95 protein-coding genes, 1 tRNA gene and 2 pseudogenes are annotated in these 91461 nt (G+C 42.5%); 13 read left to right on the top strand and 85 right to left on the bottom strand.

The window, feature by feature from the left end; translation table 11 throughout:
* Both ABEV15_RS07235 and ABEV15_RS07230 read right to left on the bottom strand, forming a co-directional pair.
* On the bottom strand, positions 1 to 137 hold a 137-nt coding region (locus tag ABEV15_RS07235; protein WP_498852809.1), incomplete at its 3' end, for a transposase.
* Between the two features lie 258 nt (positions 138 to 395).
* On the bottom strand, positions 396 to 728 hold the full coding sequence (locus ABEV15_RS07230; protein WP_498852804.1) for a helix-turn-helix domain-containing protein: 333 nt from the start codon (positions 726 to 728) through the stop codon (positions 396 to 398).
* A gap of 397 nt (positions 729 to 1125) precedes the next feature.
* On the opposite strand from ABEV15_RS07230, the gene ABEV15_RS07225 reads away from it, so the two are divergent.
* Positions 1126 to 1323, top strand: coding sequence for a hypothetical protein (locus ABEV15_RS07225; RefSeq protein ID WP_155732459.1), 198 nt, complete (start codon positions 1126 to 1128; stop codon positions 1321 to 1323).
* Between the two features lie 53 nt (positions 1324 to 1376).
* Here ABEV15_RS07225 and ABEV15_RS07220 read toward each other — a convergent pair whose 3' ends face one another.
* Positions 1377 to 1442, bottom strand: a complete 66-nt coding sequence (locus ABEV15_RS07220) for a KxYKxGKxW signal peptide domain-containing protein (RefSeq protein ID WP_128356962.1) — start codon at positions 1440 to 1442, stop codon at positions 1377 to 1379.
* Positions 1443 to 2029: 587 nt separating this feature from the next.
* Here ABEV15_RS07220 and ABEV15_RS07215 point away from each other — a divergent pair.
* The gene (locus ABEV15_RS07215) at positions 2030 to 2338 is read left to right on the top strand and encodes an AbrB/MazE/SpoVT family DNA-binding domain-containing protein (protein ID WP_004888884.1); all 309 of its coding nucleotides are present in this window, start codon (positions 2030 to 2032) and stop codon (positions 2336 to 2338) included.
* A complete protein-coding gene (locus ABEV15_RS07210; RefSeq protein WP_035018420.1) occupies positions 2338 to 2724 on the top strand; it encodes a type II toxin-antitoxin system PemK/MazF family toxin in 387 nt (128 codons plus the stop codon). Before ABEV15_RS07215 ends, ABEV15_RS07210 begins: the two co-directional genes overlap by 1 nt.
* A gap of 16 nt (positions 2725 to 2740) precedes the next feature.
* Here the strand turns inward: ABEV15_RS07210 and ABEV15_RS07205 are convergent, their stop codons facing one another.
* The 3 genes from ABEV15_RS07205 to ABEV15_RS07195 form a co-directional block, all read right to left on the bottom strand.
* Positions 2741 to 3199: a hypothetical protein gene (locus tag ABEV15_RS07205; RefSeq protein WP_498852803.1), complete on the bottom strand. Its 459-nt coding sequence runs from the start codon at positions 3197 to 3199 to the stop codon at positions 2741 to 2743.
* Entirely contained in the window at positions 3199 to 3939 is a 741-nt protein-coding gene (locus tag ABEV15_RS07200; protein WP_498852802.1) for an immunity 26/phosphotriesterase HocA family protein, read from the bottom strand. Before ABEV15_RS07200 ends, ABEV15_RS07205 begins: the two co-directional genes overlap by 1 nt.
* Before the next feature lie 98 nt (positions 3940 to 4037).
* Entirely contained in the window at positions 4038 to 4475 is a 438-nt protein-coding gene (locus ABEV15_RS07195) for a DUF4304 domain-containing protein (protein ID WP_498852801.1), read from the bottom strand.
* Positions 4476 to 4613: 138 nt separating this feature from the next.
* Here ABEV15_RS07195 and ABEV15_RS07190 point away from each other — a divergent pair, with 138 nt between their 5' ends.
* Positions 4614 to 4889 (top strand): helix-turn-helix domain-containing protein, encoded by a 276-nt coding sequence (locus ABEV15_RS07190; RefSeq protein WP_498852800.1) that lies wholly within the window; start codon positions 4614 to 4616, stop codon positions 4887 to 4889.
* 166 nt (positions 4890 to 5055) lie between these two features.
* On the opposite strand, the gene ABEV15_RS07185 is transcribed toward ABEV15_RS07190, so the two are convergent.
* From ABEV15_RS07185 to ABEV15_RS07125, 13 genes and pseudogenes are all read right to left on the bottom strand, one after another.
* Entirely contained in the window at positions 5056 to 5406 is a 351-nt protein-coding gene (locus ABEV15_RS07185) for a transposase (RefSeq protein WP_006324125.1), read from the bottom strand.
* 338 nt (positions 5407 to 5744) lie between these two features.
* Positions 5745 to 6047 (bottom strand): annotated as a pseudogene (locus ABEV15_RS07180) (RHS repeat-associated core domain-containing protein); the annotation flags it as partial.
* Between the two features lie 100 nt (positions 6048 to 6147).
* Positions 6148 to 6510, bottom strand: a complete 363-nt coding sequence (locus ABEV15_RS07175; RefSeq protein WP_498852799.1) for a YxiJ-like family protein — start codon at positions 6508 to 6510, stop codon at positions 6148 to 6150.
* A gap of 57 nt (positions 6511 to 6567) precedes the next feature.
* Positions 6568 to 9864, bottom strand: coding sequence for an RHS repeat domain-containing protein (locus ABEV15_RS07170; RefSeq protein ID WP_498852808.1), 3297 nt, complete (start codon positions 9862 to 9864; stop codon positions 6568 to 6570).
* A gap of 606 nt (positions 9865 to 10470) precedes the next feature.
* Positions 10471 to 11766: a phosphopyruvate hydratase gene (eno, locus tag ABEV15_RS07165; protein ID WP_004892483.1), complete on the bottom strand. Its 1296-nt coding sequence runs from the start codon at positions 11764 to 11766 to the stop codon at positions 10471 to 10473.
* A gap of 22 nt (positions 11767 to 11788) precedes the next feature.
* Positions 11789 to 13324 (bottom strand): 2,3-bisphosphoglycerate-independent phosphoglycerate mutase, encoded by a 1536-nt coding sequence (gene gpmI, locus ABEV15_RS07160; protein ID WP_429636448.1) that lies wholly within the window; start codon positions 13322 to 13324, stop codon positions 11789 to 11791.
* Positions 13321 to 14076, bottom strand: a complete 756-nt coding sequence (gene tpiA, locus ABEV15_RS07155; protein ID WP_498852798.1) for a triose-phosphate isomerase — start codon at positions 14074 to 14076, stop codon at positions 13321 to 13323. The genes gpmI and tpiA overlap by 4 nt, the downstream gene beginning before the upstream one ends.
* Positions 14077 to 14093: 17 nt before the next feature.
* Positions 14094 to 15278, bottom strand: a complete 1185-nt coding sequence (locus ABEV15_RS07150) for a phosphoglycerate kinase (RefSeq protein WP_498852797.1) — start codon at positions 15276 to 15278, stop codon at positions 14094 to 14096.
* Positions 15279 to 15394: 116 nt separating this feature from the next.
* Positions 15395 to 16402, bottom strand: a complete 1008-nt coding sequence (gene gap, locus ABEV15_RS07145) for a type I glyceraldehyde-3-phosphate dehydrogenase (RefSeq protein ID WP_498852796.1) — start codon at positions 16400 to 16402, stop codon at positions 15395 to 15397.
* Between the two features lie 36 nt (positions 16403 to 16438).
* A complete protein-coding gene (locus tag ABEV15_RS07140; protein ID WP_498852795.1) occupies positions 16439 to 17470 on the bottom strand; it encodes a sugar-binding transcriptional regulator in 1032 nt (343 codons plus the stop codon).
* Positions 17471 to 17606: 136 nt separating this feature from the next.
* The gene (locus tag ABEV15_RS07135) at positions 17607 to 17840 is read right to left on the bottom strand and encodes a glutaredoxin family protein (protein WP_498852794.1); all 234 of its coding nucleotides are present in this window, start codon (positions 17838 to 17840) and stop codon (positions 17607 to 17609) included.
* A gap of 12 nt (positions 17841 to 17852) precedes the next feature.
* Positions 17853 to 19133, bottom strand: a complete 1281-nt coding sequence (gene rpoN, locus ABEV15_RS07130; RefSeq protein ID WP_498852793.1) for an RNA polymerase factor sigma-54 — start codon at positions 19131 to 19133, stop codon at positions 17853 to 17855.
* 226 nt (positions 19134 to 19359) lie between these two features.
* Positions 19360 to 19431 (bottom strand) — tRNA-Arg (locus tag ABEV15_RS07125).
* Positions 19432 to 19649: 218 nt separating this feature from the next.
* Between ABEV15_RS07125 and clpP the strand changes: the two genes are divergently transcribed.
* Complete coding sequence (clpP, locus tag ABEV15_RS07120) at positions 19650 to 20240, top strand: ATP-dependent Clp endopeptidase proteolytic subunit ClpP (RefSeq protein ID WP_004892507.1); 591 nt, start codon at positions 19650 to 19652, stop codon at positions 20238 to 20240.
* 27 nt (positions 20241 to 20267) lie between these two features.
* Here clpP and ABEV15_RS07115 read toward each other — a convergent pair whose 3' ends face one another.
* From ABEV15_RS07115 to ABEV15_RS06985, 27 genes are all read right to left on the bottom strand, one after another.
* Positions 20268 to 20522, bottom strand: coding sequence for an HPr family phosphocarrier protein (locus ABEV15_RS07115; RefSeq protein WP_498852792.1), 255 nt, complete (start codon positions 20520 to 20522; stop codon positions 20268 to 20270).
* Between the two features lie 19 nt (positions 20523 to 20541).
* Entirely contained in the window at positions 20542 to 21504 is a 963-nt protein-coding gene (gene whiA / locus ABEV15_RS07110) for a DNA-binding protein WhiA (RefSeq protein ID WP_498852791.1), read from the bottom strand.
* A 12-nt stretch (positions 21505 to 21516) separates the two neighbouring features.
* Complete coding sequence (locus ABEV15_RS07105) at positions 21517 to 22482, bottom strand: gluconeogenesis factor YvcK family protein (protein ID WP_498852790.1); 966 nt, start codon at positions 22480 to 22482, stop codon at positions 21517 to 21519.
* A complete protein-coding gene (gene rapZ / locus ABEV15_RS07100; protein WP_429632810.1) occupies positions 22479 to 23372 on the bottom strand; it encodes an RNase adapter RapZ in 894 nt (297 codons plus the stop codon). Before rapZ ends, ABEV15_RS07105 begins: the two co-directional genes overlap by 4 nt.
* Positions 23373 to 23389: 17 nt before the next feature.
* On the bottom strand, positions 23390 to 23848 hold the full coding sequence (locus ABEV15_RS07095) for an NUDIX hydrolase (RefSeq protein WP_429632812.1): 459 nt from the start codon (positions 23846 to 23848) through the stop codon (positions 23390 to 23392).
* 325 nt (positions 23849 to 24173) lie between these two features.
* Positions 24174 to 25121, bottom strand: a complete 948-nt coding sequence (gene trxB / locus ABEV15_RS07090; RefSeq protein ID WP_429632814.1) for a thioredoxin-disulfide reductase — start codon at positions 25119 to 25121, stop codon at positions 24174 to 24176.
* 94 nt (positions 25122 to 25215) lie between these two features.
* Positions 25216 to 26661, bottom strand: a complete 1446-nt coding sequence (locus ABEV15_RS07085) for a tetratricopeptide repeat protein (protein WP_498852789.1) — start codon at positions 26659 to 26661, stop codon at positions 25216 to 25218.
* Positions 26662 to 26744: 83 nt separating this feature from the next.
* The gene (hisIE, locus tag ABEV15_RS07080; RefSeq protein ID WP_498852788.1) at positions 26745 to 27368 is read right to left on the bottom strand and encodes a bifunctional phosphoribosyl-AMP cyclohydrolase/phosphoribosyl-ATP diphosphatase HisIE; all 624 of its coding nucleotides are present in this window, start codon (positions 27366 to 27368) and stop codon (positions 26745 to 26747) included.
* The gene (gene hisF, locus ABEV15_RS07075) at positions 27365 to 28123 is read right to left on the bottom strand and encodes an imidazole glycerol phosphate synthase subunit HisF (protein WP_498852787.1); all 759 of its coding nucleotides are present in this window, start codon (positions 28121 to 28123) and stop codon (positions 27365 to 27367) included. Before hisF ends, hisIE begins: the two co-directional genes overlap by 4 nt.
* Entirely contained in the window at positions 28120 to 28848 is a 729-nt protein-coding gene (hisA, locus tag ABEV15_RS07070; protein ID WP_498852786.1) for a 1-(5-phosphoribosyl)-5-[(5-phosphoribosylamino)methylideneamino]imidazole-4-carboxamide isomerase, read from the bottom strand. The genes hisF and hisA overlap by 4 nt, the downstream gene beginning before the upstream one ends.
* Positions 28848 to 29480: an imidazole glycerol phosphate synthase subunit HisH gene (gene hisH / locus ABEV15_RS07065; protein WP_498852785.1), complete on the bottom strand. Its 633-nt coding sequence runs from the start codon at positions 29478 to 29480 to the stop codon at positions 28848 to 28850. Before hisH ends, hisA begins: the two co-directional genes overlap by 1 nt.
* On the bottom strand, positions 29481 to 30068 hold the full coding sequence (gene hisB, locus ABEV15_RS07060) for an imidazoleglycerol-phosphate dehydratase HisB (RefSeq protein ID WP_429632827.1): 588 nt from the start codon (positions 30066 to 30068) through the stop codon (positions 29481 to 29483).
* A complete protein-coding gene (gene hisD, locus ABEV15_RS07055) occupies positions 30065 to 31342 on the bottom strand; it encodes a histidinol dehydrogenase (protein WP_498852784.1) in 1278 nt (425 codons plus the stop codon). Before hisD ends, hisB begins: the two co-directional genes overlap by 4 nt.
* The gene (gene hisG / locus ABEV15_RS07050) at positions 31332 to 31973 is read right to left on the bottom strand and encodes an ATP phosphoribosyltransferase (RefSeq protein WP_498852783.1); all 642 of its coding nucleotides are present in this window, start codon (positions 31971 to 31973) and stop codon (positions 31332 to 31334) included. The genes hisD and hisG overlap by 11 nt, the downstream gene beginning before the upstream one ends.
* Complete coding sequence (locus ABEV15_RS07045; RefSeq protein WP_498852782.1) at positions 31973 to 33151, bottom strand: ATP phosphoribosyltransferase regulatory subunit; 1179 nt, start codon at positions 33149 to 33151, stop codon at positions 31973 to 31975. The genes hisG and ABEV15_RS07045 overlap by 1 nt, the downstream gene beginning before the upstream one ends.
* 154 nt (positions 33152 to 33305) lie before the next feature.
* Complete coding sequence (locus tag ABEV15_RS07040; RefSeq protein WP_498852781.1) at positions 33306 to 33794, bottom strand: acyltransferase; 489 nt, start codon at positions 33792 to 33794, stop codon at positions 33306 to 33308.
* Complete coding sequence (gene ppaX / locus ABEV15_RS07035) at positions 33791 to 34438, bottom strand: pyrophosphatase PpaX (protein WP_004892553.1); 648 nt, start codon at positions 34436 to 34438, stop codon at positions 33791 to 33793. The genes ABEV15_RS07040 and ppaX overlap by 4 nt, the downstream gene beginning before the upstream one ends.
* Positions 34428 to 35363: a nucleoside recognition domain-containing protein gene (locus tag ABEV15_RS07030; RefSeq protein ID WP_498852780.1), complete on the bottom strand. Its 936-nt coding sequence runs from the start codon at positions 35361 to 35363 to the stop codon at positions 34428 to 34430. Before ABEV15_RS07030 ends, ppaX begins: the two co-directional genes overlap by 11 nt.
* A 19-nt stretch (positions 35364 to 35382) precedes the next feature.
* Entirely contained in the window at positions 35383 to 36192 is an 810-nt protein-coding gene (lgt, locus tag ABEV15_RS07025; RefSeq protein WP_498852779.1) for a prolipoprotein diacylglyceryl transferase, read from the bottom strand.
* Between the two features lie 14 nt (positions 36193 to 36206).
* Positions 36207 to 37142: an HPr(Ser) kinase/phosphatase gene (gene hprK, locus ABEV15_RS07020; RefSeq protein ID WP_498852778.1), complete on the bottom strand. Its 936-nt coding sequence runs from the start codon at positions 37140 to 37142 to the stop codon at positions 36207 to 36209.
* Between the two features lie 74 nt (positions 37143 to 37216).
* Positions 37217 to 37561: a phage holin family protein gene (locus tag ABEV15_RS07015; RefSeq protein ID WP_429632843.1), complete on the bottom strand. Its 345-nt coding sequence runs from the start codon at positions 37559 to 37561 to the stop codon at positions 37217 to 37219.
* Positions 37558 to 37755, bottom strand: coding sequence for a PspC domain-containing protein (locus ABEV15_RS07010; RefSeq protein ID WP_498852777.1), 198 nt, complete (start codon positions 37753 to 37755; stop codon positions 37558 to 37560). The genes ABEV15_RS07015 and ABEV15_RS07010 overlap by 4 nt, the downstream gene beginning before the upstream one ends.
* Positions 37752 to 38081, bottom strand: a complete 330-nt coding sequence (locus ABEV15_RS07005) for a magnetosome magnetite crystal formation protein family (protein WP_006320154.1) — start codon at positions 38079 to 38081, stop codon at positions 37752 to 37754. Before ABEV15_RS07005 ends, ABEV15_RS07010 begins: the two co-directional genes overlap by 4 nt.
* A 78-nt stretch (positions 38082 to 38159) precedes the next feature.
* Positions 38160 to 41012: an excinuclease ABC subunit UvrA gene (gene uvrA / locus ABEV15_RS07000; protein ID WP_429632849.1), complete on the bottom strand. Its 2853-nt coding sequence runs from the start codon at positions 41010 to 41012 to the stop codon at positions 38160 to 38162.
* Between the two features lie 3 nt (positions 41013 to 41015).
* Entirely contained in the window at positions 41016 to 42989 is a 1974-nt protein-coding gene (gene uvrB / locus ABEV15_RS06995; protein WP_429632851.1) for an excinuclease ABC subunit UvrB, read from the bottom strand.
* A 107-nt stretch (positions 42990 to 43096) separates the two neighbouring features.
* A complete protein-coding gene (locus ABEV15_RS06990) occupies positions 43097 to 43321 on the bottom strand; it encodes a CsbA family protein (protein WP_339171614.1) in 225 nt (74 codons plus the stop codon).
* 1 nt (position 43322) lies between these two features.
* Positions 43323 to 44489 (bottom strand): PDZ domain-containing protein, encoded by a 1167-nt coding sequence (locus ABEV15_RS06985; RefSeq protein WP_498852776.1) that lies wholly within the window; start codon positions 44487 to 44489, stop codon positions 43323 to 43325.
* Positions 44490 to 44668: 179 nt separating this feature from the next.
* Here ABEV15_RS06985 and ABEV15_RS06980 point away from each other — a divergent pair, with 179 nt between their 5' ends.
* On the top strand, positions 44669 to 45094 hold the full coding sequence (locus ABEV15_RS06980) for a MerR family transcriptional regulator (protein ID WP_498852775.1): 426 nt from the start codon (positions 44669 to 44671) through the stop codon (positions 45092 to 45094).
* 39 nt (positions 45095 to 45133) lie between these two features.
* On the opposite strand, the gene ABEV15_RS06975 is transcribed toward ABEV15_RS06980, so the two are convergent.
* From ABEV15_RS06975 to hpf, 10 genes are all read right to left on the bottom strand, one after another.
* Positions 45134 to 46570, bottom strand: coding sequence for a S41 family peptidase (locus ABEV15_RS06975; RefSeq protein WP_498852774.1), 1437 nt, complete (start codon positions 46568 to 46570; stop codon positions 45134 to 45136).
* 174 nt (positions 46571 to 46744) lie between these two features.
* The gene (locus ABEV15_RS06970) at positions 46745 to 48010 is read right to left on the bottom strand and encodes a murein hydrolase activator EnvC family protein (RefSeq protein WP_498852773.1); all 1266 of its coding nucleotides are present in this window, start codon (positions 48008 to 48010) and stop codon (positions 46745 to 46747) included.
* A gap of 17 nt (positions 48011 to 48027) precedes the next feature.
* On the bottom strand, positions 48028 to 48921 hold the full coding sequence (gene ftsX / locus ABEV15_RS06965; RefSeq protein ID WP_498852772.1) for a permease-like cell division protein FtsX: 894 nt from the start codon (positions 48919 to 48921) through the stop codon (positions 48028 to 48030).
* Positions 48911 to 49597 (bottom strand): cell division ATP-binding protein FtsE, encoded by a 687-nt coding sequence (gene ftsE / locus ABEV15_RS06960; RefSeq protein WP_429632863.1) that lies wholly within the window; start codon positions 49595 to 49597, stop codon positions 48911 to 48913. The genes ftsX and ftsE overlap by 11 nt, the downstream gene beginning before the upstream one ends.
* Before the next feature lie 160 nt (positions 49598 to 49757).
* Positions 49758 to 50084, bottom strand: coding sequence for a cytochrome c551 (gene cccB / locus ABEV15_RS06955; RefSeq protein WP_429632865.1), 327 nt, complete (start codon positions 50082 to 50084; stop codon positions 49758 to 49760).
* Between the two features lie 59 nt (positions 50085 to 50143).
* Positions 50144 to 51004 carry a YitT family protein gene (locus ABEV15_RS06950; protein ID WP_498852771.1) on the bottom strand — a complete coding sequence of 287 codons (861 nt, stop codon included), beginning with the start codon at positions 51002 to 51004 and terminating at the stop codon, positions 50144 to 50146.
* A 130-nt stretch (positions 51005 to 51134) separates the two neighbouring features.
* Positions 51135 to 52242 (bottom strand): peptide chain release factor 2 gene (prfB, locus tag ABEV15_RS06945; RefSeq protein ID WP_498852807.1). Its coding sequence is split into 2 segments (ribosomal slippage): positions 51135 to 52169 and positions 52171 to 52242, totalling 1107 coding nucleotides; the frame shifts between segments, so codons are not numbered across the junction.
* Between the two features lie 80 nt (positions 52243 to 52322).
* Positions 52323 to 54827: a preprotein translocase subunit SecA gene (gene secA, locus ABEV15_RS06940; protein WP_498852770.1), complete on the bottom strand. Its 2505-nt coding sequence runs from the start codon at positions 54825 to 54827 to the stop codon at positions 52323 to 52325.
* Between the two features lie 120 nt (positions 54828 to 54947).
* The gene (locus ABEV15_RS06935; protein ID WP_498852769.1) at positions 54948 to 55463 is read right to left on the bottom strand and encodes a hypothetical protein; all 516 of its coding nucleotides are present in this window, start codon (positions 55461 to 55463) and stop codon (positions 54948 to 54950) included.
* A gap of 62 nt (positions 55464 to 55525) precedes the next feature.
* On the bottom strand, positions 55526 to 56074 hold the full coding sequence (hpf, locus tag ABEV15_RS06930; RefSeq protein WP_498852768.1) for a ribosome hibernation-promoting factor, HPF/YfiA family: 549 nt from the start codon (positions 56072 to 56074) through the stop codon (positions 55526 to 55528).
* A 171-nt stretch (positions 56075 to 56245) separates the two neighbouring features.
* Here hpf and ABEV15_RS06925 point away from each other — a divergent pair, with 171 nt between their 5' ends.
* Positions 56246 to 57328, top strand: a complete 1083-nt coding sequence (locus ABEV15_RS06925; protein WP_498852767.1) for an HD-GYP domain-containing protein — start codon at positions 56246 to 56248, stop codon at positions 57326 to 57328.
* Positions 57329 to 57362: 34 nt separating this feature from the next.
* On the opposite strand, the gene ABEV15_RS06920 is transcribed toward ABEV15_RS06925, so the two are convergent.
* From ABEV15_RS06920 to iscB, 25 genes are all read right to left on the bottom strand, one after another.
* Complete coding sequence (locus ABEV15_RS06920; RefSeq protein WP_498852766.1) at positions 57363 to 57752, bottom strand: DUF8042 domain-containing protein; 390 nt, start codon at positions 57750 to 57752, stop codon at positions 57363 to 57365.
* An 8-nt stretch (positions 57753 to 57760) separates the two neighbouring features.
* Positions 57761 to 58111 (bottom strand): flagellar protein FliT, encoded by a 351-nt coding sequence (fliT, locus tag ABEV15_RS06915; RefSeq protein ID WP_498852765.1) that lies wholly within the window; start codon positions 58109 to 58111, stop codon positions 57761 to 57763.
* Positions 58111 to 58512 (bottom strand): flagellar export chaperone FliS, encoded by a 402-nt coding sequence (gene fliS, locus ABEV15_RS06910; protein WP_498852764.1) that lies wholly within the window; start codon positions 58510 to 58512, stop codon positions 58111 to 58113. Before fliS ends, fliT begins: the two co-directional genes overlap by 1 nt.
* A gap of 23 nt (positions 58513 to 58535) precedes the next feature.
* Positions 58536 to 60029: a flagellar hook-associated protein 2 gene (locus ABEV15_RS06905; protein WP_498852763.1), complete on the bottom strand. Its 1494-nt coding sequence runs from the start codon at positions 60027 to 60029 to the stop codon at positions 58536 to 58538.
* Between the two features lie 13 nt (positions 60030 to 60042).
* Positions 60043 to 60405, bottom strand: a complete 363-nt coding sequence (gene flaG / locus ABEV15_RS06900; RefSeq protein WP_498852762.1) for a flagellar protein FlaG — start codon at positions 60403 to 60405, stop codon at positions 60043 to 60045.
* Between the two features lie 321 nt (positions 60406 to 60726).
* Entirely contained in the window at positions 60727 to 61761 is a 1035-nt protein-coding gene (darG, locus tag ABEV15_RS06895; RefSeq protein ID WP_498852761.1) for a type II toxin-antitoxin system antitoxin DNA ADP-ribosyl glycohydrolase DarG, read from the bottom strand.
* 127 nt (positions 61762 to 61888) lie between these two features.
* Positions 61889 to 63496, bottom strand: a complete 1608-nt coding sequence (locus ABEV15_RS06890; RefSeq protein WP_498852760.1) for a DUF4046 domain-containing protein — start codon at positions 63494 to 63496, stop codon at positions 61889 to 61891.
* Between the two features lie 514 nt (positions 63497 to 64010).
* Positions 64011 to 66044, bottom strand: a complete 2034-nt coding sequence (locus tag ABEV15_RS06885; protein ID WP_498852759.1) for a flagellin N-terminal helical domain-containing protein — start codon at positions 66042 to 66044, stop codon at positions 64011 to 64013.
* A gap of 315 nt (positions 66045 to 66359) precedes the next feature.
* Positions 66360 to 66602, bottom strand: a complete 243-nt coding sequence (gene csrA / locus ABEV15_RS06880; RefSeq protein WP_498852758.1) for a carbon storage regulator CsrA — start codon at positions 66600 to 66602, stop codon at positions 66360 to 66362.
* Positions 66603 to 66616: 14 nt separating this feature from the next.
* Complete coding sequence (gene fliW / locus ABEV15_RS06875; protein ID WP_498852757.1) at positions 66617 to 67051, bottom strand: flagellar assembly protein FliW; 435 nt, start codon at positions 67049 to 67051, stop codon at positions 66617 to 66619.
* A gap of 17 nt (positions 67052 to 67068) precedes the next feature.
* Complete coding sequence (locus ABEV15_RS06870) at positions 67069 to 67659, bottom strand: DUF6470 family protein (RefSeq protein WP_498852756.1); 591 nt, start codon at positions 67657 to 67659, stop codon at positions 67069 to 67071.
* Positions 67660 to 67707: 48 nt separating this feature from the next.
* Complete coding sequence (gene flgL, locus ABEV15_RS06865) at positions 67708 to 68613, bottom strand: flagellar hook-associated protein FlgL (RefSeq protein WP_498852755.1); 906 nt, start codon at positions 68611 to 68613, stop codon at positions 67708 to 67710.
* 10 nt (positions 68614 to 68623) lie between these two features.
* Entirely contained in the window at positions 68624 to 70225 is a 1602-nt protein-coding gene (flgK, locus tag ABEV15_RS06860) for a flagellar hook-associated protein FlgK (protein ID WP_498852754.1), read from the bottom strand.
* A 26-nt stretch (positions 70226 to 70251) separates the two neighbouring features.
* Positions 70252 to 70746: a flagellar protein FlgN gene (locus ABEV15_RS06855; protein ID WP_498852753.1), complete on the bottom strand. Its 495-nt coding sequence runs from the start codon at positions 70744 to 70746 to the stop codon at positions 70252 to 70254.
* Positions 70747 to 70802: 56 nt separating this feature from the next.
* A complete protein-coding gene (flgM, locus tag ABEV15_RS06850; RefSeq protein WP_498852752.1) occupies positions 70803 to 71066 on the bottom strand; it encodes a flagellar biosynthesis anti-sigma factor FlgM in 264 nt (87 codons plus the stop codon).
* 93 nt (positions 71067 to 71159) lie between these two features.
* Positions 71160 to 71570 (bottom strand): TIGR03826 family flagellar region protein, encoded by a 411-nt coding sequence (locus ABEV15_RS06845; protein WP_498852751.1) that lies wholly within the window; start codon positions 71568 to 71570, stop codon positions 71160 to 71162.
* A 57-nt stretch (positions 71571 to 71627) separates the two neighbouring features.
* Positions 71628 to 72065: a YaaR family protein gene (locus ABEV15_RS06840; protein ID WP_498852750.1), complete on the bottom strand. Its 438-nt coding sequence runs from the start codon at positions 72063 to 72065 to the stop codon at positions 71628 to 71630.
* Between the two features lie 12 nt (positions 72066 to 72077).
* Positions 72078 to 72326: a flagellar biosynthesis protein FlhB gene (locus ABEV15_RS06835; RefSeq protein ID WP_498852806.1), complete on the bottom strand. Its 249-nt coding sequence runs from the start codon at positions 72324 to 72326 to the stop codon at positions 72078 to 72080.
* A complete protein-coding gene (locus ABEV15_RS06830; RefSeq protein WP_498852749.1) occupies positions 72323 to 74224 on the bottom strand; it encodes a hypothetical protein in 1902 nt (633 codons plus the stop codon). Before ABEV15_RS06830 ends, ABEV15_RS06835 begins: the two co-directional genes overlap by 4 nt.
* Positions 74225 to 74284: 60 nt before the next feature.
* Positions 74285 to 74992 (bottom strand): ComFC family protein, encoded by a 708-nt coding sequence (locus tag ABEV15_RS06825; RefSeq protein WP_498852748.1) that lies wholly within the window; start codon positions 74990 to 74992, stop codon positions 74285 to 74287.
* Positions 74989 to 76329 carry an ATP-dependent helicase ComFA gene (locus ABEV15_RS06820; RefSeq protein WP_498852805.1) on the bottom strand — a complete coding sequence of 447 codons (1341 nt, stop codon included), beginning with the start codon at positions 76327 to 76329 and terminating at the stop codon, positions 74989 to 74991. Before ABEV15_RS06820 ends, ABEV15_RS06825 begins: the two co-directional genes overlap by 4 nt.
* Positions 76330 to 76395: 66 nt before the next feature.
* The gene (locus ABEV15_RS06815; protein ID WP_429636536.1) at positions 76396 to 77238 is read right to left on the bottom strand and encodes a DegV family protein; all 843 of its coding nucleotides are present in this window, start codon (positions 77236 to 77238) and stop codon (positions 76396 to 76398) included.
* 49 nt (positions 77239 to 77287) lie between these two features.
* The gene (locus tag ABEV15_RS06810; RefSeq protein ID WP_498852747.1) at positions 77288 to 78019 is read right to left on the bottom strand and encodes a response regulator; all 732 of its coding nucleotides are present in this window, start codon (positions 78017 to 78019) and stop codon (positions 77288 to 77290) included.
* Complete coding sequence (locus ABEV15_RS06805) at positions 78016 to 79185, bottom strand: sensor histidine kinase (RefSeq protein ID WP_498852746.1); 1170 nt, start codon at positions 79183 to 79185, stop codon at positions 78016 to 78018. Before ABEV15_RS06805 ends, ABEV15_RS06810 begins: the two co-directional genes overlap by 4 nt.
* Before the next feature lie 110 nt (positions 79186 to 79295).
* Entirely contained in the window at positions 79296 to 80549 is a 1254-nt protein-coding gene (gene iscB, locus ABEV15_RS06800; protein ID WP_318274976.1) for an RNA-guided endonuclease IscB, read from the bottom strand.
* Between the two features lie 366 nt (positions 80550 to 80915).
* Between iscB and ABEV15_RS06795 the strand changes: the two genes are divergently transcribed.
* Together ABEV15_RS06795 and ABEV15_RS06790 are read left to right on the top strand one after the other, a co-directional pair.
* Positions 80916 to 81554 carry a YigZ family protein gene (locus ABEV15_RS06795; protein ID WP_498852745.1) on the top strand — a complete coding sequence of 213 codons (639 nt, stop codon included), beginning with the start codon at positions 80916 to 80918 and terminating at the stop codon, positions 81552 to 81554.
* Positions 81555 to 81647: 93 nt separating this feature from the next.
* Positions 81648 to 82667: an LCP family protein gene (locus ABEV15_RS06790; protein ID WP_498852744.1), complete on the top strand. Its 1020-nt coding sequence runs from the start codon at positions 81648 to 81650 to the stop codon at positions 82665 to 82667.
* Positions 82668 to 82699: 32 nt separating this feature from the next.
* Here the strand turns inward: ABEV15_RS06790 and ABEV15_RS06785 are convergent, their stop codons facing one another.
* On the bottom strand, positions 82700 to 83752 hold the full coding sequence (locus tag ABEV15_RS06785) for a glycosyltransferase family 4 protein (protein ID WP_498852743.1): 1053 nt from the start codon (positions 83750 to 83752) through the stop codon (positions 82700 to 82702).
* Between the two features lie 225 nt (positions 83753 to 83977).
* On the opposite strand from ABEV15_RS06785, the gene ABEV15_RS06780 reads away from it, so the two are divergent.
* Positions 83978 to 84196 (top strand): hypothetical protein, encoded by a 219-nt coding sequence (locus ABEV15_RS06780; RefSeq protein WP_429632928.1) that lies wholly within the window; start codon positions 83978 to 83980, stop codon positions 84194 to 84196.
* 2 nt (positions 84197 to 84198) lie between these two features.
* The gene (locus ABEV15_RS06775; RefSeq protein WP_498852742.1) at positions 84199 to 85542 is read left to right on the top strand and encodes a SpoIID/LytB domain-containing protein; all 1344 of its coding nucleotides are present in this window, start codon (positions 84199 to 84201) and stop codon (positions 85540 to 85542) included.
* A gap of 18 nt (positions 85543 to 85560) precedes the next feature.
* Here the strand turns inward: ABEV15_RS06775 and ABEV15_RS06770 are convergent, their stop codons facing one another.
* The 3 genes from ABEV15_RS06770 to ABEV15_RS06760 all read right to left on the bottom strand — a co-directional run bounded on the left by ABEV15_RS06770 (position 85561) and on the right by ABEV15_RS06760 (position 90249).
* On the bottom strand, positions 85561 to 86307 hold the full coding sequence (locus tag ABEV15_RS06770; RefSeq protein WP_498852741.1) for an S-layer homology domain-containing protein: 747 nt from the start codon (positions 86305 to 86307) through the stop codon (positions 85561 to 85563).
* A 12-nt stretch (positions 86308 to 86319) separates the two neighbouring features.
* Positions 86320 to 87762 (bottom strand): N-acetylmuramoyl-L-alanine amidase, encoded by a 1443-nt coding sequence (locus tag ABEV15_RS06765; RefSeq protein ID WP_498852740.1) that lies wholly within the window; start codon positions 87760 to 87762, stop codon positions 86320 to 86322.
* A 267-nt stretch (positions 87763 to 88029) separates the two neighbouring features.
* Entirely contained in the window at positions 88030 to 90249 is a 2220-nt protein-coding gene (locus ABEV15_RS06760; RefSeq protein ID WP_498852739.1) for a S8 family peptidase, read from the bottom strand.
* Positions 90250 to 90379: 130 nt separating this feature from the next.
* Here ABEV15_RS06760 and ABEV15_RS06755 point away from each other — a divergent pair.
* Together ABEV15_RS06755 and ABEV15_RS06750 are read left to right on the top strand one after the other, a co-directional pair.
* Positions 90380 to 90574, top strand: a pseudogene (locus ABEV15_RS06755) (5'-nucleotidase C-terminal domain-containing protein); the annotation flags it as partial.
* Between the two features lie 113 nt (positions 90575 to 90687).
* The coding region (locus tag ABEV15_RS06750; RefSeq protein ID WP_498852738.1) for a stalk domain-containing protein at positions 90688 to 91461 on the top strand (774 nt) is incomplete at its 3' end.

The raw sequence follows: 91461 nt of genomic DNA, 5'->3' as shown, positions 1-91461 counted from the left end.
AACTTCTTCAAAAATTTTTTTAAATCTCGTTCAATATCTCCAACTAACACTTTTCTACGGTATTTTGGACAAAACACAATATGATATTGATTGAGATAAACAATCCCTTTTTTATGGGTGTATTTTTCGTTTTCCAAAACCAACCACCTCTATACTAAATATACCACAAACAATAGATAAAATAAACACATCTAATAAATTTATCAAAAAAAAAATACGCAATTCATCCCCGTGTCTAAAGACAGGGGCTTTCTTGCGCTTCCCCCGTAAGCTTTGTGACAAAAGAACCATCCGTTCTAGCGAACAGTGCCAGGCACTGTTCGATGCTCAGCCGTTCAAACATCGATAAAAATAGTTGCCACAATCCCTTTCACCTGCCTCTGTTTTTCATCTTATCACGTTTTCCCCATTCGAAAAATCGCCTCGGTGCATTCATGAGTTTCGACGAATAACCCAAAAACTTCCGTCAGAAATGGCACACGGCCAGGCGGCAACCGACGATCGAGTAGATGGTCGAGCCCACCTTGATTAAAACGTGCAACGTAGAGGGCAACGGATTGACGGCACAGATTGACCATTTTGGCCACATCTTTACCGAGATGACCTTCCATGACAAGACGAACAGCGGTCACCCGAACACGAAGGGAGGTATCTTTGATTTTCTGTTCTTGTTTCCGAAGTGTTCGAGGTGTCCAACCGTGATCATTTGTGATTTTCAAACGTTTCATGCCAATCCCGCTCCTTTTGTATAGAAATATTTAGGAGCAGTATAGCTATGGGGAAAGATGTTTATACAGAAGTCATCGTTTTAAGGTGCATGTATATAGAAATGGGGACACCCTCTTACTATGAGAGGTTTACTTAGGAAAAACTAAGCAATCTTAAAATCAATAGGCAAAGCCAAATTACTCAATGAAACAAAATTCACTCTAAAGCATTCCGAATGTATCATTCATTGCGAAGTTACCTTGCATAAATTCTTATATACTCTGGCTCATGATGGCAATACAAGAAACAATTATTTTTCAGAGTATTGAGATGTTTACAGAAAAATCAGTTACAAAAAGTATAGAAAACCCTTGAATCAAAAAAGCTCAACAGCTCTTACAGGAACATCATTTTCAAGTGAGCATGTCGAGACAAGGGAACTGTTACAATAACGCTTGTATTGAGCCGTTTCATAGTCTCATCAAGAAAGAGTGCATCTATCCAAGTCGATTACATACGCAAAAAGAAGCGAAACAAGCGAATTTTGAGTACATCGATGCTTCTACAACCGCAAAAGAAGAAGTCATTCCGCTCTTAATATGTATTGCCGTGTGAATTTGAAACGGCTTATTACGCTAACCAGAGAAAAGCAGCTTCCATAAATTCAGCTATTTCTCTCTGTTTAACGTGTCTGTTTTCTTGACATAACACCATCTTTTTCCCGATTTATACATGTCTACTTTTAAAGGCTCACTCCAATGTCACCGCCTGAAAAATATCGAAAGGGGGCTGTCCAAAAAGTCATGGTTAACTGACTTTTTGAAGCCCCTCTTTATTATGTTTTTTAAAAAAGTGCACAAAAAAATCGTCCTTTCTAGTAAAATGAAGTTATTGTTTTCTCGCTATAAAGGCGGTGGCAGAAGTTCTTATCACCCCAAAATGATGCTTAAAATCATTCAGTTATAAAAGAATTAAACGAAAAAATAAATGCTCTCGAAAAACTTATAAGTCTCTATGAGCAAAAGCAAGATGTTTATAACTCCTTTACTACTCAAACTATTCCTCAGCTATAGATGCTTTAGATTCTCCTTGAAGGTCCTACTTTTTTTGTTATGGCAAAGCTTTATACATCATTTCTCAATTCAACGTTTGTAACTATACTTGTTGATATATGCTTTTGAGTCTAAAAAATGCATTTTTAATTAATCGATTCAAATGATTGCTTTTGCGACGAGAATAGTATTTGTCGAAAAATCATTGGTATCATTTTTTGTAAATATGTATATACTATGTATATACATTTTAGGTTAGGGGTGATATAATGTATTCAAAAGAATATTTAGAAAACAAAATAAACCAGAGTAAAGGGGTTGACTACATGTCTACAGTTATTGTTCAAAAATGGGGAAACAGTTTGGGCATTCGAATCCCAAAAGATGCTGCTGATAAAATAGGGATTAAACAAGGTTCCGAAATAGAATTAAATGTGATTGGAAATGAAGGTATCATCACATTAAAGCCAAAAAGAACACGGAAGAAATACACACTGGAAGAACTAATATCACAGATTACACCTGAAAATCGACACGAGGAAATTGATTTCGGGATAGAAGGGCGTGAATTGATTTAATGCCAGCAGACGTACCAGAGAGAGGCGATTTCGTTGTTTTAAACTTCAATCCACAAACTGGTCATGAGCAGGCTGGGAGAAGGAATGCTATTGTTTTATCGCCTAAAGAATTCAATCAAGCAACAGGATTTATAGCTGTTTGTCCGATTACCAATCAAAAGAAAGGTTACCCTTTCGAAGTGGATTTACCAAAAGAAGGAATATCCCTTGATGGCGATGGCTATCCAATAACAGGGGTAGTTTTAACTGATCAAATTAAATCATTGGATTGGAGAGCTCGTAATCTAAAAATTTTAAAGAAGTATAATCCAGAAGATGCACAAATTGAAGAAATAGATAAAATCATTGATGAATGCCTAGCGAAAATAGAAACATATCTGACTTGACAAGATCCTTTCTCTTTCAGAAAGGGATTATCGAAACTGTTCCTTGGAGAGAAAATTCTCCAATAGCGAACAGTGCCAGGCACTGTTCGCTATATCCCGCATATCGGTATGGGTTTTCATCCGCCAAGGCACCGGATTGAGAGAGAATATTCCCACATGCATCATATTGATAACGGGCAACGATGTTTCCTTGTTCATCCGTCAGGGCGATGACATCGCCATGCGCGTTATAGTGGTAGAAGTACGTGGCACCACCTTTTTTCATCGCCAACAGCTGGCCGTTTTCTCCGTATATATATGATCTTACCACATTTCCATCCGCATCGGTTTCATACAGAACGTTGAGGCTGTCGCCTTGATAATGGTAATTCGTAATGACGTCATTGACATCCTTTTGGATGTGCCGACTGTCTTCACTGTACAAAAAAAAGTTATCCCTTAAATCATGGGATAACCCTAAAAAAGCTAAATACATTATTTCTGATTTTGTTTCTCGTAGTATGAATTAATAAGCATCTCCACTATATTACTACTACCAACCAAGCCAATGGGATTTTTTATTTTTTCCCCTTCCTCTTTAGAAATAGGCTCTAATTCTGTTATTGGTGTATTCGCATCCCCTCGACTAACAAAATATTCCTTGCCATTGTAAAACACAAAATCCGGTAACTCATATTCTTCAGGGTTGAATTTCCCTTTAGACAATTTCCCGATAATTTTCCATTCTTTATTAACGATTCCATATATTCCACTGTTAATAGTATATAGAACAGAAAGTTTTTCAAATTGATTACTAAAGTTTTTTATATCTAATATTTCATTAGTGAAGATATCGAAATATTGTATATAGATGTCATCCTTTAATCCTTTTCCTTTTACTACTAAACCATAAGCATATTTTTCAATTTCTTTAAGCGGGATTGCGAATACAATACCTGGTTCAATATTAGGCGTCTTTCTTTTCTTTTTCAATTTAAAATTTACATCGACGATTTCCATTTCCCCTAATTGTTCATTAATATTTGAATCAAGTTGTAAAGCCTCCAAGATTAATGCTTCCAATTCAGCTACCGTTGGCATTCTTTCTAAATCTTCTTGATAAATTTTTTTGATTTCTAGGAGCGTATCACTTAACAAATCGATTGCATCATCACTTAAAACAACTGTTTCCTTGTTCTTTATGCTTTCCCAAAATGACATAGTATCACCAACCATACCATCTTATTACTACTTTTTCTTGAGTCAATAGCTTATCTAAATTGTTATAAAAAAGACGACACTGCTATAAAGCAAGCAGGTCGCCTAGATTGGTTCTATCGTACTGTTTGCTTTTGCTTTATTTTTTCAAACCAATTTTCTGCAATATCCAAATATGGTAAAACATTCTTAGCTATTCGAATAAATTCTGCTTCCTCTAAATTTTCGTTTTCGTTATCGAATTTAAACCAATCCTTATCTCCATTTTTATTATTCATTATTCTAAAACGATTGTTTAAGTGAAAAGCGTTCATCTTTTGAAATGGTCGAACGATACCATCAACTACCACGTTTCCTTCCTCATTAACTCTTGCTACTCCAGCTTCTATTATAAATCCTCCTCCCCATTTATCAAATTGAAACGATAGCAAATAACCTAACTGACCTTCTTGCTTCCTAAAATGAGGAAAAGCCCCTTTAAATCCCCTGTTTCTTAATTCTGGGACAACTATTTTTTTTAAAGAACTAACCATTTTATCCTTATTAGATAACATAAAGATCCCTCCTTTACTCTTTAAAAGCTTTCACGATGTATACTATATAAATCCAGTTTGAAATTCTAACATGTTTAATCAACCTGCATCCTTGTCTATACTGCTCCTAAATGAGTAAATCAAAGGAGCGGAAGAAGAATGAGGAAAAAAGGATTACAAATTACAAACGATCATGGTTGGACTATCGAACGTCTTCAAGAACAGGAACGCAAAATGAAAAAGGCGAACATGGCAAAACGAATTGCAGTCATTCGTCTGATTATGCAAGGCTATTTGGGGATCCAAGTCGCTGAGCTCTTGAATCTCCACCGTGAGACCGTTTCGATTTACGTGCAAAAGTTTAATCAAGGTGGGATGGATGCGTTATTAGAACGTCGATACGCCCCGGGCAGAAAGCCGTATCTATCTATATAGTTTTAAAATAAAAACCTTGAAAGGCATAAAGCCAATCAAGGTAATATAATTTATTAGAAGCCTTCTTTTTGTTCCACTGATACATTGTATCTCAAATTCACAAATTACTTTAAAAGAAAGTTATAAATGGTATTTTAGCAAATACAAAATCATATCTCTAAACTTGTTACCTATTCTCTTCATCATACTCCAAAAATAGGTCTTGTAAATCTCCATTAATTGGTTCATTATTATCGTTAATTGTCACTTTAAACTCAATATCCTCTTCTCCTATTGATACTACCCCATCTAACACCCCTAAAATATTAGATACAGCATCCACTTCTACTTGTTCGATTATTTTAAATAATATTTCTTTATTTTTATCTGATAGTTCTGAATAAAACATCAATGCTTCTTTCCAATAGGGGTCTGTAACTTCATTAATATCAGTATTATTGAATATATCTCGATAAAAATTACGATTTTCTTTTATAATTGACTGATGTAAAAGTTTAACAAACTCTTCTTTATTCATATATCTCATCTCCTTCTCATCTCTGGATACAATTGTTTATTTAATTCAATTAATTTTCGAAGTTGAGAATTAGGAATGTCTGGATATACTCTTCTTAACTCCATTATATCTCTTGCTAATAATTGTCTTGCACTCTCAATTCCTTTTGAACTTCTCGAAACTATTCCCCTAGGACCTTTTCTTGTATGTCCAGCTTTTGGTACTAATATTGCTGGTGCATTATTTGGATCATAATTTCGAATGAATTTTTTCATAATTGCTTTTTGTCCAACATGATGTGCATCTAACCCCGGTACACCTTTTATTTCTTTATATAATCCTACACCATACTTACTAAATTTACCTGTATTTTTAACAAGTTTAAATTTTCCTCCACCAACAAAACCAATAGCTGCCGCAGCCGCGACGCCTTTCCATCCTTTCCCTGACTTGTATGCCTTATACCCATCATAAACCGCAAACCCAGCATTGATGGCCAACCATACCCAATGCCCATCCGGATCCACCAACATCACCGGGTTGTTGTTCGCGTACGTATACCCGTTCTTCGTCAAGATGTCATCCGCATCGCCTGGGTCTGGGTCTAGAGAAAGGAACACGCCATGGGCTGGGTGGTAATAACGGGCGATCAGGTAATAAACAGGGTGTCCCAAAAATGATCATTTTTGGGACACCCTCTTTCAAATTCTTTAAATTTCAACAAATATTAATGAAAAAATTAAAGTATAGAAATATTAAACCTTAGTATGATTTAACGACTTCTAAAAGTAATTCCCGAACCCTTTCATGAACTTTTAATTCTTCAGAAAAATGGGGGAATTTTTCTAAATGTTTCCTTAAAGGTTCGTAATAAGGATACAAAGCAAAAAAATCTTTATACAACAATTTTCTTTGATACCTAGGTATCTTTTTATGAGCAAGGACATAACTTAAACTTCCACTTATTAATGAACAAAAGCTGTCAAAGTCCCCTGTCAAACAGTATTTATCATTATCTTTAAGAATGGTATTTTCACTTCTTTCTATATCTTCTGAGGGAAAATCATTGTTTAATAATATACTCATTTTTTCAAGCTCTAATATTACATCGTGATTAACCTTCATAAATTGTTCACCTCTTTCTCTCTTTAACTATGTTAAAAATGATAATATTCATTTCTACTATTTCTTGAGTTTCCAACCGTTATGCCAAAATGTCACTATTTTCCCTCTTTTGGTATAATAACCTCCAACCTTTCCTTTCTTAATCCTATATCCTTTTTTGCCTGTAGATAGTGTCACTTCTTCTCGCAAATGTTTATTTGAACGATAGAATGCTCTCGCTAGTTTTGTGTATCTTTCTGGACTATAGGAGCGTCCTTTTCTAATCACATGTTTGTTATGATGATATGCTAGCGATTCTATACTATTTTTAAAGGTACCTTTATACCAATACCGTGCGGGACCCTTTGCTACTTGTGCTGCTCGAAATGCTTTAAATGCAGCTCCTCCAACAAGCCCCACGCCAACAGCAATCGCCGCCGCTTTCCAACCGCCTTTTTTAAAGGCTTTATACCCATCATACGCCGCGAATCCCGCATTGATCGCCATCCACACAAAATGCCCATCCGGATCGACCAGCATCACCGGGTTGTTGTTCGCGTACGTATAGCCGTTTTGTGTGAGGATATCGTCCGCATCCCCTGGGTCTGGATCCACGGACAAGAACACGCCATGGGTCGGGTGGTAGTAACGGGCGATCAAGTAGTAGAACCCAGTCTCTTCGTCATATTGGTACCCCGCATATCGGTATGGGTTTTCATCCGCCAAGGCACCGGATTGAGAGAGAATATTCCCCCACGCATCGTATTGGTAACGGGCCACGATGTTTCCTTGCGCATCCGTTAGGGCGATGACATCGCCATGGGCGTTATAGTGGTAAAAATACGTCGCATTGCCTTTTTTCATGGCAAGAAGTTGCCCGTTTTCTCCGTATATATACGATCTTACCACATTTCCGCTCGCATCGGTTTCATACAGGACGTTTAAGCTCTCGCCTTGGTAATGGTAGTTCGTAATGACGCCATTCACATTCTTTTGAATACGGCGACCGTCTTCATCATATTGGTACGTCACAAACGGCGTGCTTTCGCCTTTTCGGGTGATGGAGACGAGCTGGTCGGCTGCGTTCCATTCATATCGATACCGGCCGTCTTCCAATCGGTTGCCGTTCGCATCGTACGTGATTGTTTCGTCACCGAAACGAACCAACTGATTCGCCGCATTATAATCAGCCGTGGTCGTCGCCGACTGCCCATCCTTGGTTTTCACGATTTGCTTCCGGTTTCCGAATCCGTCATAGGCATATTCGACTTTTGTACCATCTGGAAGCTGCTCTTCCACTAATTGGTCTAGGGCATCGTAACGGTAGACGGTCGTTTCCCCCGTTGAGGATTCTACTTTCGTCCGGTTGCCGTTTTCATCGTAACGGTACGTTTCCGATAAAATTTCTTTTCCGTCCGCCGTACCGACCGAAACGCTTTCCACGAGGCCGCGGTCATCATACGTAAAGGTCGAACCGGCTCCGTTTCCTGTCGTGAAGGTGCGAACATTTCCTCTCTCGTCATAGTCAAAGCGGTACGTATACGTTCCATCTTGGACGGCCGTATTTTGATCCAAGGCATTGTATTGGTAATTGATCGTTTGGCTAAAGGACCCATGAGAGAACATGAACTGCTGCAATTTATCCGATGTGGTTGGGTACAGCCATTTTTGCAGCCCGCCACGGTCCGACAGTTCCACCAGCCGATTCGCTTTATCAAATGTTCTCGTTTTGGTGGTGCCGTCTTTTAGATATTGAACAGAAAGTTCGTTTCCGTTTTTATCATAACTAAATTCGTAATACGGGACGTTGTTGTAGGAAACAGTTTTGACTCTTTCGGCCCCGTCATACGTCCATTGAATCGTATTTCCTTTCGGCAAAACCGTTTTGATTTTATTTCCGTTGGCATCATATTCATTCGTTGTCACATCATTCAACGGACCGACGATTTTAATGAGTTTACCGGTCGCATCATAAGAATAGGCAAATGTTTGAGACTGGCCGTCGCTGGTTCGAATGACTTTTGAAGTCATATTGCCATTCAAGTCATAATCATAGTTGACGGAAGTACCGTTCGCTAACAACAGCTGTTTTAAGCGATCCGATAAATCATACGTGTACTCTTTCTTGTTTCCTTTCTTATCGTACTCGCTTAACAGGTTTCCTACGGCATCATAATTCTTTTTCGCCACATAGCCTTCTTCATCCACTTTTTCCGTGACATAATTTCCGCTTGCGTCATACTTGTTTTTCGTTACGACGTTGCCTTCCATCAAGCGAATGGCGTCAAACCAGACCGTTCCTGTGTAGTTTCCGCGGAACATAGCGGATACGTCCACCTTGTCAATCGGCTTCGACGGATGGATCGAAATAGCCGCACGATTCCAATCTTGCGTGCCGATCGGAAAATCAGCGGTATACGTTTGGGTCGTTCCGTCTGCAAAATAGACTTTCGCGGTAATGGAATAATCGCTTGCACTCACTGTACCGTTGGCTTTGACATCCTGCGCTTTTGAAAGACCTGTGAGTGTCAGACGAAGCGGCGTATCACTTGAAGTTTGCCCTACGATCACCGTCTGCTTATATTCACTAGCTGATTGTGTGGTGCTAGTTCTCGATATTTTGAGAGAGTAAGCCCCGTCGAACGACTCCGTATTATCTACGCTTCCTCCTGTTCCACTCCAATTCGTGGTGGTTCCTTCAAAACTACTATTTACAACTGGGTTGTAGCTGGAAGAAACCTGCGCTTCTTCCAATTGAACATTATCAAACCAGGCTTCTCCGGAAGCATCTGGAGACTTATGATCGACCTCTAAATAGACGCGAATTTTGGCTGCATTCGAAGGAGTAGTAAACGTCACTTGCCGCTCTGTCCAAGGTCTTGTGCCTACCAATTGACTATAACGATTGTCCGTCCAAGAAATTCGACGATTTTGGCTATCTAAAAATTCAACATTAAAGAACGCGCTGGCTTTCGTTAAATTTGTTTTGATTTTTCCACTTAATGTGTATGTCGCATTCGGTTTTACCGCAATTTCTTGCGTAGCGGCCACATAACCGGCTTCTGCACTAGGCGACGTCGAATTCACTGTGATTTTTAACGTTTTTCGTCCCGTCAACCCATTATAAACATTCGTATCTTCCTGTAACTGCCCGGAATCATACGAACGAAGCACAGTCCAAGCGGTCGTTCCCTGTTCAAAGCCGTGATTAGAGAGTAAATTGGTCGCACTGCCCAATGCGTCACTTTCTTCAATCACATTTCCATAGGAATCGTACTTCGCTACAGAAGACGTTTTTCCCGATTGATCGGTTTCGGATACTGGATTTAAGCCATCATACGCAACCGTTGTCTTGTCGCCTTCTGTATCTGTCATGGAGATGACATCGTTATTTGGATTATACTGGTAGATTTCGGTCCCATAGCTATCCTTCGCTGTTAACACATTTCCATTCGCATCGTACGTATATGATTCCGTCGGTGTAATGGCCCCAACATCATTCGGATCGTATGATTCCTTTAAATTGTTGCCTTCATACACATATTTCGTTGTAATATTTAAGCCGCCTACGTCATCCACAACCTCAATCGGGTTACCAGCCTCGTTGAAAGTATATTGAGTTTTGCGGCCATTCGGCTTTTGTATGAGCAATCGCTGTTCCGTTGGATCATAGGTCAATGTGTATACATGGCCTTCGGAATCACGTACTTGACTAAGCCTGTCGCCGTCGTACACGAACTGATTGACAACTGGCTGATCCTCCGTATGTGTCGGCTCGAATACTTTGACTAGACGATCAATCTCATTGTATTCATATCTTGTCACTTCTCCGCCCGCCTGAGTCACCGTCGTTAACAAATCATTCGTGTAGCCATATGTCACCGTCCGATTCATATTTATCGTAATTGTAATACAATATATCCAAAAGAAGAGAAAAAACTAGAAATAAAGGATGCCCTCATGCGAAGGCATCCTTATTTCTTACTTCTTCAAGTTGTAGAATGTTTTTATTCCATCGTATACCGCTGTTTCACCTAGTTGATCTTCAATGCGAAGCAATTGGTTGTATTTTGCAACGCGGTCTGTACGTGAAGGTGCACCTGTTTTAATTTGACCTGCGTTTGTTGCGACGGCGATGTCGGCGATTGTGCTATCTTCTGTTTCACCAGAACGGTGAGAAATAACCGCTGTGTAACCTGCGCGTTTCGCCATTTCAATCGCTTCAAATGTTTCTGTTAATGTACCGATTTGGTTTACTTTAATTAAGATCGAGTTGCCGACACCTTGTTCGATACCTTGTGCTAATTTTTTCGTATTTGTTACGAATAAGTCGTCACCGACGAGTTGCACTTTTTTGCCAAGGCGTTCTGTTAATAATTTATGACCAGCCCAGTCGTTTTCGTCTAAGCCGTCTTCGATCGAAATGATCGGATATTTGTTGACAAGTTCTTCATACCAAGCAACCATTTCTTCTGACGTTTTCACAACGCCTTCGCCTTCTAAATGGTATTTGCCTGTTTCTTTGTTGTAAAGCTCAGAAGAAGCAACGTCCATCGCAAGCATCACTTCTGTACCTGGTTTGTAGCCTGCTTTTTCAATCGCTTCGATAATTGTTTCAAGCGCTTCTTCGTTCGATTTTAAGTTTGGAGCGAATCCACCTTCATCACCAACAGCTGTATTGTAGCCTTTTGCTTTTAATACAGATTTTAAGCTATGGAAAATTTCTGCTCCCATGCGAAGCGCTTCACGGAAGTTTGGTGCGCCAACTGGCATAATCATAAATTCTTGAATATCGACGTTGTTATCCGCATGCGCACCGCCATTTAAAATGTTCATCATTGGCACTGGCAATGTTTTTGCGTTAAATCCGCCTAAATATTGATATAGAGGAATGCCTAAGTAGTCAGCAGCTGCGCGCGCAACAGCCATTGAAACGCCTAAAATTGCGTTTGCACCTAATTTTCCTTTATTTTCTGTACCGTCTAACGCAATTAATGCACGGTCGATAGCAACTTGCTCTGTCACATCGTAGCTACCAATTAATGCTGGCGCGATGACTTCGTTTACGTTTTTCACTGCTTGTAATACACCTTTACCAAGGTAACGGCCTTTGTCACCATCACGCAATTCAACCGCTTCATATTCACCTGTTGATGCTCCACTCGGTACAAGGGCACGTCCGAACGCACCAGATTCTGTGTATACTTCTACTTCTACTGTCGGATTGCCGCGAGAGTCTAATACTTCACGAGCATAAATATCAATGATTGTTGGCATCGTTCATCTCTCCTTTTAAATTTTATTTTTGAATTAATGTTTTTCCTGTCATTTCTTTCGGTTGTTGTAATCCAAGTAAATCAAGCATCGTTGGCGCTAAATCGCCTAAAATGCCATCTTGGCGAAGCGTAATGCCTTTTTTCGTCACGATCACAGGCACCGGATTTGTCGTATGCGCTGTATTCGGACTGCCGTCTGGATTTAACACTTCGTCGGCATTTCCGTGGTCTGCAGTAATAATCGCAATACCGCCTTTTGCAATAATCGCATCGACGACTTTTCCTAAACATTCATCGACTGCTTCGACCGCTTTAATCGTCGGTTCTAATTTTCCAGAATGGCCGACCATGTCCGGATTGGCGTAGTTTAAAATAATCGCATCGAATTTATCCGCTTCAATTTCTTTTAATAGCGCTTCTGTTACTTCGTATGCGCTCATTTCTGGCTTTAAGTCGTATGTGGCTACTTTTGGCGAATCAATTAAAATGCGCTCTTCGCCAGGGAACTTTTCTTCACGTCCGCCGCTCATAAAGAATGTAACGTGCGGATATTTTTCTGTTTCGGCAATGCGCAATTGTTTTAACCCGTTTTGTGACAATACTTCACCGAGCGTATTGTCAAGGTTCGTCGGCTTAAATGCCACATACCCTTTTACTGTTTCACTAAAGTGCGTTAAGCATACGAAAAACAAGTTTTTCGGATGTTTCGGTCCACGATCGAATGAACGGAAATCATCGTTTGTAAACGTGTTTGAAATTTGAATCGCACGGTCAGGACGGAAATTGTAGAAAATGACCGCGTCGTTATCTTGAATCGTTGCGACTGGCGTTCCGTCTTCACGGACGATGACCGATGGCAAGACGAACTCATCGTAAATGCCGTTTGCGTACGAATCATCGATGCACGCAAGCGGATCACGGTATGATGGACCTTCGCCGTACACCATCGCACGATATGCTTTTTCGACACGCTCCCAACGTTTATCGCGGTCCATCGAGTAATAACGACCGGATAATGTCGCGATTTCACCGACACCGATTTGTGCGATTTGTTCATTTAACTGTTGAATGTACGTTTTCGCTGTTTGCGGACCGACGTCACGTCCATCTAAAAAGCCGTGAATGTAAACGTTTTTTACGCCTTCTTTTGCGGCGAGCTTGAGTAAAGCGAATAAATGGTTAATATGGCTATGCACACCACCGTCAGAAAGAAGACCGAAGATGTGTAAATTTGTTCCGTGTTTTTTCACATGATCCATCGCTGCTAAAAATGTTTCGTTGCGCTCAAACTCACCTTCGCGAATAGCGATATTCACACGCGTTAAACTTTGGTATACAATGCGACCAGCACCGATGTTTAAATGGCCGACTTCCGAGTTCCCCATTTGTCCTTCAGGTAAGCCGACGGCTTCACCGCACGCCGTTAACGTTGCATGTGGGTATTCATTCCAATAGCGATCAAAGTTTGGCTTTTTCGCTTGTGCGACCGCGTTGCCAAACGTTTCTTCACGAAGAGCAAAGCCGTCTAAAATAATTAATGCTACTGGTTTTTTGCTCATTTTCCTGCCTCCACGAGTTGTAAAAACGATTGTGGTTGTAAGCTCGCACCGCCAACAAGAGCACCGTCAATATGCTCTTCCGCTAAAAATGCACCGATATTTTCCGGCTTTACGCTACCACCGTATTGAATGCGTACCGCATCAGCCGCTTCTTGTGAGAATTTGTTCGCAATGACTTGGCGAATGTAGCCGCATACGTTGTTTGCATCGTCTGCTGTGGACGATTTTCCTGTTCCGATCGCCCAAATTGGCTCATAGGCGATGACAACTTGCTTTACTTGTTCTTCTGTTAAGCCTTCAAGCGCTTTTTCAACTTGTACACGAACGACTTCATTTGTACGGTTGCTTTCACGCTCTTCTAATGTCTCCCCGCAACAAACGATTGGCACAAGTCCGTGCTTAAATGCCGCAAGCACTTTTTTGTTGACTGTTTCATCTGTTTCCGCAAACATTTCACGGCGTTCGGAATGCCCGATGATAACATACTCCACACCGAGATCTTTTAACGCAACGGGGCTAATTTCACCTGTAAATGCCCCTTGATCTTCAAAATGCATGTTTTGCGCACCAATTTTTACATTTGTTCCTTTTGTCGCCTCAACTAAATGCGCTAAAAAGAGGGCTGGTGCACATACAACGGCATCCACTTGCTCGTTGGAAGGAACCTCATGTTTTACTTCTTCCACAAACTGAAGCGCCTCTTTTAACGTTTTATGCATTTTCCAGTTGCCTGCAATAATCGGCTTTCGCATCGCTTTAATCCCCTTTCTTACTTATCGTTTAATGCGACGACACCTGGAAGTTGTTTACCTTCCATAAATTCAAGCGACGCACCGCCACCTGTAGAAATGTGATCCATTTTGTCTGCAAGTCCGAACTTTTCAACCGCTGCTGCCGAGTCGCCGCCACCGATGACCGTGTATGTATCTTTCGCATCAGCAAGCGCTTGAGCAACAGCTTTTGTCCCTTCAGCAAACGCATCCATTTCGAATACGCCCATTGGACCGTTCCAAATAACAAGTTTTGATTTTAAAATGACGTCGCGATACAATTCGCGTGTTTTCGGACCGATGTCAAGTCCTTCCCAATCGCTTGGAATTTCATCGATGTTCACTACTTTTTTGTTTGCATCGTTTGAAAAATCGTCAGCTACAACTGCATCAACAGGCATATAGAAGTTGACGCCTTTTTCTTTCGCTTTTTCCATGAACGATTTTGCTAATTCAATTTTATCTTCTTCTAATAACGATTTTCCGATTTCATATCCGAGCGCTTTCACAAATGTGTAAGCTAATCCGCCACCGATAATTAAATTATCGACTTTGTCTAATAAGTTTTCGATGACGCCAATTTTATCTTTTACTTTCGCCCCACCAATGATTGCCGTAAACGGACGATCTGGATTAGATAACGCCTTTCCTAACACTTCAATTTCTTTTTCCATTAAGAATCCAGCTACCGCAGGCAAATGGTGAGCAATGCCTTCTGTCGATGCATGCGCGCGATGTGCTGCACCAAACGCGTCGTTTACATACACATCCGCCAGTTCCGCAAATGCTTTCGCTAACTCTGGATCGTTTTTCTCTTCACCTGGATAAAAGCGTACGTTTTCAAGCAACAAAACATCGCCTTCGTTCATTTCGGCAATTGCAGCTTTCACTTCATCGCCATACGCTTCATCTGTTTTCACGACGCGCTTGCCAAGCAATTCACTTAAACGTTCTGCCACGGCATTTAAGCGCATCTCTTCAACAACTTTTCCTTTCGGACGACCAAGGTGGCTCGCTAAAATGACTTTCGCTCCTTGTTCCATTAAATATTGGATCGTTGGGAGCGCGGCGCGAATGCGTGTATCGTCAGTGACGACACCGTTTTGCATTGGCACGTTAAAATCGACGCGGCAAAATACACGTTTCCCTTTCACATCAATGTCACGGACGGTTTTTTTGTTCATGGAGAGGCCTCCTTATTCGTGTGATATATAGAAAGGGAGTGGGGATGAACCCCGCTCCCCTTCTCGGTATGTCCAACTATTTATTATAAACCGTTTTGGGCAAACAATCCAAAAAATTATAAACCTTTTGACGCAATGTATGCAGCAAGGTCAACAACGCGGTGAGAATATCCTGTTTCGTTGTCGTACCAAGAAAGAACTTTCACCATGCGACCTTCCATAACCATTGTTGAAAGGGCATCGATTGTTGAAGAAGCTGTTGAGCCGTTGTAGTCACGAGAAACTAATGGCTCTTCGCTGTAAGCAAGAACGCCTTTTAATTCACCTTCTGCCGCTGCTTTTAAAGCTGCGTTTACTTCTTCCACTGTCACTTCTTTTTCAAGTTCAGCAACAAGGTCAACAACAGATACGTTTGGTGTTGGTACACGCATCGCCATACCATTTAATTTTCCTTTTAATTCAGGCAATACAAGTGCTACTGCTTTTGCCGCACCTGTTGATGTTGGAATGATCGATTCCGCTGCTGCACGCGCACGACGTAAATCTTTATGTGGTAAATCAAGAATTTGTTGGTCGTTTGTGTATGAGTGAACAGTCGTCATCATACCGCGAATGATGCCGAATTTTTCATGTAATACTTTCGCAAATGGCGCTAAGCAGTTTGTTGTACAAGATGCGTTTGAAATAACATGATGGTTTGCTGGATCGTATTTGTCTTCGTTTACGCCCATCACGATTGTAATGTCTTCATTTGTCGCTGGTGCAGAAATGATGACTTTCTTCGCGCCTGCTTCTAAATGTTTCGCTGCGTCTTCGCGTTTTGTGAAGCGTCCTGTTGACTCAACAACGATATCAACGCCAAGTTCGCCCCATCCTAAGTTTGCTGGGTCGCGCTCTGCTTTGACGATAATTTCTTTTCCATCTACAACGATGTTGTTGCCGTTGACAGCCACTTCTGCATCTAATGTGCCATGAACAGAGTCATATTTTAAAAGATGTGCTAACGTTTTTGCATCTGTTAAGTCGTTTACTGCAACCACTTCAATTTCAGGATTTTTTAATGCTGCGCGGAATACGTTACGGCCGATACGACCAAAACCGTTAATACCAATTTTTACTGCCATCGTTTTTGTCCTCCTTTGAAATTGTAGGAATGTATTTTAGAGGGATGAATCATCCCGTACTAACTGTTTTGCTGCACCTTCATCTGTAATTAAGATGCACTGATGTGCCTGTTTTATATACGCTTGAATCGCTTTTGCTTTCGAAGCGCCTCCTGCCACTGCAATGACGCAAGGAACGTGGCGTACATCTTCGAGTTGAATACCGACCGTGTTCACTTTATGAACAACTTCTCCATATTGATTAAAGTAATAACCAAACGCCTCCGCCACCGCTTCGTTTTGCTCAATTTTTTTCATGTCCTCCGGCGGTGTTTTTCTCCGTTCCGCCATCGTTTTTGCGTCACCTATACCATGAATGACGATCGTTGATGACTTGATTAATTCAAGCACTTCTTTAATAGCTGGTTCTTCAATAATCGATTGATACGTTTCAGCACTTAGTTGGTCAGGGACATGTAGCAAGCGATAATGTCCCATCGCTTTTTCAGCCATGCGCGCACAGATCGTGTTTGCTTGATTTGTCACGTCTTCTCCAAGCCCACCACGAGCCGGAACAAATAACACATTTCGGTATTTTGCATCAGGTGTCATCATTTCAGCGACAGCAGCAAGGGTTGTTCCACCAGTAACCGCAACAATGGCGTTCTCAGTTAGTGCGTCTTTTATACGTGAGACACAAGCTCTTCCCATCTCTCTTTTCACCCAAGGAGATTGGTCGCTATCGCCAGCAACGACAATGACGTCTTCGACAGGAAGGCGCTTTTTTATTTTTCTTTCCAACTCTTTTAACCCGAGTACTTCTCGCATCATGTCTTCAAGTTGCATGAGTACATCATTTCCTTCCGACGTTACGCTCATGCCTGCAGATGTTATATCAAGCAAGTTTTGTTCTTTTAAAAACTGCACTTCCGACCGCAAGACACGCTCGCTAATTCCTAAGTTTAGCGAAAGCGTCCGCCGTCCGATCGGTTGCATTAAGCGAATGTGCTGCAAAATTTCATAACGTTTTTGCATAATTGCGAGAAGATCAGGCAACAATTTTCTTTGAACATCAATCCATTGTCGCATGCCTTACTCTTCCTTTTTATTCACTTTTTCTCTCTACATGGACGTTTTAAGTCCCACTATGACATATTGTGTCCCACTCGTTCCAAAAAAATTCACCCCTGCTACAACTTTATTGTAACAGGAAGTGAAAAGTTGTTCAACTGCTTTGTATTTGTTGTAATCGCTTTCTTATGACATCCTTGTGAATACGACCATATGCAACCATTTCTCCGTCGATTTCGATGACAGGTATCATGAGTTGGTATCGTTCGAGCCACTGCTCGTTTTTATAAATATCTACTTCTTCCCATTCCACCTGTAGCTCACGAAGAATAGCTTTTGCCTCATCACAAAGACAGCAGTTTTCTTTCGAATATACGACGATTTTCATGTTTTGTCCCCTTTACGCATATTGCTTTCGTTTCGAAGCTGGCGGAATACAAAGCTGTTCACGATATTTCGCGACCGTCCGCCGCGCTACACAAATATTGTATCGTTGCTCGAGTAAATCAGCAATGTTTTGGTCGGAAAGAGGTTTTTGCCCATTTTCTTGCTTAATTAATTCCGTAATTAAACCTTTTACTTTTTCTTGCGATGCGTGTTCATCAACACCGCTTGTAAAAAAGCGGCGCATGTCAATTAAACCATGAGGCGTTTGCATATATTTATTTTTCACCGCGCGACTGACGGTCGATTCATGAATGTTTAATGCTGTTGCCACTTCGCGCATCGTAAGTGGCTTCATATGGAGCAAACCTTTTTCAAAATAATCACGTTGTCGATGAATGAACTCACAGGCAATTTGCTCAATCGTTGTTGCTCGCTGCATTAAACAACGTTGGATCCATTGAAACTGTTGACGTTTTTCCTCGATATATTTTTGAACGTGTGGATCATCCGATCGTACTTTCCGTTCATACGATTCATTCCATACAACAGTTGGAATAATTTCTTCATTTATCGTTACATTCCACACCCCATTACTATATGACACGATGACATCAGGGACAATGTACGTCATTTGTTCATCGTTATACAAACTTCCTGGGCGTGGATGGAGCGTACGAATAAGTTCCCACACCCGCTGTAAGTCCGCTAACTCTACACCTAGTTTCGATTTTATTTCTTTCCATTTTTTATGGACAAACGATTCGAAATACTCCGTCACAATCGTCTCTGCTAGCTCATCCCTTTGTGGAAGACGAATGAGTTGTAAATATAAACAATGCGACAAATTTTCCGCTCCTACCCCAGCAGGATCAAGTGACTGTAACATATGAAGTGCTCGCGATATAGTCGTTTCTTCTAACTGAAGATGGCAAGCGGCTTCGGAAATCGTTGTATGCAAATAACCATATTCATCAAGTGACGCAATTAAATAATCAAGTGCTTTTCTTTCCTCGTCCGATACACGCATACCAACGAGTTGGCCATGTAAATGTGAAGCAAGCGAGCGATTAAAAGCGCTTACATTTTCGATATAATGTTTCTGATCTGTTCGCTCTCGCCGCTTATTAGCCGTTCGTTTTCGTTCGCGTAGCTCGATAAATGGATTTTCAAGCGCTTGTTCATGTAAAAGCGATTGTAACTCTAGCGTCGAATATTGCAACAATTCAATCGCCTGTACAAGCTCTTTTGTCAACGCAACTTTTAGCTCTTGCCTTTGCGTTAATTGCATCTCCATTCATGCCATCTCCCTTCATCCTCATTTTATCATCTCTTTTAGGGAGAGACGATAAAAACATATTGGATGTTTTTTCTACTATGCATATGCACCGACGGCATGTTATCATTCTTATAGAACAAGCGAGCAAGCCTCGCAAAATTCATCTATTCGTCCGGTGCGGCTCACCGGACTTTATTTTTTATACAAAAAAACCCCGCTCGCATAGCAAGCAGGGTGTCGCTAACGCCCTCGGCAGGATTCGAACCCACGCTAAGAGAACCGGAATCTCTCGTGCTATCCACTACACTACGAGGGCATAATGATAAATGCACTTACCATTATAGTGAAGAAGAAAAAAAAATGCAATAGCCGTGACGTTTAAAATTTCGGAAAGCGGAAACGATGAAAGAAGGGATGCAGAAGAACAAAGGCGAATACATATATATAAGTGAAAGGTGTTTTATTTGACCTTTATTGACCTTTTTTGTATGATAAAAGTACATAAAAAAATGAATTATTCGGAGGAGGAAGAGCATGAACTTAATTCCTACAGTTATTGAGCAAACGAGCCGTGGAGAACGCGCATATGACATTTACTCTCGCTTATTAAAAGACCGCATTATTATTTTAGGAAGCCCGATTGACGATCATGTTGCAAACTCAATCGTATCTCAACTTTTATTTTTAGCAGCTGAAGACCCAGAAAAAGACATTTCTCTTTACATTAACAGCCCTGGTGGCTCGATTACAGCAGGCATGGCGATTTACGATACGATGCAATTTATTAAGCCAGACGTATCGACCATTTGTATCGGTATGGCGGCTTCCATGGGAGCATTTTTACTTGCGGCAGGTGCAAAAGGAAAACGTTTCGCATTGCCAAATAGCGAAATTATGATTCATCAACCGCTTGGTGGCGTGCAAGGTCAAGCAACAGAAATTGAAATTGCAGCGAAACGTATTTTATTCTTGCGCGACAAATTAAACCGCATCTTATCCGAAAATACAGGACAACCGATCGAAGTCATTGAGCGCGACACCGATCGCGACAACTTTATGACCGCAGAAAAAGCAAAAGAATACGGTTTAATTGACCGCGTATTAACACGCGTCGATGAAAAATAAAAACAAGGCGGTGCAACCGCCTTGTTTTTATTCTTGTTCAACGTATTTCACGAGCTTGTTTAGCGCTTCCTGCTCATCTGGACCGTCAGCATAAATGGTAATGACGGCTCCTGAATGGATCGCTAAACTCATCAATCCCATAATGCTTTTCGCATTCACTTTCTTTCCGTCTTTTTCGATATAAATATCAGCTGAAAAGCGGTTCGCTTCTTGAACAAACAATGCTGCGGGACGCGCTTGTAATCCTGTTTTTAATCGGACCTCCACTTGTTTTTCTACCATCATGCATTCCTCCCATCGTTTATAAAGATTTATGAAAATCAATCGGCTGGCCGGTACGAAGTCGTTCAGCAATTTCATCTAATTTGCGCAGGCGATGGTTAATACCAGATTTACTAATTTTACCCCCTGAAACCATTTCACCGAGCTCTCTTAACGTCACATCTTGATATTCAATGCGCAATTTCGCAATTTCACGAAGTTTTTCCGGCAGCTGATCAAGCCCGATCGTTTCGTCGATATAACGAATGTTTTCGACTTGGCGTAAAGCTGCTCCAATCGTTTTATTTAAATTGGCCGTTTCGCAATTAACGAGCCGATTGACTGAGTTGCGCATGTCGCGTACGATGCGGACATCTTCAAAACGCAGTAGTGCTTGATGCGCCCCGATAATGCTTAAAAACTCTGCGATTTTCTCCGCTTCTTTCAAATACGTAATAAATCCTTTTTTCCTTTCTAATGTGCGGGCATGTAAATAAAAAGCGGTGTTCATCAATTCACAAAGCGATTCGTTATGTTCACGGTATAATGAAAAAATTTCTAAATGATAAGACGATGTTTCTGGGTTGTTCACAGATCCTCCTGCTAAAAAAGCACCGCGTAAATACGAGCGCTTGCAACATTTTTTTTGAACAAGCTCTGGTGAAATGGAACGAACAAACGAAAATCCTTCTTCCATAATTTTTAAATCAGATAATAGCTCATGTGTTCCTTCGACGACGCGTACGATATATACGTTATTTTTCTTTAGGCGCATCTTCTTGCGCACGAGTAGTTCTACCGCTACGTCATACCCCCTTTTTAACAGTGTATAAATTCGCCTCGCAATCGCAGCATTTTCCGTTTGAATATTTAACAGTAAACGTCGGTTTGAAAATGATATAGATCCGTTCATTCGAATTAAGGCGGATAATTCCGCTTTTAAACAACACGTCTTTACTTCAATATTCGTTAATTCTTTTTTTGTTTCTGATGCAAACGACAACGATCCCACCTCCTATAAATGTGTGTCGTGCGAAGGAGGTGCAAGAAGCGAAACGAGCAACGCCGCTACTTTTTTTGTATCGTGACGCACCGTTCCATCTCGCTCATCAATGATCGCATCACAAATGACTTGTAAACCGAGCGCTTCTAGCTCTGCCATATCGCAAACAACCGGTGCCGCTAACTCTTTTGCATACCTTTCTTTCGTGTCCGGCAAAATAGGCGCATCGTTGACAATGACCACATCTAAAAATGCACACGCCATATGATCATACAACGCTTTCACATGGTCGCTTGCTGTATAGTTTAATGTTTCTCCCGCTTGGGTCATGACGTTGCATATATATACTTTTTTCGACTTTGATTTACATACCTCTTCGCCAATTTTAGGAACGAGTAAGTTCGGTAAAATGCTTGTATACAAACTCCCAGGCCCGATGACAATTAAGTCAGCCGTTTGTAATTCTGTAATTGTTTCTTCAAGCGGTTCAATGTTTGATGGGGTTAAAAATACACGTTTAATTTTTTTTCCGGAATACGGGATTTTTGATTCTCCGGATACAATCGTCCCATCTTCCATTTCAGCATGTAAAACGACACTTTCATTGGCAGCTGGTAACACTTTTCCACGCACATTCAACACTTTCCCCATTTCACGAACCGCACGCACAAAATCTCCTGTAATGGACGTCATCGCCGCTAAAATTAAATTGCCGAGCGAATGACCTGATAACCCGTTTCCGTTTTCAAACCGATGTTGAAACAATTCGATAATGAGCGGCTCTACATCGGAAAGAGCAGCAAGCACATTTCGAATATCTCCAGGCGGAGGCATATCCAGCTCATCGCGCAGTCGTCCTGAGCTTCCGCCATCATCTGCGACCGTGACAATCGCTGTTAAATCGACATCATATTGTTTCAGCCCCCGAAGCAAAACAGGAAGACCCGTTCCCCCACCAATGACAACAATTTTTTTCACCGATGCGTATCCTTTCTTTTTGCAATATCTCGATGTGACACGTGCGTTGTATATTCGTCTGCAAAATAACGTGCGATATACTCCGCTAACGTTACAGAACGATGCTGTCCACCTGTACATCCGATCGCAATGACAACTTGACTTTTTCCTTCTCGTTTATAGTGCGGAAGCATAAACGAAAGCAAATCTGTTACTTTTTCAATAAATTTTTGCGTTTCTGTCCACTTTAATACATAAGATGACACTTCTTCATCTAATCCGGTTTTTGGGCGCATATGCTCAATGTAATGAGGATTTGGCAAGAAACGGACATCAAACACGAGATCCGCATCAATTGGCAAACCATATTTAAAACCAAATGAAACGACATTGACAGAAAATGTTGTCGTGGCTGGTGTCGCAAATGTTTGCACAATTTTTTCACGCAGTTCGCGCGGTTTTAAGTTTGATGTATCAATAATCATTTGCGCACGCCCTTTTAATTCTTCAAGCAATTGGCGCTCAAGCTTTATCCCTTCAAGCGGCAACCCGTTCGGCGCAAGCGGATGGGAGCGACGCGTTTCTTTATAGCGGCTAACAAGCGTTGCATCGCTTGCATCTAAAAATAAAATTTGCGGGGTTACCCATGATGTTTCCGCTAAATCATCGAGCGCCGCAAAGAGACGGTCAAAAAAGTCGCGGCTGCGCAAATCCATAACAAGTGCAATTTTGTTCATTTTATTGCTGCCTGATTCCCGAATTAATTCAAGAAACTTCGGCAACAATGTCGGTGGCAAATTATCGACACAAAAATAACCTAAATCTTCAAAACTTTGAATGGCAACTGTTTTCCCCGCTCCCGACATCCCTGTAATAATGACCATTTGAACGTGCGCTGACCCTGTGCTCATCGCCCTCTCCCCTTTCTTTAACTCGGATCTAGTCGGTAAGACAACAACTCAAATTCCTCTGTATACGTAAATGTGCCATACATGATTCCTGTCCCTTTAATAACATAGTCAAGAATATGGTAATCGCCCGGTGCCATTGGCAATGTCGGAATATGTTCAATCGGATGCCAAGCGAGTTCTCCTTCTTCACATTGTAATACGTTTTCACCGTCAAAATGTTCCGCAAAAAACGTAAACATCATCCACTCGGAAACGATTTCTTCTCCTCGTTTCATCACAAACGTGAATACCCCTTTTAATTGGGGGTTTTTTAAGTAAATACCTGTTTCTTCGCGATATTCGCGCACACAAGCTTCGCGTATAGACTCTCCTTGCTCCATTTTTCCACCCGGCGCTACCCACCAACCACGCCGAGGTTTTTTCAGCAAGAGTACGTGCCCGTCTTTAACTAATACACAGTTCGTTACTCGTTGCAACGTCGTTCACCTCAAGAACTTTTTTATCTTTGTGTTTTTCTTTTAGAATACATTTTCATTGAATAACAATACAATATTATTTTTATTAAAATTTTTAATTATGATTTATTGTATTTATTTCCTTCGCCCACCACACTATTTCTTACAAACGGTCACAAAGTATAAATTTTGAAACGTTTTCATGACCATAAGCAAAAAAGAAAGCACGGGACGAGAGCCCATGCCAACAAGTGTATATAAAAAGGGGGTCAATTACTTACCTTTATCATACTCTTTTATTGTTTCAGGCGTGTTACAGTTCAATTAAAGCAACATTACGTTTTCGTTACTGAATGTTAAGCTTTTCCTTTAATTCTTCCACGTAATGTTGAGCACTTTGTGCCGCAACGCTTCCATCTCCTGTTGCTGTAACAATTTGACGAAGCGACTTTTCACGAACATCGCCCGCCGCAAAAATGCCAGGCACTTTCGTTTCCATTAGTTCGTTCGTTTCAATGTAGCCATTTTCATTCGTAATACCTAGCGAAGCAAACGGCTTTGTCAATGGCACCATCCCGATGTAAATAAACACACCGTCACACGGAAACTCACGCTCTTCTCCTGTTTGTGTGTGAACGAGCGTCACACTGCCGACGCGACCATCTTTTTCGTTAATTTGCTTCACTGTATGATTCCAAATGAAATCAATTTTCTCATTCGCAAACGCACGTTGCTGTAAAATTTTTTGTGCACGTAACTGGTCGCGACGATGAACGATCGTCACTTTACTTGCAAAACGTGTTAAATACACACCTTCCTCAACCGCTGAGTCTCCACCGCCAACAACGACAAGTTCTTTACCTTTAAAAAACGCCCCATCACATACCGCGCAGTATGAAACACCGCGTCCCCCTAATTCTTTTTCGCCAGGAACGCCAAGCTTTTTATACTCTGCTCCTGTCGCAATAATAATTGCACGAGCTTTATATTGTTGATTGCTTGTCACAACCGTTTTATATTCTTCACCGTCAATCACTTCTTTTACATCACCATATGCATATTCAGCGCCAAATTTTTTCGCATGCTCAAACATTTTTGTTGCTAATTCTGGTCCAAGAATATGGTCATAACCTGGATAGTTTTCTACTTCTCCTGTATTCACCATTTGACCGCCCGGAACCCCACGTTCAAGCATAAGCGTCGATAAATTCGCACGCGATGTATAAACAGCTGCCGTCATTCCTGCTGGTCCTGCACCGATAATAATGACGTCATAAATTTTGTCCTGTGCCACGTTTCCTCCACCCTTTCTCCATGAATGGCTCTCTATTTTATCATTTCCATATTCCTATCGTAATACACCAAGAGAAAAGGGTCCATTAACTTGCTCATTCACACCAATGCTGCTTAATGACTTTCACATACTTCCCAACCGTCGCAACGGATACTCCATACCGCTCAGCAAGCATGCGTTGCGTCACACGTTGACCGCGATGTTTGCGAAACATATATTCAAACGCAGCCGCCCATGCGGCATGACTAGAAAATGAGTCGATGTTTTTCATTGCCTCAATAAAAAAGGAAAACCACGCGATATATAAAGGCTCATATTCAAATCCGTTATGTTGAATAAGCAACGTGACAATGCGATGTGCATCAATCATACATATTGGTGTTTGGCGCCCATGACCATATACATAGTCGCTCCATTGCTGTAAAAGCGGATGAGACCATGATTGTTTTGGAAACGGACAATCGTTTGGTGTAAACGACTTGCTTATTAAATATAACGCATATAATGAAGAAGCAACGTCTTGCTTTTCAAATAGCGATTGAATGTGTTCAATCGTCTGTTCGCGGTAGCGCCACGGTTCGCTTCCTTTTTTATCAGGATGAAGCGCGATTAATTTTTTCCACATCGACTCCGCTAGCATACGATATCCCATATGATAAGCTGCATACGCATACCAATAGTAAAATGGAGCATCCCCTTCAAACCCATGGCGTTGCAGTTGACGCAGCCATTGAAACGCCAAGTCATATCGCCCAATGATCGCAAACGTCACGCCCAGCTTATACCGATGCTCAAATGAAATTGGATGGACGCACTGCAATGATTGCGTGAGTAAAAACAGTCGCTCTTGCTCTTGTAAATAATACGAAAATACCGCATCGTTGCAAAGAGCATGCAAATTGCCTGGATTTTGCTTTAAAATGTATTCGATCGTTTGTCGTGCCCTCCCGACATTACCTTGATAAAAATAAGCAAGCGCTAAATTGTTGTAAGCCGCCCAATTTTCTGGATGTTGTTCAATCATTTCTTCAAACAAAGCAATCGCTTCTTGAAAATCACCTTGTTCAAGCAACGTACGCGCCTGTTCTTGCTTCATTAACATATCATCGTAATTAAGCCATTCATCATCTTGTTCAATCGTTAAAATATCTAATAAGTCGAGCGTATATTCCGCGAACTCCCCGTCAGGCTCGCGCTCCATATACAGTTCAGCATATTTCGTCGCCTCACCAAACAAGCCTAAATGAGCATAGTTGTTAGCCAAAAAATAAAAACATTCGGTTAAATCGTCATCACGTTCAATGACGCGCAACAACCATTCGTTTGATTGCGCATATTCCCCCAATTCTGACAATACAATCGCCAATTGACAAGCAAATGCGCTTTGTTCCGGCTCAAGTTGTACGGCCCGTTGCAAATACGCTTTCGCTTTATGCAAATCTCGGCGGCGATAACATGTTAAACCTTTATTAAAAAAGTACGTCCCGTCTTGAATAAACGGAATGACTTTTCCGACACGTTTTTGCCAATGTTTTTCCATCGAACCCTCCATGTTGATTTCATTCACCGAAAGACAGTATACCACATTTTCGCTCCAGAACAACATGGATGGGCAAAAAAGCGTTACCGATGACGCTCCGCTAGTACAAAAAGAACATCATCGAGCGACACGCGCTGCTCACGCAACAAAACAAGCAAATGATACAATAAATCCGCCGCTTCCCATCGCAGTTCTTCTTTTGAACGATTTTTTGCCGCAATAATGACTTCGGCCGCTTCCTCCCCAACTTTTTTAGCGATTTTATCAATGCCTTTTTCAAATAAATATGTTGTATACGATCCTTCAGGGCGCTTTGCTTCACGCTCCGCAATGACCGATTCTAACACGTTTAAAATGGCAAAGCGATCTGTCCTAGCTATAGGTTTTTCATCGCTTAAACGATGATGAAAACAAGAATACTCCCCTGTATGACAAGCCGGCCCTTTCGGCTCAACAAGAATAAGGAGTGCGTCCGCATCGCAGTCGTAGCGAATATCAACAACTTTTTGTACGTTTCCAGAGGTTTCCCCTTTATGCCATAACATTTGCCGAGAGCGGCTATAAAACCACGTTTCTTTCGTTTCCAACGTTTTTTGCAGCGACTGTTCGTTCATGTATGCTAACGTCAGAACTTCTTTACTGTGCGCATCTTGTACAATCGCTGGCACAAGCCCTTGCTCATTAAAGCGAACATCTTTTACATTCATCGAACGTTTACCCCCTGTTTACGCACGTACTGTTTCACTTGTTGAACAGACGTTTCTTTATAATGAAAAATGGAGGCCGCTAGCGCCGCATCCGCTTGAGCGGCTTGAAACACATCAACAAAATGTTGAGCGCATCCCGCCCCCCCAGATGCAATGACAGGAACGGACACTGCTTCACTCACTTGCTTCGTCAACGCCAAATCAAAACCGTCTTTGCCACCATCGCGATCCATGCTCGTTAATAAAATTTCTCCCGCCCCGCGCTTGACGGCCTCTTTCGCCCATGCGACAACTTCCCAATCTGTCGGACGGCGACCGCCGTGCGTATACACGCGCCACGACTGCATCGTTGGATCGTACTTCGCATCAATTGCCACGACGATACATTGCGAACCAAAAAACCGCGCTCCTTCTGTAATAAGCTCTGGGCGCAATAGTGCCGCGGTATTGACAGAAACTTTATCTGCGCCAGCACGCAAAATCGTTTTCATATCTTCTAACGTGCTAATACCACCTCCGACAGTAAACGGAATGGCAAGCTGCGCAGCAACGCGCTGAACGACGTCCACCATCGTTTTTCGACCTTCGTGTGAAGCGGAAATATCTAAAAAAACAAGTTCGTCAGCCCCTTGTTCATCATACACACGCGCAAGCTCTACCGGATCGCCCGCATCGCGCAATGACACAAATTGCACCCCTTTGACAACGCGTCCATCTTTCACGTCTAAACAAGGAATAATTCGCTTTGTGATCATTGCTCCACCACCTTTAACGCCTCAGCGACTGTAAACTGTTTTGTATATAGCGCTTTGCCGACAATTGCTCCAGCCACTCCTTCGTTTTCGAATTGCTTTAAGGCGCGCAAGTCATCAAGCGAGCGAATGCCTCCTGAGGCGATGACTCGTTTGTTCGTCGCTTCGGCTAGCCGAACGACCGCCTCGATATTTGGTCCTGATAACATCCCGTCTGTCGCGATATCTGTAAAAATAAACGTTTCTGCTCCAGCTTCCGCAAGTTGCTTACCAAGCTCAATCGCTTCGATCGTCGACGTATGCGTCCATCCTTCCGTCGCCACAAATCCGTTTTTTGCATCAATGCCGATGACAATGCGCTCACCGTATGTGCGAAGCATTGCTTTCACAAACGAAGGATTCGAAATGGCAGCGCTCCCTAAAATGACACGCGATACGCCTTGTGCTAAATAATATGCCACATCTTCTTCAGTACGAATGCCACCGCCAATTTGAACGTTGACCCCTAACGTGTTCGCCACTTCAACGACAAACGCATCATTCACTCGTCTTCCTTCTTTCGCGCCGTCTAAATCGACCATATGAATCCATGTCGCTCCTTGTGAAACAAACGAACGAGCCATTTCAACTGGCGAATGTCCATATACCGTTTCCTGATTGTAATCTCCTTGCACGAGACGAACACATTTTCCGTCGCGCATGTCGATCGCTGGATAAATCGCAAACATTAGTTCCTCTCCCTTTCTACAACCCTCGCATAATTTTGCAATAGACGCATCCCGAGCTTTCCGCTTTTCTCCGGGTGAAATTGTGTCCCAAATATCGTTCCACGTCCAACAACCGCGGGAACTTCCACATCATATTGGGCACTAGCTAATACAACCGTCGGCTCGTCCGTTTGCACATAATAAGAGTGAACGAAATATACGTGACCTCGCTCAACGTGATCAAAAAGCGGGGAGGCGTGGTGAAAGTTGAGTTCGTTCCATCCCATATGCGGTACTTTGTATCGCTTCCCTTCTTTTGTCATACCCGTAAAACGAACGACGCGACCTGGAAGCAATTTCAAACCGGACGTCAAACCGTTTTCTTCGCTCTCTTCAAACAAAAGTTGCATACCTAAACAAATGCCGAGAAGCGGTTTTCCTTCCGTTATTTGTTCATGAATAAATGAATCAAGTCTCGTTTCCGATAAAATGTGCATCGCATCTTTAAATGAACCAACGCCAGGCAAAATGAAGCCATCTGCTTGACGCAATTTGTCTTGATCGCTTTCAACGATATACGGTACATTTAGCCGCTCTAGCGCTTTGCTGACGCTATATAAATTCCCCATAACATAATCAATAATGCCGATCATTTACAACATTCCTTTCGTGGACGGTACAGATTTGACACGCGGATCGATCATCGTTGCCTCATCTAGTGCGCGCGCAAGTGCTTTAAATACCGCCTCAATCATATGGTGCGTATTACGACCGTAATGAACGATGACATGGACATTCATTCGTGCTTCTAAAGCTAATTTCCATAAAAATTCATGCACTAACTCGACATCAAACGTCCCTACTTTTTGACTCGGAAATTCGCCACGAAACTCAAGATGCGGGCGATTGCTCACATCGATAACGACTTGGGCAAGCGCATCGTCCATCGGAACAAACGCGTTTCCGTATCGTCTAATTCCTTTTTTATCACCAAGCGCTTGGCGAATCGCTTGCCCTAAACAAATTCCGATATCTTCTGTCGTATGGTGATCGTCAATATGTGTGTCTCCCTTTGCCTGAACAAATAAATTAAAATGGCCGTGCTTTGTAAATAAATCCAGCATATGTGTTAAAAATGGGACACCTGTTTCTAACTCCGCTTTTCCTTCCCCATCAACCGCAAACGTAAGCTCAATTTGTGTTTCATTTGTCGCTCGTTTAATTGTCGCTGTCCGCATCATTTGTCTCTCCTTTTTAATCGTTCCTCTACTGCTCGTGCGTGTGCTTCAAGCCCTTCTAACCGTGCAAACGCGGCAATTTTCTCCGCATGTTGTTGCCATGCTTGTTGACTATAAAAAATGATGCTTGATTTTTTCATAAATGCCTCAACTGTTAACCCAGACGAAAAACGGGCGGTCCCATTTGTCGGCAACACATGATTCGTTCCTGCAAAATAATCTCCCACTGGCTCAGAACTGTACGGGCCTAAAAAGATCGCACCCGCATGTCGAATGTCACTTAATATTTCAAACGGCTCAGCCGTCATAACTTCTAGATGTTCTGGCGCCAATTCGTTCACGACATCAATTGCTTGTTTCATCGTATCGGTCACATAAATGACCCCGTATTCATTGATCGCCTTTTGTGCAATTTCTTTTCGCGGGAGGGTAGCAAGCTGTTTTTCCACCTCTTCCTCTACTTTTAAAGCAAGTTGTAAAGACGGCGTCACTAATATACTAACCGCTCGTTCATCATGTTCTGCTTGCGATAATAAATCGGCGGCAATTTCGTTCGGCTTTGCAGTTTCATCGGCTAGAACGACAATTTCACTCGGCCCTGCTATCATATCAATGTCGACTTGACCAAACACTTCCCTTTTGGCAAGCGCCACGAAAATGTTTCCTGGTCCGAAAATTTTATCGACCGGTTCAATCGTCTCCGTACCGTATGCTAGTGCAGCAATCGCTTGAGCGCCGCCAACTTTATATATCTCTTGAACGCCGAGCTCACATGCAGCAACAAGGACAGCCGCTGGCAACGTTCCGCACTCATTTGGCGGAGAAACGATGACAATGCGTTTCACCCCAGCCACTTGCGCGGGAATGACATTCATAAGCACCGACGACGGATAGGCGGCTGTTCCACCCGGCACATATAAACCGACTGCATCAAGCGGTGTTACTTTTTGTCCGAGAATCGTTCCATCGTCACGCGTCATAAACCACGATGTCATTCGTTGACGTTCGTGATATTCTCGAATGTTTTGCGCCGCTTCGCGAATGATATGAACCATATTCTCATCAACTAGCCAATATGCTTTTTCAATTTCTTCTTGGGTGACGGCAAACGTATCAAGCGAAATGCCATCAAACATTTCCGTATATTTTTTTAATGCGCCATCTCCGTTGTTTCGCACATCATCAATAATCCGTTTGACTGCTTGTCTTTGCTCTTCCGTTCCACTTTCGATCGTCCGCCGAAGCGATACGGTCCCTTGTACACGTTCAATTTTCATCATTTTCCCCCGCTTTCTCGATCGCGTATGTTAAACGATCAACCATTTGTTCAATCGCTCGATCTTGCATGCGATAACTAACCGGATTTACAATAAAACGGGATGTCACATCAACAATTCGCTCTAATTCAACGAGCCCGTTTTCTTTTAACGTTCGCCCTGTCGAAACAATGTCAACAATTCGTTCGGCTAGGCCAATGAGTGGGGCTAATTCAACAGACCCGTTTAATTTAATAATTTCTACTTGTTCCCCTTGCTCGCGAAAATAAGTTGATGCGATATTTGGATACTTTGTTGCGACTCTCGGCGCAATCGGGTGAACACGCGTATTCGGGAGCCCCGCCACCGCCAAATAACAAGGACTTATGCGCAAATCCAACATTTCATACACGTCTCGCTCTTCTTCAAGGAGCACATCTTTACCAGCAATGCCGACATCAGCAACCCCATGTTCAACATATGTCACAACGTCCATCGGCTTCGCTAAAATAAAGCGCATCTGTTCATTCGGGACGTCAATCATTAGTTTTCGAGAATGTTCCAAGTCATCAGGAATTTCATAACCCGCTTGTTTTAACAATACGAGCGCCTCCGCAAAAATACGTCCTTTTGGCATCGCAACCGTCAGCATCATCGTTCATCCTTTCCGCGTTTCCCTAATACGTACACTACATCGTCAAATGATGCAGTAAATTGATCCATATCCTGAATACCTGCAACTTGTTGCAATACAACTTTTTCCCCTTTTCGTCTCATTTCTGCTGCTTTCGCATACGCCTCCGCAAAACGTTCTTGACTAAAAATAATACACGTCGTTTTTTCATCGTTCCGTTGCTCGCCAAGCGCTTCCATTAAGCGATCTAAACGGACGCTAAACCCCGTCGCAGGCGAGGAGCGGTGAAATTTCGCCAACAATTCATCATATCGTCCGCCGTTCCCAAGTAAAAACCCAACGTTTTTCGCGTACACTTCAAACAGGACGCCGGTATAGTAACTCATATGGCTCACTAAGCTCATATCCATTTTTACCATATCGATAACTCCATATTGTTTAACATGCATCCATAACTGTTCTAATTCATCAAGCGCCCGTCGCTCCGCTTCTGTTGTCGCGGATGCTTTTGCCTCCGCAACGACTTCCTCTCTCCCTCTTAACGTTAAAAGACGTAAAAGGCGATCACGGTCAATCGAGGAGAGCGGCAACGATTTGACGTGTTCCCGATAGCCGACGTAATTTTTTTCATATAAAAAGCGACGCAACGTTTCTACGCGTTGTTCGTGACGCAAAATATCGAAAAATAACGCATCAACATAGCCAATATGCCCGATCGTCACAGTAAAATCGCGCAATCCTGCCCGCTTTAAAGCAAAAATCATTAAACTAATCACTTCTGCATCAGCATACATCGTGCCGTCGCCAACGTATTCCACTCCCACTTGCTCAAACTCTGCCGGTCTTCCTCCTTCACGCTGCTGAGCACGAAACACATTCGCCGCATACGCTAAACGAAGCGGACACCCTTCCTTGTATAATTTCGATGCTGCTAGGCGAGCAATGGGAGCAGTCATATCTGGACGCAACACGAGCGTATGCCCCTCCCGATCAAGCAACTTAAATAGCTGCTGATCTAAAATCGCCGATGCGGCACCAACCGTTTCGTCATATTCTAACGTCGGTGTTTCAATAAACGAATATCCCCATGTTTCGATTTCTGCCATCATTGCTTCCCGCAATGCACGTTTTGTTTTATATACATCTGGCAGCGTATCCCGCATGCCGAGCGGCTTTTCAAACATAAATACTCTCATTTTTGTCCCGTCCTTCTTTCGCTTTAGTTCGCTAATATATTAGCAAAGTAAAGTTTGTTATTTGTAGTTTACTCCTCGTTTTTCGTTTCGTCAACTACAAACTCATTCGATTTTTTTTGACTTGATTCCTTTGTTTATTCAAAAAAAAAACGCCTTAGCGTTCGCTAAGACGAATGATTTGCATCGGATTTCCGCCAACAAATGCACCAGCTGGTACATCGCGATGCACAAGCGTGCCTGCGGAAACAACGGCACGATCCCCGATCGTCACACCCGGCAAAATGGTTGTATTTGCTCCGATCATTACTTCATTGCCGATAATGACATCTCCAAGCCGATACTCATTTACTAAATATTCATGCGCTAAAATCGTCGTATTGTAGCCAATAATCGTGTTGCTGCCAATGCGAATTTTCTCTGGAAACAAAATATCTGGCATCACCATAAACGCTAACGCCGTATGTTCACCAATGTCCATGCGCAAAAACGTGCGATATAACCAGTTTTTCAGCGGGAAAAACGGCGTATAGCGCCCGATCAAAATGACGATGACATTTTTCAATACTTTCCAAAAAGAAACGGTTCGATATACTTGCCATAAGGAGTTCGTTCCTTCAACAACATGGCGTTCGGTTTTTCTCAATGCGGCGTCACCCCTAAAATGCTTAACAAATCGCTCATTTTTTCAAGCATAAAATCAGGTTCGTATTTCGCTAAATGTTCGCGCCCTTTAATCGTCCAGGCAACTCCCGCTGTTTTTGTTCCCGCGTGTTTCCCTGCTAAAATGTCATGATGGTTATCGCCAACCATTAACGTCTCTTCTGGCTTCGCTTGTAAACAAGCGAGCGCTTTTTCAATCGGCTCAGGGTGCGGTTTTGCATGTTCGACGTCATCGAGCGTAATGATGCATTGGAAAAACGAATCTAACTTTGTTAACTTCAATCCCATATTGACAGTATGGCGAATTTTCGTTGTCACAATGCCGAGTTTAAAACCTTTTTCATGTAGCGTTTGTACGGTGTCATACACCGTTTCATATTCTTTCACTAATGCATCATGATGCGCATGGTTAAACGCTCGATACGTTTCAATCATCTCGTCGACCCGATTTGGATCGATGGCTTCAAACGTATCCCGTAGCGGCGGGCCAATAAAGGCGAGCACATCTTCGCGCGTATATTGATTTGGATAATAATGATTGAGCGTATGCAAAAACGATTCAATAATTAAATCGTTCGTATTAATAAGCGTTCCGTCTAAGTCAAATAAAATGGTGTTAATATTCATACGTTGCTTCCTTTCTTTTCCGATGTTCGACCCGATTCCAAATAAAGCTTAATGCAACGGTCAGTAAAACAGCGGTGACAAGCCGAATGACAAGCAACGGCCACACCGGAATGCCGAGCGGCACGAACAATAACGTATCTTCTACCACCGCATGACACGCAACTAAAAATAAAAACGTCAACGTTAAATCTTTTTTCGACACCCCGTCTTCTTTCACAGCTTGAATCATGACGCCCGCACCGTAAGCGAGCCCGAACAATAAGCCAGCCGCCATCGTAAGCGAGGCGTTTTCACGAATGCCAAGCAAGCGAGCAAATGGCGATAACCACTTCGAAAACGTATCAAGCCACTTTAATTCTTTTAACACTTGAATCGCGATCATAAGCGGAATAATAATGAGCGCTAACTGCCCAATACCATATATCGCCTTTTCGATCCCTGTCCAAACGATTTCTCCCCACGTATGCGGCGTTGTTGAAGATTGCGGTACAAATCCGTATTTCGCCATTTGTTCTCCGCCATTCCACAAAATGTGAATGAGCCATGCGGAAACGAACGCTAAACCCACACGGACGGCAACCATCCACCAAACGCGAACACCTACTTGTGCAGCAACCGCAGATTCAACAAGCATATTGTGTGAAAACGACAACATGACCGCTAAAATAAACGCTTCTTTCACCGTTAAGTCCATTGTCAGCATCGCACCAATGCCGGCATATAAATTTAAAAAGTTGCCGAGCACTAAAACGAGTGCGGCATCTCCCGGTAAACCAATCCACCGCATCATCGGCGTTAAAACATTTGTCACCCACGGCAAAACGGGGGAGTATTGTAAAAGCGTCACAATGACCGTAATCGGAAAAATAACTTTTCCAAGCGTCCATGTCGTTTTCAATCCAACAAACAAACCTCTTTGAAGCACGCTGCCCCTCCCCTTTCATTTAATCGTTGTACCGCTCATTCGCTAAACCGCGCATGCGACGCACAACGATCATCATGACCGCAAACACAATAAGCAAAAGCGAAATGAACTGAGCCATACGAATCGTTTCTGTTAACATTAAACTGTCTGTCCGCAATCCCTCAATAAAAAAGCGCCCGATCGAATACCAAATGATGTACGTGAGAAATAATTCCCCTCTTCGTAAATTTCGTCTCCGAAGCGCAAGTAAAACGAGAAAACCGAGTATGTTCCATAGTGATTCATATAAAAACGTCGGATGATAATATTGTCCTTGTATGTACATTTGATTAATGATCCAATCCGGCAAATGCAAACTTTCTAAAAATGCTCGTGATACAGGTCCCCCGTGCGCTTCTTGATTCATAAAATTGCCCCAACGTCCAATCGCCTGCCCTAAAATAATGCTTGGTGCTGCAATATCGGCTAGTTTCCAAAACGACAATTGGCGTCTTTTGGAAAAAATGACACCTGTCACAATAGCACCAATTAAACCGCCATGAATCGCCAAACCACCATGCCAAATTTGTGGAATTTCGCTTATATGTTGCGAATAATAGTCCCATTGAAAAATAACGTAATACGCCCGTGCACATACAATCGCAATCGGCACAGCAATTAACACAAGATCAACAAATGTTTCTTTTCGTATCCCTAACCGCTCGCCTTCTCGTGTCGCGAGCCAAAGACCAAGCAAGACGCCTGTCGCAATAATGACACCGTACCAATAAATTGTAATTGGTCCGAGTTGAAGAAAAACGCGATCAAGCGGTTCAATATGCAACAGCATCAACACTCATCCTTTCATTCATAATCGTGCTCCGCATCGCCAATCGCATCCGCCAACCGCTCAGAAAATTCTTCTGCTGCATTGACACCCATGCGCTTTAAGCGGAAATTCATCGCTGCAACTTCGATAATGACCGCTAAATTTCGCCCTGGACGAACAGGAATCGTCAATTTCGTCACCTCCGTATCAATAATTTTTACCTTTTCTTCTTCCAAACCGAGACGATCGTACTGTTTGTTTGAATCCCATGACTCTAAATCAATGACAAGCGAAATACGCTTATGTGGACGCACCGCCCCTGCCCCAAATAACGTCATGACGTTAATAATGCCGAGCCCACGAATTTCAAGCAAATGTTCAATGAGCTCTGGTGCGCTACCAATAAGCAAATTTTCATCCTCTTGGCGAATTTCGACACAATCATCTGCAACAAGACGATGTCCGCGCTTCACAAGCTCAAGCGCCGTCTCGCTTTTTCCAACACCACTTTTTCCTGTAATAAGTACACCAACACCGTACACATCAACGAGCACACCGTGCACAGCTGTCGTCGGTGCGAGTTTACTTTCTAAATAGTTTGTCAGGCGGCTAGCCAATCGCGTCGTTTTCATCGTTGAACGCATGACAGGCACTTTTCTTTTTTCCGATGCTTCGATAAGCTCCTTTGGTACATCTAGTCCACGTGAAACGATAATGGCTGGTGTAATATCTGTACATAACTTTTCCATACGCAACCGTTTTTCTACAGGCGTTAATCGTTCGAAAAAAGATAGTTCAGTCACACCAAGCAACTGTATGCGCTCAGCAGGATAATATGCAAAATAACCGGCCATTTCAATGCCCGGACGGGATAAATCACTCGTTGTAATCGGGCGATGAATCCCCTCTGCCCCGCTTACAAGTTCAAATTGAAACTCATCAATTAAATCTTTTGTCCGTACTTTTGGCACATGAACCCCTCCTTTTTTCTCATTGTAACACTTTCCTGTCAAAATAAAAACGTTCACGCACGAAGCGGAACGTTTTACTTTTCTTTTCGTACTGACTCGATGAGTAAATGAAAAAGTGAGATCACAAGCGATGCAAATAACGCGTTGCTAAAGCCGCCAATGTCAAACGAACTGCCCATGACCCATGCCGTCATTGCCAGTATGATTGCGTTAATGACGAACAAAAACAGCCCAAACGTCAATACAGTCACAGGGAGTGTCAGTAAAATAAGTAACGGGCGAACGAACGTATTGAGAAAAGACAAAAGAATACTTGCAACGAGCGCTGCCCAAACGCTTGATAAATAAATGGAGTCAAAATATCCAGCTAGCGCTAATAATAAAACGGCGTTGATAACTATACGTACTAGCCATCTCATATGACGTTCTCCTCACTTGGAATAATAAGTACCGCAAGCGCGTATAAAAGCACAAACGGCATAATGCCGGTAATTAACAATAGCGCGACAAACAATAAACGTACAACCGTAGCGTCCATATTCATGTAAGCGGCTAATCCGCTTAACACACCTGCAATCATGCGATCATGACGAAGCCTTACAAGCTTTTTCATTCGTACATCCCTCCCGATTGTTGTAACACTTGAACTCCTTTAATAATATTCCAAACAATAACGACAACATGTACAATGCCACCGATCACAATGCCGATAAACGGAAGACCGATCCATCCGTCTACTCCTGCGATAGCGAAAATCATAAACAGTCCACCCGTAGCAACCACAATTGCAATAGGGATGAGATGGGACAAAAATGATTTTTTCGCATGTTCTTTCACTCGTTCATGTTTCGTGACAAAATAAACGATGATTGGAAATAAAAACGGGGCAAAAAATACGCTGAAATAACATAACGCCGCAAGCAATTTATTTCCTTCCATTCGCATCATCTCCCTTTTTCTTTACTTATACATACGATTGTCGGAAAGGAAAGTTTCGTATAAAAAAAGCCGAGCGCATTATACGCTCGGTATACGTTGGCGCATGCGTTCGCGATCGCGTGCCAAAATTGGCTGCAAATACTTCCCGGTATACGATCGCTCAACTTGCGCCACTTCTTCTGGCGTACCTACCGCAACGATTTGTCCACCCCCATCGCCGCCTTCTGGTCCAAGATCAATAATATAGTCTGCCGTTTTAATGACGTCTAAGTTATGCTCGATGACAAGCACGGTATCTCCTTGTTCTACAAGCCGTTGCAGAACATGTAATAAACGGGCAATATCATCCACATGCAAACCTGTTGTCGGCTCATCTAAAATGTATAGCGTTCTTCCTGTTGAGCGACGATGCAATTCAGATGCCAACTTCACCCGCTGCGCCTCGCCACCAGAAAGCGTTGTAGCTGGTTGTCCGAGTTGCATATAGCCGAGTCCGACGTCGTAAAGTGTTTGTAACTTTCGTTTAATTTTCGGGATGTTTTCAAAAAACGTCAGCGCTTCTTCTACTGTCATATCGAGCACTTCGGCGATATTTTTATCTTTATATTTCACTTCCAACGTTTCGCGATTATATCGTTTACCGTGACATACTTCACATGGCACGTATACGTCCGGCAAAAAGTGCATTTCGATTTTAATAATCCCATCGCCGCGACATGCTTCACAGCGACCGCCTTTCACATTAAAACTAAACCGTCCTTTTTGATATCCACGCATTTTCGCTTCGTTCGTCGTCGCAAATAAATCACGAATATCATCAAAAACGCCCGTATATGTCGCCGGATTGGAGCGCGGTGTTCGGCCGATTGGCGACTGGTCGATATCAATCACTTTATCTAAATAGTGAATGCCACGAATGTCCGTATGCTCTCCCGGTTTTACTTTTGCATGATGTAACTTTTGCGCTAACGCTTTATGCAAAATTTCATTAATGAGCGTACTTTTTCCCGAACCGGATACCCCCGTCACCGCAACAAACAGCCCGAGAGGAATGCGAACATCGACGTTTTTTAAATTGTTTTCCCTAGCTCCAACGACTTCAAGCCAACGGCCATCTGGCGTTCTTCGTTCAATTGGGAGCGGAATAAACTTTTTCCCTGATAAATATTGACCGGTTAATGAATGTGGATCGTTCATCACTTGTTCAGGTGTACCTGCAGCGACGACTTCTCCTCCGTGCGCCCCTGCTCCCGGTCCGATGTCAATTAAATAATCTGCCGCAAGCATCGTATCTTCATCGTGCTCGACGACAATGAGCGTATTTCCTAAATCACGCATGTTTTGCAATGTCGCAATTAACCGATCGTTATCGCGCTGATGAAGTCCGATTGACGGTTCGTCTAATACGTATAATACACCTGTTAACCGCGATCCGATTTGCGTCGCTAATCGAATACGTTGCGCTTCTCCACCTGACAATGTCCCTGCCGCGCGGTTTAACGTTAAATAATCGAGCCCGACATTTTTTAAAAAGCCGAGACGCTCAACAATTTCACGCAAAATTAAATGAGCGATTTTTTGTTCCTTTTCCGTCAATTGAAGCGTTTCAAAAAACGTGAGCGCTTCATTGACCGACATCGCCGTCACTTCACCGATATGTTTGCCACCAACGAAAACCGCTAAACTTTCTTTTTTCAATCGGTTGCCATGACACGTCGGACAAGGCTGTTCAGTCATATATTTTTCCATTTGTTCACGGACGTAATCGGACGTCGTTTCACGATAGCGGCGTTCAACGTTGCGCACGACACCTTCAAATTCCACATACGTTTCGCGCACATGACCGAAGTCGTTTTCATAGCGAAAATATATTTTCTCACCGTTCGATCCATACAATAAAAGATCGAGCTGTTGTTTTGGCAACTGTTTGACAGGCACATCCATATCAATGCCGTAATGGCGACATACCGTTTCTAACAATTGCGGATAATATTGCGAACTTTGCGGCTCCCATGGCGCAAGCGCATGTTCACGAAGCGTCAGCTCTTTATTTGGAATGACTAAATCAAGATCGACTTCCAGCTTTGCACCTAATCCGTCACACGACGGGCACGCACCGTACGGGCTATTAAACGAGAAGATGCGCGGCTCTAGTTCACCGATTGAAAAACCACAATACGGGCAAGCGTGATGTTCACTAAATAACAACTCTTCTTGTCCGATGACATCGACGAGCACTTTACCGTCCGCAAGCTTCAACGCCGCTTCAAGCGAATCAGCCAGGCGCGACTGAATACCTTCTTTCATGATGATGCGGTCGATGACCACTTCGATCGAATGCTTCTTATTTTTTTCAAGTACGATGTCTTCAGATACATCGCGCAATTCCCCGTCAACTCGCACACGCACGTACCCTTGTTTTTTGATCTCCTCTAACGTTTTTACGTGCGTTCCTTTTCGTCCGGAGACGATAGGAGCTAAAATTTGCATTTTCGTCCGCTCTGGATATTGCATCAGGCGGTCAACCATTTGTTCAATTGTTTGCGACGTAATTTCGATGCCGTGTGTTGGACAAACAGGGCGACCGATGCGTGCAAACAGTAAACGCAAATAATCGTAAATTTCCGTCACTGTTCCGACTGTTGATCGTGGGTTGCGGCTTGTCGTTTTTTGATCGATTGAAATGGCAGGTGACAACCCTTCAATCGAATCGACATCTGGTTTATCCATTTGTCCTAAAAATTGACGGGCGTATGCCGACAACGATTCGACATATCGCCGCTGCCCTTCCGCGTAAATGGTGTCAAATGCAAGCGATGATTTTCCCGAGCCCGATAAGCCGGTAAGCACAACGAGCTTATTGCGCGGAATGACGACATCAATATTTTTTAAATTGTGCGCTCGTGCACCTTTGACGACGATATGATCCATTCGTTACACCTCCGCTTTCAATTCTAAAATGAGATCGCGCAGTTCGGCAGCACGTTCAAAATGAAGAGCTTTGGCTGCTTCTTTCATTTCTTGTTCGAGTTTGGCAATAAGCGCAAGGCGCTCTTCTTTTGATAAATGACGGACATCTTTCGTTTCATACGCTTCTTTTTCTTCCGCGGCAAATGTGGCGCGAATGACATCTGGAATGTCTTTTTGAATCGTTTTTGGCACGATGCCATGCTCACGGTTATACGCTTCTTGAATGGCGCGGCGCCGCTTCGTTTCATTGATCGCAATTTCCATCGATTTCGTGATCGTATCGGCATACATAATGACATGCCCATTCGCATTGCGCGCCGCCCGTCCAATCGTTTGAATGAGTGAACGTTCAGAACGTAAAAATCCTTCTTTATCGGCATCTAAAATAGCAACAAGCGATACTTCTGGAATATCGAGCCCTTCCCGCAATAAGTTAATGCCGACGAGCACATCATATTTGCCTAATCGTAAATCACGAATAATTTCAATTCGTTCTAGCGTCTTAATTTCCGAATGCAAATACGCCACTTGAATGCCGATATCTTTTAAATAATCGGTTAAATCTTCCGCCATTTTTTTCGTCAACGTCGTCACAAGCGTGCGTTCTTTGCGAGCAATGCGCTTTTGAATTTCATCGACTAAATCGTCAATTTGCCCTGCAATTGGTCGCACATCAATCGTCGGATCTAACAATCCTGTCGGACGAATAATTTGTTCAACGACTTCTGGACAATGTTCAAGCTCATACGGACCTGGTGTCGCAGATACGTAAATCACTTGATTCACTTTTTGTTCAAATTCTTCAAACGTCAACGGACGGTTATCAAGTGCCGACGGCAAACGGAAACCATGTTCAACAAGCACTTCTTTTCTCGCTTTGTCACCGTTATACATGCCGCGAATTTGCGGCAACGTCACATGCGATTCGTCAATGACGATTAAAAAGTCGTCAGGAAAATAATCTAATAATGTATAAGGCGTTGAGCCTGGTGGACGCAACGTCAAATGACGTGAATAGTTTTCAATGCCTGAACAAAATCCCATTTCCTTCATCATTTCAATATCGTAGCGCGTCCGTTGCTCTAATCGCTGCGCTTCAAGCAATTTTCCTTGTTCACGCAGCTCGCCAAGCCGCTCTTCTAATTCCTTTTCAATATTTTCAATGGCCAGCTTCATTTTTTCTTCGCGCGTAACGAAGTGGGATGCTGGGAAAATCGCCACATGTTCTCGCTCTGCCATCACATGTCCTGTGAGTGCATCCACTTCGCGAATGCGCTCAATTTCATCACCAAAAAACTCAATACGAATACAATGCTCATCGCGTGAGGCAGGGAAAATTTCGACGACATCTCCGCGCACCCGAAACGTTCCGCGGCGAAAATCAATATCGTTTCGTTCATATTGAATGTCGACAAGTCGGCGCAACAAATGATCGCGCTCGATTTCCATGCCGACGCGAAGCGAAACGACAAGTTCGCGATATTCTTCTGGAGAACCTAAACCATAAATACACGAAACGCTTGCAACAATAATGACGTCGCGTCTTTCAAACAGCGCAGACGTTGCGGAATGGCGCAATTTATCAATTTCGTCATTAATGCTTGCATCTTTTTCAATATACGTATCTGTTTGCGGAACGTATGCTTCCGGCTGATAATAATCATAATAGCTGACAAAATATTCGACCGCGTTATGCGGAAAAAATTGTTTAAACTCGCTATATAATTGCCCTGCTAACGTTTTATTATGGGCGATCACTAACGTCGGTTTATTCACTTGTTGAATGACGTTTGAAATCGTAAACGTTTTTCCCGTTCCCGTTGCTCCAAGCAACGTTTGATGCTTTTTTCCTTGCTGAATGCCTTCGACAAGCTTCGCGATCGCTTTCGGCTGATCGCCCTGCGGCTTATAAGCGGATACTAATTGAAAGGCGTCCACATTCTTCCCTCCACTTCATTTCTATTTTCATTGTACCATATGACGAAACCGAAAAGCGAAAAATACGAACAAATATTCTATGAAAAAACCTGCCCATTTGGACAGGTTTACGATTGTTTTTGCTTTTCTACCATTCGTTTAGCATACAAAAATCCGACGATGAGCGACGCTATATCAGCAACAATTTCATGCAATTGATCGGTATATCCTTTCACATACGATGCTACGAGCAACGCGACAGTAAGCAGTGTACCGACATAATGGTTATACGTCACCCGCGTAAATAAAATAACTAACAACGCTGGTACAATTAACGCTAACAAAAACCACATATTATCCCTCATCTCTTACGAATAACAGCCCGAGTTCGTGATGTTCCCCTTCAAATAAAGCCGTTTGTGCAAAGCGAACTTCTCCGCTTTCGTTTAATACTTCTAGCTTACAAAATGCACGATTTTGTTGCAAGGCTGCGTAAAATTCATCTTCGGTCGCCACAGGTGTACCGTTTACCTTCACAATCACTTCCCCAACCGAAAGTGCCATTTTATGTGCGGGCGTATCCGGCAAAACTCCTAAAATGACAAGCCCATTCGCCCGTTTCGTAAAATATGGCGGGCGCTTTTGTTCATACAACTTTGCTGATAAAGCAATCCACTCTCTCCATAAAATAGCCACAACAGCACTAACGATCGCAAGCGGCTTCAACCAGTAGCTAGTAATCGCTAGCAAACTAACAACCGTAGCGAGCCAACCGATGCGCTTTGCGATCCATTTCGCCATATGAGTAGGCATGTTTGTTTGCACGCGTTGGGAAAACCCAAGTAAAAACGGCACGAGAACGAGCGAATACGTCTCACCGCCTGAAATGATCGGCCACCACGCCGCAAACGGCGTCACTCCCTCTCCTGGCACAGGAATAATAAAAGGTACGAGCCAAAGACGTTGCATCATTTGTTCACCGATGACAAGTCCCCGCTTGCTCGTTACAAGCCGCGGCGAGCTAAGCTCTGCTCCTTCACGGTAAACGAGCCACATTTCGATAAACAAAAGCAACCCGATTAAAAGCGCGACGGCAGTCACATTTGTTTCCGTCATATGCGGGAAAAAACGATCAAAAAATGGCTTCGCCCACTCCGTTTGCGCAAAAAAACTAATAGTAAATATGACGATGCTCCCGATATATGCAGCCGATAAAAGCCGGAGCTGCATCATAAAGCTGCATACGATCGTCACAATCGTCCAAAAAACGAGCGTATCATTCGGAATGACAAGTCCAACGCCAACGGTTACAATTGAAAAAACAATGGCAAGCCAACTGCGTGAGCGAATGAGTGCACGCAGCTCAAGCGATGAGCGATAAACGCGTGTATGAAAATCCCGTCTTTCGCGTTGCACACGACGCCAGCCAATAAACCATGCAAATATGATTGCATAATATAACAACGGTTGCAGCCAAAACGTCCCGAGCGCTTTCAACCATTCTAGTCCCCATACTTCCATTTCCATCAACTCCATTTTTTCGGGTGGTCTATTTTGTATTGTAACAAAATCCAAGCATTTATGGTTGACGAAAATTCACTTTTTTTGCCGAATCAACACTAGTTTTGTCAACATACAAGGAATTTCATAAAAAGCGTCTAACTGTTTTTTCATATATGATTTGAAAGGAGCGTGGAACAATGGAGTTAAAAACGAGCGCTGTCGCGAAACGACTTGGGGTATCGACAAAAACGGTGCAACGCTGGGTGAAAAAATATAACATTCCATGCACAAAAAATGAAGCAGGACATTACGTATTTACGAACGAAGCGATCGAACAATTAGAAAAATATAAGTTTCTCGGCATCGATGAAGAGGAAAAAGAACATGTCGAATGGGAAGAAGTCGAACAGCGATTAAACGAACTTGAACGAAAAGTTGATCAAAAAGCAGATGACGTTGTCTCTTTTCAATTGCTACAACATCGCCGCGAAATAGAAGACATGCTCCAATACATCCAACGGCTCGAGCGACGAATTGTTGACCTCGAACATCAACAACAAACGAAACTTGTTCATGAGCAACCAAAACAAACACGACGTAGCATTATTAGCCTCTTTTTATAAAAGTGTCCCCCTGCCTTCAAAACGGACAGGGGGACCTTTTTATTTCGCAATAAGCTGTAATGCTTTTTTCAATTGCTCGTCATATCGTTCGTCACGAACCGCTTCCATCACTTTTGTTTGCAACATATTCGCTGTTTGTTTATCAATTTTTCCTGTCACTTGTAAGCCGTTCGCTTTTTGGAACGATTGAACAGCTTGCTCGGTCTGTTTGCTGAAGTAGCCATCTTCGCGACCCGGGTCAAAACCGAGACCTTTTAACATTTGTTGTGCGCTTTTCACTTGTTCGTTGTTCATGTCATATGCCAACGGCTTATCGATTTGAAGCGGATGAGCATAGAAAAAGTCAGGCTGTTTTACTTTCACATCCGGTTCAACGCCTTTTTGATGAATCCAATTTCCGTTCGGTGTTAGCCATTTATATAGCGTTAATTTAATATGGCTGCCGTCATCCATCGGCAACGCTTGTTGTACCGTCCCTTTTCCGAACGTTTTTTCACCGACAAGCGGATAGCCGCCTGCTTCTTTTAACGCTGCGGCTAAAATTTCTGATGCCGAGGCGCTTCCGTTATCAATAAGCACAACAATTGGATAATCTTTTTTCTTCGTTATATTGGAGAAGAAGCGTTGTTTATCGCCATCGCGTTCTTCAATTTGCACGTACGGTTTATCTTTCGGAACAAGATCTTTTAAAATATCTTCCACGCTTTGTAAATACCCTCCCGGATTGCCGCGCACGTCGATAATGAGCCCTGCGATTCCTTTTTTCTCAAACTCGGATAACTTCTTTTTAAAATCTTCTGCTGTTTTTTCGGCAAATGATGTAATTTCAATATAACCAATTTGCTTCCCGTTTACTTCTTTTGTTGACGCATATACCGTTTCAATTGGGATTTCATCGCGGACGACTTCAATCGTTAATACGCCGCTTACCCCCGGACGAATGACTTCCAAACGAGCGACCGTTCCTTTTTTCCCACGAATTTTTAATACCGCTTCATATAAGTCAAGCCCTTCTAAACTTTCGCCGTTCACTTTAATAATTTGATCATTTGGACGAAGCCCAGCTTTTTCTGCAGGCGACCCTTTAAATGGGGCAACGATCGTCACTTTGCCGTCAACCATACTTACTTCCGCGCCGATGCCTTCAAAAGAGGAATCGAGCGATTCGTTAAACCGCTCCGCTGTTTCTTTATCCATATAAACGGAGTATGGGTCTTTTAGCGTCGCAATCATTCCTTGAATCGCACCATCAATTAGCTGCTCGTCATCTACGTCTTGAACATATTTTTGTTTAATCATGCTGTATGCTTGTTCAATTTTTTTTAATTCCTCGTTCGATGACTTCTCCGTTGGCGTTGGCATATCGATCGTAATCGTCGATGTCTCGGAAGAAAGCGACTGCATTCCGACATACGTCACGCCTGATCCGAATAGCATCGATAAGATCATTAGTGCTGCGATTGTTTTTTTGTTCATGTTTTGCCTCCTCACCCTTCGATACATGAAAGGCATCACACCGTGTGCGATGCCTGTTTGCTTTCATTATATGAATAGCTTGTACCGTTCATAACTTATGAAGATGTATTTATTTTACACCGAACGTCTGATTTTCTCAACTAATGCGCAAAAGCACAGCAGACAAGCTGTGCTTTAAAACGGAACGTATTGCATTGGGTCTACGGCATTCGATTTTGATGCATTCCAAAGTCCACGATGCAATTCAAAATGCAAGTGTGCACCGAATGAACGTCCCGTATTGCCCATATAGCCAATCATTTGTCCTTTGCTCACGTTTTGCCCTTCACCGACAAGGCGTGATTCTAGGTGAGCATATACCGTCGTGTATATTTGTCCATTAATGTAATGCATAATAAAAATAACGTTTCCATAGCTTGATGAATAGTATGAGCGATAGACGTAACCGTCAGCTGCCGCAACGACAGGAACGCTCGCACCGCGTTTACCAATGTCAATGCCGTAATGGAATTCACCCCAACGTGGCCCAAATGTCGATGTAATTGGACCGTTTGCTGGACGCATAAACGCACCGTCGGACACAGGCGGCAAGCTACCTGAACTGCTTTCAGACGATCCACGGCTAGATAACGCACGTTTGCGCGCTGCTTCTTGCTCCTTTTGGCGGCGAATCATTTCTTGTAATTGGTTTTTCATCGCAGCTTCTTGTTTTTCAAGCAACTCTTTTTCTTCTTCTAACGCGAGCTGTTTTTCTTCTTCATGCTTTTGTTGTTCTTTTAACAGCGCCATTAATTTTTCTTTTGCCGCAATTTGCTCGTTTAACGTTTGTTTTAACTTTTGCAGTTCATTAAGCTGTTCTTGCAAACGTACTAAGTTGTCGTTCAATTCGTTTTCTTTCGCTTCCTTTAACTCTTTATCTGCTTCTTGTTCTTTAATAATTTGACGATCCGCCTCAAAAATGGTCGCCACCGCACTCATTCGATCAATAAAATCGCTAAAGCTTTTCGCCCCGAGCAATACGTCTAAATAGCTTACTACACCGCCGCTTTCCTGTAATGAACGTGCGCGCTCTTTCAACAATGCATTGCGCTGTTCAATGCGCGCGATGACTTCCTCAATTTCTTTTCTCAGCGAAACAATTTGTTGTTTCGTTTCTTCAATATTTTGCTGTTTCGCACGAATGTTGGCGCTCGTTTCTTCCACAGCTAAATCAAGCTTTTTGATTTCTGCATTCACTTTTTCTTGTTCAGCTTTTAACCGATCAATTTCTTGTTGCGACTGCTCTAGTTTACTTTCAATTGATGACTGCTTTTGTTGCACGTTTTCAATTTCATGTTTCTTTTCTTGAATGTCGCGCTTCGTTACTGCATAGGCAGGCGCAGCAACGCTTGAAACAAGCAGCAGCATCGTTGCTGTGATCGTTCCCCATCTTTTTCGCACCGTAAAACCCCCTCTTTCTATACTTTTAAAAATCGTCTGACGGACATCAAACTTCCCCATATGCCGATGCATGCGCCTAACAACACGAGCACAGCCGCCAATTGCCATGCGAACGGATAGAACGGAAGAAGTTGAAAAAATGTATCTTTCAACTTTGGATATAATAAATCAAATACGTACGAGTAAGCGGAAAGAACGATAACAATCGGAACAACGGAACCAAAAACGCCAAGCCACAATCCTTCAAGGAAAAACGGCCAACGAATAAACCCGTTTGTCGCGCCTACTAATCTCATAATCTCAATTTCGCGACGGCGGGCAAAAATCGTAATTTTAATTGTATTTGAGATGAGAAACATCGCTGTAAATAACAATCCAACTATTAGCGCCACGCCGGCGTTGCGAATCGTTTTCGTCGCGGCAAATAGCTTTTCGATTTGCCCTTTTCCGTATTTCACTTTCCCAACTGACGGAAACGTTTCAATTTGCTTTGCGATTTTTTCTGTATCAAGCGGATTTTTTGCTTTCACAATAAATACGTCACTTAACGGGTTGTCTTGTTCAAATAGACGAAACGATTGACCATCTTCTCCAAAGCTTTCAATCAATTTTTGTAGCTCTTCATCTTTTGATGAGTAGGTTACTTTTTCTACACCGGAAAGGGCTTCAAGTTTTGCCCGGAGCGCGTCTTTATCCGTCTCTGTTGCGCTTAAATCGACATGTACACGAATTTCGACGTCGTGCTCAATTTGTTTCGTAATATGTTGGATATTGAGCATAATGACGAGAAACACACCGACGAGCAACAGCGTCACAGTTACAGCACTAATGGACGCAAACGTCATCCAACCGTTCCGTCCGAGACTTTTTAAACTTTCGCGAAAATGACGACGAAGGGTGTTAAGAGTCATAGCCGTATTCCCCCTTCACTTCATCGCGCGCAATTTTCCCGCGTTCGATCGCAATGACGCGCTTGCGAATCGTATTGACGATTTCACGGTTGTGCGTCGCCATGACAATCGTCGTTCCACGATCATTAATGCGTTCGAAAATGTCCATAATCTCCCAAGATGTATCAGGATCTAAATTTCCTGTCGGCTCATCAGCGATGACAATCGTTGGATTGTTAACGATCGAACGCGCAATCGACACGCGTTGCTGTTCTCCGCCAGATAATTCATCTGGATAAAAGCGCGCTTTATGTTTTAGCCGTACTAAGTCGAGCACTTCCATAACGCGCTTTCGAATGTTTTTTGGCGATTCTTCAATCACTTCCAAAGCAAACGCTACATTTTCATATACCGTTAACTTTGGAAGTAGTTTGAAGTCTTGGAATACAACACCTATATTTCGGCGCAACAACGGCACTTTGCTGTCTTTTATATTGGCTAAATTCACACCGTTAATCATAATTTTGCCGCTTGTCGGCTTTTCTTCGCGATACATCATTTTAATAAACGTCGATTTCCCAGCACCGCTCGGACCGACGACATATACAAATTCTCCTTGCTTAATGCGAACAGAGATCCCGTTTAATGCAATGACTCCGTTCGGATATGTTTTATATACATCTTGCATTTCGATCATAAGCAACCACCTAATTATTCGATCTTTTTCTACATATTCCTGCAAAATTCTTACCTTGTTCATTATATCATCATTTCCGACAAAAGGGGGGCGAATTTTATTTACAGTTATATTTCAAGAGTGTTACAAATGAAAAGAGGATGCACATTCGCGCATCCTCTTACTTTTTCGCTGCTAACCATTCGGCTACTTTATCAGCATCTTCACCGCGAAGTAAGCCGCCTGGCATACCGCCACGGCCGTTTACGATAATGTCTTTAATTTCGTCTTGCGAATATTTTCTGCCTACTTTATCAAGCGCTGGACCGACGCCGCCTTCTAAGTTTTGTCCATGGCAGCTTGCACACGTTTTTTTGTAAAGCGCTTCTGCGGCTGAAGCGGTATCTCCTCCGCCGTTCGCTGGTTTTTCGCTTGTGCTATCCCCCCCACCACAGGCTGCTAACACAATCGCTGTACCAGCGAATAAACTGAGTAGCTTTTTCTTCATACGTATATCCCCCTTGTAAACATTGTCATACATTTCTATTATATCGTATCATTTTTACGTTAGGCACGTTTAAATCCTTCCCCAAGCACTTCTGCTGCATCCATAACAACGACAAATGCAGACGGGTCAATGGTTTTCACTAATTGTTTCAATTTTGTGAACTCACTTTGTGCTACAACGCACATTAAAACAGGCCTTTCCTGTTCTGTATACCCACCGTATGCATGTAGTTTTGTCACACCGCGGTCAATTTTATGCAAAATCGCTTCCCGCACTTGTTCTTCTTTGTTTGTGATGATCATCGCCATTTTCGAGTTACTAAATCCAACTTGAACGAAATCAATCGTCTTACTTGTGACAAATAATGCAATTAATGCATATAACGCCCGCTCTAAGTCAAACACAAATGCTGCTGTTAGTACTATTAAACCATCAATTAAAATGACGCACGTTCCTAACGATAAACCTGTATATTTATGAATAATTTGGGCAGCCAAATCCGTTCCCCCTGTCGATGCACGACCACGGAATACAATGCCTAATCCTATGCCGACACCGATGCCGCCAAATAGTGCTCCAAGTAATGGATCGTTCGTTGCTGGCGCCATATCATGCGTCAAATAAACGACAAACGGCAAAAAAGCAGTACCGACCAATGTTTTGATGCCAAACTGTTTTCCAAGCAGCAACACGCCTGCGATAAATAGCGGAATGTTAAGCGACCATTGTACATAAGCTGGCTGCCACCCGAGCGTTGCATGCAAAATTGTACTAATACCGCTCACACCACCCGACGCAACGCGATTCGGAAGCAAAAATAAATTAAACGCCACCGCCACAACAGCCGAACCGACAAGAATGTATACGTATTCCAATATTTTTTCAACAACTGGATTTGTTATATTGTTTCTTTTACGCATGCTTCTCACCTTCCTTTGTGAGTATAGCATGCCCGATATAGGAAGTAAATACCATCGAGTTAACGCAATGATGATTTAATGTAGTGAAGTTCATGTAGGAAGAAGAAAGAGGTGACCTAAAAAATCTAGGTCACCCTTGTTTTAATTTTGAGCGTAAATATGCGTCAATAAAGACATCGATTTCTCCGTCCATGACTGCTTGAACGTTTCCGACTTCGGTATTTGTCCGATGGTCTTTCACAAGCGAGTATGGATGAAACACGTAAGAACGAATTTGGCTTCCCCAACCAATTTCTTTTTGTTCACCGCGAATTTCAGCGAGCTCCGCTTGTTGTTCTTCTAGTTTCTTTTGGTACAACTTCGCCTTCAACATATTCATCGCTTTTTCACGGTTTTTAATTTGCGAACGCTCCGATTGGCACGTGACGACAATACCTGTCGGGATATGTGTAATGCGTACAGCTGAATCCGTCGTATTGACGTGCTGACCGCCGGCACCGCTTGAGCGATACGTATCGACTTTAATTTCATCCGGACGAATGTCGACTTCAATGTTGTCATCAAATTCAGGTACAACTTCGCACGAAACGAACGATGTATGACGGCGACCGGAAGCGTCAAACGGAGAAATGCGCACGAGGCGATGCACGCCTTTTTCCGCTTTTAAATATCCGTATGCATTATGCCCTTTAATTAGCAACGTGACGCTTTTAATTCCCGCTTCCTCACCAGGCAAATAATCGAGCGTTTCCACTTTGTATCCTTTTTTCTCCGCCCAGCGCGTGTACATACGCAACAACATCGATGCCCAGTCTTGTGACTCCGTTCCACCTGCACCAGGATGAAGTTCTAAAATGGCATTATTTTTGTCGTACGGTTCATTTAATAGTAACTGCAGTTCAAATTCGCTAAAGTCTTTCGATAGTTTTTTCGCCTCAGCTACAAGCTCTTTTTGCAGTTCTTCATCTGGTTCTTCTTTGACAAGCTCGTATGTCACTTCTAAATTTTCAAATCGCTCTTCAAGTGAACGAAACTCGCCGACTAAATCTTTGAGCGCATTCGCCTCACTAATGACCGCCTGAGCCGCTTTTTGATCGTCCCAAAAGTCAGAGGCAGCCATTTGCGCTTCTAGTTGTTCAATGCGGGCTTCTTTCGTTTCGAGGTCAAAGAGACCCCCTAATATCCGCTAATCGCTTAGCCATTTTTTCAAGCTCTTGCTTAATTTCTACTAAATCGATCATGTCCTTCACCTCAACCATTATTGTATGCAAACGAGATAACGAAAGCAACATAACGAAAGCGAGGGAACATCCCCCACTTATCGTCCGCAACAATGTTTATATTTTTTTCCGCTTCCGCACGGGCATGGATCGTTTCGACCGACTTCCACCGCTTTTTTCACCGGCTTACGTTTCACTTCTTCGCCTTCTTTCGGATGAACCGCTTCTCCTTTAGCTACTTCTTGTCGCTCAAGGTTGCTTTCAATTTCCGCTTTCATAATGTAGCGGGCAACTTCTTCTTCAATGGAAGCGATCATCGCTTCAAACATCGCATAGCCTTCCATTTGATATTCACGCAATGGATCAATTTGACCGTACGCACGTAAATGAATGCCTTGGCGAAGCTGTTCCATCGCATCGATATGTTCCATCCATTTCATATCGACAGCACGTAAAACGATCACGCGTTCAAACTCGCGCATTTGTTCCGCTGGAATGCGGCTTTCTTTTTCATCGTAACGCGCACGCACTTTGTTCCAAATGAATTCAATCATTTCTTCTGGATCTTTGCCGCGCAAATCGTTGATCGTCACGTCTCCTTCAGGAAGAAGATTCGCCTGCACATAATCAACGATCGCTTGCACATTCCATTCTTCCGGCATATCTTCATCCGGCGTATGCATACGCACAACGCGCTCAATCACGGATTGAATCATTTTTTCAACGATGTCGCGCAAGTTTTCCGAATCAAGTACTTGGAAACGTTGACGATAAATGATTTCACGTTGTTCACGCAATACATCGTCGTACTGCAACAGTTGTTTACGTGCATCAAAGTTGTTTCCTTCGACGCGTTTTTGCGCAGATTCGACCGCTTTTGATACGATTTTACTTTGAATTGGCTGTGAATCGTCCATGCCTAAACGATCCATCATTGCCATCATATTTTCTGAACCGAAGCGACGCATGAGCTCATCTTCAAGCGACAAGTAAAATTGCGATACCCCAGGGTCTCCTTGACGACCAGAACGACCACGCAATTGGTTGTCGATGCGGCGGCTTTCATGACGTTCTGTACCGATGACAGCCAAACCGCCAAGCTCGCGCACACCTTCACCGAGTTTAATATCCGTTCCGCGTCCTGCCATGTTTGTCGCAATCGTTACTGCCCCTTTTTGACCAGCTTGAGCGATAATTTCTGCTTCTTTCGCATGGTTTTTCGCGTTTAATACGTTATGGCGAATGCCGCGCTTCGTTAACATGCTCGACAATAATTCAGACGTTTCAATGGACACCGTACCGACAAGGACAGGTTGTCCTTTCGCATGACGTTCCGCAATGTCTTCGACAACAGCGCGAAACTTTCCTTCCATCGTACGATAAATTAAATCTGGACGGTCATCGCGAATGACTGGTTTATTTGTCGGAATGACAACGACTTGCATATTGTAAATGTTGCGAAACTCTTCTTCTTCTGTTTTCGCCGTTCCCGTCATTCCCGCAAGCTTTTCATACATGCGGAAATAGTTTTGGAACGTAATTGTCGCAAGCGTCATTGATTCATTTTGAATTTCAAGCCCTTCTTTTGCCTCAATCGCCTGATGGAGTCCATCGCTATATCGACGTCCGCGCATGAGACGGCCTGTAAACGGGTCAACGATGACGATTTTTCCGTCTTCCACAACGTAATCAACGTCGCGCTGCATCACAACATGTGCGCGCAACGCTTGGTTAATATGGTGGTTTAACGTCACATGTTTTAAATCAAATAAGTTATCAATGCCAAACGCGCGCTCCGCTTTGTTTATTCCTTCTTCTGTCAGCTGAACGCTCTTCGTTTTTTCATCATACGTATAATCGACATCGCGCTTTAGTGTGCGCACAAATGCGTTCGCTTGAATGTACAATTTCGTAGGCTTTTGCGCTGTGCCTGAAATAATGAGCGGCGTACGCGCTTCGTCAATTAAAATCGAGTCGACTTCGTCAATGATCGCATAATGGAGTGGGCGTTGCACCATATGTTCTTTATATAGCACCATGTTATCGCGCAAATAGTCGAACCCAAATTCGTTATTCGTTCCGTATGTAATATCTGCATTGTAAGCCGCTTGCTTTTCTTCACGCGACATATTCGTTAAGTTCAATCCGACAGATAATCCTAAAAATTGGTATAACTTACCCATTTCTGTCGCGTCACGGCTCGCTAAATATTCGTTCACCGTTACGACATGAACACCTTTTCCGGTTAATGCGTTTAAATATACCGGCATCGTCGCTGTTAACGTTTTTCCTTCCCCTGTTTTCATTTCAGCAATATTGCCTTCATGAAGGGCGATGCCCCCCATCAATTGCACTTTATATGGATACATGCCGAGCACGCGTTTTGCAGCTTCACGAACGACCGCAAACGCCTCAACAAGTAAATCATCAAGCGTTTCGCCTTTTTCAAGACGCGCCTTAAACTCTTCTGTTTTTTGACGCAACTCGTCATCAGAAAGCTGCGCCATTTTTGGACCGAGCGCATCAATTTCATTTGCGATTTTTTCTAATCGCGCAATTTGCCGTTTATTTGGATCGAACACTTTTTTCAACATTCCAAGCATATGAAAACGCTCCTTAATTATAGAATCACTAATCTACATGATATCATTTACAGGAAAAGGTGACAACTCATACGGAAAAGGGCGATGGGGAAAAAAGAAAAAACCAGCTTTTTCGCTGGATTACACTTGCGACTGTAGTTGTTCAATGGAGGCTTCCACTCTAAGCAAACGTTTATTTAATGCATAAATTTCAAATCCTTTTTCGTCGATCTTTTTATAAATGTTTTGCAGTAATGTGTGCACGTCATTCGCCAGTTGAACTTCGAGACGATGCACCGTTTCTTTGACTTCGTCTAATTGTGTTTCAACGCGTGCAAGGCGCTTCTTGACATCACACATTTCTTCCTCGAGGCGACTAATCCGCTCATTTGTTTCTTCCATTTTTTGTTCAAGCGCCACTAATCGAGCCTCCATGTTTTCAAAACGCTGATCGATTTGAGCGAATCTTTCATCAATCTGTGCAAACCGCTCATCAATCTGCGCAAATCGCTCATCAATCTGCGCAAATCGCTCATCAATCTGCGCAAATCGCTCATCAATCTGCGCAAATCGCTCACGCACTTCTTGTTGAAAAGACAAGAAGTTACTTTCGATATTCGTCAACTTTCCTAAAATTTCGCGTAAAATCGCTTCCACCCTTTTTCACCTCCTTTCACATTATACCACCCCCTGTCTCGATTCGACAGAGGGTGGTAAGATTAGTTCGCTTCAATTAAGCCGTATTTGCCGTCTTTTCGTTTGTAAACGACGTTTGTTCGGTTTGTTTCTGCGTTAATAAAGACGTAAAAGTTATGGCCAAGCATATTCATTTGTAAAATTGCTTCTTCGCTATCCATCGGTTTTAAGCTAAAGCTTTTCATACGTACAATTTCAAATTCTTCTTCCTCGTGTTCTTCTGTCGCCACAGGAGCACTTGGCGCAAGCGTAATGCCGTTTGCTTCTTTTTCACGCATTTTCCGATTCACTTTCGTTTTATGTTTACGAATTTGGCGTTCAAGTTTATCAACAACCAAATCGATTGCCGCATACATATCGTCATGGCGCTCTTCCGCACGCAACACAATTTGTGGCATTGGGATTGTTACTTCAATTTTTGCCTGTTTATCATTATATACTTTTAAGTTAACGTGAACCGTTACTCCTTCCGTCGATTCAAAATAGCGTTCTAATTTTCCGATTTTTTTCTCGACATACTCTCGAATGGCTTGTGTAACCTCAATGTTTTCTCCGCGAATGTTGTATTTCATACGCTGTTCCTCCTTTTATGAAAGGTTGTTTACTTACTTCTACAATTCCCTACAAAACTCCTTCTCAATCGTCACATTTTTTTGAAAAAATGATGGACAAAATAATGAATAATTATGCTATAATTTACAGATGATGAAAAGCGTTCCTATTTTTTATCGAGGTGTTATCGCATGCGTAAAGTGTACATATTTGAAGCAAAAAGCGGCGATGTGCTCGCCGTTGATATTTACGGACCAAACGGTGCAGTTTTGCTCGCTAAGGGGGTTAAACTGACCGACTCATACATTCGCAGACTGCTCGAAGATGGCATTCATTATATTTATATTCACGATATTTTTACATTTGATATTGAAGAAAAGCCAATGATTAGTCCGGTTGTGCGGCAACAAGCGGTAAAAAAAGTGTACGAAACGATGACGGAACTAATCGAAGGACAAAAGGCTGCCCAGCGCGTGTCTTCGATTGACCTCGGACAGGAATATCAAAAAATATTTAAAGAGATTTTAGACTATTTATTAAGTCGAGAAAACTTGCTCATTAACTTATCTGACCTTGTCATTTCAAAAGGATATTTCTTTCATCACTCGGTTAACGTGGCAACAATCGCAGGTGTTATCGGATTAGCGAAAGGATATTCATCGCAACAATTGCTTGATTTAGGCGTTGGCGCGTTTTTATTTGACATTGGTATGACGCAAATTCCAAGCGCCCTTTGGAGAAAAAAAGGGCCGCTTAGTCCTGAAGAACGTCGGATCGTTTCCCATCATACTGAACTTGGATTTGAATTACTAAAAAAACAAGACAACGTTTCACCGTCATCCGCTTACTGTGCACTTCAACATCACGAGCGTTTTGATGGGAGCGGCTATCCACATCAAGCAGCTGGCAAATACATTCATGAATTCGCGCGCATTATCGCCATCGCAGACGTGTTCGATGCACTCACTTCTCCGCGCGACCATCGCCAACAACATTCGCCGCACGAAGCAGCTGAATATTTATGCGCAGCCGGCAATACGTTGTTTGACTACGAACTCATTAAAACGTTTTTAAAATATGTCGCCATTTACCCGCTCGGCACAAACATCGTATTAAACACAGGATATCGCGGTGTCGTCTCAAACATTTTCCCTGAATATCCGCTTCGTCCTGTCGTTCGTATTTTACAAAATCCAAACGGGGAAGTGCTGAAATCACCGTTTGAAATCGACTTACGAAAAGAAGTAAACGTCACGATTGTCGAAGCGTTTTAAACAACAGAAGGTGCGATCCGCTCGCACCTTTTTATTATTGCTCCACATACGGACGAAGATGTTGCATCACACTTACTTTCCACGCTTCAAACGCTGGCGCTACATGTTTTTCGACAATTTGTTGCTTCGTATTTGGATCATGTAGCTTTCCGTCTAATTTCCATGCCTCTTCTACGACAGAAGAAAAACGTTGAAGCTCGTTCAATAGCGCGATATCATCGGCAAAAAAATGCGCAAGCGAGCGCTCATTTGTCGTATCAATTTGACCGAACGCTGTAAAAATATCAGCGAGCACGACATCCCCTTGCGTACGTTCGTAATTCGCAAAACTTTCAATGACATATTGAAAGCCTTCTTCAATTGTGTCTAATAACGCCGCATATTGACGAACGACTGTTAATTGTTCTGGAGTTAAATGTACCATATGTCTACCTACCTTCGTTTATCATAAAACATACCGTCAATGGATAACGGTTCATACAGATCATGATAGCGATGAGCTGCCTCTTTCGTTTGTTTCATTTGTTTTAAGTCTTGTTGAATTTGTTGTTTCAATTGTTGAAGAAGACGGTTTGCCTCCCGATCAAACATCAGCAGCTCTTTTCCCATTTGTTTTTCTGCTTCCGTTAATACAGACGGAAGGAGCTTAAGAAGCAGTTCGCGCTTCTCAAGCATTTCCTCAATTTGCTCAATCACAATGTCACGTTTTTCTTTTTCAACAGGTTCACGCAATAATTCAACCATTGCTTTTGTGATATGCAAAAGCTCTGAAACAACGCTCATTACACGTGACCGCCTTGCGCATATTGACGCTGACGATTCATTTGAATGACCTGCTTCCACGTATCGCGAAATTCTTTCACATACCCTTCAACTTCCTCTAAAATAGAAATATCGCTTTTAATATTTGCTTCAACAAGACGACGATAAATATAGTCATACATCGTCATCATCGACTTCGCCACTTCATATTCCATATTGAGCGTCACCATCAGCTCTTGAATAATTTTTTGCGCTTTTAATAAGTTTGTGTTGCGCGCTTCAATATTTTTCTCTTCAATGGCCTTTTTCGCTTGTGCAATAAACTTTAAACATCCATTGTAAAGCATAAGCGTTAACTCTCCCGGCGACGCTGTTTGCACCGCGTTTGTTTGATATGATTGATATGGATTGTTGGTTGCCATTCGTTAAAACACTCCTTTAGAAATTATTGCATACCTCCGCCAAACGCGTTCATGAGATACATGCTTTGCGAGTTTGCCCGCTGCACCGCTTTTTCCATCGCGGAAAACTGCTTCCAGTATCGGTCTTCAACTTTCTTTAACCGATCTTCAAAGGCATCAATTCGTTTATCTAAATCGTTTAAGCTTTTTCCGATTTCAAACTGGCTGTTCGTCCAAACGGTTTTACCAGCTTTTTTCTCAATTTTTCCTATTGTATTTTTGATCGTATCACGTAAACGTTGCGCAATCCCTTTTGTGTCAAAGTTTGAGCCACTAGCGTTAAACAGCTGGTAAACAGCATTCGGATCGTTTTCAATTGCTGCACGCAATTTCGTTTCATCAATAATGAGCTTTCCATTTTCTAAATAGTTGCTAGACGTCGTAATCCCAATTTCCGAAAGCGTATCATAGTTCGTATTGACAGGCGAGTTGCTCACTTTGCTGTAAAGATCTAAACGCATTTGACTTAAACCGCTTGATAAAATCGAATCTCGACGCAGAAGTCCACTTTTCGCTTTTTCTTCCCATAATTCAATTTGTTTTTCTGTCATCGCTTCTTTTTGCTCATCCGTTAACGGCGTATAGTCGCGATACCGCTCCTCCGATAGTTTACCATTGATTTTGCCAATCACTTCGTTATATTTGTCGACGAAGCCTTTAATTACATTGAACGTTGCATCTGTATCGTTTGTCGTCGTAACAGAAGCTGTTCCTGTTTTCTTGAGCGTATAAGTAACGTTATTAATCGTAAATGTATTCGTCGAGCGTGATGTCGAAAGACCGTTAATTGTAAATTGCGCATTCTTTCCCGCTGTTTTTCCTGTCAATTCTGCACCACCTGTAACTCCTGTAAATCCGAGGCTTTGGAAAAACGAAGCAGTCGTTGCGTCCCCCATCATTAGACTTGCTGAGGCTCCTGTATCTTTTTTTGTAATTGAAATTTTCCCTGTCTGTGTATCGCGGAACACCGTAATGCCAAGGTCGCTATTGCTGTTTAATTGAGAGATAACCGCATCTAACGACGAGTTGGCTGCGATTGTAATCGTTACCGGATTTGTTGTTGGGCCTGTGCCGTCACCATTTGTTACGTTAATTTTCAGCGTCGTATCTGTACCGCTTGGTGTATAACTAGAAGCAGCTGCAGAAATCCATGTTGCTGATGTCGCGACTTCTGTGACAGTTAAGTTTGTGCTAATGTTCACCGCACTCGAATTTGCTGTTGCCGCGACGACGCTCTCATCCGAACTTACCACTTTCTTCTTTAACATACTGCTTTGCAATGTCAAATTATTAAAAACATAGCTATCTAAGTCTTGCAACAACGTATTCATCGAGCGATAGTCATCACGCTGCCATTCTAAAATTTGTTTCTTTTGCTTTAGTTTATCAAGCGGCATTCGTTCTGCTTTCATTAAATCGCCAACGATTTTATCAATATCCATCCCGCTTGCCAAGCCGCCGATACGCATATTGCTCATCGTTTACCACCTCCTAAATTTTTTGGTCAACGATTAACCCGACAAACTTCATCATCGCCGCGTACATATCTAGCAATTTTTTCGGCGGAATTTCGCGCACGACTTCTTTCGTGCGATCGTCAATGAGCTGGATATAATACTCTTTCAAATCCTCGTGTACATTAAACTTCAACGAGGTGTGGCTCGGTTGTAGAAATTCATTCATTCCTTTTACGATTTCTTCAAGTTTTTGTTTTGGAATACGTTCTTCCTCTTGCTTGACTGTCGCTTGCTGCACGGTCGTTTGCTCTTGTTTTTGCTGCTCTGCTGGACGCTCTGTCGTTGTTTTTTCATGCATATATGTGGAAGAAAGAGAAGAAGAAATACGTTCAATCATCACTTTTCGCTCCTTTGACATATACGTTTCTACTGTTTATATCGGTTAGAAAAGAAAAATATGAAGTCATTTCGTACATAAACAAACGAGAGTGAAACAGCGAAATGAAAAATTAATCCTATTAATCGACATAAAAAGAGGCACTAGCCAAGCTAATGCCTTGTTGTTGAGCATGCAGTTAATTAACAATATTACAGGCAAGTCAAAGCAGATGAGATAATAATTTTTACCCAAAATTTAAAAAGTGCCAACATTAAAGTTTATACTGTCACCAAAAGCCCCATTTTCAAATTTGAATGAAACGTAATACAAGCATTTTTGTTAATTAAGCACCCCTACTTCTTTCAAATGTTGCCAAGCTTTTGTAATATGCTTCTCTTTAAATATCTTCCGTTTCCGTTCGTTCCAATTGTGGATTTCTTCAACGATTGACTGAATATCATCTTTTATATCTGGATTTTCCTTAACAACCCAATGTACAGTTGAAAGCAATTCTAGCCCATATGGAGTTTCAAACCCTTGAATAATATCCCTTACTCTTTTTAAGTGCTTATAGGCTTCGGAATCGTCCATCAAATACTGCTCCGCTTTTTGGACTGCATCTGGTATTAAGTAAATTTCTGCATCTCTGCTGCGATCGCCAAAACCACGAATAAAATGGCCATCTAAGCGCAATAATACATGATTTAAATTGTCTGCATATGGACCATACTTGCTTTTTTCAAATCTTAGTTTAAGGGGTTCCCCTACTGCTTGGAGAAAATACGCTAACTTTTGCACTTCAAGCAAAGATAGCCGATAACCTGGAATGGAGTAATCATTCATTAGCATAAGAAATAATGCTCTAGATCTTGTCATCTTTGGAGGTTCTGTACGTATCTTTATTTGATCGGGTTTAGGGCTTCCTGCAGGCTCGTATAAATGTACTTCCACATCTTGTAGATGTTTAAAAGCTGCTTCAATTTTAGGACGTACTTCATCCCATTTTAATCCGCCATTTCCACAGCCAAGCGGCGGAAGCGCAATTGATTTTATATTAAGTTCCTTAACCACCTTTACTAAATCCACTAACCCTAATTCTATATCTTCCATCCGGGATTTATTTTTCCAATGGCGTTTTGTAGGAAAATTAATAATATATTTTGGGTTCAACAACGATTTAGTGGAAACGACATGCATTTTGCCTGGCTGAACTTCCTTGCGATGGCAAGCCTTTTCATACTCCGAAAACATTTCTGGATAAGCTTGCTTAAATTGCAGTGCGATTCCTTTCCCCATCACACCGACACAATTGACCGTATTCACCAAAGCTTCTGCTTCATCTTCCAAGAGATTGCCTTGTTTTAGGATGATCATTTCGCCACCTCCTTCAGTAGTACCAATGCGGCCTGACAGCTATTGGTTTATGGCAATGACATTGGTACATAATCTCTTCAACTTTTTGCTTCATTTTATCATTTTTAACCTCTTAATGCCTTAAAAATCATCGTTCCAGAGAACAATGAACATTAATCTGTATCCCATTACTAATCAAAAGGAACACAATTCTTTGAAAACCTTTTTCCCGAAAATCATCAGGCATAATCGCAATCAACGTATAATCAGTGAGCGAATGGTAAAACTGCATTTTTCGGCCCGCCTTCTCCGTGTACCACTTGTAACGCGTCGAACCATATAGTCCGAAATATTCGACAATCCACTTTCTTCCGTTTTGTTCGATCACCCAGTCAGGGATGTATACTTCGTCATATTCGTGGTTCACAAAACGACATCCTTCTCTTTCCACTTTCCCATCAACGACCGCGCGAATCAAAAAGTTATGGATTTCTAGTTCTTCTTTTGAATCACACAATTGCCCGTCAATCCCAACTAGCAAATTAAATTCCTCAGGCTGAAATGTATATTCGGGGAATGATTCCATAATCCAACGGTAAAATTTGCTGTCGTAATGGCGATCGACCATGCTGATAAACCGTGGGAAATGCTTGCGAAAATACGCCCGGTTTAACCGCGGCAACTCCTCGCGGCCGATCCCCCGCTTGGCACAAAACGTCCGCAGCGCCTGCACCCGGTTTTGCGGCGAATGCCAATGTTGGTTCGGCACACGCTGAAACTCTGTCACATCATACTTCCCCGGAAACACCGCCTCTATAATCTCAATCGGCGAACCGTGATATTCATGTAACAGACCAGTCAGCCCTTCCGCCATCAGCCGCTGTTTCGTCATAAAGCGCGGGACATCTTGCTCGGCTACTCCCTCCCTTTCAATCAAATCAATAATGGCCTGTCTGACATTCTTGATATCTTTCCAATAGCCGTTTGGTTTTGTGTGAAAATCATCGAGTGAAAATTGGTTAGGGAAAAGATACTGGATGAACGCTGAAGGAGATCCGCGGTGATGTTTTAACGCTGCGCTAAAACGATATTGCAAAAGCATTTGCTGCGTCACTTTCTTCGGCACGTCTTCGAACCGGATCTTTTCCTTACGAAGCATGTCCATAAACTGCTCTTTCAAAAATTCGCGGTTTGTTGCATAACCTTGAGGAATTTTTTTAAAATCCGTTTCTTTAAAACGGCCGGGGTATAGGGCGCTTATCAAGCGAAATGGGGAATAACCGTACCGCTTTAAAGGATTGGAAAACCCCCATTCGACAAGAACATAGCGATTTACTTTTTGAGGGATCTCCTCAATCTTGATTCCCTCTTTATCCAAATACCACTCCAAACGTTTACGTATATTTTCAACATTACGCCAATAATCAACCGGAACACGGTAGAAGTCGAATTCATTATATTCGTTAGGGTAAACAAACTCAATGAGCCGACGGGGAGATTTAAACCGATTCAAAACTCCCCAAAGTTTTTGTTCTCCAATAATCTTTTTATTTATCTTCGGAATTTGTTCCCTTGATAAACCAAGTTGTACTTCTAGCACATAGCGTACCAAGATAATGACATTTTCGTCCTTTTCCCATGTCCCTGCCGGAAGCGTCTTTCTCTTTCCAGCTAGCAATTCTTTGTACACACCTATAATCGGGAATTGCTCCAATTCACAACAAGGAATTGTCCTATATTCATTTGTATCCGTCACTTAAATCACCCCCTTCGATTATAGCATATATACAAACATATGTTCTATATGCTTTTAAAATTTTTTGTCTTATCATCCTAACAAAAGAAATACCGAGGAAGCCAAATGTCCCTCGGTATGTTTTCTCGTATTAACGAAGCAATTGCAATACCCCTTGTGGTTGTTGGTTGGCTTGCCATGCCGCAACGTCTTTCGACCGTTGTGTAGACTATCTCTTCACCTTTCTAGCCATTTGGCTAGCGAAGGGCTGGGCACTTCGGGGATTTCCCCTACGGACTTCATCACCATAGCTTCTTGCCTTAGGTGGTATGTCCTAGTCGTTGAACCTTCTCCACTCTTTCGAGACAGGAGCTTGGCTGCTGATTGCCCATTGTTCCATCTTTCCTTTTTTCAAGCCGTCACGCCTGCCGTTTCCAGCTTCGTTGTGGCAAGGAAAGCTTTAGGGCTTCCCAGCAATTCACCCAGTGATCCTCTTAGCCGTTTCCAGCTAAGACGCCCTGCAAATAACCAACTATTAACGCAAGAGTTGTAAAACTCCTTGCGGCTGGTTATTTGCTTGAGCCAACATTGCTTGTGCTGCTTGAGAGAGGATGTTGTTCTTAGTGAACTCCATCATTTCTTTCGCCATATCGACGTCACGGATACGAGACTCGGCTGCTGTTAAGTTTTCAGCTGCTGTTCCTAAGTTGTTAATTGTATGCTCGAGACGGTTTTGAACCGCACCAAGTTTACCACGTTCTGCTGATACAGTTTGAATTGCTTTATCAATAACTACAATAGCTTTAGAAGCATCCTCTTTATTTGAAATATTTAATGCCGCTTCCGCTTTAATATCATTTGTACCATTTGTTACTGTATTTGTAGAAGTAAAGCCTGCTTGACCTGCATTACCTGTAATTCCTAATGCAGCTGCACGCATATCGTTGATAGTTAGAGACATGCTTTGACCAGTATTAGCTCCAATTTGGAACTTAGTACTATATCCAGACCCTTGAGCGCCAGGTCCTACCACCTGTTGAACATTTTTTACATCATCTAAAGTAGCTCCACCAATAGATTTTAATGCATCACTATTGAATTCTACTTTAATGTCTTTTCCTGTTTCGGAAATGAATTGAAGTTTATTATCTTTTGATAAAGCCGCAGTTACTTTATCAGATAGTCCAGCTTCTTGCAAAGCAGCATTAATATCTTTAACAAAACGTTCCATCTCAGCTTTTGCTATATTCGCATCTGCATTTGTAACATCGTATTTTTTAGGGTCTACACTTGTATTAAGATTTACATTAACCGCACTTTCAGAACCTACTGTAATTTTCAGAGTATCACCAGAGGCGATTTGTAATTCACTGCTTCTTGTTTGAGGGTTAGTAGTAGCAGCAGTTAACCCTGTCTCAGTCGTATTTGTATTTCCCCCAATGGTAATACTACTACCATCTAAAGCTGTAAACTTTAAGCCGTTGCCTGAAGTATTGGCTTCAACAAGGAAATTACCAGCACCAAATGCTCTGTCCAACTTTGATTGTACATCAGTAATTACACCATTTATGTCTGTATAACTTTGGTCAAGAGTAATAGTTACTTCGTTAATTACAATATTTTTTCTTTTATCACCAGAAAAGTCTAGATCAGCTCCTCCTGCTCCATCAGCGTCAAGTTTTCCGCCTTCTACAGTCGCTAATGTTTTATCTAAAGATAATCCACTTTCAACTCCTGCTCTTTCCATAGTTGTAGGGCTACCTACAGCAGAAGTAGTTGCAGTTGTTAAGATATCATCCACATCAGCCGCATCTGCACCTGTAATGCTAATGCTAATTGAGCTAGTTGCCCCCTCAGATTTAGCAGTAAACTTGATATAAGAGTTATCGCCAGAAGTAACTTTTTCCATATCAATTAAATCAGATAATTTAGTTCCACCAGATGTTACTTCCTTTAAAGCATTAATTACATCATCAACAGTTTTACCCGTCCAGTCCCTTTGAAGAGCGGAAGTTACATCAAAAGTTGTGTTATCCACAGTAATTTTTGCCGTAAATTCGCTACTATCCAAGTCTCCATCATTAAAAGCAACAGTACCAGTTACTGTAGCACTTCTTGCTTGAGTAATTTTCACACCATCATTTGAGCCAATTCCACCATTTAATAATTTTTGAGTGTTAAATTCTGTCGTATTACCAATACGGTTAATTTCGGAAGTTAAGTTGTTTAATTCATCTTGAAGAGCCGCACGGTCAGAGTCTGTTGCTGTACCGTTTGCTGCTTGAACAGCAAGCTCACGCATACGCTGTAGAATAGAATGCGTTTCGTTTAAAGCTCCCTCCGCTGTCTGGATAAGGCTTATCCCGTCTTGCGCATTCTTAGAAGCCATTTCCAAGCCACGAATTTGTCCACGCATTTTTTCAGAAATCGCAAGACCTGCCGCATCGTCGCCAGCGCGGTTAATGCGAAGACCTGAAGATAGTTTTTCCATTGATTTTGAAGCTGCGTTAGTACCCATTGTCAATTGACGATAGGTGTTTAACGCCGCAATATTGTGGTTAATTCTCATTGCTTTTTCCTCCTTGAATTTTTTTGTTCCACATCCTTGTGGAATGATAGATTTGCGGATAGGAAGAAAGTCGGCCGCCTTTCTTCGCTATGCCGCGTTCACTTTTTATATCGGTTTGTTTTTAAAAAGTTTAATAGGCTGACGCAAATTTTTTTCCATTTTGCTGCTGAGAAATTGGAGAGATGGTGAAGGCGACTTGAGGATCCTTTGATGAGATATGGTGGGCATCATTATGTTTGGGGATTATCTCTTTGTCGGATGATACACGCGGCGGCGCCTTGGACAGGTACGCCGCCGCTAGCCATGTTTATGCGCTTATTCTCCCTCTTTCCATTGTTTCAGTCGCTCGTTCAGCTGCTCAAGCGATGTTTTCGAGGCGAAGGAGGCAGCGTTGTTTTCGGCTTGGATGGCGAGATAAATTTCTTTGCGATGAATTTCAACATGTTTCGGAGCGTTGATGCCAAGCTTCACTTGATCACCTTGGATGGCGAGGACGGTGATTTCGATGTCATCGCCGATTTGAATCGCTTCTTTCAGTTTGCGCGTTAGTACAAGCATACTTGCCGCCTCCTTTATTTCGCCACTTTTTCGGGAAAGAGACGATGTTTCGTTTTATAGTTTGTATTCGTTAAAATAACTTGCTTGCCAAGACGCTTATGGACGTTAATGACAATCGGCGCCTGCAAGTTCGCCGTCGTGTCGTCGAACGGATCGGCAACAGTAAGAATGACATACACGGCTACTTCTTTTTCCGAAGACAACTGCAGTTGGGTAACTGACTGCTCATCAAGCTCGAAGTCATAATCTTTAAAGTAAATAAACGGATCAATCATCGCAAACCCGAGCGCTGGTGTTTTGACCGATTGTAAAATAACAAACGGGGTATCCTCAAGCGGCAATAAGACAAATTGTTTTTCGTCTAAAAAGCCTGGAATACCGTGCTCGAAATGAAAAATATCCTTTTCGTTAATTTCAATTTCACCATGATATTTTGTACGAATTTTCATCATTTCACACCTTTTTATTAAATTGAAATTTCAAAATTAGTACCAACAAACTTTAAGTTGACGAAATCGATTTTTAATGAATTGCGCTGTGCAAGATCCATCGTCACTTTCCCCGGGGTATAGTGGATCATCGGCTTGTTTATTTTGGCGCGAATAATCGGTTGTTGGACTTTTACATCAATATGCACTTTCGCTGGTTCAAAGTTCGTTTTGACACTGAAGAGAGAAGGAATCCAACCAATATTGAAGTCATATATCGGATCCTCGCTGTTTTCTTTTGCCTGCTCGGCAAGTGGATTGCCGCCATCTTCAATTCTCATCAGCTCATCTCCCTGTCGAGACACACGAGCAATGCCTTCCAGCCAGTCTTCATAACCTTGTTGCGCAAATTCTTCAATGCGGCGGAAAATATGTTTTAAATCCATCTCTTCCCATGCTTTCGTTTGGTCAATGGTTAGTTTGGCCGGTGTCGTTTCAATCTTCATTTCTGCCGAGGGTTGCTGGAGATCAAGCTCTGCTGGCGGCTGTTTGATTTCCAGTACAGGCGGTGTTGGCTTGATCGCGATCTTTGCAAAGGTAGACTGCAAGCGAATTTGCGGCAGTTGCATATTTTTCTCCCTCCTAGAGGAAAAGCTATCTTGTCCTCGCAAGATAGCTTAACGCAAAAAGTCAAGAAGCGTCGGTTGAATAATGCGGGCACCTACGCCAAGAGCGGCGCGATGCACGCTTTCTTGCGTTTTTAAATCAGTGATGACACGTTCAATGTCGGCATCCTCATTATCGGAGAGAATCCGATGAGCGATGACTTCCTGCTGATCCACTCTCTCTTCCATTAACTCTACTCGATTTAAACGAGCCCCCAATTCCGCACGAGCACTAAGTAAATTATTAATATGCTGATCAATATAACTAAGGTACTGGCTTATATCTTTTCCTGATTTTGTCGCATCATTTAAGTCGTTATTTAAAAATTCTAAATCACTAAATAATCCGTTTCCTTTTGCGGTATTGTCGTAATTAAATACTTTTGTCGGATTCACGTTTACAGAAATATAAATCCCTTTCGATAATTCGATTTTTATTTCATCCGTGTTCTTCGATACAACTGGTGGAGCTTGACTTAAATCTACTGGTTGTTTCAGCGTATCCGTACCATTAAAAATATATTTATCTCCGACTTTTGTATTGGCAATAGAAGCTAAGTGTTCCGTTAGCTGTTTAATTTCCTCCGAAATCGCTGCACGTTGGCTTACTTCATACGTATCGTTGCTCGCTTGCACCACAAGCTCGCGAATGCGCTGTAATGCTTGCGTCGCTTTATCAAGCGCTGCATCTGAGTTTTCAATCCAGTTGTACGCCTCGGAAAAGTTGCGCTTAAATTGCTCAACTTCTGTTAAGTTTGTACGGTATACCATCCCTTTCATTGCGATAACTGGATCATCGGATGGACGATTAATTTTTTTTCCTGTTGCCAGTTGATCTTGATATTTGCCAATCCGCGCATAGCTGGCGCTTAAATTCCTAAGCATATTCCCTGTCAACATCCCTTGCGTTACGCGCATGTTTGTTCACCTACCTTCCTACAATGCCCATGCCGTTAATAATTTTATCGAGCATTTCATCGATGGCGGTAATTTGGCGTGCTGCTGCGTTGTATGCATGTTGAAATTTAATCATGTTTGTCATTTCCTCATCTAGTGATACCGAGCTGACCGATTGACGACGTTCCTCTACAGACTGACGTAACACTTCACTGTTATTTTTCAATCGTTCAGCTTGCTGTCCATCCACACCAAGCTTTCCAATCCATCCTTGGTAATTAGATTGAATCGTACCTGATGTTAAAGGAAGTGAGGCCGACAAACTTATTGATACATCTATTAAGTTCACTGTTCCAGACGACAATAGTATTTTTCCAACGCTTGCTAAGTTAAGAGCATTGTTTCCATTTCCAGAGACGCCCTGTTTGGTGGAAGCTGCAATGTTAGAAAGATCATCCATTGCCGATGATAACTTAATGTTCTTAGCAGCTCCCGGAACTGTTACATCAAAAAATGCAGGAGCTTTTGCAGCACTGTTCAGCCCGTATCCCTTTTTATGAACCTCATTAAATATCGTACCAAACGTATACGCTAGATTATCCAAATTGTTAATCATCTCAGGATAAATGCCTTTTACATTTCCTGAAGCATCTTTATAACCAAACGATTCTATCAATCCTAGTAATTTTCCAGATGGAAACGATGTGATTGAAATGGAAACTCTGCCTATTTGCACATTGTCAATATCACTTGTCGGAGTTTCTTTAACACCATCTCCGTCAATATCGCCTCCGATTCCATTTGGAAGAGAAAATGCATTCGTATGATTTCCTTGAACTAAGTAAATTTTTTGGTTGTTACTATCTAAAATCGGATTCCCGTTACTATCCACTAGATAAATATTATACGTTCCTTCTGCTATCTTTAACGCGTTTCCACCGCTTGGGACTTTCTCAACCTGTACGTTCACTAATTTTGACAGTTCGTCAATCAAGCGGTCGCGCTCATCGTATAAATCGTTTGGTAAATAGCCGTTCGGCTCGACTTCGCTGATTTGCTGGTTGATTTGGCTGATTTGTTGTGCCAAAGAGTTGATTTCTGTAATCGTGACACCGATTTCGTGTCCTAAATCCTTTTTAATTTGTGATAACGAGTCATGTAAATAATGAAACGTTTCCACAACCGCCAATCCGCGTTGGCGAACGACCGAACGCGCTCCTTCATTTTCCGGATTCACGCTTAAATCTTGCAGCGCTTGCCAAAACTGATCCATCGTTTTCGATAAACCGTTGTCCGATGGTTCGTTCATGATATCTTCCATTTTTTTTAGGGCGTCTGCTCGCGCTTCCCAGTAGCCAAGCTTGTTATTTTCCCCACGATATTGAATATCTAAAAAGCTTTCACGCACCCGCTCAATCGAACCCGCTTCGACTCCTGTCCCCATCTGTCCAGGAATTTGCGGACGGTTCATAGAAGCCGGCGGATACGGTTCTGTTTGGACAAAATTGACGCGCTGGCGCGAATAACCAGGTGTGTTCGCATTAGCAATATTATGTCCGGTTACATATAACGCTGATTGTTGCGTAAACATGCCTCGTTTGGCTACCTCTAAGCCATGAAACGTTGATCGCATTACATTTTCCTCCAATGCTTGAAACTCTAAGCTTTTGAATCAAATAACGAGCTGCTGCCTTCATATGAAGATGGCGCCATGTTCGGTTTTCTATAATTCACTTCTTTCGGCTGCGGCATGATCATATCCAACGTCATGTTGACAAACTGCAACGATTGGTGGAGAAGCTGTTGGTTTAATTCATTAATATTTTTAAGCTCTGCAACGACCACCGCCAAATTGTCTCGCAATCTTTCTAAAGCGGAACGTTCCGGTTCGTTTACTAGTTCAATACATGCCGTTAATGTCGGCTCTTGCTGTGTATGGCCTAATGCGCTTATGATCTTTTCAACAGCAAGAATCCGTTCCTTCTCGATTTGTTTAATTGCCGCAATATACTTTTGCTCTTCTTTCATCATTTCACTTAGGGCTTCCATATCGCCTTTCTTTAATACTTCCGTTTTTTTATTTGCTAAGTCCAGCAAGCCTTTATGCAGTTTCACATGTTTTTCTAGCAACTCTATTAATTGTTTGGCAGACAATCCAATCTCTCCCTAAAAGTACATAAAAATTAAATCAGTATGATGTGAATACTGATTTAATTTTCAAAGTAATATTTGTATATACTTTTCGCGATTGTCTTCGCATCAATTTGATATGTTCCGTTTTGCACTTGCTCTTTTAACTTACGCACTTTCTCTTGATGCTCGGCCGTCCATTGAGAAATTTGCTGCAATTCTTTTGCCGCCGCGGAAATTTCCACTTTATCTTGTTGAACTGCAGGCTTTTTCGCCTGCATTTCTTTATCGAACTGGCGTTTGTAAGGATTAACGCCCATCAAGCCGAATTTGTCAATTCTCATGAAAATCCCCCCCTTTTCCATGCCTCTAGCCGTTTCCATATCTCCTACCTATATTATCGGCAAACGAAAAAGATTGTTTACAAAAAATCAAAATTAATTCTCGTCACCCTTTTTCGTATAATAAACATCCTCCACATGACGGCGTTTTTTCATTTCTTCTTCCTTTTGCACCATTTCTAGTTGTTTATTTAGGTCTTTTGAACAGTTTGCGCATAGTCTTCCTTCGCGAATCAGCTTGCCACAGCGGTCGCAAGGATATCCTAAATTTGGGAATTGAGCGAGTTTTAGACGGCCGCTTTTAATGAATTTCATCAGCAGCGACTCCTTCACCCCTGTTGCGTCTACAATTTGCATCATTGTCGCCATGCGATTTTCCCTTTTGCGCAAAAAGCGATAAACTTTCTCGAAAGCCTCTTCTTCTTCTCTATAACAGCTCTCACAAATATCACGAAACGGACTTTTTACAAATAGGCTTCCGCAGTTTGGGCAATTTGCTAAACTCATTGTTTCCCCTCCCCACTACTTCTCACTTTCCTTCATTATAAGACAAATAAAAAACGCTTACGTATAAATGTTGATAATTAATCCTTGAATTTCCCCGATGGTGCTTAAAAGGTCAATTCCTTGTTTTTCTTTTTGCAATACGGCATTCGTTAAATCAATTAGCTTTTTGTCCACTTCCTTCACAATCTTATATAGCCGCGAACGCCCGCTCCAATTGAAACCGTGTTGTTCGGATAATTGCAAACCGTTTTTTATCACGTCATCAAGCAACGTTTTCACAAGCTTTTTATATTTTCGCAACTCTTCCACCGAACGCGATTCCGCTAAAACTTTCCCTTGTTCTTCAATTTCTTTCGCAAGTTGCTGAAACCGTTCCAGTGCAAGTTCTTCGTTTTGCTTTGCCACGACTTCGGCAAACGATACAGACGCTGATGCTGTCGCTTCTTTTTTGCTTACGTTCATCATATTTGCTTTTGTGATTTTTTGAATTTCCACAATGAATCTCCCCTATTGTTGTTCGATGCTCTTAATTAATTTTAAAATTTCTCCAATGACTGCATAGAGCTGTGAAGGAACGCGGTTTTCCGGATCCGCTAAATGCTTGACAAGCGATGAATCGGTTTGCATGGGAATGTTTTGTTGCTGCGCCTGCTTGATGATTTCGTTTACCGTATTGGTTTTAGACTCCGACAGTTGATCAGCTCCTTTTTCATAACTCGTCAACGCGGAAAAATAATGTGGATAACCGTTTTTCATACCGTCCAATCATAACCTTTCTCTCTGTTTGTTTCTTTCTCTTGCGTTGTTTCTGCCGCTGTTTTTTGTTCTTCTTGTTCATTCATTTTCGCAAAATCAATCCCTTTTACATTGTAGCCGATTGCCTCCAAATTTTCTTTAGCCATCTCCGTTAACGATTTTAATGCTTCGGAAAGTTGTGCATTGTCCGTTTTAATGGTAATCGTTAAATTTCGTTCCAATGCTTGAAGCAAAATGCCGATTTTCCCGTATTTTTCTGTATCCAGTAAAAAGTACAGGCTGCAATTTTGCCAATCAAGCTTTCCTTCATCATTTCGGGAGTTTAAATAAATATGGACCGTTTCCATTTGATCGTGCAATAACACTGGGAATTGATAAAACATCGTTTGCACATGGTTGTTGGTATCGAATTTGCTTAACAGCTGCTGACCTGTCATATTCACTAAAGCGTGTTCGGCTTGCTGCGCGATCATGCCAAGTTCTCCTTGGCTTAATTTCATTAACACCGCCTTTATGTTTTGCGGTTCCATGGCTGGCTGCTTCAACCATAAGGCGCGGGAAATATCTTTTTCATGCTGAAACCCTAATTGCCGAAATTGCTCAAATGTATTTCGCGCCGAAACTTCCCCGCCAAGCGGAAGTGTTAATGTTTTTGCGAGTTGCGAAAGAAGCTGATGCTTTGGCGTTGTTTCTTGCTCGTTGAAATGAAAAGCAGAAACAAAATGCTTCATTTTTTCATCCGCTGGTTGAAAGCGAAGCCCCCCAAGCAGCTTCTTTACTTCATTCACGATGTTTAAGGCATCGCTCTGCTCTCCCTCAGTAAGCAGCTGCTTTGCTTCGGCCAATTTCGCACTTGCCTGAAGCATTTGCTTCTCCGTTTTCATGTCGGTAAAAAGCATAAATTCTCCTTGCAAAATCGCACGGTCCAACGTATGAATCACAGCTTCGACAAATTGTTTTGCCTGTTGGCGCGCCAATGCTTGCCCGCTGTTCAACAAAAATGCTGCGTTTTCTAACTTTTTATTCATTTCGATTTGCAATTTTTTAAAATCAAGCGCCGCCTGAGAAAGCTTTTCCGTAACTGTCTTCACAATCATATCTTTTGCTTGGATAGGGGTGCTTTGAACCCATTCTTCGTTCCAATATGGCAGTTCCATTTGTTGTCCATTATTTGCTTCTTCCCCTGCCAAAATCTGATCTTTTTGCGAGATCAATGGATCTTTTTCTAATAAATCTGTTTCGGGTTGAGAATGAAACATCTTCTTTTCGTCTAAATCTGTTTCGGGTTGAGAGTTGAACATTCTCTTTCCGGTGTCAACAAAATCCCTATTGTTCTCTTTTGAAGATTGTAAATGCGGCAAGAGATCGAGATGATCGGCCAACTGCGTTAATACCTCACCGAATGGCTCGCCATGCAGCGCTTCATGGATAGACTGTAAATGCACTTCAGTCACTTCAATCTTTTTATTCGCAATCGCCTGTATCGTTTCCAGTTTTTCATTCAGCGTCCCCTTTGCTTTTTCGAAAAAACGTCTTAATATCGCTTTCTCTTCCTTAGATAGACGAATTCCTTGCACTAGCAAAATTTGTTCCGCTTTCTCTAATTCACTGATAGGAGGCAACCAAACGGCCGCCTCTTTCGTTTCCGCTGTTTTCGGTACGGCCTGCACTTGTAAAACATGATCTTTTATGCCGATAATTTGCACAGCAAATTGATCTTCATTCGGTATTTCGCCTTGAAAGCGGACGTGCACATCCTGTCCTTTAACCGTTATAATTGCTTCATTATTGCTTAATTTTTCCTTAATGGTCGCGAAAAATGTTTCCCCCTCTTTCAAGGAAAACGGGAATGGATTTGTTATTGACTCGTTCATAATCAAATCGTTGCGAATTTGCATTTACTTCACACTCCGCTCTATCCCTTGCTATTTTTAATATCGGCATGTTTGTCTTCGATATTAACCTCTTGCCAATGTAAACGAAGAAACAGAAGCAGCGCCAGCCTGACGCAACACCTTCGCCGCATGCCTTAACGTCATCCCTGTCGTATAAATATCATCGATCAACACAATATGCCTTTCTTGTAAAGACGTTTTTTCCGACAACTGAAAGACATTTTCTGTTCGCAAGCGCTCACGACGCGATTTTTTTGATTGTTTTTCGAGGTGATGACGATGAAGCAGGTCATGAATAGGGAGAGCGAGCAGTTCAGCCAGCGCCTTTGCTTGGTTGAATCCTCGTTCGTACAGGCGCTCAGCGCTGAGAGGAATCGGAACGATCAAAAAGGTATGGTCAAAATGACGATAAAATTCACGGCGAAACTCTTCTTGAAACGCTTGGACAATCGCGTAGTCGCCGCGAAATTTCCAAAGCGCAACCACTTCTTTCATCCATTCATTGTACATATACACTGACCGATTTTTCGTCAATACATCTTTCCACTCATCATTCTCTTGCCAGCGAACACAATCGGTGCATAATCGCCCTTGACGATGCGATGGTTCAAGACCAGCAAACGGACGACAGCATCGATCGCATACGCTTCCGTCGATAAGCACGAAACGGCTCCGACAACGTGGGCAACAAACGTCCGGTTGCTGGAGCGTCAAAAGCATAGAAAACGACATACGCGGCATCCACTCATCATGACAAATCAAACATTTCATTCGTCAATCAACCCTCGCTTTCGCGCCTCATCATTCATGCGCACAATATGCTGCTTAGCGGCTACCATCGCTTTCGTTTTTCCAAAATGAAAAAAGCGCACATCACCTGTCGGATACTGAGTACTTCGCCCAACGCGCCCAGCAATTTGCACAAGCGCACTTTCTGTAAAAATCGGTTGCTCTGCACCTAACACGGCAACGTCAATGTTTGGGACCGTTACCCCGCGCTCTAAAATGGTCGTTGTGACAAGAAGAGGAATTTGTCCACACCGAAAAGCAAGCACTTTTTCCTTTCGTTTCGGATCTTCAGCATGCACTCCTTCAATGCGAGGATGAAATTGTTGTAAATACGGAACAACTTGTTGTAAAAAGTCGATGTGGGGAACAAATAAAAAAGCTTGTTTACGACGTTCTATATGGTCGTTTACCCAGCGAATGACACACGAAGGCAACCGCTTGTGACGCCACTTTTTTTGCCAGTTGCCGCACCATTCAAATGTCGGAACAGGAAGTGGACGACGATGATAGCGCGCAGGAATCGTCACCGCTTTTCGTTTTCCGCTTTTTACTTCACGTTGCCATTGTTCATTTGGGGTTGCGGTCAAATAAATGAGGGAAGATGTCGGTTTTCGTGCCCGTTCTACCGCATAGGAAAGCATCGCATCTACACTATACGGAAACGCATCAACTTCATCGACAATCATCACATCAAAAGCGTGATAATAGCGAAGCAATTGATGGGTCGTCGTCACCGTCAATGAAGCAAGTTTGCCACGGTCTTGGCTGCCGCCATATAATGCCGCCATATCGACCGACGGAAATACACTCGCCAAACGCGGAGCTAGCTCCAATACAACATCCGTGCGCGGTGTGGCGATACAAACACGCTTTCCTTGCGACAACGCCATGTTAATGCCTGCAAATAACACTTCTGTTTTTCCCGCTCCGCATACGGCCCAAACGAGCAATGAGTCGTTTCGATCAATCGCATGACAAACTTCATCGGATGCAAGTTGTTGAGCTGGAGATAATTGACCATTCCATTGAAGCGGTGAAGAAAAAGAGGTAGAAGGAGTTGGTCCAATCCAAATCACGAGCGGATTACATTCGCTACATCGTCCCATCGTTATACATTTGCGGCAATACGTACATATGCGTCCACAGCGCGCACACGGAAACGAAGCAAATAACTGTTGGTCATCGTTATTGCAACGGACGCAACGATAGCCTTGCTTCGTTTTTATGATGCTTTCTATAATTTGCACATGTTGCTTATCGTAAGGAAAGGAAAGCTCAGACTTTAACAACTGTTTTCCAACAAGAGACAAACGAATCACCTCACTAAAAAAGAAGTGGTCGAGTCGCCCACTTCTTCTATTCGCATGCATTAAAAAAATTCCTGCTTATTTTTTATACCAGCCAAATCCCATCGCACCTTCACCTAAATGCGTGCCGATGACAGGACCGAAATAGCTAAGGAAAAACTCAACATGTGGGTATTGTTGTTCAAGTTTTTCTTTCCATGCGCGCGCTTCTTCTTCACGATTCGCATGAATGATGACCGCACGCATCGGAACACCAAGACGCGCATCTTCAGCAAATAGCTCTTCTATTCGGCTTAACGCTTTTTTTCGCGTACGAATTTTTTCAAATGGAACGATCACTTTGTCGACAAAATGTAAAATCGGCTTTACTTGTAGAAGGCTGCCGATAAACGCTTGGGCGCCGCTTAACCGTCCGCCCCGCTGCAAATGCGATAAATCGTCGACCATAAAATACGCACGTACTGATTGTTTCATTTCATCTAGCCGCGCAATAATCGCCTCTGGATGCATGCCTGCTTGCGCCATTTCTGCTGCCTCGATCGCATAAAAACCTTGCATCATGCAGCTAATTTCTGAATCGTATGCGTACACTTGAATCCCCTCAACCATTTGCCCTGCGGACACAGCCCCTTGGTACGTGCCACTAATGCCGCTTGATAAATGAATCGAAATGACGGCGTCGTATTGTTTCGCTAGCTGCTCGAACGTTTCAACAAATAGTCCAATTGGCGGCTGTGATGTTGTCGGCAGTTGTTCGCTCGTTTTTACTTTGGCAAAAAAATCTTCTGCGCTCATGTCAATCTCTTCACGATACGTCTCTGTTCCAAAGACGACGCTTAAAGGAATAATATGTATATTCAACTGTTCACGAATATGTTTCGGGATATATGCTGTACTATCCGTTAAAATCGCCGTTTTCATCATCTTTACCTTCCTTGTCCAAAATTTTTCCTACTTGCATTGTACTACATTACAACTGCGATTGCATTGAAAAAAGGTTGTCGAATCCACTTCGACAACCTTTTTTCACTTCGACCCATCCATTTTTAATCGCAACAACGACTGCTTGCGTTCGGTCATTCACGTTTAATTTTTGTAAAATGCTGCTAACATGGTTTTTTACCGTTTTTTCACTAATACATAGCGCATCAGCAATACCTTTGTTGCTTTTTCCGTCCGCCAACAGCTGCAATACTTCACACTCTCTGCGCGTTAATAAATGGTACGGGCGGCATACACCTTGATTTTGCTTTTCTTTTTCCACTCCCTCTCCTGCAACGAGACGACGATATTCTTTCACAAGATTGTGCGTCACTTTCGGATGCAAATATGAACCGCCTTCTGCCACAACACGAACCGCTTCATTTAAAGCGTCGGCATCCATTTCCTTTAACAAATACCCCATCGCTCCCATTTGCAACGCATGCATGACGTAACTTTCATCATCATGAATCGACAAAATGATCACCTTTGTATCTGGATATGCTTCAATGAGCTGACGTGTCGCTTCTACGCCGTTAACATGAGGCATGTTAATGTCCATAATGACAACATCAGGTTTATATCGTTCAACAAGCGCTAACGCTTCGTCACCGTCGCTTCCTTCCGCCACCACTTCAAAATCTTGCTCAAAATCTAAAATACGTTTAATTCCTTCTCGAAATAATTTATGGTCATCAATTAAAACAATGCGCGTTTTCATTGTTGTGCCCCCTTCCCTCCTGTCTTATGGAGCGGAATATGCATCGTAACAATTGTTCCACGTCCAAGTTGTGAGTAAATATGTAATTTTCCTTCCAACCATTCAATGCGCTCACGCATGCCCATTAATCCGAACGCTTTTTCTTTTTTTTCATTCGGATTGAATCCTTTTCCATCGTCTTTAACGACGATCAATAAACTATTTTGCTTCAGCTCCATTTTCACTTGAATCGTCGTCGCTTCAGCGTGCTTTAAGGCATTTTGCACCGCTTCTTGCACGAGGCGAAACACAGCAACTTCAAAACGGTTGGATAGCCGCTTTACCTCTCCCGTATATGTAAACGTAATCGTTGTTTTATGGTACTCTTCAATCGTTTGTAAATATTTTTTTAACGTCGGGATTAAACCAAGATCATCTAGCGCCATCGGGCGTAAGTCGTAAATAATGCGACGCACTTCATATAAAGCGGAGCGAACCATTTTTTTTAAATCGCGCATTTCATGAATCGCTTCTTCGGTACCGCGCTCGCGATAAATGCGTTCAATTAAATCGGAACGCATAATGATGTTCGCAAGCATTTGTGCAGGTCCGTCATGAATTTCTCGCGACAGGCGTTTTCGCTCCTCCTCTTGCGCCTCAATAATACGAAGTCCAAATTCTTGTTTTTCATTCGCACCATTAATAAATTCACTCAGTTCGCGAAAATCTCCGTTTAAATAGTTAAGCACAACCGTCACTTGCCCAATTAAATGATCTGCCCGCTCAATCGTTTCTTTCACAGCTGCTAACCGTCTTTCTAGCTCATCGCGGTGTTGCCGCAACTGCTTTTCTTTTTCTTGCGCCATCGCCAATTCCATTTGTAGCGAATGCGCTTTCTCATATGCTTGACGAATCTCAGCTTCCGTATAACGCGAAAAGTTTTTACTGACGTCCGACAGTCGTTGTCGCGCTAACTTTGTTTTCATTTCTAAGTTATCTGTTTGAAAGATGACACGTTGTACTTCTTCTTTCGTCCGCCGTAACTCTTCAAGCAACCGCTCATGTTCTTTTCGCGATTGTTCACTAATATGAAAAATTTCCGTTTTACTTTGATCTACTGTTTCAATCATTTTTTTTACAATACGGTCAAGCTGCCGCGCATCTGCATCTAGTTTTTTATTGGACATATACACCACCTAAAGAAAAAATGACCAAAAGTCAATTGGAATGACTTTTCTGACTTTTATCTGACGTTTATTCGTACTTCCATCAGTTTTAGGCGAGGAGACCCCGACTTCTAAGCGAGAGCGAAAGTCGGGGAGGAATCGCCCTTCCTCCTTTCAATTAGTAATGTACTAGCATACTCAACTCTTTTTAGCTTTTTCCAGCTTGCTGAAGCATGCACTTTTGTGCCATCTAACAGCCGAAGGTCAAAATAACCGCTGCTTCTTCTGCCAAATATGAAACATTCTTTTCCTTCGTACACCACCTTGTCAAACAGTTGAAACCCTTTAACAAATCGTGGAGCTTTGTTTGATTTTCGTTTTCCACCTTTCAAGATGGTTGCCTTATGCAATTGACGGTTGTTTTTGCGAACGAATTTTAGAAGATAAACCGTGCCACTTGGCTTAGCTAGTGGATTTCCACTAATACAACGAGCATCCACCATATGAGATTTAGGCAGTCCATTAGCAATGCGAATACACTTGGTGATATACCCGTATGTGATATTTGCATGCGGATACACTTTCTTTAGTCCATTCCAGATAAACCAACGCATCACTGTCATGTGGGAAGCGTCTTTCAACGAAGAGAATCTCCGCTGTATTTCGTGTTCTAATCCCTCTCGATGAATCATATCGTGGCAAGTTTTGCACAGTGTCATGAGATTACTCGGGGAATCGCCACCCGTCTTTCTGCTTTCAATATGATGGACATTCAGTACAGGGTCTTTTGATTTTCCTTTGCACCATTGGCATGTATGACCGTCTCGATACAATACATACTCCCTTACGTTCCAAAAGCCCAATTGCTCTCCTTGTTGATATGCTGCACCTTGAATATCAGGATTCTTTATCTTTTGAGTATCAAATTGTGCCACTTCAACGGTGATATGGGTAATCGGAAGCAGCGAATGTACCCATTTTACTAATTTGATATGACTATCCACTTTATGCTGAATCGAAGGGGCTAACCAGCCGTTTGGCTTCTTACGATTCAAAAATCGGGCTTTTCGATATCTTGTGTTTCGATTTCTCCGACTTCTGCGAAATTGCCTCCTCGTTGCTAACAATTCTTGAATATCCGTACGCAATTGTACTTCTGCTTCTAAAAGCACCTGATTTTTTGTGGTAGCGGATAGCCCAACATGTTTTGTTCCTGTGTCTACACCTAGAGAAATCGGTTGCTTGTATCCGCTACTACCGTATAGTAGTTGAATCGTGAACGGTGTTCTTTTTACTACTTTTGCTTTTTTGTTTTTTAACAATATCCTTGCTTTTCTTGGTGAGCACGGCATCAATGGATTGCCATGCTTATTGATCACGTACACGAACAAGGCGTGTACCTCCTTTTTCGGAGTGTTCTTCCTCTTCCCCCATGTTGGAAGGGCTTGTGATGTTGACAGCACCGTCCCTACCCATCAGGACTTTTAACCATCAACGACAGTGGCTACGAACTAGAGGAGCATTCGTAGGTGTCATGACCCTTCCAACGTAGTCCTCGAAAGACTTGGGGTAGTCAACTAGGGCTTTTTACAAGCCCCCACTTCAAAAGTCGTTAGGCTTTAAGTGGTGGGTAGTTGACCATGTCACATCCCGCCTTATAATTTTTATTATAGCACGTTTCGTTTATTTCCATCAGCATTTTTCGACAAAAGACGAACAACATTCCAATAAGCATTTGAGGTGATTACGCTTTGTTAGAGGCATACTATACGGTAAAAGGATATGGAGAGGCAGAAATCGTCATTGAAAAATCGCGCTTCATTTGTTATGTCGAGCGCGCGACAACAGAAGAAGAAGCTGTGCGCTTTATCCAACAAATAAAGAAAAAACATTGGGATGCGACGCACAACTGTTCCGCGTATATCATTGGGGAACACGACCATATTCAAAAAGCAAACGATGATGGGGAACCGAGCGGCACGGCAGGTGTTCCGATGCTAGAAGTGTTAAAAAAGAAAAAGCTAAAAGATACGGTCGTTGTCGTGACGCGATATTTTGGTGGCATTAAACTCGGCGCTGGCGGCCTTGTGCGCGCTTACGGCAAAGCGGTAACCGAAGGGCTGAAAGCGTCAGGCATCGTCGAACGTAAACTCATGCGCATCATGCATACAACAATCGACTATACATGGCTTGGCAAAGTCGAAAACGAATTGCGCTCCTCAGTCTATACAATCAAAGACATTCATTATGCGGAACATGTGACGATTGACACATATGTTGAAGAAAAACAAAAAGACGATTTCCGCGCATGGATGACAGAGTTGACAAACGGAAAAAGCACGATTACAGAAGGCGAACACGTATATGTGGAGTTTGATGTGAAGGAATAAGAAAATTTTCATTTACGACTGCATAAAAATTTTGTAAAATGATGATTGTTTACATGTCGATATTTGTTGAACTTTTGAAAAAGGGGAACGACTATGCAAAATAGACGAGTATACATGAAAAAAAGGAAAAAGCGAAAAAAAATATGGACGTTTGTTTTGCTTCCTCTCCTTCTCGTTATCATCGGAGGAGCAACATATGCAACATTTCTATTCAATAAAGCGCAGTCTGTCATTCAACAATCGTTTGAACCAATTGACGGTCGCGAAAAATCGGAGAAACGAATGAAGGAAGTCGATCCAAATTCAGATAACATCTCCGTTTTATTTATCGGTGTCGATGACAGCAACATCCGCCAAAAAAAAGGAATGGGAGCCGTTCGCTCCGACGCGCTTGTGCTAGCGACATTCAATGTAAAAGATAAAACGGTAAAACTGCTTAGCATCCCGCGCGATTCATACGTGTACATTCCAATTGAAAAAAAATACGATAAAATTGCACACGCCCACGCTTACGGCGGCGTAAAAGCAACAGTCGAAACCGTTGAAGAATTGCTTGATATTCCAGTTGATTATTACGTCAAAATGAATTTTGAAGCGTTTGTCGATGTCGTCGATGAACTTGGCGGCATTGAGTTTGATGTCCCTTACGAAATTCGCGAAATGGACTCGAACGACCGAAAAAATGCGATTCACTTAAAGCCTGGCTTGCAAACATTAAACGGTGAAGAAGCGTTAGCACTTGCGAGAACACGTAAATACGATAACGACATTGAACGCGGCAAACGCCAACAAGAACTCATGAAAGCAATCTTCAAAAAAGCGATGAGCGTTCAGTCGCTAACGAAATTTGATGATATTATGGAAGCTGTCGGTAAAAATATGACGACAAACTTAACGTTTGAAGAAATGAGAGGCTTCTTTGCTTACGCAACAAAAGGAACAGGGGCAAACATCGAAACGCTTCATCTCAAAGGAGAAGACGCACGCATTAGCGGGGTATATTATTACCGACTAGATGAAACAACGGTAGATGAAATTAAACAAACGTTAAAAACACATCTTGATGTATCATCGTATCAAGCAAGAACGGAACAACTCGCTCAAGAACAGTAAAGAGGGTGTCCATCGAGACACCCTCTTTTGTTTTACGAAATTTTTCTCATACCACGAACCATTTTGAGTAGCGGACGATAATCTTTGCCAACAAGCCCAATTTTCTCAACCACAAGTTCAACGACAAGCAAAACGAACGCGATAACAAGCAATGCCCCAAACATCGTTGCTTTCGATAACACAACGGCAGATATACCGAACATCGCTGCCATGCCGTAAATGATTAACACCGTCTGACGATGACTATAGCCAAGACGCAATAAGCAGTGGTGCAAATGCGATTTGTCTGGCGCCGATAACGGCTGTTTGTTGACGATGCGTCTCACAATCGCAAAAACCGTGTCCGAAATTGGCACCCCTAAAATCAAAATCGGGATGATCAACGAAAACACCGTGACATTTTTAAAACCGAGGAGCGACAAAACGGAAATCATATAGCCTAAAAATAACGCTCCTGTATCACCCATAAAAATTTTCGCTGGATGGAAATTATATAAAAGGAAGCCGAGCGTACTTCCGAGCAATAATAAGCTCATCGCAAAAACGAATGCGTACGTATTGCCCATCGTCGCCGCCATTCCAGCAATCGTGACAAGCGCAATCGACGATACGCCAGCAGCTAAGCCGTCCAACCCGTCAATTAAGTTAATCGCATTTGTAATCCCAATAATCCAAAGCATCGTGATTGGGATGCTTAATAACCCAAATTCCAAATGACCACCGAACGGCAAGTTAATGAAATCGACTCGAATGCCGCCATACACAACGACAACAGCTGCCATGATTTGACCGAGCAGCTTCCACTTTGGTGGCAACTCATATATATCATCGAGCACGCCCGTTAATACGATGATCGTCGCACCAATGACAATCGCTGTCGCATACGGGCTCGCTGGTTTCAATACGAGATAACCGACGATAAAACTAATAAAGATCGCTAATCCGCCTAAACGCGGCATAATTTTTTGATGCACTTTCCGCTGATTTGGCTTGTCTGTTGCACCAACACGAAACGCCAACCATTTGACAACAGGCGTAATTAGCACAGCTACAACAAAACAAAGAAACAAGGTGAAATAAACCATAGGAAACCTCCCTATTCGTTAGCATTCCCGATTTTTCAATCCACTATCGTTTAAAAAGTAACACTTTCTACCATCTTTCTTCACAAACCTATCAGACATTATACCACAAATTTTAAAATCGATAAATGGAAAATAGAAAACTAGAATTTTGTTACATTTTCGTCCTTTTTGTTGAAATCATTTGCTATAATGTTAGACAGATAGAGTTAAGGGGGGAGAAAATCGGTGAAAAAAAGAACGATCGTCATCATGTTACTTGCAGCGATGTTAACCGTTTCTGCATCGAAAGCGTTAGCGAACAGTGAACCTGTACTTGCAAGTGTAGAATGGGTGTTAGCAAAAATCAATCCATTAAATGATCGCGTCACAAAGCTTGAGCAGCGCGTTCAGCAACTTGAACAAGAAGTAGAAAAGCTAAAACAACAATTAGAGGCGGCGAAATGACGATGAAAAGCATTCGATGGATCACATTCGCTCTCATCACGTTTTTATTTATTCCGATGTCTGTTGACGCTGCATCGTACCCAACACCTGTAAAAGTAAAACTATTGCCGACAGCGACGTTTCTTGCGACAGCGAATGGGAACTATCAACTCATTGATCTAAAAACAAAGCAAGTGATCCCGTTTACAAATCCGATCGTCTTTTCACAAACGAACGGAGCAGTCGTCGCGACAATTAATGGCGTTTCGTATACGTCAACAAGTGGCTTTTTATTAGATGAAGTAACAAGAGGCGAACAACATGACGTCACTATCAGCAGCATTCAACAAGCAGGAGGCACGTCTGCGCCCGTCATATATCGCGGTTCATTCGAGATCACTCCTGGGAAGACAGCACCAAACTTATTTAATACGTTAGACATAGAAGACTATGTAAAAGGTGTCGTCCCTGGAGAAATGCCATCATCTTGGCATAAAGAAGCGTTAAAAGCACAAGCTGTGGCGGCTCGTAGCTATGCATACGCTCAATTAAAAAATACATCGTTTTTACAAATGACCGTAGCGAGCCAAGTATATGGCGGAAAATCAAAGGAAAAAGCAGCATCAACAGCAGCAGTCAATGAGACGGCTGGCGTATATGCGACATATGAAAACGAACCAATCGCTGCATACTTTCATTCAAGTTCAGGGGGATACACGGAAAATAGCGAAAATGTGTGGAGTAGTGTCGTCCCATACATTCGTTCCGTCTCCGACCCATACGATCGCCATGCAAACAACTTACATTACGGGTGGAACGCAAAAGTGGCAGCGAATGCGGTATCATCTAAATTTAAATTGACAAACGAACAAGTTGTATCACTTCGTGTAACACAAAAAACAAATGCAGGAAGCGTTCAACAAATGGAAGCGACCGTATACAATCCAGCGACAGGACAAAAACGTACAATACAGGCGCGCCCTTCATTTGTCTCATCGGCAGATTCATTTCGTTCATTTTTTGGCATTTCATTAAAAAGTATCGCTTTCGACGTCAAAGGTAATGCAAACGTGAAAATTAAACGAGCGGACGGATCCGAGCAGACAGTTGATCACATCGCTGGCTATGCGCTTCAAACAACTAGCGGACAAACGACGATCGCAACAGGAAATGCTTCGATTCGGACAGAAAACGAAACGATGTACTATCCGACCGCTCCAACGGAATTTACGTTCACAGGCAATGGCTGGGGACATCGACTTGGCATGAGCCAATGGGGAGCGCGTTCGATGGCAGAAAAAGGATTTACGTACGATCAAATTTTAAAGTACTATTATACAGGCATTGAAGTGAAAAAAATCAGATAGGCTGTGCACATGCACAGCCTATTTGATTTGCAGCGCTCGGTTCATAAATGTCGCAAAATGAGCGCGGGTCGTTGGTTGTTCTGGATAAAAATAACCGTTATCCCCTTCCGCAATGCCGTGTTGGGAAATGATACGAATTTCTAACGCTCCTTGCGTTCTTTCGTTCACATCTTTATACCCTGCATACGGTGCGGATGTTGCTTGTAATCGAAAGGCCCGTTGAATAACCATTGCCATATGTTTCCGCTTCATCGACTCTTGTGGTGCAAAGCGATTGTTTGGATATCCGCCGAAAAAGCCTGCCTCGTACGCTGTCATAATTTCGCGCGCAAACCGATGAGAGTTTGGCACATCCACAAAAATCGATGGCTTAGTCGATAGCGGCAGTTGAAGCGCTCGAACGAGCATTGCGGCAGCTTGCGCGCGCGTAATTGCCTGATCAGGTGCAAACAAGCCGTCTCCGACACCACCAACAATATTTTGATGATATAAACGAACAACATGAACATACGCCCAATGATCAATCGGTACATCTTTAAACACTTGCAGAGAATCGGCAGCTGTTTTTATTTTAGCTAACTCCTGCTCCAATTGTTTCATTTTGTCATCGATTTGATTCATACGGCCATTTGTATCCGCTAGCTGCTGCTCCGTCCATGGCGCCGTCGCAATTTCCTGCCCCCCACTTGCTCCTGCATGTTCCTGCTCGCAAGCTGTCAATAACAACATGGCGACAGAAACAATAGGGATAATCCACCTTTTCACCGTTCCACCTCCCTATTGCGATGTATAATATTTCACAATGCCTTGATAAATCGCTTCCGCATATATATTTTGATATTCGGCTGACGTTAATTTCGCTCGATCTTCTGAATTGGAAATAAACCCAAGTTCAACGAGCACACTTGTCACGCTATTGTTACGTAAAACGTACAACCCGCTATTTTTCACGCCACGATCAACCATATTCGCCATGCGTACAATTTCTTCTTGAATATATTGGGCTAACTTTCTGCTTTCTTCACTGTTTGGATTTGTTGATGAATCGTAATATACTTCAGCACCTTTCGCACTTGTGTTCGCCGCCGAATTTGTATGAATGCTGACAAACATTTCCGCATAGTTATCTTTCGCCATATCAACACGATCTTGTAGCGTCGGGTACACATCCGTCTCTCTTGTCATTACAACCGTCGCACCGGCTTTTTCAAGCTTTTCTTTTAACAATTTCGCTACTTCAAGCACAGTCGTTTTTTCGTTCGCTCCTCCACTCATAGCCCCTGGGTCTTTTCCACCATGTCCTGCATCAACGACAATAATGCGTCCTTTCACAGGAGAGCCTGCCATATTCCTTAGTTTTAAATACGTTTTATGCACGTAAGCAAACTGACCGTTATACGCAATTTTTGCCCAATATCCGTTTATATCGTACACATCAACAACTTGTCCTTTTTTCAACGTTCCGACAAGCGTCCCTGTTGCTGACGGAGTTTGTCGAACGTTAAGCGAAGAAGTTGTCACCGTTCCTTGAATATTTGTTTTTCCTTGTTCAATTAAATCTGGTAGCGGCAAGCGAAATTGATCATCGAGCGTTCGCGCTAGCAACGTCGCAAACTCGGCACGTGAAATGTCATCTTTCGGGAAAAATTGACCGTCTCGGCCACTCGCTATACCGTGATAATATAAGCGATTAATATGCCTGAGCGCCCAATGTCCAGCTATATCTTTAAATACAGCAGCCCCCTCTACCGCTGCTCCTTTACTCGGGAGGGAAAAGGCATTCACAAGAACGACACTCATTTCTGCACGCGAAAGGCTATCATTTGGACGAAATGTTGTCGTACCGTCCCCTCCCATGATACCGAGTTGCACCGCACGAGCGATCCAACCGCGCGCCCAATGGCTAGCGGGAACGTCCTGAAACGACAACGTTCCGTTTTTCCATTCTGTTTGTCCGAGAGCGCTGACGATCATTTTTGCCGCTTCTGCTCGCGTCACCGATTGCGCTGGACGAAACTCTGATATTTGCCCAACTGAATACCCGTTAATAATTTGCTCATTTGCTAAAAATTCAATTTCATTTTTTGCCCAATGATCGTCCGTGACATCAACGAATCGCTCTGCTTGCTTTAGTTCCGTATTCGCCCAACTAGGTGAGGTAACAGAAAAAAAAGCAAGAAAAACGATAAACAGACAATATACGTGACGTTTCCCCAGCATATTCTTCTCCCTTTCGAAATTTTCTATCATTAAGCATAACAAACAATTCTAACCTTTTCCATACCCGACAAAGCATATTTTTCTGTTCGACAAACGGTTTGATCTTTTTCGACAAATAACGACACGAAGCGACAAAATTATGAAATAAAGTTATTATTTTTGTAGTGATTTTTTTAAAAAAAACGGCTATACTTACTTATGCGATAAGGTTTTGGTTGCTAAGTCGGCCTCCCCGCCTTTTGGAAACGGCGGGGCTTTTTTTTATGCTCATTTTGTCGAATGTTGTCGAATTAGTGTCGACACTCGCACCATTATGGCACACATTTCTGCTCTCGTGACTGGATCATTCGGACGGAAAAAAGCATGTTTTGCAATTAATCCTCGTTCCGCTAACAATTGCACGGCAAGCCACACATCTCGTTGCGTCACGTCTTGGAATGGATAAACAGAACGAATTGGCTCATTGTCAAGTTGCAACGCACGCATAAGCAATAGGGCAAGCTGTCCACGCGTCAACGGTTCATCTAAACGTGCGCGTCCCCCACTTCCTTTTACCACTCCTTTTTCTGCAGCTGTCGCCACAACAAGGGCATCCGCTGATGTTAGTGGGATGTCGGCAAAAGGAGATTGTAATATGGATGGTGCCTCCCAACCGAACAAGCGAGAAAGTACCACGATGCTTTGCCGGCGCGTAAGAGGTGTATTTGGACGAAACGTGTCATCTAAATATCCTCGGATGATCCCTAGTTGCTGCGCTTGCATGATGACATCGTACGCCCAATACGTTTTTTTCACATCAGAAAACGTTGTCGGTCGAATCGGAACGAGACGCACGTCAGAAGCGATCACCCGCTTTTCCTCGTCTGTGATGACAACCGCCACATCTCCTTGTTGTTTTGCAATGTCAAACAAACGAAACGACATCACTTCCTCGTCCACGATAAACGAATGAACGAGCTTTCCATTGACGAATAAATGACCGTTCATTCCGAGAAAACGGGAGGATAAGCCAAGAAAATATGTGCGATCTTTTTCAAGCGGCTGCCCAGGCTGCAAGTTCAACCAATCAATGCTTGGCGGAGCAGATAGCGCAATGGCTTGCTGCCATTGAATGACACCATATCCTGTGTACATCTCATACCCACGCCAATATACATCTTTTGCCGTTTTCCATAAACGGTTACGAAGCTGAAACGCATCTTCTTCTGGATACATGGCGCGCAATACAGCTAATAGCGCAGAGACATGCGGAGCAGCCATCGATGTCCCACGCATCGCTCGATATCCAGATGGATACGTGCTCATTAAAAAATCTCCTGGAGCACTCACTTCCACTTCCCAGCCATAATTCGAAATGGAGAGTGGCTTTTGTCCCCGATCGATCGCTGCGACGGTAATCACCCCTGGATAACTTGCCGGATAAATGTTTGTCGTCGGCATATGACCATTTCCTGCAGCTGCAACAACATGCACACCGCGTTTTACTGCTTCTTCGATGACCGATTTTAACACTTCCGTCTCTCCTTGACCGGCTAAACTTAAATTAATAATGGAAGCACCGTGATCAAGCGCATATTTCACGCCTTTTGCAATTTCAAAATCGCCACCAAATCCATAACGGTCTAACACTTTAATTGGTAAAATATCGATTGGAGCATCGCCAATGAGCCCGGCAATCCCTTTTCCATTATTGATGCGAGCGGCTAAAATGCCCGTCACATGCGTCCCATGTCCGAACGTATCATCGGCATATCGCTTCTTTTCCGCATAATCAACACTTACACTATATAGCACATGATCGTTCAAATCTTCATGCAACACGATCCCAGAATCAACAACCGCAACAAGAACATGGTTTACGCCTTTCACTTCAACGATGCGTGGTGCTTTTGTCCAATTTGGTGCTGTGATATATAGATGAATCGTTGAAGAAGAACGGGGGATCAGTACATCTAAACGAGAAAGCTCCCCTTCATTTTCTCCTAACCTTTCCCCTTTTTCATCTTGAACTTCTATACGCCACGGTCCTTCGACATGATCGACCGTGACAGAAACACGAGACAATTTCTCTTCCCCAAGCACGACGACGATATGTTCACCGTAAAACGGCTCACCACGATACACGTCTTCTCGTCCATCGACAATCATCTGCTTACCGATCAGCCGATTCACTGATATGAGCGAAGGCATATGCCAATTCACCATGGACAAAGACCATTGCCCTGAAAACAATGGATCATTGACAGCTGCTCGTTTCGTATCGTTTTTCTCCATTTTCAAAACGAACGGTAACTGTGACATCTTTTTTTGCTCGTCTTCCGTTAATAATACTTTCGCAAACGTCCCCATCGTATCAACAACGTACGGTTTCATATATGAAAGGTCGGACGCATGCCGAACTTGAACGATCCACTCCCCTTTTTCATTCGCCTGCACGACATGAGGCATAAAAAAACAAATGAAACATATCCATAACCATCTGCTCACACACAATCCCCCTCCGTACTTTCATTGTATCGTTTCAACAGCGACATGAATAGACAAAAATCGCAACTGCATAAAAATAGGTAATTAACAAAAAAATATAGTTTTTTTACATTCTTAGTAAAAAAGATTAATAGAAGAGACGAAAATGTATACCGTTGCGACAAACGACTTTATCGCAAAAGGCGGCGACGGTTACGATATGTTCAAATCAAGCACGATTGAGTTCGATAGCGGCGAGCTGCTAAGCACCGTTGTTATGAACTACTTGCAATCGAACAAGCCGATCCCAACTGTTGAAGGAAGAATAACAGTCTTGAATCAATAAACGAGAGGCGTCCTAACCGTCATGGTAGGACGCCTTTTTTATTCCATTTTGTAGCACATGTGACAAAAGAGATAAATATGGTATAATGTGTTAGGAATTAGGAAGGAGTGAATATGTTGTTAAACAAAATTATTGGATATGCAGTCATTGCGCTTCTTAGCTTGTCGTTTATGACAACAGATGCCCAGGCATCAAGCGTTCGACCTGTTCATATCCCGATCATAACAAACGGGAAAGCGTTACAAACAGATGTGCCACCTATTATGGTACAAAACCGCATTCTCGTCCCGTTTCGAGCTATCGCTCAATCGACAGGGGCGAACGTACATTGGGACGCAACAACAAGACGTGTCATTGTACAAAAAAATAAAAAGACGATCATTCTTCAAGTGCAGTCAAGAGCCACAACAATCAATGGTCAGTCCGTAACACTTGATGTTCCCCCGATCATTTACAAAGGGCACACGTTTGTACCCGTTCGATTCGTGTCGGAAGCGTTAGATGCTAACGTTCAATGGACGGGGAAAGAAGTACGCATTTCATGGAATGCGTTGCAACGAAGCACTTTTTCTGTATATGTCAATCAAACAAAAATCGAGAGCCACGCGATGACCGACGGCGTCTATACATACATCCCATTGAAACAGCTATTAACCGCCATTGATGTGAATATCGATTGGATCGAAACGAATGAAACAATGACGGTTCGTTTGTCACATGGACAAATGATGATTACCGCTGGAAAAAGAGAAGTGATCGTCGATAACCATGAAATGATCACTCCGCTCGCACCGATTCGTGTAAACGATGAATGGTACGTATCGGCTTCATGGGTTATGAGTATATTTGGGGCACAAATGGCGACGAGCGGAACAAATATGTTTTTC

Origin of the sequence: Bhargavaea massiliensis (assembly GCF_050480245.1) — a bacterium.
Lineage (GTDB): Bacteria > Bacillota > Bacilli > Bacillales > Anoxybacillaceae > Anoxybacillus.
Note: the sequence above shows the minus strand (reverse complement) of the source record. Positions and strands in the feature narration are given on the sequence as shown.

What these genes read in the sequence shown, in the direction of transcription:
- ABEV15_RS07230 (WP_498852804.1), bottom strand. Translation starts at nt 728, where the DNA reads ATGAAACGTTTGAAAATCACAAATGATCACGGTTGGACACCTCGAACA.
- ABEV15_RS07215 (WP_004888884.1), top strand. Translation starts at nt 2,030, where the DNA reads ATGTATTCAAAAGAATATTTAGAAAACAAAATAAACCAGAGTAAAGGG.
- ABEV15_RS07210 (WP_035018420.1), top strand. Translation starts at nt 2,338, where the DNA reads ATGCCAGCAGACGTACCAGAGAGAGGCGATTTCGTTGTTTTAAACTTC.
- ABEV15_RS07205 (WP_498852803.1), bottom strand. Translation starts at nt 3,199, where the DNA reads ATGTATTTAGCTTTTTTAGGGTTATCCCATGATTTAAGGGATAACTTT.
- ABEV15_RS07200 (WP_498852802.1), bottom strand. Translation starts at nt 3,939, where the DNA reads ATGGTTGGTGATACTATGTCATTTTGGGAAAGCATAAAGAACAAGGAA.
- ABEV15_RS07195 (WP_498852801.1), bottom strand. Translation starts at nt 4,475, where the DNA reads ATGTTATCTAATAAGGATAAAATGGTTAGTTCTTTAAAAAAAATAGTT.
- ABEV15_RS07190 (WP_498852800.1), top strand. Translation starts at nt 4,614, where the DNA reads ATGAGGAAAAAAGGATTACAAATTACAAACGATCATGGTTGGACTATC.
- ABEV15_RS07185 (WP_006324125.1), bottom strand. Translation starts at nt 5,406, where the DNA reads ATGAATAAAGAAGAGTTTGTTAAACTTTTACATCAGTCAATTATAAAA.
- ABEV15_RS07175 (WP_498852799.1), bottom strand. Translation starts at nt 6,510, where the DNA reads ATGAAGGTTAATCACGATGTAATATTAGAGCTTGAAAAAATGAGTATA.
- ABEV15_RS07170 (WP_498852808.1), bottom strand. Translation starts at nt 9,864, where the DNA reads ATGACAGATACAGAAGGCGACAAGACAACGGTTGCGTATGATGGCTTA.
- eno (WP_004892483.1), bottom strand. Translation starts at nt 11,766, where the DNA reads ATGCCAACAATCATTGATATTTATGCTCGTGAAGTATTAGACTCTCGC.
- gpmI (WP_429636448.1), bottom strand. Translation starts at nt 13,324, where the DNA reads ATGAGCAAAAAACCAGTAGCATTAATTATTTTAGACGGCTTTGCTCTT.
- tpiA (WP_498852798.1), bottom strand. Translation starts at nt 14,076, where the DNA reads ATGCGAAAGCCGATTATTGCAGGCAACTGGAAAATGCATAAAACGTTA.
- ABEV15_RS07150 (WP_498852797.1), bottom strand. Translation starts at nt 15,278, where the DNA reads ATGAACAAAAAAACCGTCCGTGACATTGATGTGAAAGGGAAACGTGTA.
- gap (WP_498852796.1), bottom strand. Translation starts at nt 16,402, where the DNA reads ATGGCAGTAAAAATTGGTATTAACGGTTTTGGTCGTATCGGCCGTAAC.
- ABEV15_RS07140 (WP_498852795.1), bottom strand. Translation starts at nt 17,470, where the DNA reads ATGCGACAATGGATTGATGTTCAAAGAAAATTGTTGCCTGATCTTCTC.
- ABEV15_RS07135 (WP_498852794.1), bottom strand. Translation starts at nt 17,840, where the DNA reads ATGAAAATCGTCGTATATTCGAAAGAAAACTGCTGTCTTTGTGATGAG.
- rpoN (WP_498852793.1), bottom strand. Translation starts at nt 19,133, where the DNA reads ATGGAGATGCAATTAACGCAAAGGCAAGAGCTAAAAGTTGCGTTGACA.
- clpP (WP_004892507.1), top strand. Translation starts at nt 19,650, where the DNA reads ATGAACTTAATTCCTACAGTTATTGAGCAAACGAGCCGTGGAGAACGC.
- ABEV15_RS07115 (WP_498852792.1), bottom strand. Translation starts at nt 20,522, where the DNA reads ATGGTAGAAAAACAAGTGGAGGTCCGATTAAAAACAGGATTACAAGCG.
- rapZ (WP_429632810.1), bottom strand. Translation starts at nt 23,372, where the DNA reads ATGAGCACAGGGTCAGCGCACGTTCAAATGGTCATTATTACAGGGATG.
- ABEV15_RS07085 (WP_498852789.1), bottom strand. Translation starts at nt 26,661, where the DNA reads ATGGAAAAACATTGGCAAAAACGTGTCGGAAAAGTCATTCCGTTTATT.
- hisIE (WP_498852788.1), bottom strand. Translation starts at nt 27,368, where the DNA reads ATGAATGTAAAAGATGTTCGCTTTAATGAGCAAGGGCTTGTGCCAGCG.
- hisF (WP_498852787.1), bottom strand. Translation starts at nt 28,123, where the DNA reads ATGATCACAAAGCGAATTATTCCTTGTTTAGACGTGAAAGATGGACGC.
- hisA (WP_498852786.1), bottom strand. Translation starts at nt 28,848, where the DNA reads ATGTTTGCGATTTATCCAGCGATCGACATGCGCGACGGAAAATGTGTT.
- hisH (WP_498852785.1), bottom strand. Translation starts at nt 29,480, where the DNA reads ATGATCGGCATTATTGATTATGTTATGGGGAATTTATATAGCGTCAGC.
- hisB (WP_429632827.1), bottom strand. Translation starts at nt 30,068, where the DNA reads ATGATGCGGACAGCGACAATTAAACGAGCGACAAATGAAACACAAATT.
- hisD (WP_498852784.1), bottom strand. Translation starts at nt 31,342, where the DNA reads ATGAAAATTGAACGTGTACAAGGGACCGTATCGCTTCGGCGGACGATC.
- hisG (WP_498852783.1), bottom strand. Translation starts at nt 31,973, where the DNA reads ATGCTGACGGTTGCGATGCCAAAAGGACGTATTTTTGCGGAGGCGCTC.
- ABEV15_RS07045 (WP_498852782.1), bottom strand. Translation starts at nt 33,151, where the DNA reads ATGAGAGTATTTATGTTTGAAAAGCCGCTCGGCATGCGGGATACGCTG.
- ppaX (WP_004892553.1), bottom strand. Translation starts at nt 34,438, where the DNA reads ATGAATATTAACACCATTTTATTTGACTTAGACGGAACGCTTATTAAT.
- lgt (WP_498852779.1), bottom strand. Translation starts at nt 36,192, where the DNA reads ATGCTGTTGCATATTGAACCGCTTGATCGCGTTTTTCTTCAACTCGGA.
- ABEV15_RS07015 (WP_429632843.1), bottom strand. Translation starts at nt 37,561, where the DNA reads ATGAGATGGCTAGTACGTATAGTTATCAACGCCGTTTTATTATTAGCG.
- ABEV15_RS07010 (WP_498852777.1), bottom strand. Translation starts at nt 37,755, where the DNA reads ATGAAAAAGCTTGTAAGGCTTCGTCATGATCGCATGATTGCAGGTGTG.
- ABEV15_RS07005 (WP_006320154.1), bottom strand. Translation starts at nt 38,081, where the DNA reads ATGGAAGGAAATAAATTGCTTGCGGCGTTATGTTATTTCAGCGTATTT.
- uvrA (WP_429632849.1), bottom strand. Translation starts at nt 41,012, where the DNA reads ATGGATCATATCGTCGTCAAAGGTGCACGAGCGCACAATTTAAAAAAT.
- ABEV15_RS06990 (WP_339171614.1), bottom strand. Translation starts at nt 43,321, where the DNA reads ATGTGGTTTTTGTTAGCGTTAATTGTACCAGCGTTGTTAGTTATTTTA.
- ABEV15_RS06985 (WP_498852776.1), bottom strand. Translation starts at nt 44,489, where the DNA reads ATGGAAGTATGGGGACTAGAATGGTTGAAAGCGCTCGGGACGTTTTGG.
- ABEV15_RS06980 (WP_498852775.1), top strand. Translation starts at nt 44,669, where the DNA reads ATGGAGTTAAAAACGAGCGCTGTCGCGAAACGACTTGGGGTATCGACA.
- ABEV15_RS06975 (WP_498852774.1), bottom strand. Translation starts at nt 46,570, where the DNA reads ATGAACAAAAAAACAATCGCAGCACTAATGATCTTATCGATGCTATTC.
- ftsX (WP_498852772.1), bottom strand. Translation starts at nt 48,921, where the DNA reads ATGACTCTTAACACCCTTCGTCGTCATTTTCGCGAAAGTTTAAAAAGT.
- ftsE (WP_429632863.1), bottom strand. Translation starts at nt 49,597, where the DNA reads ATGATCGAAATGCAAGATGTATATAAAACATATCCGAACGGAGTCATT.
- cccB (WP_429632865.1), bottom strand. Translation starts at nt 50,084, where the DNA reads ATGAAGAAAAAGCTACTCAGTTTATTCGCTGGTACAGCGATTGTGTTA.
- ABEV15_RS06950 (WP_498852771.1), bottom strand. Translation starts at nt 51,004, where the DNA reads ATGCGTAAAAGAAACAATATAACAAATCCAGTTGTTGAAAAAATATTG.
- secA (WP_498852770.1), bottom strand. Translation starts at nt 54,827, where the DNA reads ATGCTTGGAATGTTGAAAAAAGTGTTCGATCCAAATAAACGGCAAATT.
- hpf (WP_498852768.1), bottom strand. Translation starts at nt 56,074, where the DNA reads ATGAAATACAACATTCGCGGAGAAAACATTGAGGTTACACAAGCCATT.
- ABEV15_RS06925 (WP_498852767.1), top strand. Translation starts at nt 56,246, where the DNA reads ATGCGTAAAGTGTACATATTTGAAGCAAAAAGCGGCGATGTGCTCGCC.
- ABEV15_RS06920 (WP_498852766.1), bottom strand. Translation starts at nt 57,752, where the DNA reads ATGGTACATTTAACTCCAGAACAATTAACAGTCGTTCGTCAATATGCG.
- fliT (WP_498852765.1), bottom strand. Translation starts at nt 58,111, where the DNA reads ATGAGCGTTGTTTCAGAGCTTTTGCATATCACAAAAGCAATGGTTGAA.
- fliS (WP_498852764.1), bottom strand. Translation starts at nt 58,512, where the DNA reads ATGGCAACCAACAATCCATATCAATCATATCAAACAAACGCGGTGCAA.
- ABEV15_RS06905 (WP_498852763.1), bottom strand. Translation starts at nt 60,029, where the DNA reads ATGAGCAATATGCGTATCGGCGGCTTGGCAAGCGGGATGGATATTGAT.
- flaG (WP_498852762.1), bottom strand. Translation starts at nt 60,405, where the DNA reads ATGATTGAACGTATTTCTTCTTCTCTTTCTTCCACATATATGCATGAA.
- darG (WP_498852761.1), bottom strand. Translation starts at nt 61,761, where the DNA reads ATGATCATCCTAAAACAAGGCAATCTCTTGGAAGATGAAGCAGAAGCT.
- ABEV15_RS06885 (WP_498852759.1), bottom strand. Translation starts at nt 66,044, where the DNA reads ATGAGAATTAACCACAATATTGCGGCGTTAAACACCTATCGTCAATTG.
- csrA (WP_498852758.1), bottom strand. Translation starts at nt 66,602, where the DNA reads ATGCTTGTACTAACGCGCAAACTGAAAGAAGCGATTCAAATCGGCGAT.
- fliW (WP_498852757.1), bottom strand. Translation starts at nt 67,051, where the DNA reads ATGAAAATTCGTACAAAATATCATGGTGAAATTGAAATTAACGAAAAG.
- ABEV15_RS06870 (WP_498852756.1), bottom strand. Translation starts at nt 67,659, where the DNA reads ATGCAACTGCCGCAAATTCGCTTGCAGTCTACCTTTGCAAAGATCGCG.
- flgL (WP_498852755.1), bottom strand. Translation starts at nt 68,613, where the DNA reads ATGCGCGTAACGCAAGGGATGTTGACAGGGAATATGCTTAGGAATTTA.
- flgK (WP_498852754.1), bottom strand. Translation starts at nt 70,225, where the DNA reads ATGCGATCAACGTTTCATGGCTTAGAGGTAGCCAAACGAGGCATGTTT.
- flgM (WP_498852752.1), bottom strand. Translation starts at nt 71,066, where the DNA reads ATGAGAATTGACAAATTCGGCTTGATGGGCGTTAATCCTTACAAACGC.
- ABEV15_RS06845 (WP_498852751.1), bottom strand. Translation starts at nt 71,570, where the DNA reads ATGAGTTTAGCAAATTGCCCAAACTGCGGAAGCCTATTTGTAAAAAGT.
- ABEV15_RS06835 (WP_498852806.1), bottom strand. Translation starts at nt 72,326, where the DNA reads ATGAAAAACGGTTATCCACATTATTTTTCCGCGTTGACGAGTTATGAA.
- ABEV15_RS06830 (WP_498852749.1), bottom strand. Translation starts at nt 74,224, where the DNA reads ATGCAAATTCGCAACGATTTGATTATGAACGAGTCAATAACAAATCCA.
- ABEV15_RS06825 (WP_498852748.1), bottom strand. Translation starts at nt 74,992, where the DNA reads ATGAAATGTTTGATTTGTCATGATGAGTGGATGCCGCGTATGTCGTTT.
- ABEV15_RS06815 (WP_429636536.1), bottom strand. Translation starts at nt 77,238, where the DNA reads ATGAAAACGGCGATTTTAACGGATAGTACAGCATATATCCCGAAACAT.
- ABEV15_RS06810 (WP_498852747.1), bottom strand. Translation starts at nt 78,019, where the DNA reads ATGAAAACGCGCATTGTTTTAATTGATGACCATAAATTATTTCGAGAA.
- ABEV15_RS06805 (WP_498852746.1), bottom strand. Translation starts at nt 79,185, where the DNA reads ATGTCCAATAAAAAACTAGATGCAGATGCGCGGCAGCTTGACCGTATT.
- ABEV15_RS06790 (WP_498852744.1), top strand. Translation starts at nt 81,648, where the DNA reads ATGCAAAATAGACGAGTATACATGAAAAAAAGGAAAAAGCGAAAAAAA.
- ABEV15_RS06785 (WP_498852743.1), bottom strand. Translation starts at nt 83,752, where the DNA reads ATGGTTTATTTCACCTTGTTTCTTTGTTTTGTTGTAGCTGTGCTAATT.
- ABEV15_RS06775 (WP_498852742.1), top strand. Translation starts at nt 84,199, where the DNA reads ATGAAAAGCATTCGATGGATCACATTCGCTCTCATCACGTTTTTATTT.
- ABEV15_RS06765 (WP_498852740.1), bottom strand. Translation starts at nt 87,762, where the DNA reads ATGCTGGGGAAACGTCACGTATATTGTCTGTTTATCGTTTTTCTTGCT.